Here is a 115,343-nt window from a genome sequence, read left to right as displayed (position 1 = left end):
GAATAAACTCTGCGGGTGAATAAATTGGCAACATTACTTGATCGTAAGTTGCCCGGTTGATACTTTGCTTTGTCATTACCCCACCTGATCGTCATTCATATTTAATATGAAAATATAATCACTAAATATGAATAAAAAATCAAATGTGGTTTTGTATAAAAAGGTGTTATTTCGCTATTTAAATACTATCCTATTAATATTTAAGAAAATTATTTAATAACTCATGCCCTTGTTCACTTAAAATACTTTCTGGGTGAAATTGAACCCCTTCAATTGGAAGTGTACGATGGCGAATTCCCATAATTTCATCAACATTTCCATCATGTTGGCTCCATGCCGTTACTTCAAAAGGCACTGGTAACGTCGTAGCATCTATCACTAAAGAGTGATAGCGCGTTACACTTAAAGGGCGATTAAGTCCTTTAAAAACACCTTGTTGGTTATGATGTATCAATGAATTTTTACCATGCATAACTTCTCGTGCTCTGATAACAGATGCACCAAAAGCTTGCCCTATTGCTTGATGTCCAAGACAAACGCCAAGAATGGGGATTTCACCAGCAAACCGCTGTATAGCCTCAAGAGAGATCCCTGCTTCATCAGGAGTACAAGGTCCTGGCGAGATAACAAGATGTGCTGGCATCATCTTTTCTATCTCTTTAAGGTCAATCTCATCGTTACGCTTAACAACAACCTCAGCACCCAATTCACAGAAATACTGATAGAGGTTGTAGGTAAACGAGTCGTAATTATCAATAAGTAACAGCATATTAGCCTATCCGACTGATTTTCTTATCATTATCTATTTTATTACTATTTTAAAGCGAGTGTATAATTGCCAAAATAGCTCGTTGTTTAACCGACTTGGGTACAACAAAGCCGATTATCATAGCACAGGTATAAAATATGAATAGTAAGCAAGAAAATCTGCTGATTTATTGCGCAATAACAATAATGACGGTAATTGATGATGAATACAGTGATTAATAGTGTAATGAATACTTATTGCAGGAGATCACACGAAAAAACAGACGATAAAAAATATTTTTTTCGTACTAAAAATCCCGGAATGAATACTTCCATTCCGGTTTATATGCATTTTATCTTATTAGAATACGTAAATATCCTATCCTAATAATGCGTTTATTCTTTTACGACTTCAGCAGATAAAATAGTAACCGTTTTTACTGGCACATTTTGGTAAGGACCGATATTGCGGGTTTGTGCTTGTGAAATTTTATCAACCACATCCATACCCTTTACAACTTTACCAAATACGGCATAACCAAAATCACGTTGCCCGTGATCTAAAAAGGCATTATCAGCCACATTAATAAAGAATTGGCTGGTTGCACTATCTTTATCCGACGTACGTGCCATAGCAATAGAGCCTTTTACATTACGTAACCCATTATCTGCTTCATTTTTAATAGGTGCTCTGGTTTGCTTTTGTTGCAAATCAGCGGTGAAACCACCGCCTTGAACCATAAAACCGGGGATAACACGATGAAAAGTTGTGCCGTTATAGTATCCATCTTCGACATACTGAATAAAATTTTTCGTTGTTATTGGGGCTTTTTTATTATCCAGTGATATTTCAATATTGCCTTCAGAGGTGACTAATTTAACGAAGGTTTCTCCCGTTGCCATTGCAAAAGTCGCTGTTGTTAAAGTGCAAGCGGTAACGAAGGTGACAAGAAAACGTTTTAACATGCAGGGATCCTTTACTTTAATAGTCTACAACTTACTTAATATGCAGGGATTCTAATTCGCTGAGGTAAATAGTGCCAATCATTTACCTTTATTTACGCTTAATAAGTCTAATTACGTCATAACAGAGTAAATTTTAATTTTTAAGCTCTGTTATAAGTCATTAAATTGCGCCAAAATAGAGCAAATAGATATTTTAGATATTCTTTCTCACGCAGAATTGAAATGAGTATGCATGAGAAGCCGCATTATTTCAGAGAGGTTTATACCATAATGGCCCAATTTAATTACCAAAAAGCACATTTCATCATCAGTGCGCCTGATATCCGCCATTTACCACCAGATACAGGGATTGAAATTGCCTTTGCGGGTCGCTCTAATGCCGGTAAATCCAGTGCTTTAAATGCATTAACCCAACAAAATGGGTTAGCAAGAACCAGTAAAACCCCAGGTCGTACTCAATTAATCAATCTGTTCCAAATTGAAGAGGGTTTACGCTTAGTCGATTTACCTGGCTACGGTTATGCTCAAGTTCCTGAAGAAATGAAGCGCAAATGGCAACGTTCTTTAGGCGAGTACTTACAAAAAAGAGAGTGCTTAAAAGGTGTGGTTATTTTAATGGATATTCGTCATCCACTAAAAGACCTCGATATGCAAATGATTGACTGGGCTGTTGAGTCTGAACTTCCTACACTCGTCTTACTGACTAAAGCCGATAAACTGGCATCTGGTGCCCGTAAACAACAATTGATGAGTGTACGTGATGCACTAGCAAGTAAAGTCGGTGATATTCGTATCGAATATTTTTCATCATTGAAAAAAATTGGTATTGATAAGCTACGTAACACACTTAATGAATGGTACTCAGGCAAAGAAGAAGCGCCTGTAAATGACAATAACGTTTAATCTCTTCTTTTTCCTATCCAGAAACTGACTATTCTTTTATTGATTAGGGGAAAATTACCTTTCCCCTTTCACTTCTAGCATAAACCACTTCAGCAAATTTTAGGCAAAAAAATGCCCCAGTCGAAATAAAGTCGACTGGGGCAGCTAATATTCAGCTAAATCCGATTACGTGAAGTAAAAGGTCTGAAAGATAGAACATCTTACCTCTGTACCCTACGAGAGATAATGTACTCTATTTTATTGGTTAATAAAAGCCCTTTTGTAATTTTTTTTCACATGCAGACACGATTCAGCTACGTCTTTATGTATTCAAACCATAAATAAATGTAGTTTAATTACATAATTATGAGACTTTAATCACCTAGATGAATATGATTAAAATTAGAACAAATCACACAAAAGGTGCGGTTTCTCCTTAATGATTTTGTGATACGCTTACCGCGAGACCGTAGTAAATATGTAATTAGCGATAAAATGAGGTATCCATGGCTGTATTAACGCTGCTGCGTTTTCCCGATGAGCGTCTGCGCAGAGTTGCAGTACCAGTGGAAAAAGTAGATAACGAAATACGCACATTAATCGATGACATGATTGAAACCATGTACGCAGAACGAGGTATTGGCTTAGCGGCACCTCAGGTTAATGTATCTAAACGCATTGTTGTTATTGATGTTTCTGAAAACCGAGATCAACCGATTGCCCTAATCAATCCTGAAATTATCAGCACTGAAGATGAAGTGATGGATATGATGGATGGGTGTCTATCTATTCCTGATTCTTTTGCCCCAACAGAGCGTTACCGCTTCTTAAAGGTGAAAGCATTAGATAGAAATGGTGATGAAATTGAACTTGAAGCCTCCGATTTGTTTGCAGGCTGTATTCAACATGAGTTAGACCATCTTGATGGCAAACTCTTTATTGACCATTTGTCTCCGTTAAAACGCCAACGTATTGAGAAAAAACAGAAGAAATTAAGCAAGCTGATCGATTCACAAGTTGCTTAATTATTCACTTATCTCTTTTTCACATTTTGATAAGTTTTGACATAAAAAAGCTCGGCAATTAACCGAGCTTTTCTTTTTCCTACCTTAATACAGATAAATTCTCGCTGTTTTTCTTGCCATCACTTATACAATAAATATAAATCTTATTAGCACATCAATTGAGGTAAAAATGGAAAATAGTCAATTTATGGATTTATGTGAACAACTCAAAGCAGCTGGTGCAACAAACCCAAAATCATGGGCAAATAGTGAATTACAAGAAAATATTCCACAGTTTGCACGCTTCCTTGTGTTAAAAGGACTCACCGATATCTATCGTGATGTTGAGGAACATATCAGTGAAATGGATATTTACTCTGATGAGGCCACCGAGATATATCAAAAACTAGCGTCCCAATTTGATAAACAAGAACTTAAAGAATTACTCCATGCCTATGGTAAATCAATTATTGGTAAGGTGATTGGTATGCTTGATGAAGGCTATCTTTATAGTGTTAATGACAACGTAGGTTGGTCTTTGATGGAACTTGATGACACAGGCACAACAACAGGCAGGCTAATCCAAGGTTTGCACGAAGATTTTATTGAATTTGAAGGATCAGCGCTTACTCCTGACACTAAAGCTTAAACAAGAAAAGGCACAATTCTGTGCCCTTTCTATTAAAGAATAATATTAAAAATTAATGTGCTTCATCCCAGTTATTACCCACACCCACTTCGACTTTTAATGGAATAGCTAATTCCATACTACCTTCCATCAATTTGTGGATCATGGTGTTTGCTTTCTCTAAATAAGATCCTCGCACTTCAAACACTAATTCATCGTGTACTTGCATGATCATATGCACATCATCAGGGCATTCATTACAAATCCAATGATCTACGGCAATCATTGCTTTTTTGATGATATCAGCAGCAGTACCTTGCATTGGTGCATTAATAGCCTCACGTTCTGAAGCTTTACGACGAATTGCATTCTTTGAATTAATTTCAGGTAAATAGAGGCGACGACCATCCAATGTTTCAACATAGCCTTGCTCAGAAGCTTGTTTACGAGTGCGCTCCATATAATCCAATACGCCAGGATAGCGCTCAAAATAGAGATCCATATAGCGTTGAGCTTCTCTTCTCTCAACACCAATTTGTTGAGATAAGCCAAATGCGCTCATGCCATAAATAAGACCAAAGTTGATCGCTTTCGCACTACGACGTTGTTCAGAGGTCACTTCCTCTAAAGGTATGCCAAACACTTCAGATGCGGTTGCACGGTGAATATCTTTACCTTGAGCAAAAGCATCTAACAAACCTTTATCTTGCGATAAATGCGCCATTATCCGCAACTCAATCTGTGAATAGTCGGCTGCAACAATTTTAAATCCTTCACGTGCAATAAAGGCTTGGCGTATACGGCGCCCTTCTTCATTTCTCACTGGAATATTTTGAAGATTAGGATCTCGTGATGACAAACGACCGGTTGCCGTCACAGCTTGATGATAAGAAGTATGTACACGCTTTGTCTTACTATTCACCATTAATGGTAATTTATCAGTATAGGTAGATTTTAGTTTCGCAAGTCCGCGATGTTCTAAAATTAAACGTGGTAACTCATGGCTATGCGCTAACTCTTCTAATACTTCTTCATTCGTCGATGGTGCCCCTTTCGGGGTTTTCTTGATAACAGGTAATTGCAGTTTATCAAATAAGATTTCTTGTAACTGTTTAGGTGAAGAGAGATTAAATTCTTGGCCAGCTAGTGCAAACGTTTCTTTTTCAATTTCAGCTAAACGTTGTGTGATTTCTTGAGATTGAACGGCTAAAACTTGAGCATCAATTAATACTCCTTTGCGTTCCATTCTAGAAAGCACAGGTACTAATGGCATCTCAATATCGCGGTAAACATGTTTAAGCGGTTCAATAGCTTCTATTTGAGGATACAGCGCTTGATGGAGTAATAAAGTGATATCGGCATCTTCAGCTGCATATAGCGTTGCTTGTTCAACCTCAATTTGATTGAAAGTTAGTTGCCCTTTACCTTTACCCGCAATTTCTTCAAACGTGGTAGTTTTATGGTTTAAATGTTTTTCAGCTAGCGTATCCATATCATGACGATTACTAACACTATTTAGCACATAAGATTCCAACATCGTATCAAAATGGATACCGTTTAACTCGATGCCTTCATTTTCCATAATACCACGGTCAAATTTCAAGTTTTGCCCAATCTTTAAGATATTTTTATCTTCTAAAATAGGCTTTAATGCTGTAAGAACATCATCCACAGGAAGTTGGTCTGGTGCATCTAAATACTCATGACGTAACGGGATATAAGCCGCTTTACCTGGCTCTATCGCAAACGACATTCCAATTAAACGCGCATCAATATTATTTAAGCTGTCAGTTTCTGTATCAAATGCAAATGCGGGGGCTTTTTTAAGAAGCTCAACCCAGTGCGCTAAGCTTTCGTGCGTTAATATCGCCTCATAATTCTCTTGTGTGATCACAGGAAAATTAGCCGATATAGATGCTTCTTTGGGTTTTGCGACGTCAGAGCTATAAGGCACCGCAACTTTATGAGTGCTACGTTGTGCTAACCAGCCACCATTTTGCAGATCACTTATCCAGCGTTTAAATTCATAACGCGTGAACATCTCTAATAATTGATCTAAATTTGGCTCATTAACCACTAAATCATCAAACGTTTTATCGAGTTCAACATCCGTTTTAATCGTTGCCAGCTTATAAGAAAGTTTTGCCACTTTCTCATGCTCCGCCATTTTAGCGCCAAGTGTTTTAGCACCGCGGAAACTCAACGTTGCGATATTATCAAGCTGTTGATAAATATCGTCTAAACTACCAATACCTTGTAAAAGCCCTAATGCAGTTTTCTCACCGACACCAGGAACTCCTGGAATGTTATCTGATGAATCCCCCATTAATGCAAGGAAATCAATAATCAGTTCAGGAGGGACGCCATATTTTTCTTTAACTTCATCGGGACCTAAAATAACGTTGGTCATAGTGTTAATAAGCGTGATCTTTGGCGTCACTAACTGCGCCATATCTTTATCACCTGTGCTTATTAGGACATCACGTCCGTCAGCAGCAGCTTTTAGTGCCAGTGTTCCAATGACATCGTCTGCTTCCACACCTGAAATAGATAACAAAGGTAAGCCCATTGCTTGTACCATTTCATGTAAAGGCGCTATTTGTTCACGTAAATCATCCGGCATTGGAGGACGGTTAGATTTATATTCCTCATACAATTCATCACGGAATGTTTTACCTTTAGCGTCAAACACAACCGCAACATGGCTTGGTTTATACTGTATTATCAAACTACGTAACATGTTCAACACGCCATACATCGCACCAGTTGGTTCACCTTGACTATTAGTTAGCGGTGGAAAAGCATGATAGGCGCGATAAAGATATGAAGAGCCATCTACAAGGATAAAGGGGTTTTCTGCTATCTGGACCATAATCTGTTCATCATTGTTCTGAGGTTCGTTGATATGACTAGAATGCCACATCACAGCCCAATAGACGAATATTACCTGTTCTTAAATGTGGAAATTCGGCGTAAAAGGTCAATTATTTATTGTTAACAGAACTTAACCGAAAAGAATAAGTGCTAATGATAACTTAATATTAATTAAAACAAATTTTAATCAAAAGCCCTTTCTATTAATCTATTCTTAATTAAAAATAAAGGCTAAAAATCACATTGACAACTTTGTTTAAAAACGATTTAGGATAGTGTCATTGATTCATCATTAATATTAACGTTCATATTAGTGTCACTTTTTTCCCATTAAGATTTCAACTATCCAACAAACCTCACAATAACCTGTGGATAACTCTGTGAGTAGTTTTTTAATTCTCTCTATATTAATAAGTTACCTTTCTTTTTACTTTATTAACACAATTAAAAAATCAATCACTTAGCGAATTTATTAAGATATTATAATTTAATAAAAACATTTTTCATTAATGTGGATAGTTATATTATGACAAATTTATGAAAGCAAAAAAATAGCACTCTTATTTACTGAGTGCTATTTTCCATATAAAAACTATATATTTTTACTTAATCCATATAAGAAAGAATTAAGCCTATACTATTTTTTTAACAATAATTGATTCACAATATCAGAATATGTTTTCGCATATTCTTCTGGTGATTTAGCACTAATACCATCATTTTTCATCTTGTATTTACCACCAACGATCATAGCTGGCACGCCATTAATTTGGAAATCAGCGACAGCATTTTGTTGTTGGCTCACTAAGGAATTAACGACGAAGCTATTCATTGCCGCATCATAGTCTTCGCCTTTAACACCAGCATTAATAAAAGTATTGCGGATATCATCAACAGAACGAATAGATTGAGTTTCTTGGATACCTTTAAATAAAGCAGGAGAAACTTGATCTTCAACACCTAATGCCATTGCCACAGCCCAAGAACGGGTCAAGTCCTTACCTAAAGGCCCTAAAAAATCAACATGATAGCGAACCATATTGGTATTTTCTGGTACGTTCTTTTCAACAGTGCTATTGACTTTATAGACTTCAGAAAACTGGTAACAATGTGGGCAATAAAAAGAGAAAAACTCAACAACGTCCGGCGCTGCATTAACAGTTTTGGAAAGATTAGTATATTGTTTTCCTTCAGAAATATCTGCAGCAGATACACTGAATGCTAACACCATACTTGCTAACGCCAACCAAATCTTTTTCATGTTTCATCGTCTCCTAAGAATTAATACATTGGGCTAAGTTGTAAAGGAGGCTCATTTAATTGCTCCACTTGTCCCTTGAATAAGGCTAATTGTTTAAACCAAAAATCTTGTTCTTGAAACCAAATAAAAGCTCTTGGAAAGGCCGGATCATTCCAGCGCTTTAATACCCATGCGAGATAATGCACCATTCTCATCGCTCTTAGCGGTTCAATTAATGACAATTCTCGTAAATCAAAATCTTGGTATTCATAATAAGACTCAAGGATTGTATCTAATTGTATAATTTGCTCTTGCTTTGAACCATTTAATAACATCCAAAAGTCTTGTACTGCGGCTCCCATTCGAGAGTCATCAAAATCAACCATTACAACTTCATCACGCCACAATATATTACCGGGATGGCAATCCCCATGTAGTCGTAATATTTGCCATGTGGAGTCTTCTATTCGGGGACTCACTTCATGAATAAGTTTATCAATCACCTCAATAAACTGAGACCTGAGGTTATTAGGAATTAATGCACTATTTTCAAATTCTAATTTTGGTGCCATCAGATATTCTGCAATAGAAAGGGTTGGGCGATACTGATAACTCTTTTTTCTACCTATTTGATGAATGCGCCCTAATGTGCGTCCTACTTCTTCTAGTTGAAATAAGTTATCCGTTTCATATGCCCTTCCACCAATACTAGGAAATAATGCAAAATAAAACCCGTCATCAGAAAGATGGACTGTCTCATTATGAATGATTAAAGGGGCTGCAACTGATACTTGAGCTTCCTTTAGTGCTAAAACAAATTCATGTTCTTCTTTTATTTGCTCATATGACCAACGCTGAGGGCGATAAAATTTCACCACATAACGCTGTCTATGTTCATCCATAAATTGAAAAACACGATTTTCATAACTATTTAATTCAGTTAACCCTGATTCAGGATAAAAACCGATTTTAACTAATGCATCCCAAATGTTATCAGGTGAAAGTCCCTGAAAATTAAATGAGGCAGATATTTCCATTTTCTATCCTGAACTTAATCTTTAATTACACCGCGGGCGCGTAAAATAGCGGTTTTAAAATCTTCTTCGTAATCTTTTTTTAGTCCTGGTATAACATCTGTTGGTGCTGAATCTCGCATTTTCAGATGGTAAATCAAAATATCATCAGTCAGATCAGATAATTGACCTTTAAAACCCGCTTCATTAGCCAGTTTCTGCAATAATTGAATTAAGTTTAAATCAGAATTCTCTTCCCAAACTGGATGCAGTAATTCCATAACTTCATTAAGACGGTGACATTTCATACAAAAAATCCTTATTATTAATGACAACAACAAAGTACCAATTATTATCTGATAGAAAAAGGAAACCTCTGTCAATATGCGTAAAGATTACGCTTTTTTGATAAAAATTGCTGTTGCTTTATATGAAATCTCACTAAGTCGAGACTTTTTATTAGTATATCGTCTTTGCTTGATAAAAATCGTTCGTAAATTTTAGCCAATTTATTCACAAATATTGAATATGAAAAAGAAGAATATTACAGGTGGCATACTCGCTGGAGGCCAAGCAACTCGAATGGGCGGCGCGGATAAAGGGCTACAAATTCTGCATGGACAACCTTTATACCTCCACATTGCCCAAAAACTAGCTCCCCAAGTTGATGGCATATTGATTAGTGCTAATCGAAATCTAGAGCAATATCGCCAAAGCCAATATCCTGTTATTACTGATGAAATAGAAGGATTTTCCGGCCCCTTGGCCGGTATGCTGACACTATTAAAGCAAGCATCCACACCTTGGGTTGCCTTTGTGCCTTGTGATGTGCCTTATTTTCCACTCAATTTAGTTGAGACACTCTATGAACAAAAAGGAGAATCTTTGGCTGTTTATGTTGATGATGGTGAAAGAGAGCACCCTACACTAGCACTATTGAATCGTAGCATTATTCCTATGCTAGAAGCCTATTTAGCACAAGGTGATCGAAAATTAATGCTGTTTATGAAACAGATAAATGCACACCCCGTTTTATTTGCTGATCAAGCCAGTGCTTTTATTAACTTAAACACCCCTGACGATATTGCAAAAGCCAACCAATTAAAAAAATAGGAGTGAAAAATATGGCACAGCTCGACTTACCTCTTTTAGGGATCACCGCATGGAGTGGAACCGGTAAAACCACACTACTCAAGCAACTTATCCCACAATTACGCAAAAAAGAAATTCGTGTAGGAATGATAAAACACACTCATCACGATATGGATGTGGATAAACCTGGAAAAGACAGCTATGAACTCAGAAAAGCAGGTGCCGACCAGACATTAGTTGCAAGCCAACAACGCTGGGCATTAATGACTGAAACACCCGAATTACCTGAATTGGATCTTTATTATCTTGCCTCTCGCTTTGATGCCAGCAAATTAGATTTGATTTTAGTGGAGGGCTTTAAAGGTGAAACTATTCCTAAAATTGCCCTTTATCGCCATATTAACGAGCGTAATTTTAATGAGTTACTGGATGAACATGTAATTGCTGTCGCCAGTGATTGCAATTTGAATATTGATTTTCCACTATTAGATATCAATAACCCAGAAGCTATCGCACAATTTATTGCAGATTGGCTGAAACGCATTAATCATAAAGCGCCATAAAAGGCGCTCTATTTTTCAGTGAGTATCTATAACAACTCATTGGCTACTCATTAAAAATAATAGCCTGATAAGGTTGAAGAATAAGATGCCCTTGCACATCTTCAACTATTGAACTGTTATGCAGATAAATCTGTTTCGCTTTAAGCGTCAGTGATTTTTCATCTCCACTAAAATTACAGTAAATATTGACTGATTTATTTTGATAAGTACGCTTAAAGGCAATTACATTTTCAGGCGAGAATAAAGGTGAAAACTCACCATAAATTAAAATATCGCTGATTTCTGAATGGCGTCTTAATGCAATTAATTGTTGGTAATAGGCAAAAAGAGAGTGCTTATCTTCAGTCTCTTGCTCTGCATTAATCTGCGTATAATTAGGATTAACTTTTAACCATGGTTTGCCTGTACTAAAACCCCCATTAATATCACTATTCCACTGAAAAGGCGTTCTTGAATTATCACGACTGCGTTCATTAAAATATTCAATAATTTGCTTATCGCTATAACCTAATTTCTTGCCCCACTCGTGTAATTTAAACACATGTAAATCATCATGCTCTTCCAATGTCATCGGGCAATTTGTCATACCGATTTCTTGCCCTTGATAAATAAAAGGCGTGCCCCGTTGCGTTAATAAAAACGTTGCTAACATTTTGGCACTAATGGGGGTAATCGCACCTTTAGGGAGAAATTTATTTAATGAACGAGGCTGATCGTGATTTTCTAAATAAGGTGCTCCCCATCCTACTCTTTGAGTATCTAATTGGCTTTTGATAAATACAGGTTTTAATCTTTCACCTGTAATGGGATTAATTGTAAATGGCTTTTCATTGCGGATATCTAAATCGGCAATGCTAAAATCAAATACCATGGAGAAATAACCATTTTCGCCGACATAGGCTCGTAAATCTTTTTCTGGCACATCAATTTCTGCAACCGTCATACTGTTCGCAGGCTTAAAAGTATTCTCAACTAATTCAGTTAAAAACTTATCAATTCCTGGTTGATTCAGAACCCAAGGCACTAAAGAAGCGGAACCATCATCTTTATCAGGTTCAAATTGATATTCAGATAATGCTTCAGGGGATTTTTTTAAATTACCAATCGCATCAATACGAAATCCAGCAACACCTTTTTTGATCCAGACATTTATCATATCGATAATATCTTTACGTAATTGTGGATTTTCCCAATTTAAGTCCGGCTGCTCTGGGCCAAATGAATTAAAATACCATCGGTCAGTATTTCCTACGCGGCTCCAAACAGAGCAATCGAAATAAGTACGTAAATTATTAGGCGGAGTCGGTTTATCCCATTGTTTAAAAATATAATAATCCGCATAAGGGCTATTAGGATCTTCGATTGCTGCTTTAAACCAAGGGTGTTCATCTGAAGAGTGATTTAATACTAAATCTAATAGAATTTTAATATCACGTTTTTTAGCTTCATTGATCAGTTTATCCAATACCTTATTATCACCAAAAATAGGATCAACAACAGAATAATCAGCAATATCATAACCGTTGTCTTTCATAGGTGATTTAAAAATAGGACATAACCAAATAACATTAGTGCCTAGTGATTGAATATAATCTAATTTTTCTGTGATCCCTGCTAAATCCCCAATACCATCACCATTACTATCGTAATAACTTTTAGGATAAATTTGATAGACCACTGCTTCTTTCCACCAATTATTAGACATATTCACCTCACCAAGGTAATCACTATATATGGAACTGTTCCATATTTAATATAAGATACTATAGGCACTAAAATAGCGGATAAGGTAATTAACATACTAAAATGTGAAATAGCTCATACTAAAAAAACACAATTACCTCATTAAAGAGGATTTTGTCTTAATCAGATTAAGATATATTAGACAATCAACTAATTGAAAGGAGCAACAGCATATTCAATGGCCGGGATCCGTGATGTCGCAAAAAAAGCTAATGTCGCCGCAAGCACTGTTTCAAGAGCGCTAAATAACAGTGGCTATGTTTCTCAAACGGCACGAGAAAAAATAAAAAAAGCGGTAGAGGAATTAGATTATATTCCCGATACCTGGCTAAGAAATTTATATCAACAAAAGAGTGCTGTTGTTGGCGTCATTATTAATAGCCTTGAGTATCCTTATTTTGCAACAGTAACTCGTTTTATTGAAAATAAACTCGCCGAGAAGGGCTATAGCATGATGTTATGCGCAACACAAAATAGCAAAGTACGCGAACGTATATTTTTTGATATGCTCAAACGAGGCCAGATTGACGGTATTATTGCAGAGTATCTACTATTGGATGACAGAGAATATCAGCACATTCAAAAACCAGTAGTAACACTTGACCGTCATCTTCTTGATATTCCATTGGTTTGTTCTGATCACCATACTGGTGGTCGATTAGCCGCAGAACATCTTATTCAAAAAAGTTGCAAAAAAATCCTCTACATCGAAGATAATTCCAGCTATTTATCTTCCACACCCTCTTATCAAAGTTGTGTAGCGTTTAAAGACACATTACTTCAAGCTGGTATTACGCCTATTCCTGCAAAAGTAAATTGGAAAGAAGAAGAGAAAGATTACTTCCATACATTTGCGACAAAAATACTGACACAACATCCCAATATTGATGCTATCTTTGCTGCTGATATTCCCGCGATGGCATTATTTAATGAAGCAACCAGACGAAATATTGCCATCCCAGAGCAATTGAAAATCGTTGCTTACGACGGAAGCCCTTGGCTAAATCAAACGCTGCGCCAATTAACCTGTATTGAACAGCCCTTTGAACAACTGGCTGAAAAAAGTGTAGAAATAATTAGTGCATTAATTGAAAATAAAGAAATAACAGATAACGTCTCTGTTATTCCAGTGAAGTTTATTCAAGGTGAAAGTAGTTAGGACTTATATTATGAAGCCAATTATTCTCTTATTGCCTCTAAGTTAGAGAGGCAATAAAAATGTTATTGATTTAACTCTTGTAGTAATTTTGTATTGAGATACAGTTTTTCACGACCAACACTCATTTCTTCCAATACATCAATTTCAACTAATTGCTTGAGATATACTGATGCAGTTTGGCGTTTAGCTATCCCCTGTTGAACAGGAATTAACTCCCCCGCAGTTTTCAACTCAGCAATTGCCGAACGCGCATTGATGCACGCTTTTAATATTTCTCGCGTTTCAATGAGTTCCAGATCTGGAGGTAAGAGTGGGAGATCGTTATAGGGTATTTTAGGAGACCAGCTCATATGTTTATAAAAACCAATTTTATCGACATATCACCATAACATGTCGATACTGTAAACATGTCACATCATTATGTTTATAAAAATCAATTTTATCGATATATCACCATAACATATCGATACCATAAAAAAATGCCAAAGAAAGTTTCCCCTCTTTAGCATTTTATTTGATTATGTTTTACGTCGAAATAGAGTAAAAACTATCGTTCTTATTTTGCAGGACGAACAGCGATAACTTCAATTTCTACACGCCATGCAGGATTCGCCAGTTTATAAACTTGGAACGCTGAGCGTGCTGGCAGTTGATCAGTCTTTGAAGCATCATAGAACTTAGAGTAGCCGTTCATGAAACCTTTAAAGTCCATAGTGCCATTATTTTCTTCACCACCAACTAAGAATACTTGCATCTTAACAACGTCTTTCATATCAAGGCCAAGATTATTCAAGTTAGTTTTGATTTGCTCTAAAACATTAATGGTTTGTTCTTCTGTATTACCATAAGAAGCTAATTCACCTTCTGGTGCATTTGCTGATTTCTTAGTAGGGACTTTACCACTTAAGAAAACCAGATTGTTGCCTGCATTAATTTCAACTGCTTCTGAAATAGGCATGCCGTCTAATTTATGATGCACAACATTCTCCGCTGCATTTGCGCTTGCTACACCAAAAATAAAAGGTAGGGCAACAAGTAAACTTTTATAGCGCATGAAAACTCCTTAATATGTTTAATTTACAGTAAAACAAGGGGTTATTACTTCTTAAAGCGATCCATACTAAATGGTGTTGGATCAATAACGGGTTTCTTACCTGTTACAATATCAGCAGTCACTTCACCTGCTGCTGGGCCTTCAGTCATACCCCATACAGTCGCAGTATTGATAACCAGACCTGGGTATTCTTTGACCTCAGAAATAATCGGTAACTCATCAAAGGTTGGGCTCACAACTGCTCCCCAACGTTCAACGACTTGTGATTTTTCAAATACTGGGAATTCCGTTTTCATTCTTTGGAAGACCGCATCTAAGTGCTCAGTATTTTGTGTTGCTGTTGCAATACGATATTGTTCGAACGGTGTTTTTTCATCTAATTTCCAAGAGGTTGCCATCTTGAATGAATTAAATAAGTCTTCACCGATAGAAAATTCTAATGGTAGCTCACCGCCACCAAGCAGGTGCATAAATTTAGGCCCTAACAAGAAGCTATCTTTGACGATAGAGCTTGTGAAAATACGTGGAGCAACCGCATAAGTTCCATCAGCTTGTTCGCGGAAGTGAATACCATTTGGTAAATGCACATTACCACGAGGTGCGCCAGGTACACCAGATACACGTTGTTGTGATAAGTAAACATTCAGCGTTGGAATATCAATGCCCATGTTCCCCATAAATAAACGTGACCAAATACCACCAGCAAGAACAACATGAGATGTTCTAATTGCACCTTTTTCTGTTACAACATCAGAAATTTTACCACCAGCAGTTTCAATGCCTCTTACCGCACAATTGGTGTAGATTTTCACGCCAATTTGCTTAGCGTAACGCGCTAATGCTGGTGTTCCTGTTTCTGGATCAACAGAGCCTGAATCTTCTTCAAATGCGGCAACAGTCCATGGTGTTTGTGCACCAACAAGGCGGTTTGATAACTCTTCACCTTTAATAATGCGAGTATTTAATGGTGTATCAAATCCTGCAGATCCTTTTGCTGTTTTGATCCATTCTTGGGCTTTATCAAACGCTTTTTCATCAGCAAGTGCTTCTACGCGGCCTTGTGTACGATAACTGGTATCTGCACCAATTTTCTCATTCATGCCACGCCATAAGATTTTCCCGTAATGATGTAATGGGAAAATTTCTGGTGATGTTTGATAACTAATAATTTGGCTGTATGCTCGGCCTGATTGTTCACCGCCAATCTCGCCTTTTTCTAAAATAGTGACACTCATGCCACGTTCTGCAAGGTTGATAGCGGTCATGATGCCTTGAATACCACCACCAATAATAACAGCATCAGACTCTTTAGGTAGAGCTCCTTCGGTACCTTCAACAAACGATGCTCTTGATTTAGCTTCAACGAATTTGCCATCACGGCGAACCATTGGAACTAGCGCAGCACCACCGGCTAAAACACCCGCAGCACCAACACCTAAAAGCAGCTTTCTCCTTGAAATTTTCATCTTCTACCTCAGTAATGGATTTACCATTTATATTTATAATGTTATTCGTTTATTTCTTTAAAGTTGAATAATACCATAGTTCATTATAATGTTAATAATTATAATTATTTGTTAATCATTTACTAGAATAATAATATCCATAGATACAATATGGTTACTTTAATCGTTTTTTCTCATAGAAACTCATCATTTATTGAATTACCCACAAAAGAAAAACAACCTTATTTATTGATAAATAAGGAAATTCATATTGATAGAATAAATTATTAACAGAAAATATAATTGTTTAAATAATTAACATTTTGATACAAATGATGAAGATACTCTGTAAATTACTGTTTACAAAACAAGCTAAAGCACCGCACGATTACATAAATAAAAGAGTCAATAATGACTATGTAGTCACTTTTCTTACAAAATGGATAATTTCACTTAATGTCGGGTTTATTCATCAATATGTAGATGAATATGCTGTTGTGGAAATGTAGGTGGCTAAATACAAAATAAGATGGGATAAGAAAGAGATTGAATAAGCTTTGAAGGAAAAAAATATTTGATACAGAAAAACCACAATAAAAAAGCTAGAGCGTAAACTCTAGCCTTTTATCTCGCTAATTGAAATCAGCACTCTTGTTGCTTATCTCATGGTGACAAATTCTTCAGCCGCAGTTGGATGGATTGCCACAGTATCATCAAAGTCTTTTTTCGTTGCACCCATTTTTAATGCAACAGCAAAACCTTGTAGCATCTCATCCATACCAAAACCAATGCCGTGAATACCCACAATTTTTTCATCCGCACCAACACAAACGAGTTTCATACGACAAGGTTGGCGATGGCGAGTGACTGCACTATACATTGCAGTGAAAGAGGATTTATACACTTTCACTTGATCAGTACCGTATTGTTCAATAGCTTGAGGTTCTGTTAAACCAACAGTACCAATAGCTGGATGGCTAAAGACAACTGTAGGGATATTCGAATAATCTAAGTGCTCATTAGGTTTATTGTTAAATAAACGCTCTGATAGGCGACGGCCTGCAGCAACTGCAACTGGGGTTAATTCAACCGCACCAGTATTATCACCCACAGCATAAATTCCCTTTACATTGGTGTTTTGGAATTTATCGACTTTGATATAACCTTTTTCATTTAACTCAACGCCCGTTACTACCAGATTTAGGTTATCAGTTGCAGGCTCGCGACCAATTGCCCAAATTAAAGTATCGACGGTCTGTTCTGTGCCGTTTTCCAGTTGTAGCGTTAAACTGCCATCTGCATTTTTAATCACCGCTTTAGGAACAGCATGGGTATGTAATTTTGGTCCTTCTGCTTCCATCACTTCTAATAATGTTTCAACAATTAAAGGATCAAAGCTACGTAATGGTGCATGTTTACGTACAAAGAGATGTGTTTCACTTCCTAAAGCATTTAACACACCAGCAAGTTCTACTGCAATATAACCAGCACCAACGACAGCAACACGTTTTGGTAATGCTTTTAGCTCAAAGAAACCATCAGAATTAATGCCATATTCGGCGCCTGGAATATTAGGTTGAACAGGACGACCGCCTGTTGCAATCAGAATATTATCGGCAGTAATTTTCTCCCCGTTGACTTCAATCGTATTAGCATCAACAAAACGAGCAAACCCTTGGATAACATCAACTTTATTATTACCTAATACACGGTCATAAGACTGATGAATACGGTCAATATAAGCAGAGCGGCTACTGATTAGCGTATCCCAATCAAAACGGTTAACCGTCGTATCAAAACCATAATCAGGGCCATATTGATGAATAGCTTCGGCAATTTGCGCTGCATGCCACATCACTTTTTTAGGTACACAGCCCACATTAACACAAGTGCCACCTAATGCTTTCGCTTCAATTAATGCACATTTTTGGCCATACATTGCAGCTCTATTAATTGATGCGATACCGCCACTACCGCCACCAATGGCGATATAATCGTAATGTTTGCTCGTCATTTCTCTGATCCATTTATCTGTAGAAAAATAGGTAACTCACAGGCTAAGTCTTTCATGTCATAAAGTCTATTATGACAAAGTTTAATACATAGCACGTCAGATTTTAGCTTTTACAGTAATAGGCAAAAACAATAATAAGGATGCTTATTCTGGTACAACCCATTCAACTGATGTGTGACCAATACCTTCAGGAACTAATATTTTATGTAACCAAGGTAATATTGATTTCATTTGTGACTCTAGCTTCCAAGGTGGGTTAATCACAATCATACCTGATGCTGTCATACCTAATTGATCACTATCAGGTTTTACTGCTAACTCAATTTGTAAAATTTTACGAATACCCGTTGCTTCAAGCTCTTTTAGCATACGTTTAATTTGCTGGCGATGAACCACTGGATACCAAATCGCATATGTTCCCGTTGCAAAGCGTTTATGACCTTCCACAACACCTTTCACTACAGCAGAATAATCCTGTTTAAGCTCATAAGGAGGATCAATTAATGCGAATCCACGACGACTTGCGGGTGGTAATTTAGATTTCAATTGGCCAAAACCATCTTCTCGAGAAACTCTAACTCGCGGATCACGAGAAAATTCTGTGCGTAATAGAGGGTAATCTGTTGGGTGTAATTCTGTTAATACTAAGGAATCGTGTTCTCTTAATAGTTTTCCTGCTAATAAAGGAGAACCTGGGTAATAACGCAGTTCACCATTTGAGTTTAATTCTCCAACGGCTTCAAGGTAAGGTAAAATAAGCTCTGGCACCTCATCTTGTTGCCATAAGCGTGCAATCCCTTCTAGATATTCGCCAGTGCGAGTTGCATGAGCATTGGTTAATTGATAACGTCCAGCGCCAGCATGAGTATCAAGATAAAGAAACGGTTTTTCTTTCTCTTTTAAAGACTCAATGATGAGTGTTTGAACAATATGTTTTAAAACATCGGCGTGGTTGCCAGCATGAAAACTATGGCGATAGCTCAGCATTCTTTATCTTCCGTTAGAAATAAGTATAGCTTAGTAGTGAATTTACTCTGAAAGCTTGATTAAGTTCAGTGTATCAGAAAAAGCTGAACTTCTTCATTGAAAGCGAAAGAAACGTTGTGTCTTAGCATTCAGTCGTTATGATAATCCTATATTTCACTTAAGATTAGATAGGATGTTAAAATGAAAAAAATACTCTTTACCGCAATTGCATTAACACTGTCCGTTAGCAGTGCGTATGCCAACACCTCAATCAATGGTTGCGAAATTAAAAAACAAAATATCCAAAAACAAATAGAATATGCGAAAGCACACGGTAATCAATACCGCCTACAAGGCTTAGAACGAGCATTACAAAATGTTGAGCGCTATTGCACACCCGAAAAAGTAGTTGAAAACACACGCCTTGAATTACGAGAAAAACAACTTGATATCAAAGAGCGTGAACTTGAATTAAAAGAAGCTCAACTTAAAGGTGATACAGATAAAATCGCCAAACAAGAAAGAAAACTGGCTGAAGAAAAAGCAGAATTAAAAGCCATTGAAGATGAATTAAATCTACTGACAAAATAATTATCATCATAAATGAATGTCTACTCCTTATTTGCCTATGAAATAAAGAATAGAACAATATGCGAGTAGCCATTTTCTAATTAAACTCAACCAATTCAGAATTACTGTATTGGTTTTGTATTCTTAATTAAGTGCAAGGTGATCACGCCTTTTAATAGTGCATCATCTACACTTAAACCAGAACAAACAATTACATCATCTAAATCAGAGGCTAATTACAATAATCATAAGGTATGTAATAGAAATTAAGCTATGCTATTTTTGAGTAGAAACTATAGTAATACCACTAATTTATTAAAAATGGACTGATCTAATTAAAGAGGATATATGTCAGAAGAGCAGCAACAAAAAACAGCAGATGAAAAAACTCAACTGACTCAGCCACTAAAAAAAGGGCTGGAAAAAGGATTACATGGTGGAAAAAAAGCCATCGGTATTGGGATAAAAATAAGTAATTTCATTACCAATATTCCTTTTATTGCACACCTTATTCGTGCCGCAGAACGCTTCACTGATAGAATGGGAAATCAGTTTGGGGCCGCTATCACTTATTTCTCATTTTTATCATTAATCCCTGTATTAATGCTTTCCTTTGCCTGTGCCGGTTTTATTTTAGCCTCAAATCCCGATTTACTCGCTAAATTAATTACTGGTGTAGCAAATAGTATCGACGATCCAACGTTAGCTGCAACCGTTCAACAAAGTATTGATACCGCTGTTCGTCAACGTACAACTGTCGGTTTAACGGGTTTAGCTATTGCTCTTTATTCTGGTGTTAATTGGGTTGGTAACTTACGTCAGGCCATTTTGGCGCAATCACGACTCGTTTGGGAAAGAAATAAAGAAGAGCAAGAAAAAATCTATTTCCGTTATTTTCGTGATTTCTTAGCGCTGATTGGCTTACTCTTTGCATTAATTGTCACTATAACACTCACTTCTGTTGCGGGATCAGCCCAAAGAATGATTGTTCATACTTTAGGATTAGATGGCATTGAATGGTTAACGCCAGCATGGACAACCATCGGCCTAACAATCTCCATTACTGCAAACTATTTACTATTCTTGTGGATATTATGGATTTTGCCTCGCCATCAACCTAAACGTGTTTCTCTTATGAAAGGCACGCTTATCGCCGCTATTGGCTTTGAAATTTTAAAATCCGTAATGACATGGATGCTACCAAGAATAGCGAGCTCACCTTCAGGTGCCGCATTTGGTTCGGTAATAGGCTTAATGGCTTTCTTCTATTTTTTTGCTCGATTAACGCTCTTTTGTGCCGCATGGATCGCCACTGATGGCCCGAATATGCGTAAAGAACAGCTGACTAAAACGCAATCAATATCTTAATTTTATGATAAAACTACAATGGTTAATTCCCTGCATTAGCCGCCTATCAATAACGTAATAAGGAAAAAAAATGCCATACGTTAATATTAAAATCACACGCGAAGGTGCAACCGCTGAACAAAAAGAACAACTTATTGCGGGTGCGACACAACTCTTGGTTGATATCTTAGGCAAAAACCCAGCAACCACCGTTGTTGTGATCGATGAAGTAGAAACAGATAACTGGGGAATAGGCGGTAAAACCGTAACAGAATTACGAGCTGCGACAAAAAATAAATAATGAATAATTGCAAAATAAATAAGGGTGCCAAGTACACCCTTTTTGCTGATTTATTTTCCTGATAGATAAGGAAGTAACTATGGTTCAATCAATGACTGATGCTTTTCATGCCTTACCCTCAGCGAGTGCTATTTATATTACAGGTGCCGGCATTCAATACCCTTTTGGTATGGCACATGGATTTGCCGATGAAAGTACCCAGAAAAAATTAACTGTAGATACTCCTTTTCGGATCGCAAGCAATACAAAAACCTTTCTCGCAGCCGCTTTTTTACGTTTATGGGAACAAGATGCCTTGTCTCTTGATGATAAGATAACAAAATATCTAAGTCCCCATTATCAACAAACATTATCAGAACTTGGGTATGATCTTAACACTATCACATTGCGCCATTTATTAAGCCATAGTAGTGGATTATTTGATCACGCTAATGAAGCTTACCTTGAAAAGGTTATAAATAATCCCACCCATCAGTGGACTCGAGAAGAACAGATAGCGCATTATACTCACCAAGGGTTTCCCATCATCCCTGCTGGAAAACGCTTTATTTATTCAGATACCGGATACATCTTATTAGGAGATATTCTTTCTCAATTTATGAGAAAAAATATGGCTACAGCAGTTCGTGAGTTATTACATTTTCAAGACTTAGATTTACCGCAAACATGGTGGGAAGGTCTGGAGCCACAACCCATATCCAAGAAAATTCGCGCTAGACAATTTGCCGATGAACATGAAGGTACTCACATTGATGCCTCAATGGATACTTTTGGTGGTGGAGGTCTTGTGATGACAACGCTTGAATTAGCTAAATTCACAGCAGATCTCTTTGAAGATAGAGTGTATACACATCCATCCACCTTAAAAGAAATGAAATGGCAAGGCTCACATACTGGTGCTGCAAATTATCGTTTAGGATTGATGGCTGAAGAGACGAACTTAGGTACTCTTTATTATCATCTAGGGTATTGGGGTTCTGTTGCTTGTTATTTGCCAGAAAAACAGATTGCTATCGCAGGCTTTACAACTCAAAGAAATAACCGTGAAGCATTAACTGATATAATTAAAGAAGCGTTTAAACGCCTTTAATATTAAAAAAAGCAAAAAGCCAAAAATGTATTAATAACACTTTTGGCTTTTTTAATTGTATAAACCGTTAATTTTTTATATCAGCCCAGCGACTTATTTTATGGCTATTTCTTTGTCGGAGTTGTCACTGTAGGTGCTTCCACTGTTTTATTTGGCGCCGTATTAGCAGGCACTGAAACAGGCGTATTTACCACTTCTGGATGAACTTGCTTTTCAAATTGAATACGCAATTCACCTAAATTTACGGTAGGTGTTTCACCACTTTGCGTTAATACAAAAGTAATATCTTCAGACAATACTCTTGAAAGCTCCTGATTTAAGGTTTCTTTAGTTAAACCAGCTAAAAATGCTTGGCGTAAACGTTGATATTGCTCAGGAGGAATATCAATAATATTACTTTGTTGTGATAACAAACGCTGATTAATTAAAATAGCCGTACTTGTTTTTGCATAACGGGCAAAAAGCTGTGTTAACTGAAGTTGTTTCTCTTGTTGAAGCTCTTTATATAACTCATCGCTAATGCCTTGATTGCGCAAATGACCTAATTCTTCACCCACCCATGATGCTAACGCTGGAATATTAGCCGTCGCGGTATCAACATTCAAAGAACAACTGGCGCGCTGATATTGTACTCTGCAATCAATGTTAACTTGCGTGCTGTCATTTTCTTTACGTTGTTCGAGGCTACGGCCTAAATGAACAAAGATCACTTCGCGTGCCAAATCGCTTAGCCAATATTTATTTAACGTATCAGAGTCTTTTACTGGCGACCAATCTAGATCCCAAATTAAAGAAATTTGATCTTTAGCTCGCATGGGCTCTTGTACATATAATGTTTCAGGCTTCATATCTGCCAACATCGGTACTGGAACAGGGGTAACTCGTTTTCCAGATAGAGATGAAAAGGCCTGATTAATACTTTCGGTCAATACTCGATTATCAACATTGCCAGCAATATAAAGCGTCATCATATCAGGGGTATACCAGCGCTGTTGATAATCTGATAATTCTTTTGTATTAACTGACTGATTAACTGGCTTACCAGGGTTGTGACCTTTTAGGTTAGAGCCTTCAAGACGTGAGCGCCAAATGGGATCTTCAATATTAAGTGGGAATGTGGCAACAGGAAGTGGTGATTGAACAGCATTACGAACTGCATTTTCAGTATATTGCGCAGGTTTAGCAATTCCCGCAAGCAATGCAAAAGCATCTTTTAATAGTTCAGGTTGGTTATTTGGCAGACTTAGATTATAAACCGTAAAATCATATGAAACGATCATTGGCGGTAACGGATAATCTGGATCTAACGCATTTTTCCATAAGTTATCGCGCTTCTCTGGTGTCAGACCTGTATTTTCCAATACATTGAGTTTAGACACCAAGGATGAAAAACCCGTTTCACTGCTTTTCTCTGATAAAGAACCTGTATTCACTAATAAACGAATTTGTATTCTATCATTAGGGCGTTGCGGTGTTTGTAAGATTTGCCACTGAAAACCATTTGCTAGTCGCCCTTCTTGCCAAGCAGGATCAGGCTGTAAAGCTTCGGCCTGAACTTGACAAACAACAGCGCCAAACATAACGCTTCCCAATAAAATTCGTGTCATTACACCCTGCATGTGAACCTCTGTTTTATTAATCCTTGGTATTAAACCACTTATGAGGTTTAACAATAAGCGCCAAAAGACATGTTAGATGTTTGATGTCTATTTTTTGTATTATCATTCTTTGTCACCACAGAAACATGAAATAAAATCACTATAGTGATTAGACTCATTATGGTGTAAGAAGGTTCAGACCTTCGGCAATTTTTGATCAGATTTTTGATGATTATATCCTTTAACCAGCAAACCAATCTCATCATCACGATGTGATTCTGGACAAGATAAAGCAGAAACTTGGCTATCTTTATTAAGAGTAACGGCTATTTGGCGTAAAGGTTTCACCACAATACGATTGATACACCAGCTAATTGCAACCGTTAGAATAAGCCCCATTAACAGATATGTAGTTAACATTAGTGCGACAGTATTGCTGGCAAAGCGATAAAAACGGTTTGTGTCAGCCTGTAAAATAAGATAGCCAGTATAAGACTTATCATCTGTTGAAGTAATACCTAATGGCTGTAATGGAATAACAGCCTCAACAGGGATACCAAAAAGCCAGCTTGAGAAATCAGAAACGTCTTTTTTGGGTGCAAAATCTAAGTTCATCACTTGAATATTCTCAGGTTGCATTACTATCGCTTTACCAAGAATACCCGTTGCTTTTAACCCAATTATCTGTTTTTTGGCATCATTTAAATCTGATCGTAACAATGCATCAGCAAGCGGTTGTTGGATACTGACGCCCGCATTAAAAAGCTGATTTTGATAATCTTCACGGCGTTGATCTATCAAATAGACAAGTTGAATACTGATAAAAATAGCAATAGTCACCAACGTAACGCCCGCAACTGCGGCCATCTGTTTTATTGTTAATGAATGTTTAAGATGAGGTTTCATCATTGCTATTTCCAATATACTTACTTGAACAAAGTGATTATACTGTATTTTTTAGATTATGTATCACTCTCAATAAAGAAAATAGCGCGATAAAAACTGCCTATCCATTAAAATAAAAGTAGATAAATATATAATTATTATTATTTGAGTATAGTTGTAAGATAAAAATAGTAAAATGAGATAAACGCTGGATTTCACTTTTTTAACTACGATATTGCCATATTATTTTGATTATAGAATATAATTCACTAAAAAATACAATGCCATGTAAGTTTAAATCTATAAAAACCTTATTAAGACATTAAAAACAAAAATAAAAGAATAATAATATTTTAATATATAAATATTTTTTTATTTTTAATACCAGCACACTTAATATTTAAAGAGATTTATATTAAATAACATTTAATATTTATTGAATCACAATGAGATTATCTTATTTTGATCGACTTAATATAATTAAAAAAAGGAGCAATATTTTTTATATATATTGCTCCTTTTTGATTAAAAATATTCTTTTTATTTAAAGTGCTATGTTATCTTGCTCAACAGCAAAACAAGCAATAAGTTGGCCATTATAATCTTTTAAAGTTGGCTGTAATTGACTGCATGGTCCAAATGCACGACGGCAACGTGCTGCAAAAGCACATCCTGGTGGTGGACTTAACGGGCTTGGCAATTCTCCTGTTAATTTAATGCGTTCACGTCTTAATTCCGGTGTTAATCTTGGCGTTGCTGATAACAAAGCTTGTGTATAAGGATGCTGAGGATTTTCAAAAATTTGAGCCTTAGTCCCTTTTTCTACGCAACGGCCTAAATACATCACAATAACTTCATCTGCAATATGCTCAACAACGGAAAGATCATGGGAAATAAAGACATAAGAAAGCCCCATATCCTGTTGAAGATCCATCATTAAATTTAGCACTTGAGCACGCACTGAAACATCGAGAGCAGAAACAGGTTCATCCGCCACCACAATATCCGGTTCAAGCATTAAACCACGAGCAATAGCAATACGCTGACGTTGACCACCAGAAAACATGTGAGGATATCGACTATAATGCTCTGTTTTCAATCCTACTTTTGCCATCATTGATAATACTTTTTCTTTACGTTCAGATACGTTAAGTGTCGTATTGATCAAAAGTGGCTCTTCTAGAATTTGTCCCACCTTTTTACGGGGGTTTAATGATCCATAAGGATTTTGAAATACAATTTGGATCTTTTGGCGACGCAATTTCTCTGCTGATTTATCTTTGATTAACAGATTTTGCCCACGGTAAGAAAGCTCCCCTGAAGTGGGTATTTCAATCATGGTTAATAATCGACCTAATGTCGATTTTCCACAACCTGATTCACCGACAACCGCCAAGGTTTTACCACGCTCTAACTCAAACGAAACACCATCGAGCGCTTTCACTGTTTTCTCTTTTGAAAACAGTCCCCCTTTAACAGTGTAATACTTGGCTAAATTGACCGCCTTTAATAAGGGAATAGTGACATTTGGATTAATTTCAGCCATGTGTGGGTCTCCCTGCATTATCTAACGGTGTATGGCATTTCACGCGATGTGTTCCCAATTCTCTTAAGGCAGGTTCGGTTTTATAGCATTCATCATGAGCATAAGGGCAACGAGGATTAAGTAAACATCCTGTTGGTCTATCATAACGACCCGGTACGACCCCAGATAATGAAGCTAATCGCGCTTTGTTGCTGGCAAATTCAGGTAATGCTCTTAATAGCGCCTGTGTATAAGGATGGCGAGGTGATTTAAAAATTTCTGATGCCTTCCCTGATTCCACTACTTGCCCCGCATACATCACAATAATGGTGTCGGCGGCTTCTGCCACTAATGCTAAATCGTGAGTGATAAGCACTAGCGCCATATTTTCTTGTTTTTGTAAATCAAGCAACAGTTCTATGATCTGCGCCTGAATAGTCACATCCAGAGCCGTTGTCGGTTCATCAGCAATCAATAATTTAGGACGACAAGCAATCGCCATTGCAATCATCACTCGCTGGCTCATACCGCCAGAAAGTTGATGTGGGTACACATCTAAACGTGAAGCAGGATCAGGAATACCCACCAGCGTTAAAAGGTCGATAGCACGTTGCTTACGTGTTTTTCGGCTTCCGCCTTGATGAACTTTCAATGCTTCCATGATTTGATAGCCAACCGTAAAACAGGGGTTTAGGCTGGTCATTGGATCTTGGAAAATCATTGCGACATCAGCCCCCACCAAATTACGTCGCTCTGATTCAGAGATTTTCATTAAATCTCTACCATCAAAATAAAGCTCTTGAGCACTCACTCGCCCCGGAAAATCAATCAGCCCCATAATAGCCAATGAGCTCACAGATTTACCTGAACCTGACTCTCCAACAATACCAACAACTTGCCCCTCTTCAACTTGATAGCTAATTCTGTCTACCGCTTTAAACGGAGTATCTTCATCACCAAAGTGAACAGATAATTGATTAATATTTAATAATGCCATCTTCTTACTCCGTTACTGCTTTAATTTCGGATCAAGCGCATCTCGTAAACCGTCACCCATTAAATTAAAGGCAAGCACAGTAAACAAAATAGCAAGACCAGGGAACGTCACAACCCACCATGCACTTTGTGTAAACTGCAACACGTCAGATAACATAGTTCCCCACTCAGGAGTTGGAGGCTGAGCGCCCATACCTAAAAAGCCCAATGCTGCCATATCTAAGATTGCATTAGAAAAACCTAAAGAAGCTTGAACGATTAAAGGTGCGAGACAGTTAGGTAAAATATTGATAAACATTTGGCGCATTGACCCCGCACCAGCGACGCGAGATGCAATAACATAGTCACGGTTTACTTCAATTAAAACAGCAGCTCGTGTTAATCGAACATAATGAGGTAAAGCAACAAAAGTCAGTGCAATAGACGCATTGACGATAGAAGGCCCAAAAATTGCTACCAGCACTAATGCCAATAATAAACTGGGTAATGCCAACATAATATCGACCACTCGCATAATGCCGATATCCACAAGACCACCGAAATAACCCGCAGCTAGCCCTAGAATAATTCCTAAGATAAGTGACAGTACGACAACGATACAGCCAACTAATAATGAAAGACGAGCACCAAACATTAAACGAGAAAGAATATCCCTGCCAACATCATCAGTGCCTAGAATAAATTGCCAACTTCCCCCTTCTTGCCAAACAGGAGGCGCTAATAAGAAATCACGAAATTGCTCATTCGGTGCGTGAGGAGCAAGAAAGCCTGCAAATAGCGCAATCAGCAACATAATTACGATATAAATTAATCCAACAACTGCGCCCTTATTTTGTTTAAAATAGTGCCAAAATTCTTGGAAGGGGGTCATAGGAGCCGGTGCATTGATGACCGGTGTAACTTTATTTTCAGTCATTATGCATTCCTTATTTTTTATGGCGAATACGTGGATTCACAATGCCATAAAGAACATCAACCAACAGATTGACAAAAATAATCATCGTTGCAATTAAAAGTACACCACCTTGAACCACAGGGTAGTCTCGTCGTTGTAAGGCATCGATTAACCAGCGACCTAAACCCGGCCATGAGAAAATAGTTTCCGTTAAAATTGCACCAGCCAGCATTGTTCCGACTTGCAATCCAATAACGGTGACAACAGGTAACATCGCATTGCGTAATGCGTGAATAAGAATGACACGAGCACGACTCAAACCTTTTGCTCTTGCCGTACGGATATAATCTTCACCTAATACTTCAAGCATAGATGAGCGAGTCATACGCACAATAACCGCTAAAGGAATCGTTCCTAATACAATGGCAGGTAAAATAATATGATGGACAGCATCAATGAAGTCGCCTTCTTCTCCCCAAATAAGAGTATCAATAAGCATAAAGCCCGTTAATGGATTGCTATCATCTAAAAAGACACTATCAGCAAGTCGCCCTGACACGGGAGTTAAATCTAATTTCACAGACACCAGCATGATTAGCATGATCCCCCACCAAAAGATTGGCATGGAATAACCTGCTAATGACACACTAATCGCGGTATGATCAAAGATAGAACCACGTTTTACCGCAGCCAGCACACCCACAGGAATGCCGACAGAAACCGCAAAAATCATGGCACAAACGCCAAGTTCTAAAGTGGCTTTAAAGCGAGGTAAAAATTCATCCCAAACAGGAATGCGGCTTTTTAATGAAATTCCCAAATCACCATGAAGAATACCATTTAAGTAATTGAGATATTGTTGCCATAACGGCTTATCCAGCCCTAATTCTGCCATTAAATAAGCATGACGCTCTGGAGATAGACCACGTTCACCCGCCATAATCATGACCGGATCACCGGGAATAAGATGCACAAAAATAAACGTAAGTAATGTAATTCCGATAAACGTAGGGATAACAAGTCCCAAACGTTGAAGGATAAATTGCAGCATATCCTAATTCTCTTTTCAAACATCAGCTAAAAGATAGCGCTGATAAATCAGGAGAAAATCCCCTGCGCCCACAGTGTACTGAATGTATTCTTTATTATGGAATAGCGGTGCCTTTCACTAAGAAAGACACCGTACTTAAGTAAGGTATTGCTATTATTTCAGAGAGACATTCTCGAAGTGATGTTTACCTAATGGATCAACCACATAGTTCTCTACTTTTTTACTCACTGGCTCATATACCGTAGAGTGAGCAATAATCAGTGCGGGAGCTTGATCGTGCATAACGACTTGAGCTTGTTTATAAAGCTCGACACGTTTTTCATGATCAGATGCTACTCGTGCAGGTTGGATCAGATCTTCAAATGGCTTATAGCACCACTTAGAATAGTTTGAACCTTGCTCTTTCGCAGCACAGCTAAATAATGTCGCAAAGAAGTTATCTGGATCTCCATTATCCCCAGTCCAACCCATCATTACTGCTTGGTGTTCACCGGATTTAGCACGTTTGAGATATTCACCCCACTCGTAACTGACAATCTTGGTTTTAACACCAATTTTTTCCCAATCCGCTTGTACCATTTCAGCCATACGACGGGCATTTGGATTATAAGGACGCTGTACAGGCATTGCCCATAAATCGATAGTAAAACCATCTGCAAGACCCGCTTCTTTTAGCAGTGCTTTGGCTTTTTCAGGGTTATATTCATAATCAACGATATCGTCGTTATAACCCCACATTGTTGGTGGAATGAGGTTTTTCGCTTTTTGGCCCGCACCTTGGTAAACCGCTTCGATAATCGCGTCTTTATTCACAGCCATGCTTAATGCTTGGCGAACTTTTTGGTTATCCAGTGGTTTTTTCTCAACGTTAAACGAGATATAACCCACGTTTAAACCCGGTTGTTCTAATAGATTGATATCGCTATTTTGTTTCATTTTCGCAATATCAGCAGGATTTGGGAAAGGCATTGCCTGACACTCACCTTTTTGCAATTTAGCATAACGCACAGAAGCATCAGGTGTAATAGAGAAAACTAAACGATCAATGTCTGGTTTTTTACCCCAATATTGATCATTTGCTTTATAAAGAATACGAGAATCTTTTTGATATTGTTGTAATTGGAAAGGCCCTGTACCAATAGGGTCTAAATCTACTTTTTCAGGTGTTCCTGCTTTCATCATATTATCGGCATATTCCGCAGATAATATGGATGCAAAGTCCATTGCCATATCAGCAATAAAAGGCGCTTCTGAACGTGTTAAAACAAAACGAACGGTATGATCATCAATTTTTTCGATTTTCTCGATCATATTGTTCATATCCATTCCTGAGAAGTATTCGTAACTTCCCCCAGACACTTTATGGTAAGGATGTTGTGGGTCCATTTGGCGCATAAACGTGTACATTACGTCATCTGCATTAAATTCACGGGTTGGCTTAAAGGTTTTGCTACTATGCCAATTTACCCCTTTACGCAAATGAAAGGTATACACCTTACCATCATCACTCACATCCCAACTTTCAGCGAGTCCTGGAATGATTTCCGTTGTACCCAGTTTAAATTCAACTAAACGATCATAAATAGGTACTGAACTTGCATCATAGGTTGTTCCAGAGGTAAATAGCTGAGGGTTAAATCCTTCAGGTGAACCTTCGGAGCAATATACTAATGTTTTTGCCTGCACGCCCGCAGAAACAGCTAATGCAAGTAGCCCGATTGTCGCGGTTAAAATTCCTGTCTGTTTTTTGGAGCTTTTCATCATTACTCTCCGAAATTGTTCTGTTGTGTTTTGGCTTCCTGTTTAAAAACGGAATGCCTTTTTATTTTGTCATTGTTCAATTAACCAACTGTATCCCCTTACGTCAATAAGGGTCTACTCCGTAAAAAGAACAAGTTATAAACATAAATGAAACGAATATCGAACAAAATCAGAATAAAAAAATAAGTCTCTGACTAATATCTAGTCAATAAAACCACACATTAAGAAATCCTTAAGTGAAATGACTGTTTTAAAAAAAGCTATGATTTGTGATTAACCGCTTAAATATTGAACGAATATTTTGAAATGAAACAAAGAACTTGGTGCTTTATTCTGTTATAGAAGAAAAATAATCATACGATCAGAGTATCCTGACTTTGGCACAAATAAGGCCATTAGTGTGAAAAATCCCAAAGCAACGCACTTAACAAACCACTCAACTAGACAAGCACATTAGGTTCAGTGTGTTATTAATAGTTTTGATTTTTTAATAGTAGAAAATTCATATTTTTTGATAATTATCAGACGTTCCATTGCCCATTAATATTGAATTAAGATGATGGTTTCTAGGTTTCTTATTAGCAGTTAATAAAGCTATTTTTAAATAAGCCTGATAACTGAACGGCTTTATCATCCTGACTAAATCAAAAGCAGGAGCTATCAAGTATTTCCTTTCATTATGGAAAATATTTCCACATATTTTTGATCTTGAAATTAATAAGGAAATGGAGTGTCAGGCTAACAGTAAGATGAGCAAGAGAGAAAATACTATTATGGCGAAAAAGTAAGATGAAAACTGACACATCTTAGTGCATCAATTTATTTTGGAAGGGCTAAAACGACAAAACCCCGCTTTAAAAGCGGGGTTTCTTAATATGGTCGGCGAGAGAGGATTCGAACCTCCGACCCACTGGTCCCAAACCAGTTGCGCTACCAGGCTGCGCTACTCGCCGAAAACGAGGTGCATCTTACTGCCAGAAACCCATTGCGTCAATACTTTTTTAGTATCTCCTGACTGTTCGTATGGTTTTCAACCAAAATGATTGATTTTTAACTTTTTTATCATAAAAACCATCTACTTTTAGCGTAACTATAACAATCAACTTCTTCTATATTCTCTGCAAGTTCTGTTTTTCTTTACATTGCTGATAAAAAACAAGAAAAAATAAAAAATTTATTCGTTAATACTATCGTTTATTTTATATGCTTTTTATATAATTCACTTATGTCAAATAAAATGGGTAGTTTAGAGAATGAAACAATATTGGTGGAGTCTCGCATTACTCCTGTTGTTAACCACACTTCCAACCCAAGCATCTATGGCACATGCTTGCCGAGTGTACTTTAAGGAAGCAGACAAATTTATTCAGTATATTTCTCAACGTGAAGACCTAAAGCATAATATACCCGAAATTAAGGGGAATTTTGAACAAAGCAAAAAACAGATAATGGCAGCGCCGCTAACAGAACAAAAAGTAATATGTGATAAAGAAATGCAAGAGCTTAATAGCCTTAATAAAATGTTCGGCCCTAAAGAAGAAACAGTGTTAAATAAATAGCCCTATAAATAGTTAAATAAGCAGATAATGACTAGATAGAATTACTTATTCGTTATTTAGTCATTATTTTGATATTAATTCTTATTTTCATAATTATTATCTGCCGTTGTACTTTCTAATCTTTTTATTCGCTCTTTTGGTGAGTTATCACTTTTATCATCACTCTTGGTATAATAATCATAAGGCAGTAATAAAGTATCTAATACTGCACTAAAAGGAAAATCTAAAAGAACAAGGGGTTTCATTGCCCACCCAGTTTCATCATCTTTTAGCATTGCCATATTATTCTTTGTCCCTGAATAAAGCTCTTTATTCGGACCAGCATGTGTCATAACGCTAGAGCACCCCGTCAACAGAGTCATGAAAAATGCGATTAATGTTAAATTTTTACTCGTCTTTCTAAATATCATAGGGCACCTATAAAACAAGATCAGGAGTCAATGCTTTTTATCATATAGTTAAACCTGTTTTCTCTTATAGAACAAGAGAAAGATGATATAGAATAGCTTAATTTTTCAATAATTAAATAAATAAGTATGCGTAAAAAATATTATTATATCTAATTAAAAAAACATAATAACATTACTAATTATTATGTTTCCCTGATATTAAAATTCAACCATCTTTATTTTAAAGGAACATTTTAACTCTATATTTATCTTTTTTATTTCTTTGATCTTTATATATGCCGAATCTGTGCGATAAGGCACAGCGACTTTCTTTGTTCTTTGCCAAAATAGGTTTATCGTTTTAGCTCAATTTTTTAATTTTTATTTTTTTGAGTATAGGATCTTTTTTATGAGTGATATTGCATTAACAATGGTGATGTTGTCATTAGCAGGCGCTCTAGGTCTTTGGATTGGCAATATCAAAATCTATCGAGTCAGCCTAGGGATAGGTGGCGTTCTTTTTGGTGGCATAATTATTGGGCATTTTGCTCAACACTATAACCTTTTACTCAACGCACAAACTCTTCATTTTATTCAAGAATTTGGTCTTATTCTTTTTGTTTATACCATCGGTATTCAAGTTGGCCCTGGCTTTTTCTCTTCATTACGTGTTTCTGGATTAAAACTCAACGCCTTTGCAATTTTCATTATTCTTCTTGGTTCTATCATCACCGCCTCAATTTATCGTTTATTTGATGTTCCCTTGCCTATTATTTTGGGTATTTTTTCTGGTGCTGTCACCAATACTCCATCTTTGGGTGCTGGGCAACAGATACTCACTGATTTACATATTGATCCCGCTTTAGTCGGGCAAATGGGGATGGGCTATGCTATGGCTTATCCTATGGGAATTTGTGGCATATTGTTAGTTATGTGGCTTATTCGTGTATTTTTTAAAATCAACATTGATGAAGAAGCGAAAACCTTTAGTAACCAGCAAAATAGTACTAAAGAGGCACTACATACCATTAATATTGCCATTAAAAATCCCAATTTAGATGGTTTATTAATGCAAGATATTCCACTACTCAATGAAGACGCCATTGTATGCTCTCGTTTAAAACGTGGTGATAATATTATGGTGCCGATGCCATCAACGATTATTCAGTTAGGAGATTTATTGCATATTGTTGGTTCGAAAGAAGATCTTAATAAAGTACGCCTTGTATTAGGCGAAGAAGTTGACGCATCGCTCTCAACATCAACCAATTTACTACAATCAGTACGGATCGTTGTAACGAATGATTCCGTACTCAGTAAGCGTTTAAAAGATCTTGATCTTAAAAGAAAATACGATGTTGTCGTAACTCGATTAAACCGCGCCGGTATCGAACTAATTCCAAGCAATAACAGCATGTTGCAGTTTGGGGATATTCTTAATGTTGTTGGTCGTCCTGAATCTATAGAGGCGATTACGGTCCTGTTAGGTAATGCTCGTCAAAAATTAGAGCAAGTTCAAATGCTACCTGTTTTTATTGGTATTGGATTGGGGGTTTTACTTGGTTCTATTCCTATTTTCATTCCCGGTATTCCTGTAGCCCTTAAATTAGGATTAGCTGGTGGCCCTCTTGTTGTTGCCTTAATTTTAGGGCGTATTGGGACATTCGGTAAGCTCTATTGGTTTATGCCGCCAAGTGCAAACTTAGCATTACGTGAATTAGGCATTGTCATGTTTCTTGCCGTAGTAGGACTAAATTCTGGTGGTGAATTTGTTGAAACCTTAATTTATGGCCAAGGACTGAGTTGGATTGGCTATGGTATTCTTATTACACTATTACCGTTATTAATTGTGGGGATCATAGCTAGGATCTTCTTTAAACTTAATTACTTAACTCTTTGCGGAATGTTAGCAGGTTCAATGACCGATCCACCTGCTCTGGCCTTTGCAAACTCAATACATAGCTCAAGTGGAGCTGCTGCACTTTCTTATGCCACCGTTTATCCTTTAGCGATGTTTTTACGTATAATAACGCCACAATTAATGGCACTTATCATCTGGAGTTTGTAGCAAAAATAATAAATATATTAATCAGTTGAACCAAATATGTTACTAAAATCCACATTTTGCTTAGCAGAGGAATAATTAAGGCCATGAATGGCTCTTATTTAAGCCATAGATTTTATCATTGTCTGTTTTAATAGTTCTCGTGCTAAGAAATTTAGATTGAGACGGATTGCTAAATGTTTAGTAATCAATTTCTTTCCGTCAAACTTATGCTCAAAAGTCCTCGTTATTGTCTTTGCCCCTTCTTCTCGCTGAAGGGGCATTTTTATTAGATATTCACTGGCTGATAGATGTTCTCGATTTCTTCAGCCAGAATTTTTATTCCTTTCTCTATCAATTCAGGCTCAGGTACGTAATTCATACGCATACATTGATGAGCATGATCCCATGAATCTTCTAATCCCGGAAAGAAGTAATGTCCCGGCACCATTAATACACCACGTTTTTTCAAACGACGATATAACTCTTCACAAGAAACAGGCAAGTCTTTAAACCATAGCCACAAGAAAATAGCGCCTTCAGGTTTATGAATAAGGCAACGTTCTTCAGGTAAGTAACGGCGAATAATATCAATGGTTTCAAGCACACGCTGATGATAAAAAGGCCCAATTACCTCTTGAGATAGTCGCATCAAATCATCACGTTTTAGCATTTCTAATGCCATTGCTGGCCCAATTCCACCCGGTGCAAGGCTAATAATTCCATTCACATTTGTAATGGCTGAAATCAACTCTTCACTGGCGATGATAATGCCACAACGTGCGCCGGGTAAACCTAACTTAGACAGGCTCATGCAAAGAATTGTATTGTCATTCCAACGAGGTGTTGCTTGAGTGAAAATAATACCTGGGAAAGGAACACCATAAGCATTATCTATAATCAGAGGGATATTATGCCGTTTAGCTAAATCCTCTAGCTTTTCAACTTCGTCATCGGTAATAACATTACCCGTTGGGTTTGTTGGTCTAGAAACACAAATAGCCGCAATATCATCACCAATTTCAAGATGAGCAAAATCAACATGGTATTTGAATTGCCCATTTGGCAACATTTCTATAGTTGGCTTATTTGCAACAAACAGATCTTCTTCTAATCCAGAATCGGCATAACCGATATATTCAGGTGCTATAGGAAAAAGAATTTTACGTTTCTTACCTTCAGGGGTTGTTCCACCTAATAAATTGAACAAATAGAAAAAAGCACTTTGGCTACCATTGGTTAATGCAATATTTTTTGCCGAAATATTCCAGCCTAACTTCTCTTTTAAACATACCGCCAATGCTTGTAACATAGCATCTTTGCCTTGCGGGCCATCATAGTTACAAACTGCATCACTTAACGTGCCATTTTCTGTCATCTTTTTAAGTAACTGGCGAAAATAGTTGTCCATTTCAGGAATATGCGCAGGATTACCGCCTCCCAACATCACGGCACCTGGTGTCCGTATTCCTTCATTTAAATCTTGCATCAAGCGAGCAATGCCCGAATGCTGAGCAAATTTTTGCCCGAATTGTGATAATTGAGTCATCTTTGCAGGTATCTTCTATGTTGCTTTCTCGTTAAGAAATACCATACCGCGAGCTTTAATCTGCATCAATAGTTATAATAGAAATGATAAAATAGGAATATTAATACAGATTTAAATATTGAAATATAAAACCAATAAATTATTAAGTTAAAGATAACTCAACTCACATTTTACTTTTTATTGGTGTTTTCACTCTATTCTTTACGACAAAAACAAGAAAGAATATGGTCATTCACCATACCAACAGCTTGCATAAAAGCGTAACAAGTTGTTGTACCAACAAATTTAAAGCCTTTTTTCTTTAACGCTTTTGCCATCTTATCTGAGATTTCAGTAGACGCAGGTACTTGGGATATATCATCCCACTGATTAACAATTGGTTTATTATCAACAAATTGCCAAATAAACTGGCTAAAATCGTCACCTTGCTCTTCCATTGCCATAAAAACACGCGCGTTATTAATAATGGCATTAATTTTTCCTTGATGACGGATAATCGCGGGGTCTTGTAATAGAGCTTCAACATCTTTCTCTGTCATTTTGGCTATTTTTTCAGGTAAAAAACCAAAGAAACAGCGACGATAACCCTCTCTTTTTTTGAGTACGGTATACCAAGATAGCCCGGCTTGCTGGCCTTCAAGGCAAATCATTTCAAAAAGCTTGTATTTATCTCGTTCAGGTTTTCCCCATTCATCGTCGTGATATGCCAAATATTCAGGATCATTGGTTACCCAATCGCAACGTTGTTTACTCATTCACTCATTCCTTGTTATCAATAACTTTCAATAGCATTACTTATATACTGTATAAATATACATGTAAATAGGTGAAAAAAAATTCAATCTAATTCTTTGAGCATAGTCATAAAGTCAATTAAAGGATTATTTTTTTGATCGAGGGAAAATTGCCCGCATTCCTTGCTGTATATCTTTCGTCTAGAAGGTATACTGAAACCTTTCTTTTTATTCTATGTATCGCCATGCGGATATAACATGCAAAAGTTTGATACCAAAACCTTTCAAGGTCTTATCCTGACACTACAGGATTACTGGGCTCGCCAGGGCTGTACCATTGTCCAACCATTAGATATGGAAGTGGGTGCCGGCACATCACACCCAATGACCTGCTTACGAGCATTAGGGCCAGAGCCTATTGCTGCGGCTTATGTACAACCTTCACGTCGCCCAACTGACGGACGCTACGGTGAAAACCCTAACCGTTTACAGCACTATTACCAATTCCAAGTTATCATTAAGCCATCACCTGATAACATTCAAGAACTGTATCTTGGCTCTTTAAGAGAGTTAGGTTTAGACCCAACTATCCATGATATTCGTTTTGTAGAAGATAACTGGGAAAACCCAACACTCGGTGCTTGGGGCTTAGGCTGGGAAGTTTGGCTCAACGGCATGGAAGTCACGCAATTTACCTACTTCCAACAAGTGGGTGGATTAGAGTGTAAACCTGTTACAGGCGAAATTACTTACGGTTTAGAGCGCCTTGCCATGTATATTCAAGGCGTAGATAGCGTCTATGATTTAGTTTGGTGTGATGGACCATTAGGTAAAACCACCTACGGTGATATCTATCATCAAAACGAAGTTGAGCAATCAACCTATAACTTTGAATATGCTGATGTAGACTTCTTGTTCTCTTGCTTTGAACAGTATGAAAAAGAAGCCCGCGAGTTGTTAGAGTTAGAAAAACCTCTGCCTTTACCTGCCTATGAACGTATCTTAAAAGCAGGACACACCTTTAACTTATTGGATGCACGTAAAGCTATCTCTGTGACAGAGCGTCAGCGTTATATTTTACGTATCCGTACTTTAACCAAAGCGGTTGCTGAAGCATATTATGCTTCTCGTGAAGCGCTTGGTTTCCCTATGTGTAAAAAGTAAGAGGCTATCATGACAACTGAGACTTTCCTCGTGGAAATCGGCACGGAAGAATTACCGCCGAAAGCGCTTCGTTCTTTAGCCGAATCTTTTGCTGCTAATTTTACTGCAGAGCTGGACAACGCCAATATCACTCATGGTGATGTATCTTGGTTTGCAGCACCTCGCCGTTTAGCCATCAAAGTAGCTAATATGGCGAAATCGCAAGCAGATAGAACCATTGAAAAACGTGGTCCTGCAATTGCTCAAGCATTTGACGCTGAAGGTAAACCAACCAAAGCAGCTGAAGGTTGGGCAAGAGGTAATGGCATTACTGTTGACCAAGCAGAACGCTTATCAACAGATAAAGGCGAGTGGTTATTTTATCGTGCAGAAGTAAAAGGTGAAGCTGTTAACCAATTACTGATTGGCATGGTAAGCACAGCATTATCCAAATTACCAATTCCAAAATTAATGCGCTGGGGCGATAAAGAAACTCACTTTGTACGTCCTGTTCATACTGTCACTTTATTATTAGGTGATACTGTTATTGATGGTGAAATTTTAGGTATCCAAAGCGATCGTATTATTCGTGGTCATCGCTTTATGGGTGAAGCTGAGTTCACTATTGATAATGCAGATCAGTATCCTGAAATTCTTTATGAGCGCGGAAAAGTTATTGCTGATTACGAAACGCGTAAATCAATTATTCTTCATGATGCTCGTCTTGCTGCTGAAAAACTTGGCGGTATCGCAGATTTAAGCGATAGCTTAGTGGAAGAAGTCACTTCATTGGTTGAATGGCCGGTTGTGTTAACAGCAAAATTTGAGGAAAAATTCCTTGCCGTTCCTGCTGAAGCACTGGTTTACACCATGAAAGGTGACCAAAAATACTTCCCTGTTTATGATAAACAAGGTGGGTTGTTACCTAACTTTATTTTCGTCACTAATATTGAATCTTCTGATCCACAACAGATCATTAGTGGTAACGAAAAAGTAGTACGTCCTCGCTTAGCTGATGCAGAGTTCTTCTTTAAAACTGACCGAAAACAACGTTTAGAAGATAACTTACCACGCCTTGAAACCGTATTATTTCAGAAAGATTTAGGCACACTGCGTGATAAAACAGACCGTATTCAAGCATTAGCTGGCTTTATTGCGAGCAAAATGGGTGCTGATGTTAATAAGGCAACCCGTGCAGGTTTATTGTCAAAATGTGACTTAATGACCAATATGGTGTTCGAATTCACAGATACTCAAGGTGTTATGGGTATGCATTATGCACGTCATGATGGTGAAGCCGAAGAAGTTGCTGTTGCACTAAAAGAACAATATCAGCCTCGTTTTGCAGGCGATGAATTACCTTCTAATCCTGTTGCTAGCGCCCTCGCTATCGCAGAGAAGATGGACACACTTGCGGGTATTTTCGGCATTGGTCAACATCCGAAAGGGGATAAAGATCCATTTGCTCTACGTCGTGCATCATTGGGTGTTTTACGTATTATCGTTGAGCAAGATTTACCGTTAGATATTGAAGAATTAACGCAAGAAGCTGTTCGCCTTTACGGTGACAAACTGACGAATAAAAATGTCGTTAGTGATGTAGTTGAATTTATGTTAGGCCGTTTCCGTTCTTGGTATCAAGAATTAGGTTACAGCATTGATACTATTCAAGCTGTATTAGCACGTCGTCCAACACAACCTGCTGACTTCAATGCTCGTGTTAAAGCAGTAACTTATTTCCGTACATTAGAAGAAGCCTCTGCGTTAGCAGAAGCCAATAAACGTGTTTCTAATATTTTAGCAAAATCTGCTAACGTAAAACTGAATGACACTGTTTTAGCTTCCGTATTAAAAGCACCAGAAGAAGTTCAATTAGCGGCTAATCTTTCTGTATTACAAGATAAGTTGGCACCATTATTTGCAGAGCGTAAATATCAAGAAGCATTAGTTGAACTAGCTTCATTACGTGATGTGGTCAATAACTTCTTTGATAAAGTTATGGTAATGGATGAAGACGAAGCGGTTCGTATCAACCGTTTAACTATGTTAAGCCAATTACGTGAACTATTCTTAAAAGTCGCGGATATTTCTGTTTTACAATAAAGAATAGAATATTGTTTGAAATAAAAACCGATACTCTTATAGGGTATCGGTTTTTTATAAGCATGAAAATAGACACTTAATTATAAATCTCTTAACTCATAGAGTCGTTCTGATAATTCTTTATTTTTATCTATAAAATAAAATAAAAAATCTTCTGTAATATATTCTTGTTTACCATTGCTGTATTTTGTCGCTAATATTTGATTATCTTCATCATCAGAAACATCACAATCTTCTGCACTAACTTGATATGAATGTACTAACCTATTTCTCATTTCCATGACTTCATAAAATCGATCAGCTATTTCGAGACCTGATATTTGATTAATCGTTTGTTTTACATCATCAAGTAACTGTCCTGTTTCTTTATCAATAAGTATATGCCAAGAATATTTTTTATCTAATCTTAAGATGTTTTCTATAACAAAGTTATTATTTGAATTAAATACACAAAAACAAGTTCCGAGTAATTCTCTATACTTTTTAGAAGGCAAAGCTTGCGTTGTATATTCTTCATACATAATATTTATCCCCTTTAATAATGAAAAAAAATAAAATCCATTCTATTTTAATTAATTATTAACTTTGAAAAATATCATTTTTAATTAGAGATCTAACTTAATTTTTATTTAAACAATGAAGATATTTATTATTAAAATAAGAGTATTAATAATGATATTAATACTCTTATTTGTTTAATATTAAATTCCGGTCTCTACTGTAAATATCTGGCGATAACCATCAACATCACGCATAAATGCAATATATTGGTCATTCGGAGAGAATACGACTGCATCACTACTTGGCGCTTGTGCTGTTTTTTCTGTTAATCGTGTTATTTCACCCGTTTTTGCATTACATAACATCACACTGTTATCACAAATAAAGGTGATATATTGTCCGTTACTATTCCATGTAAAGGCTGACTGAATATCCCAATTCTGAGAGGTCACTTGTTTTATCTCTTTCGTACTTGGCGAAACTGTATATAACTGCACAACACCGCTGTCATCTTTCATTAAAAAAGCAATGGCATCACCTTTTGGGGAGCTTCTTAGCCAGTGGCGAGGCTGATTTAAAACACCTGCGTATTTTCTATTAGTTGTATTTGTTAGCCGTATTTGATAAATACCTTTAGCCACCGCTGGCATTGTTGTGTCAGTTCCTGCCAATGGCTTATCACCTTCAATACTGAAAGCGTGATTATCATCAGGTAAATCCACTAAAAAAATATCAGAAACTTTATCGCCTTGTTCACTCACGGTATCGCCAATAAATGCAATTGCCCAGCGTTGTAGTGAACCATCAGCCTTTGTATAGCCCTGAGTACCAACCCAGCACTCTTCATAAGCTTTATTAATTTCATCACTTCCCTTTTGTGGGTGAGCAACAGTTTGGCTTATTACAGTGCAAAAATATTCACCATCATATTCACGAGGATGTTTTTTAGCGACATTTACCGCTTTTAGTGGCACAGCAACCGCCACATTACGTTGATCATATTCACTACCCAATTCATGCATAATATGATCGTTATATGTAAAACTTAAACGTAAACCGTCAGGGCTAAATACATGAACATGAGTCCCCCCACGTAATGCACCAGCTTGATATGGGGAGGTCAGTGAACATGCATCGATATTAAAAGCACGATTTTGCGCTGACTCATCAACAATCACTCCGCGACGATGATGAAAATCATAATGCCATTCATCATCTGGATTTTCAGGCCCATGAATAAAAGCATAACGCACAGGTTCAGTTGGGCATACTGTAGCCACACCAACATATGCTCCTTGTGTTGCAGTGTAAATTATCTGTTGCTGTTTTGTTTTCGCATGAATTTTTTCTATGGTTAGACCTGTAAAAGATCCTCCATTGGGACGTACATCATAGACTAACCACTGGCTATCTGGTGTCCAAACATTTATATTGGTTAACTGATGATGACGGCTATCAAACGTAATCTGGTGTTCCTGAAAAGACATATTTATCCTTATCGGGAAATAAATTTCCACATTATAAAAACTAATTAATTTTACCTGGCACTAAAAAAATTCAGTCGAGACTTTTTCGCAAGGTAATTACTCTATCCTCACTAAATAGTCAGAAAATTAGAAAATCATGTTACTTAGTGTTCTCTATATTATTGGTATTACTGCAGAAGCCATGACGGGTGCGCTTGCTGCTGGCCGTCGTAAAATGGATGTTTTTGGCGTAATTATTATCGCCTCAGCAACGGCCATTGGTGGTGGCTCTGTCAGAGACATTCTACTCGGCCATTACCCACTGGGTTGGGTAAAACACCCTGAATATATCGTCACTGTTGCATGTGCTGCTGTTATCACCATGTGGGTTGCCCCCATGATGAAACACTTACAGCGACTCTTTCTTATCCTAGACGCCATCGGTCTAATGGTTTTCTCTATTATCGGCGCACAAATCGCACTCGATATGGAATATGGCCCAATTATTGCTGCTATTGCCGCGGTGATTACAGGTGCTTTTGGTGGTGTATTAAGGGATATGCTCTGTAATACCATTCCTTTAGTTTTCCAAAAAGAAATTTATGCCGGTATCGCTTTTGGTGCTGCGTGGCTTTATATGGGATTACTGTTTTATACACCATTACCAAGAGACGTTATTATCATCATTACCCTTGTTGCTGGGTTAACGGCTCGACTTCTCGCTATTCGTTATAAATTGGGCCTACCTGTCTTTAATTACGAGAATCAAGATTAACGAATCGCTGTTTTAACAACAGCGGTTATTTTTGATTCTGTGGGGTATCTCAAAATATAATCTCTTTTCACTATTATGATAAAAGGTAATTCCTATCACTGAGCCTTTAATTGTATGTTAATATTGGCATAGTTTAATTTTTCTCTTATTTTCTAATTAAAAAAGAGAACGTAATAAGAAAAAAATATCCCTGTATTAAACATGGGCACTGTATGTCATTCATTGTATGTGTATACTATATGGGGGATTTGCTCCCTAAACATGTATTTATACTTAATTCTCCAGTCAAATTCAGAAAGTCATCATGATCCAAGGAACTCTTTATATTGTTTCCGCTCCAAGCGGTGCGGGTAAATCAAGTCTTATTCAAGCGCTGTTAAAAACACAGCCTTTATATGACACGCAGGTTTCTGTCTCCCATACCACTCGCCCTATGAGACCGGGAGAAAGCCATGGTGAACATTACTTCTTTGTCACTGAAGAAGAATTTAAAAGCATGATAGAGAGTGGAGATTTCCTCGAACATGCTTGTGTTTTTGGTAATTACTACGGTACATCCGGCAAAGTTATCAAAGAAATCTTAGCCAGTGGTGTTGATGTTTTTTTAGATATTGATTGGCAAGGCGCACAACAAGTACGTAAAGCAATGCCAGAAGCTCGTAGTATTTTTATTCTGCCACCGTCAAAAGAAGAGCTTTACCGCCGACTTCGTGGACGTGGCCAAGATAGCGAAGAAGTGATTACAAAACGTATGTCACAAGCTGTATCAGAAATGGAGCATTTTAATGAGTATGATTATTTGCTGATTAATGATGATTTCAATACTGCGCTTGCTGATTTACAATCAATTATTCGTTCAGAAAAATTACGCCTTGATCGTCAAACGCTACGACATGGTGATTTAATCAGCAAATTATTGGCAGACTGAGTTAACTTTCAGTATTATGCCCAGTCATTTCGTTAATGGTGGAGTAACACAAATATGGCACGCGTAACCGTTCAAGACGCTGTAGAAAAAATTGGTAACCGTTTTGACCTCGTTCTGGTCGCAGCACGTCGTGCGCGCCAGTTACAAGTTGGCGCTAAAGATCCTTTAGTTCCAGAAGAAAATGATAAAATGACTGTTGTCGCGCTACGTGAGATCGAAGAAGGCCTGATTAACGGTAAAATTCTTGATGCTCGTGAACGTCAAGAGCAGCAAGAGCAAGAAGCAGCAGAATTACAAGCTGTTTCAGCGATTGCGGAAGGTCGTCGTTAATCGTTTTATAAAATAGGGGTAGGTCTGCCTTGTACCTGTTTGAAAGCCTGAATCAAATCGTTCAAAAATACTTGCCATCGGAGCAAGTTGAACAACTTAAAAAAGCCTTTATCGTCGCCCGAAATGCCCACGAGGGACAAACTCGTTCAAGTGGTGAGCCTTATATAACTCACCCTGTTGCGGTTGCGTGTATTCTCGCAGATATGCGATTAGACCACCAAACGCTTATGGCGGCGTTGTTGCATGATGTTATCGAAGATACGCCTGCAACCTTCCAAGATATCGAAAACCTATTTGGTAGTACGGTGGCCGATCTTGTTGAAGGTGTTTCTAAACTGGACAAATTAAAGTTTAGAGACAAAAAAGAGGCTCAGGCTGAAAATTTCCGTAAAATGATTATGGCGATGGTAAAAGATATTCGCGTCATTTTAATCAAACTGGCAGACCGAACTCACAATATGCGCACACTGGGTTCATTACGCCCAGATAAACGTCGCCGTATTGCTCGCGAGACACTCGAAATCTATAGCCCTTTGGCACATCGTTTAGGTATACATCATATCAAAACAGAGCTTGAAGAGCTGGGTTTCGAGGCGCTACACCCTAATCGTTACCGTGTTATAAAAGAAGTTGTTAAGGCTGCTCGAGGTAACCGCAAAGAGATGATTAATAAAATCCTCTCTGAAATTGAAGGTCGCCTAACAGAAGCGCATATTGAATGCAAAGTTAACGGTCGCGAAAAACACCTCTACTCTATCTATCGCAAAATGTTGCTAAAAGAGCAACGCTTTCACTCGATTATGGATATCTATGCCTTTCGCGTTATCGTGAAAGAAGTTGATACCTGTTATCGCGTATTGGGTCAAATGCACAGTCTTTATAAACCACGTCCGGGGCGAGTTAAAGACTATATTGCCATCCCTAAAGCCAACGGCTATCAATCTCTTCATACATCACTTATTGGCCCTCATGGCGTGCCAGTTGAAGTGCAAATTCGTACTGAAGATATGGATCAAATGGCTGAAATGGGGGTTGCAGCGCATTGGGCTTATAAAGAGCAAGGTGAACAACCGGGCACAACCGCACAAGTAAGAGCTCAACGCTGGATGCAAAGCCTACTTGAATTGCAACAAAGCGCGGGTAGCTCATTTGAATTTATCGAAAACGTAAAATCAGATCTTTTTCCTGATGAAATCTACGTTTTCACTCCAGAAGGTCGCATTGTTGAATTACCAACGAGCGCGACTCCTGTCGATTTTGCTTATGCTGTACATACTGATATTGGTCATGCGTGTGTGGGCGCAAGAGTTGATAGACAACCTTATCCTCTTTCACAATCGCTACGCACAGGACAAACAGTTGAAATTATTACTGCTCCAGGTGCACGACCGAACGCAGCTTGGCTAAATTTTGTCGTCAGCTCAAGAGCTCGTTCTAAAATTCGCCAACTTCTGAAAAATTTAAAACGTGAAGACTCTATTAATTTAGGTCGCCGTTTATTGAATCACGCTTTAGGTGAGCATAAGCTCGCTGATATTTCAGCCGAGAATATTGAGCGTGAATTGAAGCGAATGAAGCTCCATTCCATTGATGACTTAATGGCTGAGATTGGCTTAGGTAACACCATGAGTGTTGTTGTCGCGCGTAATTTATTAATTGATACTCAAAATCAAGATGATAACGCACCAACAAATGCAACTAATGATGAAACACCTAAACTGCCAATTAAAGGTGCCGATGGCGTATTAATCTCCTTTGCTAAATGTTGTCGCCCTATTCCGGGTGATCCTATCGTGGCACATATTAGCCCAGGAAAAGGCTTAGTTATTCACCATGAATCTTGCCGTAATATTCGTGGCTATCAAAAAGAGCCTGAAAAATTCATGCCTGTCGAGTGGGATAAAGAGATCAACAGTGATTTCATTACTGAAATTAAAGTCGATATGATTAACCACCAAGGTGCATTAGCAAACTTAACCGCTGCAATTAATGATGCAAACTCAAGTATTCAAAGCATGAATACTGAAGAGAAAGATGGTCGTGTTTATTGTGCTTTTATTCGCTTAACCGCGAAAGACCGAATTCAATTAGCCAATATCATGCGCAAACTTCGCATCATGCCTGACGTTCTGCGCGTGAGTCGTAATAAAAACTAGCCATGAATTCAATTCGATATACCCGCATCTGCCAAATGATGGCGATGCGGCAACCTGACCTAACAGTTTGCCTTGAAGAAGTGCATAAATCCCATAATGTGGCCGCTGTTATAAGAACAGCTGATGCCGTGGGTATTCCTAAAATTCATGCTATTTGGCCTGAAGAAAAAATGCGAATGCTCGTATCACCGGCAGCAGGAAGTAACAGTTGGGTCAATGTAGAAACACACCCCACAATCGCTGATGCCATAGGTACCTTTCGTAATCAAGGTATGCAAGTTCTTGCGACACATCTCTCAGATAAAGCCGTCGATTTTCGTGAGATTGATTACACTCGCCCAACTTGTATTATTATGGGACAAGAAAAAACAGGTATCTCACAAGATGCGATAGCGCTTGCCGATCAAGATATCATTGTTCCTATGATGGGTATGGTGCAATCATTGAATGTTTCGGTTGCCAGTGCTTTAATTTTATATGAAGCACAACGACAACGTCAGACTGCAGGTATGTATAATCGAACAGAGAGCACCTTGACAGAAGAACAACAACAAATTCTGCTATTTGAAGGTGGATATCCAGTCTTAGCAGAAGTTTCTCGTCGAAAAGGCCTGCCTCGCCCATACATTAATGGTCGTGGTGAAATTGAAGCACCTGACTCATGGTGGGCAGAAATGCAAATGACACAAAAGCAACTTAGGAAATTAAAAAAGACGGAGTATTGATCTCATGAAAGGAAAACTGCTTGATGCAATCCCCTTAACCACTCTTCACGGCGTAGGTGCAAGTCAGGCAGACAAGCTGGCAAAAATAGGGCTTGTGACTATTGAGGATTTGTTACTCCACCTTCCTTTGCGTTATGAAGATCAAACACACCTCTATGCTATTAGCGATCTTCTTCCCGGTATTCCTGCCACTGTCTCTGGTGAAATATTAAGAACCGAAGTCAGTTTTGGGCGACGAAAAATGATGACCTGCCAAATTTCTGATGGATCAGGTATTCTAACGCTTCGCTTTTTTAACTTTACGGCAGCAATGAAAAACAACCTTGCTCAAGGTAAACAAGTCACCGCCTATGGTGAAGTAAAGCGAGGAAGCCGAGGCCCTGAAATTATCCACCCTGAATACAAAATTAAAGTGGCAGGTGCTGAGGTTAAATTGCAAGAAACACTCACCCCGATTTATTCCACAACCGAAGGCTTACGCCAAACATCATTGCGTAAACTGATAGAGCAAGCGTTAGAATTACTTGATACCTGCGCTATTAATGAATTATTGCCTGATCAATTTATTCATGGTTTACCCCCATTAGCAGCCGCATTGCGCACTTTACATAATCCGCCTCCCGATATCGCCTTCGCAGAGCTTGAAAAAGGGCAACACCCCGCACAAAAAAGGCTTATCCTTGAAGAGTTACTGGCTCATAATTTAGGTATGCTGAATGCCAGAGCGGGTGCGCAATCTTATCGTGCAGAACCGCTGTTTATGCCAAGCACTTCCACATTACGCCAGCAATTTCTCGCAATGCTACCTTTTACTCCCACAAATGCTCAGCAACGTGTCGTCAATGAAATTGAAAATGATTTAGAAAAAAACTACCCGATGATGCGACTTATCCAAGGAGATGTAGGTTCAGGTAAAACACTAGTTGCAGCATTAAGTGCATTACGTACCATTGCAAATGGTAAGCAAGTGGCGTTAATGGCTCCAACAGAATTATTAGCAGAACAACATGCATTGACATTTAGAAAATGGTTCGAGCCTTTTGGTATTCAAGTGGGTTGGTTAGCTGGAAAACAAAAAGGGAAAGCTCGCGAAGCACAACAAAACGCCATTGCGAATGGTGAAGTTTCTATTATTATTGGCACTCATGCTATTTTCCAAGAACAAGTAAAATTTCACGCCCTTGCCTTAGTCATTATTGATGAACAGCACCGTTTTGGAGTGCATCAACGTCTTGCTTTATGGAAAAAAGGTGAAGAACAAGGTTTTCACCCACATCAATTGGTAATGACGGCAACACCAATCCCACGAACACTAGCAATGACTGCTTATGCCGATATGGATACTTCTATCATCGACGAATTACCTCCCGGACGGACACCAGTAACCACGGTTGCCATCCCCGATACTCGTCGTAATGATATTATTGAGCGTATTAGGCTCGCCTGTACAGAAGAGAAGCGCCAAGCTTATTGGGTCTGTACATTAATTGAAGATTCCGACGTACTTGAAGCACAAGCGGCTCAAGTAATTTATGATGAACTTACACTCGCACTTCCTGAAATTAAAGTTGGACTTGTACATGGTCGAATGAAACCTGCTGAAAAGCAAGCTGTTATGACGGCATTTAAAGAAAATGAGTTACATCTTCTAGTCGCAACAACCGTTATCGAAGTTGGCGTTGATGTACCTAATGCCAGTTTGATGATTATTGATAACCCTGAAAGACTAGGCCTTGCACAGTTACACCAACTACGTGGCCGAGTGGGTCGAGGTGCAATTGCCTCTCATTGTGTTTTACTTTATAAAACACCACTGACGCAAACTGCACGTTTACGATTACAAGTATTAAGAGATAGCAATGATGGCTTTGTCATTGCCCAAAAAGATCTCGAAATTCGTGGCCCAGGCGAACTTTTAGGTACCAAACAAACAGGTAATGCGCAATTTAAAGTGGCTGATTTATTACGCGACCAAGGGCTCATTCCTGAAGTACAACGTATTGCTCGTTACTTACATCAACACTACCCTAAGCATTCTCAAGCCTTAATCGAACGCTGGTTACCTGCTAAGACACAATATAGCCAAGCATAAGATCACTCTTTGCATCGCCTTAGTATGTCGTTAAATGCGGTTTGGCGTGATATTAAAATAGAACACGCCATAAAAAACACCCCAATGCTGAAAAACAACGTTGGGGTGCGATTTAATACAGAGATATTTCTCAAGTTACAACAGTAAAACTATCCCGCTATAGGCGTAAAGAATGGTAGCAGTAGATACAGTTTAATCACTATCGCATTCACAATATCAATAAAGAATGCCCCTACCATTGGCACAACTAAGAACGCAAGATGAGAAGGACCAAAACGATCCGTAACGGCTTGCATATTAGCAATCGCCGTTGGCGTTGCTCCTAAACCAAAACCACAGTGACCCGCTGCCAAAATCGCCGCATCGTAGTTTTTACCCATCACACGGAATGTCACAAAAATAGCGTACAACGCCATAACACCCGCCTGAACACCTAGAATAACCAGCATTGGGATCGCCAGTGAGGCCAGTTCCCATAATTTCAGGCTCATTAATGCCATCGCTAAAAATAACGATAAACTCACGTTACCTAAAACTGATACCGCTCTATCAAAAACACGATAGAAACCAAGCATTGAGAGGCTATTACTTAAAATAACACCAATAAATAGGACACATACAAAGGTTGGCAATGAGAATGCAGTGCCTTCTAATAATTGAGAAAGGAATGTGCCCGCCATTAAACAGATAGAGATCATCGCAATAGTTTCTAACAATACCATTGAAGTAATCATCCTACCTGTGGTGGGTTTCTCAAACGCCGTTGGCATTTCATGATCGTCAGTACCAAGTCCTGGTGTTGGAATATTTTTGATTAAGTAACGCGCAACTGGGCCACCAATCAATCCACCTAAAACCAGACCAAAGGTTGCACACGCCATTGCGACTTCAGACGCACTCATGAAACCATAACTTTCAACGAACGTTTTACCCCAAGCCGCCCCCGTACCATGACCACCCGATAATGTAATCGAGCCTGCAAGTAATCCCATTAAAGGATCAAGGCCTAACATTTTCGCCAATGCAATACCGACTGTGTTTTGCACTAGCAACAACCCAACCACAACAAAGATGAAAATAAAAAGTGCTTTTCCTCCCGCTTTTAAGCTCGCGAGGTTCGCGTTTAAACCGATCGTTGCAAAGAAGGCTAGCATTAATGGATCTTTAAGCGAGAGGTCAAAACTCACTTCCCAATCCATAAAAGATTTAAATGCTAATAAAAGAACTGCAACAAGTAGCCCACCTGCAACAGGTTCTGGGATCGTATACCGTTCTAAAAAAGGAACAGATTTCACTAACTTACGTCCGATCAAGAGAACCAAAGTGGCCGCAACCAGCGTGCCATAAACATCAAGATGATACATTTATGTACCCCGTCTTATTTGTTAATTTTATATAAAAATACTACGACGCTAAGTTCATCCATAAACAACGCCAAAAGCAGGTATCCCCGATTAGAAAAAAAAATGGCGACAAACACAAGTTAAAACATATAAAAATGTGAGCGCCTCTTATGCATTTTGATAACATCATTTTCACGCAAACGATTGCTTTTGTGGCGCAGATCATTAAAATACCGTTTTTGTCGAATAAGAAATTCACACCATGGTTACTTCAGAAAATCAAAAATTGCCTAAAGATAGTGATGTTTCAGTTAAAAAAAATAGCGAACTTCTTTTTGCTTTAGAAGAAAAGCCTCCATTAGCTCAAACGCTTTTTGCTGCATGTCAGCACCTTTTAGCCATGTTTGTCGCGGTTATTACTCCCGCAATTTTAATTTGCCAAGCCTTAGGATTACCTGCACACGATACCCAACGTATTATCAGCATGTCTTTATTTGCATCAGGTATTGCCTCACTTATTCAAATTCGGGCATGGGGGCCAATTGGTTCAGGATTATTATCGATTCAAGGAACTAGCTTTAACTTTGTTGCACCTTTAATTATGGGGGGATTAGCACTTAAAAATGGAGGGGCTGATATCCCAACAATGATGGCCGCCCTTTTTGGAACTTTAATGGTCGCCTCGTTAACAGAAATCGTCCTTTCACGCGTACTTCACTTGGCAAGACGTATCATAACGCCTTTAGTATCTGGTGTAGTCGTGATGATTATTGGTCTTTCGTTAATCCAAGTGGGGTTAACCTCTATTGGTGGCGGCTATGCAGCTATTGAAAATAATACTTTTGGTTCGCCACAGAACTTATTACTAGCCGGCTCGGTTCTCATTGTTATTATTTTACTGAATCGACAAAAAAATCCTTATTTACGTGTTGCCTCTTTAGTCATAGCTATGGCTGTGGGTTATATTCTTGCTTGGGCACTGGATATGTTGCCAACACCAGTAGAGCATCAAGAAACACCAATGATGACTATTCCTGAACCGTTTTATTATGGGCTATCATTTGATTGGCATCTGCTTATTCCCTTAATGCTCGTGTTTATGATCACTTCGCTAGAAACCATTGGTGATATCACAGCAACGTCTGATGTTTCAGAGCAACCCGTCAGTGGTCCTTTGTATATGAAGCGCATTAAAGGGGGCGTATTAGCTAATGGAATTAACTCCATGGTTTCAGCATTTTTCAATACATTCCCAAACTCTTGTTTTGGTCAAAATAACGGTGTTATTCAATTAACGGGTGTTGCCAGTCGTTATGTGGGCTATGTTGTTGCCGCCATGTTGGTTGTTTTGGGTTTATTTCCTTTTGTTGCAGAATTTGTGCAACGAATTCCTGAGCCTGTATTAGGCGGAGCCACATTAGTGATGTTCGGTACGATAGCTGCGTCCGGTGTACGTATTGTGTCTAAAGAGGCATTAAACCGCCGAGCTATTATGATCCTTGCTATTTCACTTGCGGTAGGGTTAGGGGTTTCCCAACAACCTCAAATATTACAATTTGCCCCTGATTGGCTAAAAACATTGCTATCATCAGGTATTGCTGCTGGGGGATTAACGGCAATTATTTTAAATCTAATTTTCCCTCCGGAAAAATAATTATTAACTAGCAACAAATGAGTAAAGCGCTATTTTGGATTATGAAAATAGCGCTTTATTTATCATCTTTAGGCCAATGGTATTTTTATAAAAGTATTGCCCTTTGAGTTACGGTAAATCTTTATCTCAATACTGAAAATCAAAGGAAAATAACATGACTACACCATTGATCCCAATTAAAAACCCTGCACTCGAGTACTTAAAAAGTCATCCATCTACTCAAGATTTTCATATACAAACTATTGGGCAATTTTTTACTTATCTCAAAGATTCTCTTCTTTCGTTATTTAATAGTGACCATAAATTTACTTATTTAGGAAATAAATCTGTTGCTGACTTCAATTTAGAATATATTAAAAAAGATTTAAATAACTTTTTAGACAACCCTAATCTTAATTGTTCTGAACAAAAGGATAAGGCAGACTATCTGACTTATACTTTTGAATATTTACCAATACAAGCTCATATATTACCTAATTTCTATGATGTTTATCGCTCAGGCAAAATTGAACCTAATGCACTAATTACTCAGTTAATTAATTACGCAAATAAATTAAAATTAGATAAAGAAAATTTAAACACCAAAGAGCTACAACAATATCAATTAATTAAAGAAATACTAGCAGAGGTACAGCCTTATTTAGACGTAAAACAACCACAATCTGACAGTCTAAAAGAAATGATCAAGACTATTACTAATCAACCACTCTAAACACTTTGATTTAACCGATCAATACTTGAGCATCACCCAATTTTCAGGCATAACTGTATAATGTTTTGATGGAGTCTAAAACAGGAGAAGGGCAATGCGCTGGCTGATGAAAAGTATGGTATCTCTGATACTTATCGTTATTTTATTTATTATCATAATTTACGCTTTTATTCAAACTCAGTGGGGAGCGCAAAAAACAAGTGAATGGCTAACACAATATACTGATTACGATATTCGCTTCTCAGGTATTGAACATGACCTTATGCAACCCGAACAAGTTATTGTTCATGATCTCTCTGTTAACCCTAAGCAAGACAAAACAACTGTATTCGCAAAATCAGCACAGATTCGACTTAATTGGCAATTTTTTACCGCCCCTTCTCACCTGCAAAAAATCACATTAGAAAATGGCAATATTGAATTTACTAATAAGGCTCCATCAATACCGTTAAGTGCTGATATTCTGCAATTTAAAAATATGATTTTAAACAGCACCAATGCAGATTTTTCTTTCGAAGCGAAAAAAGTGACGGGGGGAATTACACCTTGGGCACCTACATCGGAAGATTTTATTGGTGCAGGCCATTTTCAATTTTCCATTGCTAATGGCACGATAAATAATAATGAATTCAGTAATTTCATTATTTCTGGTCAATATCAACCAAATAATATTCAAATAGAAAAACTAGGAACGCGTTTACTTAATGGCTCACTCTCATTAAGTGGTCAGTATCAAAATAATCAATGGAAGTTTGATGAAGTTTATATGAATGGCTTACGTTGGCAATCCTCTCAAACCTTCAGTGATTTAATACAATCAATCTCTAAATACCCACGCATTAGCATAAGAGCACTTAATATTGTTGATTTTACGGCTGAAGGAAAGCAATGGGCAATAAGTGGTTTTGATGGTCAATTTTCTCAGTTTGATTGGGATAAAAATCTAACATTCACAACGGGTGAACTCAACGCAAATGACGTTGTTTTCCAAGATGAACATTTCACTGATCTTATCGCAAAACTGAATCAGCAAAACAATCAACTCAATCTTGATAATCTTAGTTTACGTTATGAAAAAGGCTTAATTAAACTTGCGGGGAATTGGAATAAAGACTCGAAAACTATTTCTATTCATGAAGCGACACTTTCAGGCCTTTTATACACACTCCCTGAAGATTGGCTCGCTTTTTTAGCTAAGCCTATTAATAACAGCAGTGATATTCAAAATATTACTATCGAACAGTTATCCATAAACCAATCAATTTTAATTGATATCACACCAGAGTTTCCTTTCCAATTCACAGGATTAACAGGAAAACTACAAAATTTAATTATTGCAAAAGAAGGTGAATGGGGATTATGGCAAGGTTCAGCTATATTAAATGCAGATAGTGGAACATTAAATAGAATTGAATTACGTCGCCCTGATCTAAATATTGTCACTCAGCAAGATAATGCAATTATTGAGCAATATTCGGCCTTTATTGGTGATGGTATTGTGCGAGGCTCAGCAGGTTTAGTGCAATCTAACCAACAACGTCAGTTCTCACTCATTGCTAATGGACTCAATGTGCCTTTATCAACGCCTTATACATTAGGTTTAAAAACAACCTACTCTGATGAAATAGGCCAATTTACACTAAAACTGAAAGGTAATTTACGTGCAATTCCAGTGATATCAACACTCAATGGCACATTAACTGGAAGTAAAGGTGAGCAACAAATACTCAATTCAGAAATACAAAATGGCGAAATAATTAATCACCTATAATATTGATCTTTCGCAGGAGCACGGATTGCTCCCTTAATAAAAAGCGTTACAATGCGCTATTGCCCTTTTCTTTATTGTGGAGTTTTCATGTCTGACGAAGATTTTTCCCCTGAAAAAATATCTTTAAACACGTTTCAACAATCTCCTTTAACTGCACTTGAAGATAACAGCACACTGCTTGTGTGTGATGACAACAAAACTCCGTTGTTCTATTGCCTATCTAAAGAAGACTATGACGCCTTAATTGAACGGGTTATGGATGCCGAACTTGCCGCGATTGTGCTTGAACGTCGTCAAAACAAATTAGATGAGTTGAATTTAGACTAATTTTATTAATACCTAAATAGAACAAACAAAAAACACCCTTCCAGGTGTTTTTTTGTTTTTATCGTATTTACAGAGATGATATTAGCGTTTTTTCTTTTTTCGACCCGGCTGAACAAAGCGCTTACGAGAGTTATTTTCCGTTTCTTTGGTTTTTGTTTGAGGAATATGAATACCCAAGGCTTTTGCATTACTACTGATTTGTTTTTTAGGTTTACTTTGTTTTGCTTTTGGTGGTACTTCAGACGTTGATTTTTCAATCGCTTCAAATAAGGTAATCAGTTCATCATCGGTCAGATCACGCCATTCACCAACAGGCAATCCCGATAAACTCACATTCATAATACGAACACGTTCAAGCTTAGTGACTTCATAACCAAAATATTCACACATACGACGAATTTGGCGATTTAATCCTTGAACTAAGGTAATACGAAACACCATTGGCGCTTCTTTCTTGACCTTACATTTCTTGGTTTTTTGTCCCATGATAGGAACGCCTGCGCCCATTCCATGAATAAACTCATCAGTGATCGGTTTATTCACTGTCACAAGGTACTCTTTTTCGTGATCGTTACCTGCACGTAAGATTTTATTGACTAAATCACCGTGGTTAGTTAGGAAAATCAATCCCTGTGAATCTTTATCTAAACGCCCAATTGGGAAAATACGGGTACTGTGGTTAACATAATCAACAATATTATCTTTTTCGCCATCATCTGTGGTACTGACAATACCCACAGGTTTATTCAGCGCAATCAGCACCAACTCAGAATTATCCTGTGCTTCAATCAATCGACCATTAACTTTGACTTCATCACCAGCAAATACTTGGTCGCCAATACCGGCGCGTTTGCCATTAATAAGGACAAGTCCTTGCTCAATATAACGGTCAGCCTCACGACGTGAGCAGATCCCGCTTTCACTGATATATTTATTAAGACGAGTAGATAAATTGGTGTCCATGCTTCCCTCCGTAAACTGCGAAATATACATCAATTGGATCGCGATAGAAACACTTTGGCATTCTCCTTGCCTTAAAGGACGAATTTTTGTGGCAAACCTAATAAGATAAGTATTAAAGTATAGATTAATTATCCACACGCCTTAACGCAAAAAAGATAAAAAACAATTAAATTCAATCAATTAACCTCAATCACCTAACATTGCTTATTTTGTGCAGGTAAAACAATATAAGTACCACTAAAAACAGCACCAACCCCTTCATCACCACAAATATCGACATCTAACTTGATGCGTGCCTTGCTCCCTTTAGCTAATCGCCCTAAATCACCACTTAGATTTTCCATATCAGCAACGGCGGCAGGACGCCCAGAAACGGGTTTTCGATAACGAATATGGGCATCCACCAACACAATATCACCTTGTAATTTATGCTCTTGCATTAATAACCAAATCAATCCCCAACCTGTTAAGGTGGCAAGTGAAAATTGGCTACCAGCAAAAATGGTGTGATGGGGGTTTTGATTTCCTGCTTCAGGAATAGTGGTATAAAAACGAGTGCCAGTGTATTGAGTAATGCGCAACCCCATTTTTTCACTTAATGGGATATGTTGATGCCATTGTTTTTGTAATTCAGCACACCAATCAGGCCGATGAAGAATATCATCTAAGGACTCAATACTTTTTTTCATAAAGAAATGCTTTATGGGTGTCGTTTGTGGACCTGTAACTAAGCCACAATTTTCATAACCCAATTTTTCAAAGAAGCTTACAGACTCTTCTCTTGCACTACACACGATCCGTTTTATACCTTCTTGGCGAGCCAATGACTCTAAAGCCATAGCAACAAGAGTACCTAAGCCTTTACCTTGCGCATCAGTGCGTACTGCCATAAAGCGGATAGCCCCTTCGTTATCCGCATTAATATAAAGTCGCCCAATTGCAACGGGTTGCCCTATTTCATCAACAACCATTTGGTGATGAGCAAAGGTGTCATAACCGTCTTTTTCAGAGCCTTCAGGTTGATGTAGAGGTTTACGAAGCATTTCCCAACGAAAAGCATAATAGGCATCAAATTCCGCCTCTGTCTTTGGTGTCCGTAAATGGTACATATCTGAGCTCCTTTTAACACGACTGTGCGTTCGACGTTATACCTGCAACCAAAAGGTGACTGGGCCATCATTAGTCAGTGTGATTTGCATATCTGCGGCAAATTGGCCTGTTTGCGTTTCTAAACCTTGTAGCTGACATTGTTCAATAAAGTAGTGATAGAGATTTTTCGCTAATTCTGGGGGCGCACCATTTGAAAATCCTGGACGCATACCTTTTTGTGTTTCCGCGGCAAGTGTGAATTGAGAGACAACTAATAAACTACCACCAGCTTGTTGCACATTTAGGTTCATTTTGTCATTTTCATCACTAAAGATGCGATAACCACATACTTTTTCACATAGTCTTTTGGCTTTCTGTTCGTTGTCGTCTTTCTCTACACCTAATAAAACCAATAATCCTTGATTAATAGCGCCGACTGTTTCACCAGCAATATCCACGTTTGCCTGTGTCACTCGTTGAATTAACGCAATCATGCTCTCTCCAAAATAAATCAATAAAAAAGGATAACAAATTCAATCTATTGTTATCCTTAAGATAGCATTATTCTTCTACTGGGAGAGTAAAATCGTAATCTTTGAAATAGTCAATGACTGTGTGTTTATCAATAACATGTACACCTTTCATGCCTACTGCAATTGCTGCATCAACATTTGCTTTTATATCATCAAAGAAAACGGCATCTTGTGCTTCAATGTCTTCAGACTGTAAAACATATTTATAGATTTCAGGATCTGGCTTTCTCATTCCAATATCTTGAGATAGATAGAGGAAATCTGCAGAAGCCGCAATTTCAGGATAATGCTCAGGCCAATAATCTTGGTGTAAGCGATTAGTATTCGATAACACAACAACCCGATGTCCTTGCTCTCTTAATTTATTCATTATATCAATAACTTCGGGGCGAACTGCGATAAAAATAGCTTGCCAGCCTTCAGCAAATTGCTCAAAGCTTAGGCTCATCCCTAATTCTGAGCTGATTTCTTCTGCAAATTCGATGTCTGTAATATTGCCGCGTTCGTGTAATTTAAAGATCTCTCCTGTGGTGAAGTTCTTTTTTATGTTCGCTAATGGAACACCACTGAGTTTACTCCATACTGCGAATACCCGGTTAAAATCGATATCAATAATCACATTACCCATATCAAAGATATAAAGCATAAATCCTCTCCATAATAGAAAACTCATTTTACTTTAATCATAAATCGCTTTACTGAACAGGCTTAAACGCTAAAAAAGTACAATAATCACACTTAATTTTTTTGTAAAACATAAAAAAGGATTGGGATAGAGGAAAAATGAGACTGCTTTCATCTGTGCTTCGAAATAGTATTGGTGACTTGTACAACGATTAAGTTGTAAATGCAGACAAGGGATAAAAAATAAGAAAAGGCAGGGAAAAAGAGAGAACTTATGCGGTGGGGATTAGTTTCCACCGCATTCGTCTTATAGCAACATCTACTCTACATAATTTGAGTTACAGGCAGGCGATAAATGAAGATAGCCGGAGAACATAGAATAGATAAGCTATGTCTCGACTAACTGAGCATAGTCAACGCCACTGTAACGTGAAGTATGCCGAGTATAAACTCAGGGCGCTAAACGCGCCCTAAGAATTATGTTATCAGAATAACGAATTAGTCTTTGCTACGATAAGCGCGGCGACGATCATTTTCTGACAGATAACGCTTACGCAGACGAATAGACTGCGGAGTAACTTCAACTAACTCATCGTCATCAATAAATTCTAATGCTTGTTCTAATGTTTGTTTCAGGTGTGGAGTCAGCGTTGTCGCCTCATCTGTACCAGAAGCACGCATGTTAGTTAGCTTTTTACCTGTTAAGCAGTTTACTGTTAAGTCATTAGAGCGAGTATGAATACCAATTACTTGGCCTTCATACACTTCTGCACCATGAGTAACGAATAATTTACCGCGGTCTTGTAAGCTATACAGGGCGTAAGCAACGGCTTTACCTTGGCCATTAGAGATCATAACACCGTTATTACGGCGACCGATTTCACCTGGACGAACATCATCATAATGACTGAATGTTGCATACAGTAAACCAGTACCTGATGTCATGGTCATAAATTCAGTACGGAAACCAATCAGACCACGGCTAGGGATAATGTAGTCTAAACGTACACGTCCTTTACCATCTGGTTGCATATCACGCATTTCGCCTTTACGCTCACCCATCGCTTGCATCACATCACCTTGGTGTTGCTCTTCAATATCGATAGTAACTTGTTCGAAAGGCTCTTGTTTACGACCGTCAATATCACGGAAGATAACTTTAGGACGAGATACACCTAATTCGTAACCTTCACGACGCATATTTTCAATCAGAACTGACAGGTGAAGCTCACCACGACCTGATACACGGAATGCATCTGGATCTTCAGTTTCTTCTACACGTAATGCAACGTTATGGACTAACTCTTTTTTCAGACGATCTAAAATCTGACGAGAAGTCACGAATTTACCTTCACGACCACAGAATGGTGAAGTATTAACACAGAAATACATGCTAACAGTTGGTTCATCAACGGCTAATGCAGGTAGCGCTTCAACAGCACCCACTTCACAAATCGTATCAGAGATATTCAGTTCACCTAAACCAGTGATTGCGATGATATCGCCAGCTTCAGCAACATCAACTTCGATACGCTCTAAGCCTAAATGGCCTAAAACTTTACCGACTTTACCGTTACGGGTATTACCTTCACTATCGATGATAGTCACTTGTTGGTTAGGTTTAACCTTACCACGCTTAATACGACCGATACCGATAACACCCATGTAGTTGTTGTAGTCCAACTGAGAAATTTGCATCTGGAATGTACCTTCCAGATCCACTTTTGGTGGCTCTACATATTTGACAATAGCTTCATATAACGGAGTCATATCTTCAGCCATGTCATTGTAATCTGTTCCCGCAATACCGTTTAATGCAGATGCATAGATAATTGGGAAATCAAGTTGTTCGTCAGTTGCACCTAAGTTTACGAACAGGTCAAATACCTGATCAACAACCCAGTCTGGACGCGCACCAGGGCGGTCAACTTTATTGATAACAACAATAGGTTTTAAGTTGTTAGCAAATGCTTTTTGTGTCACAAAACGAGTTTGTGGCATTGGGCCATCCATCGCGTCAACCAGCAATAGAACGCAGTCTACCATAGACATAACGCGTTCTACCTCACCACCGAAGTCGGCGTGTCCTGGGGTATCTACGATATTGATACGATAGTCATTCCATTTAATCGCTGTATTTTTCGCAAGAATAGTAATTCCGCGCTCTCTTTCGAGATCATTTGAGTCCATCACGCGCTCAGCAACGGTTTCACGTTCACCGAACGTACCAGATTGCTGTAGTAATTTATCGACGATAGTTGTTTTACCATGGTCAACGTGGGCGATGATGGCGATATTACGCAAGTTTTCGATCACAAAATTTGCCTCAGGCATTGTAGAAATAAGCGCAGTATTGTACACGCTTTAGACGAGAGACTAAACAAGATCACAATAATGATTGCTTAACAATATGCAATTAATTGAATTGTGATCCTTTTCACGCCTCAGAATTTAGTAGCATCCGTTCGATTGCACCAAAATAGTGCAACTAATTAGGCTTAATTTGCACCAACTTTGTGCAATAATTAAAAAATCACAGGAGATATTCTACACTAAACTTCATCAATACAGTATATATCCCTTTTTAGATAAGTTGGCATGCTTTTCGCAATAGAATTTAGGTGAGCAAAAAATTCACCGAAAAATGTGTAAGGCCACTGCACTCAATAAAACCATTCGCCAGGAGAGTTTCTATGTCCCTTGAACATGTGTTATCCATGATTGAAGAACATAAAGTTAGATATATTGACTTACGTTTCACTGATACCCGCGGTAAAGAACAACATCTTACTATTCCGGCTCATCAGGTTAACGATGATTTCTTTGAAGAAGGAAAAATGTTCGATGGTTCCTCTATTGGTGGCTGGAAAGGCATTAACGAATCAGACATGGTGCTGATGCCAGATGCAACAACCGCAATGCTAGACCCATTTTTTCAAGACCCAACCCTGATTATTCGTTGTGATGTGCTAGAACCAGGCACAATGAAAGGTTATGATCGCGACCCACGCTCTATTTCAAAACGTGCTGAAGATTATTTAAAATCAAGTGGTATTGCAGACACAGTACTGTTTGGGCCAGAACCAGAATTCTTCTTGTTTGATGATATTCGTTTTAAAAACGATATTTCAGGCGCTTCTTACGCTATTAATGATATTGAAGCGGCTTGGAACACCAACACTAAATATGAAGACGGTAACAAAGGGCACCGCCCTATGGTTAAAGGCGGCTATTTCCCACTGCCACCTGTTGATTCATCACAAGATATTCGTTCTACCATGTGTAACATTATGGAAGAAATGGGCTTAGTGGTTGAAGCACACCATCATGAAGTGGCAACAGCAGGTCAAAACGAAGTGGCGACTCGCTTCAATACCATGACCAAAAAAGCAGATGAAACCCAAATTTATAAATACGTGGTACAAAATGTAGCTCATGTATTTGGTAAAACAGCGACCTTTATGCCAAAACCGCTAGTAGGTGATAATGGCTCAGGCATGCACTGCCATATGTCTCTGTCTAAAAACGGTGTAAACCTATTCGCAGGCGACAAATACGGCGGATTATCTGAAATGGCGCTGTATTACATCGGCGGTATTATCAAACACGCTCGTGCGCTAAATGCATTTACTAACCCAACAACTAACTCTTATAAACGTTTAGTTCCAGGTTTTGAAGCCCCTGTTATGTTGGCTTACTCCGCACGTAACCGTTCGGCATCAATTCGTATTCCAGTGGTTGCCAGCATGAAAGCACGCCGTATTGAAGTTCGCTTCCCTGATCCATTAGCAAACCCTTATCTTGCGTTTGCCGCTCAGTTAATGGCTGGTCTTGATGGCATTATCAATAAAATTCACCCTGGTGATGCTATGGATAAAAACCTCTACGATTTACCGCCAGAAGAAGCAAAAGAGATCCCAACTGTCGCAGGTTCATTAGAGGAAGCATTAAATACACTAAATGCCGATCGTGAATTCTTAACCCGCGGTGGCGTCTTTACTGACGATGCTATTGATGCTTATTTAGAATTATTACGTGCAGATGTTCAACGTGTACGTATGGCTCCACATCCTCTTGAATTTGAAATGTATTACAGCGCTTAAGTTAAATTTTACTGATAAAAACTTAAGCCAAGATGTAAAACTGTTTTTTTTGCCGTGAAGCTATTTTGCCCATCTTCGGATGGGCACTTTTCTCCCACTTAAGGAGTCCGTCTATTCACTTACGCATTGGCTCATTAATGCAATAAAGGTAAGATGCACTAAAATGGTGCAACGAGGTATTTAATATGGAAACGGCAGACTTACCTGATAACACATTAATTTTGGACTCATTGATACACTCAGTATTGGTTATCAACAAAGAGTTTATTATTTGTTATGCGAATCATTCTGCGTTACAGGTTTTAGCACAAAGTCGCCGAAAATTATTTGAAACACCTTTTACCGCCTTATTCAGTTATTACTCTTTTGATGCTGATTTAATGCGTGAAACATTAGCGAGTGGACAAAGCTTTACCGACAATGAAGTGATATTGGTTGTTAATAACCAATCACATACAATGTCGCTCAGTGCCCAACCTATTTCCGAGCAACACATTTTGCTGGAACTGGCGCCTATGGATAGTCAACGCCGGTTAAGCCAAGAGCAGATACAACAAGCACAGCAGATGGCAGCGAGGGAATTGGTTAGGGGGCTGGCACATGAAATTAAAAATCCGTTAGGTGGGTTAAGAGGTGCTGCACAATTGCTGGCAAAATCATTACCCGATCCTGCCTTAACAGAATATACGCAAGTCATTATTGAACAAGCTGATCGCCTTCGTGTGCTGGTGGACAGACTACTCGGCCCCCAACACCCGGGAACAAAAACATATCAGAGTATTCATCATGTTGTTGAGCGTGTGGCCCAACTTATTTCTCTCGAATGCCCTGAAAATGTCACCTTGTTAAAAGATTACGATCCTAGTTTGCCTGAGTTATCACATTACCCAGATCAAATAGAACAAGTACTCCTAAATATTACACGCAATGCTTTACAAGCTGTTGAAAAAACAGGAGGGACGATTATTTTGCGTACCCGTACTGCTTTTCAAGTCACACTCCATGGTGAACGTCATCGCCTTGTTGCCCGTATAGATGTAATTGATACTGGTGATGGTATTCCTCCTCATCTACAAGACACACTTTTTTATCCCATGGTAAGCGGTAGAGAAGGAGGAAATGGATTGGGATTATCAATTGCACGTAATTTAGTGGATCAGCATGCAGGTAAAATTGAATTTACCAGTTGGCCCGGAAATACTGAATTTTCTATTTATTTACCAATTAAGTAGGAGATAACCAATGCAAAAAGGAAATGTATGGGTTGTTGATGATGACAGCTCTATTCGCTGGGTACTTGAACGTGCCATTTCTCGTGAAGGCATGTCTTGTAAAGCCTTTGAACATGCGAATGATGTGCTTAATGCACTCAATACAGAAATACCTGATGTGTTGTTATCAGACATTCGTATGCCTGATATTGATGGTTTATCTCTTTTAAAAATAATTAAAGAACAATATCCCACTCTGCCCGTTATTATCATGACGGCACATTCTGATCTCGATGCTGCTGTTAATGCCTATCAACAAGGAGCTTTTGATTACTTACCAAAGCCATTCGATATCGACGAAACATTGGCATTAATTGATCGTGCAATTACGCATTATCGCGAGCAAAAACAGCCCAATACGACTGGAACTACTCTGCAATCTGTTTCTGATATGATTGGTGAAGCGCCTGCAATGCAGGAGGTTTATCGTATTATTGGGCGACTTTCTCGTTCCTCAATCAGTGTGCTGATTAATGGGGAATCGGGCACAGGAAAAGAGCTAGTCGCGCATGCATTACATCGCCACAGCCCAAGAGCTTCCTCTCCCTTTATTGCTCTCAATATGGCGGCTATTCCTAAAGATTTAATTGAATCAGAACTTTTTGGTCATGAAAAAGGGGCATTTACCGGTGCTTCTCAAGTACGCCAAGGACGATTTGAACAAGCAAATGGCGGTTCTCTTTTTCTTGATGAAATTGGTGATATGCCTCTTGATATTCAAACACGGTTACTACGAGTGCTTGCTGAAGGACAATTTTATCGAGTAGGTGGTTATGCCCCTGTAAAAGTTGATGTACGTATTATTGCCGCTACACATCAAGACTTAGAAAAACGCGTTCAGGCTGGTGATTTTCGTGAAGATCTCTATCATCGCCTCAATGTTATTCGCATTCAATTACCGCCACTACGAGATAGAACAGAAGATATTCCAAACTTAGCACGTTACTTTTTGCAAAAAACAGCAAAAGAGCTTGGTGTGGAAGCGAAAGTACTCCATCAACAAAGTTTACAAATAATGATGGAATACAACTGGTCCGGTAACGTAAGACAATTAGAGAATGTATGTCGCTGGCTAACGGTAATGACCGCAAGCCAAGAAATTATGCCTCAAGACTTACCGCAAGAAATTCGCCAACTCGATGAGAAAGCAAAAAATATCAGTCGAATTGCTTCATCTCAACATTGGTCACAACATCTTTCATTATGGGCAGACGAAGCATTAGCTGAAGGAAAAGACAATATCCTAACGAATGCATTACCTCAGTTTGAACGGACACTTTTACTCAGTGCTTTAGCCTATACACAAGGCCATAAACAAGATGCTGCACGATTATTAGGTTGGGGAAGAAATACATTAACCCGAAAATTAAAAGAATTAGGGATAGACGAATATTAGTCCTCTACCCCTCTTTATTTAAATAACACGAGAGAATTGACGTTGGCGCATTTGATTTCGCAAATAGGTATCAAAACACATGCAGATATTACGAATAAGCAAACGTCCTCTTGGTGTTACTTGAATGCCGTCTGCTGTTATTTCAATTAAGCCATCATCTTTCATTGGCACAAGTAATTCTAAATCTTCTTTAAAATAGTCATGGAAGGCAATATCGTGCATTTTTTCAATATCAGAAAAATGCAGATTAAAATTACAAATTAAGGTTTTAATTACATCACGGCGAATACAATCATCATTAGTCAGTGATAAGCCTCGCCATAGTGCATTACCTTCACTATTTACACGCGTATAATACTCTTTCAATACCTTCTCATTTTGCGCATAGTTATCTCCTAACATACTAATTGCAGAAACACCCATACCTAATAAATCACACTCTTCATGAGTGGTATATCCTTGGAAATTACGATGTAAAATACCTTTGCGCTGAGCTACTGCTAATTCATCATCAGGCTTAGCAAAATGATCCATTCCAATAAATTGATAGCCGTTTGTCGTCAGTGTAGAAATGGTTTCTTGTAATATTTCTAATTTTTCTTCCGCTAAAGGGAGGTCTTCATCTTTAATTTTACGTTGAGCCGCAAATAAATTAGGTAAATGAGCATAATTAAATACACTTAATCTATCTGGCGATAATTCAATGACACGTTTTAATGTAAAGGAAAAACTCTCTTTGGTTTGCTTAGGTAAGCCATAAATTAAATCAATACTGGTGGAGTGAAAACCCACTTCACGCGCACGCTCTACTAATGCAAAAATAAACGCTTCATCTTGCTCTCGATTTACTTTTTGTTGTACTTCTTTATTAAAATCTTGCACTCCCATACTCAGGCGGTTAAAGCCTTCATTACGCAAATGATCGATAACATCTAATTCAATCTCACGTGGGTCAATTTCAATAGAAAGCTCTGCATTATCGACAAAATGAAAATGCTGACGTAATAGCGAAACCAATCGACTAATTTGTTGCTTACCCAGAAAAGTAGGCGTACCCCCGCCCCAATGCATTTGAGTCACTTTTCTGTCTTTAAAATAACGAGCTCTATTAATAATTTCTTTTTCTAAAACATCAAGATACTCATCTGCTTTATGTTTATGCCGTGTAATAATTTTATTACAACCGCAGAAATAACACAGCTTATGGCAGAAAGGAATATGGATATAAAGTGATAAAGGGCGCTCAGGATAACATTGAGTCGCTTTGATAAAATCAACATCACCATATTGTTGATTAAATTCCAATGCTGTTGGGTATGATGTATAGCGAGGACCTGAATAGTTATACTTATGGATCAGGTCAAGATCCCAAATAATTGTTTGTTCTGACATGCCTCTACCTTCCAAAAGTGAACCGCTGATATCTCATACCAGCAAACAGACATTATGAATATCTGAAAGAATAGTGTAACCAATAAATCGAGAACTGAATATGATCAAAAAAGGTATCGTATAAATCCCCTTATCTTCTTATTGATAGGCTATCCTGCCCGAACACAAGATGTGATATAAGTCACATTACACAAAAATAGTCTTACTCATTAAAGATATTCATAAATAAATTAAGTTTATTCAAGATGTTAGTTAAAGTTTATTATTTTAAAATAACGCTTATCAACTTTTACCCAGAGTTTAAAACGATATATTACTCAAAATACGATTTAAATTAATTAAATATCTCGTTATATTAATTTTATTATTTTTTTATTCTCTCGTAATTCGATGATTATAATAATAGTAATAATTATATCTTTACCTAAATTATAATATTACATACCCTAGAACAAAACATTGATTAATATCCAACTCAGTCGTGTTTTGATTTAAATTTGAGAGTCATTTAAAGAATAAAGGTCGCTATATTACAAGGAAAGATAGCATCCCCCATACCTTATCTTATTCTAATTGACTATTCTCTTATTTTATCAGTCTCTTTTATATACCGAATTATGGATTATTAACCATGGAAGGAAACGGACTAGCAACCAAGGATGGTTTCTCTTTTCAATAAAAATGACCCTCTATTTATTTTCTTTGTTATTAATCTAATTTCTTTGATTAAAATACCTGCATTTCTTTAATGGCTAATAAGAATTATTATTATTTGATAATAACAAATAGAAAGGCTCTGTTTATTGTGATCACATAAAACAGAGCCTTTTTCTTTATTATGGTTAATTTATAGCATTAAATCATTCTGCTTCTTTACCATAATTAGGTGAGCGAGGTCCGTATAAAATACCATTTGCTTTACCTGCAGACAGTAACCGCACACTGGTTATTCCTGCAATTTGGTAACTCTTATCTGAAACGGTATTAACGATTTGATTCACAACAGCAGAAACCAACATTCCCACTAAGCTACTTGATGAACTTTCTGTCTCTGTACTTGATGCGGTTGCAGAACTGCTCCACAACACACCGCCATTACGGAGATCAACAAGTTTAGCGCTAACAGTGACTCGTGTATCACTGGAAATAACTTGGTATGACGTGCCGAATTCAGTGATATCTAAATATAAAACTGCATCAGCACCAAATATTTCACGCAATTTATTCGGACTTACTGCGTGAATATCTCCAGCCATTGATAGACCATTTTGCTTAAATGTCTCTTCAACGACCGCAACCGGAAAAACATAATAGCCCGCCTCTGCCAAAGGATACGTCACTTGAGATAAAAAACTATGCCCCGCACCAACCTCTGTCGTGTGGTTTTGTGGTACTAAAACTAAAATACTTTTTGGCTTACTTTGTTTAAAGGCGGTGTAATCCGTTTTGACAGGTTGAGCACAGCCCGTTAATACCAACGCAAACGCAAAACACATTAAAGCAAATAAACGACTCATTTTTGCATTCCTTTGTTTTTCATCAGGCGATCCATGAATTCTGCTGATTCAGGGTAAAGTGCTTTTTCCTCGTTAAATTCAGCCATCGCTAAATCTAATGCGCCTGTTGCACCATATAACATTCCTAAGTGCGCATGTAATCCCGGTGGAATACCCAATGATTTAGCACGAGAGAGTTCAATACTTTTCTTTAATGCATCAATCTGTGCTTGGGGGTCACTTTCACTTTGTTGATAATGTTGATAAACCACTTGTTGATAGCTATCCCAGTTATAAAGCGGTTTAGGGCCACTTGCGCACCCTGTCAATAATAGCGTACCAAAAGCAAGGCTCATTAATGATTTTAACATTGTTATATCCTTATAAAATGAGCATTATTTCGAAGGTTGCCAAGCATTGCTCTCAATACCAGCTACTAAATTATTAACTGCTTCACGAATAGCGAGATCAAGCACTTTGCCATTAAGTGTTGAGTCATAGCTTGCTGTTCCACCAAACCCGATGATTTCACGGTTAGAAAGCTCATATTCACCCGCACCTTGAGATGAGAATACCACTTCTGATGTGTTTACATTCACAACGTTTAAATTCACTTTGGCATAAGCAACTTGGGTTTTACCGCGACCTAAAATACCGAATAATTGACGATCACCCACTTCTTTACGACCAAATTCAGTGACATCACCCGTAATAACATAGGTTGCACCTTTTAATTGCTGGCTTTGGCCTTTAATACCCGCCTCTTCTTTTAACTCAGACATATTGGCGCGATCTAACACGTTAAAACGCCCTGTCTGTTGTAAATGGGTCATTAAAATGGTTTTTGATTGATTTCCTAATCTATCAACACCATCAGAGAATATTCCATTCATATAACTAGAACGGTTATCAAACTTACCAATTGAAATAGCGCTTTTTGTCCCAGTATAAGTCGTGTTATAGGTTGCGACTTTAGCGACATCTAAAGAGCGAGAAGACTCTGAAGCACACCCTGCAAGTAATGTTGCAGAAATTAAAATCAAGCCAAGCGATAATTTATTTAAATTCATATTAATAACCTAATAAAGGTGAAATAAACCTACAGATATTCATTCTATTAATTAAAATAGAGTTGATATAAACAGAGGCAATGATTTCTCAGTTTTAGCTCATAGAATCTCACTTAAAAACCTTATTAGTAATAAGGTTATAAGGCGATCAACTCATATTTATAATATAAAGGTAATCAGCGATGGGGAAAATAGAAAATGGATGATAAAAATCATAATAAATAAATATAGAGATGAAATAGAGGATACTTTATTTAATATCGCTTAAGTCAGATTAAAACCAAACCGATTAAAAATGAAAAATAAATGAGAGTAAATTTAATCTGCACTCTTCTTTATCAATATTTCGTTATTACAAAACAGCCTGAATAAGGCAAAATAAAAAATGTGGTGTCATCAATATCCATAACACCACATTCAACAACGTTAGAGCTCCTTGCTCATTAACACTATAACCCTAAATGTGTTATTAGCGTTTTTTTCCAAATGCAGCGGCTAACGCGTCACCCATTGCACTATTTCCCGCATTATTACCACTATTTGTTGATTGGCGGTTATTACGAGCTGGCTTCTGCCCTTTATTATTTCTAGGGTGATTATTACTTGGTGATGATTGTCTATTTTCACTATCACCAGCAACTTCATCTAAACGCATAGTTAATGCAATACGTTTACGAGCCAAGTCAACTTCAAGAACTTTGACTTTAACAATATCACCTGTTTTTACCACAGTATGTGGATCTTCAATAAATCGGTCAGCTAAAGAGGAGATATGAACCAAACCATCTTGGTGTACACCGATATCAACAAATGCACCGAAATTAGTCACATTAGTCACGGTTCCTTCAAGGATCATGCCACTAACTAAGTCATTCATTGTTTCCACACCTTCAGCAAAAGTCGCCGTTTTAAACTCTGGACGAGGGTCTCGCCCTGGTTTAGCTAACTCTTTTAAGATGTCATTAACTGTTGGTAGACCAAATTTCTCTGTGATAAACGCTCTTGCATCAACCTGCGAGATCAAAGCGCTATTTCCCATTAAATCGCCAATCTTTTGTTGCGTAGATTGCAGGATATTTTCAACAACTGGATACGCTTCTGGGTGAACTGTTGACGCATCCAGCGGATTTTCACCATCACGAATACGCAAAAAACCTGCGCATTGCTCAAAGGCTTTTGGCCCTAAACGGGCGACTTTGAGTAACTGTTTTCTATCAATAAAGCGACCGTTCTCATCACGCCAATTAATAATATTTTGAGCGATAGATTGGCTAAGCCCCGCAACTCGCGTTAATAATGGTACTGACGCGGTATTTAAATCCACACCAACACCATTCACACAGTCTTCAACAACAGTATCAAGTTTTCTAGCTAATAATGTTTGGCTAACATCATGCTGATATTGGCCAACACCAATGGATTTAGGATCAATTTTTACAAGTTCAGCCAACGGATCTTGTAAACGGCGAGCAATAGAGACCGCACCACGAATAGACACGTCTAAATCAGGAAACTCATTAGCAGCAAGCTCTGATGCAGAATATACGGACGCTCCCGCCTCGCTCACAATGACCTTTTGTGCTTTGACGTCTGGGTAACGTTTTACAGTTTCAGCAAAAAAACGTTCGGTTTCACGAGAAGCAGTACCATTGCCAATCGCCACCAGCTCAACATTATGCTTAATACATAACGCCGCGACACTCGCAGCCGCTTTATCAGCTTGGCCTGTATGTGGATAAATCGTATCAGTTGCAATTAACTTACCAGTGCTATCTACAACAGCAACTTTCACACCAGTACGTAAACCAGGATCAAGTCCCATAGTGGCTCGCATACCCGCAGGTGCTGCCATCAGTAAATCATTTAGATTTCGAGCAAAAACATTAATAGCTTCTTCTTCTGCTTTTTCTCGTAATTGGCTCATCAATTCTGTTTCAATATGCATTAAAACTTTAATACGCCAAGTCCAGCTTACAACCGCTTTACGCCAGCTATCTGCCGGTTGATTATTTAAGCGTAATCCTAAATGCTCTGTGATCAGTTGTTCACCATAGCTTTCTTTAGGTGCTTCTTCAAATTGTGGATCAGGATTAAGCGATAATTGTAAAATACCTTCGTTACGGCCACGAAACATGGCTAACGCACGATGAGAGGGAACATTGGCAATAGGTTCATGACTGTCAAAATAATCACTAAACTTCGCTCCTTCGACTTCTTTTCCTTCCACAACTTTTGAAACAAGGTGCGCATTTTTCCATAAATATTGTCGAACTTTCGCCAATAACCCAGCATCTTCTGAAAAACGCTCCATTAAAATATAACGCGCGCCATCTAAAGCTGCTTTAGTATCATTCACACCTTTTTCTGCGTTGATATAAGCGGTCGCTGCATCTTCTGGGTTATTTTGTGGCTCATTCCACAACAAATCTGCTAAGGGCTCTAACCCATTTTCAATAGCAATTTGTCCACGAGTACGGCGTTTAGGCTTATAAGGAAGATAAAGATCTTCAAGCTCTGTTTTACTTTGCGTTTCATTAATTGAAGAACGTAACTCAGGTGTTAATTTTCCTTGTTCTTCAATTGATTTTAAAATGGTTTGGCGACGATCATTGAGTTCTCGTAAATAACTAAGGCGAGTTTCTAACTGACGTAGTTGCGTATCATCTAACCCACCAGTGACCTCTTTACGGTAACGGGCAACAAATGGCACCGTATTCCCTTCATCCAGTAACGTTATGGCCGAAAGGACTTGCTGAGGCTTAACCTTGAGCTCTTCTGCAATAATTCGGCTTAATGATTCATTCATAATATATTTACCTACCGAGAGGAATAATTTTAAAGAGGGCTATTATACACACGCCACACTAAAAAAATTTGGCAAATTTCCGATTAGACTCGACAATTATGAGGAAAATAACAGATTAATTTATCATTCACGCTATAGTATCTTTATGAAATTCAATGTTGATGATAGTTTTAATTCGTAATGGCAAAAAGTAACTATATTACTCGTGATGGCTGGTATGCCTTAGACAAAGAGCTAAAATATCTTTGGAAAGAAGAACGCCCTCGTGTCACACAATCAGTTTCAGAAGCAGCGGCACAAGGTGACCGTTCAGAAAATGCTGAATATATTTATGGAAAGAAGCGATTACGTGAAATTGACAGACGTGTTCGCTTTTTATCAAAACGTCTTGATGAGCTAAAAATTGTTGATCCCGATCCTCGCCAAGAAGGAAAAATTTATTTTGGTGCTTGGGTCACGCTTGAAGATGATGACGAAAATGTCAAAACTTTCAGACTTGTGGGGCCTGATGAGTTTGATCCAGCAAAACAGTGGATTTCTATAGATTCTCCTGTTGCCCGAGCACTCATTGGTAAACAAGTTGATGATGAAATTAGTGTGCAAACACCAGGTGGTGAAGTTAATTACTGCGTATTATCTATCAAATATCATTCGGAATAAGACAAATAAATAGATTTATTACCTTTACTATCACCAAAGAACAAGTTTTATCTGTAAATTATTAACATTTATTCTTTGGTTTTGGTTTAATATTCTTAACGATGATAGAATTCGCTAACAAAAAGCATTTGCACTTCGGGAGCTTAAAAAATGCAAGAAAGTTATAAAGTGCTAATCGTGGATGATGATTTACGTCTACGTTCACTACTAGAGCGCTATTTGACAGAGCAGGGTTTTCAAATCCGTACTGCTGCAAACGCTGATCAAATGGATCGTCTGCTCACTCGCGAATCTATCCACCTTATCGTACTCGACTTAATGCTTCCAGGCGAAGATGGCTTATCCATTTGCCGTCGCTTAAGAAGCCAAAACAACCCTATTCCTATTATTATGGTTACAGCAAAAGGGGAAGAGGTTGATAGAATTGTTGGGCTTGAAATTGGTGCTGATGATTACATCTCAAAACCATTTAATCCAAGAGAATTACTGGCTCGCATTCGCGCAGTACTTCGCCGTCAAGCGAACGAATTACCGGGTGCTCCTTCACAAGATAATGCCATTATTTCTTTTGGTAAGTTCAAGCTAAACCTTGGTACACGCGAAATGTTCCACGAAGAAGAGCATATGCCTCTGACTAGTGGTGAATTTGCTGTATTGAAAGTACTGGTATCTCACCCTCGTGAGCCACTTTCTCGTGACAAACTAATGAGCCTTGCTCGTGGTCGCGAATACAGTGCTATGGAACGTTCAATCGACGTTCAAATTTCTCGTTTACGCCGAATGATTGAAGAGGACCCAACACATCCTCGCTATATTCAAACAGTTTGGGGGCTTGGTTACGTCTTTGTTCCTGATGGAACCAGTGCTCAATGAGAAGGCTGAGGCTTTCCCCCCACAATAAACTGACACGTTCGTTATTTCTGGTTATCTCGCTACTTTTTTTTAGTTTGATAGCCAGTTATATCGTTGTGCAGCACCTTATTGTTGGGCCAAGCCTTCAGCAATTTAATAAAGTTTTAGCGTATGAAATACGCACATTAATGCCAGAAGAACTTATTTTAGTTGATGGCACTCCACTCAAAATCTCCCCAGCTTTGCGCAATAAAATCTATAGCGAATTAGGTATCTCTTTTTTTGATAAAGAGGCCGCTCTTGAGGAAGGACTTTATTGGGCTAAAATCGATGACGATTTAAGTGAACAGATGTCTGAATATCTGGGTGGAGAAACTGAAATTTGGATTGAAAACACGCTAGAATACCCTGTTTTATGGGTCAATACACATATTTCCCCCTCTCTTTGGATACGCGTTCCACTCACTGAATTAGGGCAAAATTTCTTACTGCCGGTTTATCGGCAAGCAATTATTTTTATTATTATCGTTGTCGCTTTTTTCTGGCTCTATAACCGTTTTCAAAATCGCCCACTCAATGAAGTAGAATATGCAGCACGTCGTATCGGTAAAGGGGTTATTCCACCGCCTATCCCTGAATCTGGCTCCTCTGAAATGCGATCAATCATTCGCGCATTTAATCAGATGTCATCGGGCATTCGCTCATTAGATAATGATAGAACACTCGTTATGGCTGGTGTCAGTCATGACTTGCGTACACCACTTACTCGTATTCGCCTTGCTACTGAAATGATGAGCCCGGAAGATAGCTATCTTGCTGACTCTATCAATAAAGATATTGAAGATTGCGATGCCATTATTGGCCAGTTTCTAGACTATATGCGTACAGGTAAAGAGATGTCTTTAGAACTGTGCGATATGAATAATCTATTACAAGAAGTCATTTCGGCTGAATCTAACTCAGGCAAAATAAGTGAAGATCATCTTCATCCTGAATCCATTAATATTACGGCTAATCCTATCGCTGTAAAACGAGCACTTGCCAATATGATTGTAAATGCGACTCGCTATGGCCATGGCTGGATAAGTGTTTCAAGTGGAAAAAATGAAGAATATGCATGGTTTCAAGTCGAAGATGACGGCCCCGGTATTCCACAAGAAGACCGACAACGTCTTTTCCAACCTTTTGTTCAAGGTGAACAAGCACGTAGCTCAACAGGTGCTGGTTTAGGGTTATCCATTATTCGCCGTATTATGGATGCTCACGGCGGTTATGTTGAACTTGATGATAGCATTAAAGGCGGATTACTTATCCGTGCTAATTTCCCATTAAAAGAGCGTGATGATGAGGATGATTAATTTTTCTTTCTGATAAAGCCCTTTTTTATTCCGCTACTTCTGCTTTGTATTTTCTTCCCCCACTAAATATTTCATCATTTTTTTACTTTGTCATAAAACTGTCACAATTAAGACATTTAATTGTCATCTAACTGACCTATTGTCTGTGCGTACCGTAACCGAAGTTGATAGATGTCGAAAATTATTCTACCTATCCCACAGGAGGGATTATGAAACTGATGCGTACCACCCTGACTAGTGTCATTGCCGCTGCGTTTTCAATGACCGCTCTTTCTGCGCAGGCAACGACCTCGCTGACTGGTGCTGGCGCAACGTTCCCTGCCCCAGTTTATGCTAAATGGGCAGATTCCTATCAGAAAGAAACGGGTAACAAAATTAACTACCAAGGCATTGGCTCCTCTGGTGGTGTTAAACAGATTATTGCAAATACTGTTGATTTTGGTGCTTCTGATGCGCCATTAGCAGATGACAAATTACAAGCTGACGGTTTATTTCAATTCCCAACTGTGATTGGTGGTGTTGTTATGGCAGTCAATATTCCTGGTATCAAATCAGGTGAGCTGACCTTAGATGGCGACACTATCGGTAATATCTATTTAGGCAAGATCCAAAAATGGAACGATCCTGCCATCACCAAACTCAATCCAGGTGTAAAATTACCAGACCAGAATATCGCTGTTATTCGCCGTGCTGATGGTTCAGGAACCTCTTTCGTTTTCACTAGCTACTTATCAAAAGTAAGTAATGCATGGAAAGATGAAGTCGGCGCTGGCTCTACCGTTAAATGGCCAACAGGCTTAGGTGGTAAAGGAAATGATGGTATCGCTGCATTCGTTCAACGTGTACCAGGTTCAATCGGTTATGTTGAATATGCTTACGCGAAACAAAACAACCTTGCTTATACTAAATTAGTCACAGCTGATGGCGAAGCAATTGCACCAACAGCAGACAGCTTTAGTGCCGCAGCAAGAAAAATTGATTGGAGCAAAAGCTTTGCACAAGACCTGACTAACCAGAAAGGTGAAAACGCATGGCCGATTACTTCAACCACCTTTATCTTAGTGCATCAAAAACAACAAAATGCAGAAAAAGGTAAAGAAGTACTGAATTTCTTCAATTGGGCTTACGACAAAGGTAATCAAGAAGCGAAAAACCTAGATTACGCAGTATTACCTGCAGAAGTTGTAGAACAAATTCGTGCTGCATGGAAAACAAGTATTAAAGACAGTAATGGTAAACCGATTTACTAATAAAACCGGCAACCATTAAGAGATAAGTTAACGTTCACCCCCTGCTATGCTAACAGGGGGTAATAAATTAAAAGAGGCTTTATGGCCGAGCACACAACGGTAATAAAGGCCCCTAGTAAACGAGGGGACGTTATTTTCAGCGCACTAGTCCGTCTAGCTGCGTTAATTACGCTTTTGCTTTTAACAGGTATCATTGTTTCGCTGATTTTTGCCTCATGGCCAAGTATTCAGCAGTTTGGTCTTTCATTCTTATGGACAAAAGAGTGGGATCCACCGGCACAAGAGTTTGGTGCATTAGTGCCTATTTACGGTACCATTGTAACGTCAATCATCGCACTGATTATTGCTGTTCCTGTCAGCTTTGGTATTGCCCTTTTCCTCACTGAATTAGCGCCTAATTGGCTAAAACGTCCATTAGGTATTGCGATTGAGTTACTCGCGGCTATCCCAAGTATTGTTTATGGTATGTGGGGACTCTTTGTCTTTGCACCACTGTTTGCAACCTATTTTCAAGAACCTGTCGGTAATGTACTTTCATCCATTCCTATTGTGGGTGAGCTTTTCTCAGGCCCAGCTTTTGGTATTGGTATCTTAGCTGCGGGGGTTATCCTCGCTATCATGATCATTCCTTATATCGCCTCTGTGATGCGTGATGTGTTTGAACAGACACCTGTCATGATGAAGGAATCAGCCTACGGCATTGGCTGTACGACATGGGAAGTAATTTGGAATATCGTTCTGCCTTATACCCGTAACGGTGTCATCGGTGGCGTTATGTTGGGATTAGGCCGTGCCTTAGGTGAAACCATGGCGGTGACCTTTATCATCGGTAATACCTACCAATTAGATTCTGCCTCGCTGTTTATGCCAGGTAACAGTATCACGTCGGCATTAGCCAATGAGTTTGCAGAAGCAGAGACGGGATTACATACTGCAGCATTAATGGAATTAGGGCTTATTCTGTTTGTCATTACCTTTATCGTACTTGCGATTTCTAAGTTTATGACATTACGTTTATCTAAGAATGAAGGAGCGCGTTAATATGTCTAAAACATCCTCTTCTTCATTACAAGTTCAAACCGAAAGCGAACTGCGAGTACGCCATAAACGCCAACTTTGGCGTCGTCAAAAAAACCGTATCGCACTGTTTTTATCTGTCTCTACTATGGCATTTGGTCTTTTCTGGTTAACGTGGATTTTATTCTCAACAATCACAAAAGGCGTTGATGGTATGTCCCTTGCGCTTTTCACTGAAATGACACCGCCGCCAAATACTGATGGTGGTGGATTGGCGAATGCCATTGTCGGTAGTGGATTGCTCATCTTTTGGGCCACAGTAATTGGAACACCATTAGGTATTCTTGCAGGAATTTATCTTGCGGAATATGGCCGTCGCTCATGGCTTGCTGAAACTACTCGCTTTATTAACGATATTTTGCTGTCAGCACCTTCCATCGTTGTCGGACTCTTTGTCTACACCATTGTGGTCGCACAAATGCAGCACTTTTCAGGATGGGCAGGTATTATTGCACTTGCTTTACTGCAAATTCCTATCGTTATTCGTACCACTGAAAATATGTTGAAGTTGGTCCCTGATAGCTTACGCGAAGCTGCTTATGCGTTAGGAACACCAAAGTGGAAGATGATCTCTAAAATCACCTTAAAAGCCTCAGTATCAGGCATTATTACAGGTGTGTTATTAGCGATTGCACGTATTGCAGGTGAAACTGCACCACTGTTATTTACTTCACTATCCAACCAATTCTGGAGCACAGACTTAAACGAACCGATAGCTAACTTACCTGTGACTATCTTTAAGTTCGCCATGAGTCCTTTTGCACAGTGGCAAGAACTTGCCTGGGCTGGCGTATTACTTATCACCCTCTGTGTTCTATTTATCAATATTATCGCGCGCGTGCTGTTTGCTAAACGCAAGCACGGCTAACGCAGAAAGTTAAGCAAGAGAGAACGTTGAATGATTATGGCTAATGATAACGCAGGAAATAAAATCCAAGTTCGTGACTTGAACTTCTATTACGGTAAATTTCATGCGCTGAAAAATATCTCTTTAGATATTGCCAAAAATAAGGTGACCGCCTTTATCGGACCTTCTGGTTGTGGTAAATCCACCTTACTGCGTACTTTTAATAAAATGTATGAGCTTTATGGCGAACAACGTGCAGAAGGCGAAATTCTGCTAGATGGCAACAACATCTTGACGGATAAGCAAGATATCGCATTATTACGAGCCAAGGTTGGTATGGTGTTCCAAAAGCCAACCCCATTCCCGATGTCAATTTATGACAATATCGCTTTTGGTGTACGCTTATTCGAAAAGTTATCTCGCGCTGATATGGACGAACGTGTTCAGTGGGCTTTGACAAAGGCTGCATTATGGAACGAAACCAAAGATAAATTACATCAGAGTGGATATAGTTTGTCAGGCGGTCAGCAACAGCGTTTATGTATTGCACGCGGTATCGCTATTCGCCCTGAAGTATTATTGCTTGATGAGCCTTGTTCAGCACTTGATCCAATCTCAACAGGTCGTATTGAAGAACTTATCAGCGAACTCAAATCAGAATATACCGTGGTTATCGTGACACATAACATGCAACAAGCAGCTCGTTGTTCTGATTACACTGCATTTATGTATTTAGGTGAGTTAATTGAATTTAGCGATACGGATACGTTATTTACGCGTCCTGCGAAAAAACAAACTGAAGATTACATCACTGGGCGTTATGGCTGATAACGAGGCAATAAATGGATAATTTAAATCACAATAAGCATATTTCTGGTCAATTTAATGCTGAATTAGAGCATATCCGTACTGAGCTGATGGTTATGGGTGGGCTTGTTGAAGAGCAACTGAAAAAAGCCATTACAGCGATGCACAATCAAGACCAAGCACTGGCAAATGAAGTTATTCAAGGTGATCATAACGTCAATATGATGGAAGTCGCCATTGATGATGCGTGTATGCGAATTATTGCTAAACGCCAGCCAACAGCAAGTGACTTACGTTTAATTATGGCAATATCAAAAACGATCGCTGAGCTAGAACGTATTGGTGATGTTGCTGAAAAAATCTGTAAGACCGCACTTGAAAAGTTTTCACACCAGCATCAGCCATTATTAGTCAGTTTAGAATCTTTAGGTCAACATGCAATACAAATGCTTCATGATGTTCTTGATGCGTTTGCGCGCATGGATTTAGATGAAGCAGTACGCATCTATCGTGAAGACGCTAAGATTGATAACGAATACGAGGGTATCGTCCGTCAATTAATGACTTATATGATGGAAGATCCTCGCACTATTCCTAGTGTGTTAACCGCCTTATTTTGTGCGCGTTCTATTGAACGCATTGGCGACCGTTGTCAGAATATTTGTGAGTTTATTTTCTATTACGTCAAAGGCCATGATTTCCGTCATTTAGGTGGCGACCAAGTAGAAAAAATGCTAACAAAAAGCGATGGTGACAATACCACTAAATAAATTTCTCTCTTCTTTTCTTCTCTTACAAACAGCGATAATCATGTCGCTGTTTTTTTATTCCCTCATAAATTTAATGCCGTACTTGCTCAACGCTTTTTCTCATCTTATTCCTTAAAAGCATATCCATATCAATTTTTATTATTTTATGAACTTAGATCAACTTGATAGCGTGATATCCAACATAACGATGATAATTCTTTTCTTTGGGGTGAATAATGAAACTACGTGTTTTGGCAACGGTGTTAATTGCAGGTTCTGTCCTTTTCTCTGGTATTGCAAAAGCCGATAAATTAGATGATATAAAAAAAGCGGGTGTTGTACGTATCGCGATTTTTGACAGCAATCCTCCTTTTGGGTTTATTGATCCTCAAACCAAAAAACTTGCCGGTTATGATGCGGATATCGCCAATGAAATCGCCAAAGATTTAGGCGTAAAACTGGAGCTACGTCCAACAAACCCAGCAAACCGCATTCCACTGTTAAGCTCTAAAAAAGTCGATTTAATTGCAGCAAACTTCACCATTACCGATGAACGCGCTAAGCAAGTAGACTTCTCTGTTCCTTACTTTGCAACTGGACAAAAATTTATTGCACGTAAAGGGGTTTTAACTAATCCTGAACAAATTCACTCACTGCGAATTGGTGCAGATAAAGGTACTGTTCAAGAAATCACGCTACGTGAGCGTTATCCTGATACCAAAGTTATCTCTTATGACGATACCCCTCTAGCCTTCGCTGCGTTACGTAACGGCAATGTACAAGCTATCACACAAGATGATGCAAAATTAGTCGGCTTATTAGCCAACCTTCCTGATGCTATAAAAGCAGATTTTGAAGTGTCATCTTTTAGCATTACACGTGAATACCAAGCTGTGGCCGCTGCTAAAGGCGAAGAGCGTTTAATTAATGAAATTAATAACACGCTATTAAGACTAGAAAAAGAAGGCAAAGCAGACGAGATCTATAACCGTTGGTTCGGCCCTGAAACAAAATCAGCTCAGCCTCGTGGTGACTTTAAATTTGCGCCATTATCCGAGCAAACACCACAATCTTAATCTTTAAAGAGTAATAACTATTTTCTTTCATCAATAGCAAAGTTATTTCTTTATTAAAACACCTACCCCGCCTTTGCGGGGTTTGGTGTCTACAATAGGCCTATTATATGTTTGAGCAATTTCTATCACATTACCTTCTTGAGCCACACTATTTAAGCTGGCTCTGGAAGGGATTCCTAATTACTTTGCTTATCTCTTTTTGGACTATTGTCATTGCAACATTAATGAGCTTTGCCCTTAGTGCTGCAAGAGATAGCACTTTTGCACCATTACGCTGGTTAGCCACGGCTTACACATCGTTATTTCGTAATACTCCACTGTTAGTACAATTATTCTTTTGGTATTTTGCATCTGGAGAAATTCTGCCACAAAGCGCCATGATGTGGTTAAACTCGCCTCATGAGATTACATTCTTAGGCGTAACACTTTCTTGGCCTTCTTTTGAATTTTTAGCTGGCATTGTGGGTCTGACATTTTACTCAACGCCATTTATTGCCGAAGAGCTAAGAGCCGGTATTCAAGGTGTTAAACAAGGGCAAAAATATGCCTCTTTAGCACTAGGCTTAACACAGTGGCAATCTATGCGTTATGTCATTTTACCTCAAGCCTTCCGTATTGCTCTGCCTCCTTTACTGGGTCAATACATGAATGTGATAAAAAACTCATCATTGACTATGGCTATTGGTGTTGCAGAGCTTTCTTACGCATCAAGACAAGTCGAAACCGAATCATTACGGACCTTTGAAGCCTTTGGTGTCGCAACCATTCTCTATATTGCGGCAATAGCCTTAATGGAGGCTTGGGGACAATGGCATCAGCAACGTAAATTAGCACAAGGGTATTAATATGGACTTTACTGTTATTGCTGATAACTGGCAGTACTTACTCTTTGGTGCCTATCCTGACGGGCCTTTAGAAGGTGCCGCGCTGACCGTCTTTATCAGTATCATTGCTGGTATTGCATCCATGATTTTAGGTACCTTGGGTGGAATTGCTCTGGCGATGCTTAGAGGTGTCTGGGTTAACCTCTTCGCAGCTTTTTTAGGTTTTTTCCGCGCTATTCCCGTCATTATGTTGATATTTTGGGTCTATTTTTTATTACCCGTTGTACTGGGGATGGAAATACCTGAAATCACGACAGTAGTTTGTGCATTAGCTTTAATTACATCGTCTTATATTGCGCATGGCGTTAAAGCCGGCATTTTGGCAATAGGAAGAGGGCAATGGCAGGCAGGATTATCGTTAGGTTTTAATCGCTGGCAAGTGCTATGGCATATCGTATTGCCTCAAGCATTACGAATGATGGTGCCTTCATTTATTAATCAGTGGATAGCCTTAATTAAAGATACTTCATTAGCTTATGTGGTGGGTGTAGGTGAACTTTCATTCTTAGCGACACAAGTTAATAACCGTAGCATGGTTTATCCAATGGAAGTCTTTCTGTTCGTTGCGTTTATCTATTTTGTTCTCTGTTTTTCATTGGAAATTATTGCAAATAGAGTGGCTAAATTATTCTCAACACAAAAAGAGAAACGCCCCTTTTGGCAAATAGTGTTGCCATTTAAACGAAAATATCCACTTCCTATTAACTAAGACTAATTAAATTAGGGCTTTCTGGCTGTTTACGATATGACTCTGGTGGGAGGTGGTTTAAACTTTTATGAGTTTGGTTTAGGTTATAATTTTGCTAACAAAACCAAGCTATTAAAACCGTTTTACTGTAACTTATTCCGTTAAATATGGCATAGCTCAATTTAATTATTTTTACAATAATTCAATAGATCTGATGAAATAGAAGTTATTCGGAGAAATAGATAAAAAGGTTTCACTAAGAAAGTTTAGGCTAATAACGACAAAGTTTTGGTGACACCACGTAAACATTTGATTTAGAAGAGGGCCCTTTTTTACAAACAAAATATCCTTGGGAGACAAGATCATATCTTACATAGAGATTAAAAAATATGCCAAATAAAATACCAAAAATGAAGATCAACACTGTGACTATCGCAAGTTTGCTATTAATTTTGATTACTTGGTCTTTTATAGCGGACATCAGTAATATGTAAAATAGATAATAAGTAAAAGGCGATAAAAAAGGCATACTTGCTGTGACAAAAGAAAAATTTATTTTCTCTGCTAAAAAGAAATAATCAACATAATCCTCTAGTGATAAAAAAATACAAATGAGAAAGAGAGGGATCATAATAAATGAAATTAAATATATTTTATCTTTAGTTTCAATATCCATAATTAATGACACCTATTAATGATTTAACATAGAGATTAGATTCTGCAAAAGTGTTTTTTTCACAAATAAAATAACCTTTAGAAAGTAGATCTCTTTCAACATAGTAAGAAAAGAAAAAGCTAAAAAACACACCAAAAATAAAAAATAAGAGAAAAGAGAACATTATTTTTTTACTTCCTTTTATTGTCCTCTTTTTGGATGGTGGAAAAACCAATAAATAGAGAAGATAGAAAACAGCAGGTACCGTAAATAAAAAAACAGATGTTCTGAATGAGGTACTAATTTTTTCAGCGAGAGAAAAATAATGAATATAACTTTCTATTGAAATAAATAACTCCATTGAGAAAACAACGAACAAAAAAACTGAAACTACATAGATTATCTTTATTATATTATTATCTGACATTCCCTATTTCCTTATTCTATTCCTAAAAAAATCTCCGCACATCTCATTAAGTACTTACTTCTGTACTTAAATCACTAAATTGTGTATAATTCAATCAAAATAGATACAACTCACTGGATAATAAGATGAAAACGATAAATTATACAGAAGCAAGACAAAACTTAACTTCAATTATGAATGAAACAATTGATGATAGAGTACCCATCATGATCACAAGACAAAAGGGTATTCCATGTGTTCTTTTATCTCTTGATGAATACCAAGCACTAGAAGAGACAGCTTATCTGTTACGATCTCCAGCGAATGCGCGCCATTTGCTCGATTCAATTGATGAACTGAACCAAGGTAAAGGTATAGAAAAGGATATAACGGAATGAAATTAATTTTTTCTGAACAATCATGGAGTGATTATCTTTATTGGCAACAAATGGACAAGAAAATAATTAAACGCATTAACGAACTCATAAAAGATATTAAAAGAACACCGTTTAGCGGAATAGGTAAACCAGAGCCCTTGAAACATAATTTAGCAGGTTTTTGGTCAAGACGGATCACTGATGAACATCGCCTTATCTACCGTATTACTGATCCCGCTATAGAAATTGCATCATGTCGATACCACTATTAGCCTCCTTACATTTATCCTTTTTCACTCTTAAAGGATCTCAAAGTATTTTTAAGCTTTAGATTTTCCTTCTACGCAATCGATTACTTTTTTAGGTGCAGTTATTGTTTTATTTGTGTAGGATAAAGCGAAAAACATTTTTTTTTGGGATCTTTTGTCTATGAGCATGTCATCACCAAATTCTGGTTCACAGGGTTTGCTCCAACGTGTGTTTAAGCTACAAGAACACGGCACAACCGCTCGCACCGAACTAATTGCGGGTATCACGACGTTTTTAACGATGGTTTATATTATTTTCGTTAACCCTCAAATTCTCGCTGCTGCCAATATGGATATCAAAGCCGTCTTCGTGACGACCTGCTTAATTGCGGCTTTCGGCAGTATTTTAATGGGATTAGTGGCAAATTTACCTATTGCTGTTGCACCAGCTATGGGCCTAAACGCCTTCTTTGCCTTTGTGGTTGTTGGCGCAATGGGATATTCATGGGAAGTCGCTATGGGTGCGATTTTCTGGGGTGCTGTAGGTCTATTTTTACTGACTCTTTTTCGTATTCGTTACTGGATAATAGCGCATATTCCGCTAAGTTTACGTGTGGGTATTACGAGCGGTATCGGCCTTTTTATCGCCATGATGGGCTTAAAAAACTCTGGTATTATTATTCCTAACAACGATACCATCGTCACTATTGGTAACTTTGCCTCTCATAACGTGTTATTAGGTGCATTAGGCTTTTTTATTATCGCCATTCTTGCCGCACGTAATATTCACGCAGCTATTCTTATTTCTATCGTTATCACTACAGTAATTGGCCTATTATTAGGCGATGTCACCTACCAAGGCGTTTTCTCTCTTCCTCCTTCTATCACCACTGTTGTTGGTAAAGTAGATATTATGGGTGCCTTAGATATCGGCCTTTCTGGTGTGATTTTTGCCTTTATGTTAGTAAACCTATTTGACTCTTCAGGCACATTAATTGGTGTGACAGATAAAGCGGGTTTAACCGATGACAAAGGTAAATTCCCACGTATGAAACAAGCGTTATACGTCGATAGCTTAAGTTCTGTTGCAGGCTCTGCAATGGGTACATCGTCTGTAACCGCCTTCATCGAAAGTACTTCTGGTGTTTCTGTCGGTGGTCGTACAGGCTTAACTGCGGTTGTTGTGGGTATTCTTTTCTTACTTGCTATCTTCTTATCTCCACTGGCAGGTATGGTGCCAAGCTATGCAACAGCAGGCGCACTAATTTATGTGGGTGTATTAATGACATCCAGCCTTACGCGGGTGAAATGGGATGATTTAACTGAATCCGTTCCAGCTTTTATCACCGCAGTCATGATGCCATTTAGCTTCTCAATTACAGAAGGTATCGCTCTAGGCTTTATTGCTTATTGTGTTATGAAGATAGGGACTTTCCGCTGGAAAGAAATTAATCTGTGTGTTGTGATTGTTTCATTAATGTTTATTTTAAAAATATTACTGATTGATACTCATGTTATTGATTTGAATTCTTTATTCTAATATTCAATAAATTAAGAACATCATGATACAGACAAACGGCACCAATAACGTGCCGTTTTTTATAAGAAAAGAGGTGATTATGCACGTACTTTTACAAGTAGATTTCCCTTATCATGGTCCTTTCGATAATGAAATGACACAAGCTATGGATGCATTATCTGCATCAATCAACCAAGAGCCTGGCTTTATTTGGAAAATTTGGACTGAAAATAAAGACACACAAAAAGCAGGTGGGATTTATCTCTTTGATTCAAAAGAAAATGCTCAAGCTTATCTAGAGAAACACAGCGCCCGATTAAAATCTTTTGGTATTCCAGAAGTACGTGGTGATATTTTTTCAATAAACCAAGCTTTAAGTTTAAAAAATCAAGCCTCTTTTTTGGCTAAGTAGCGAAAAGCACAAGTGTTATATACCACTTGTGCTTTTCTATTTTCTGCAATTACTCTACTTTCGTGGGCAACAACAAACCAAAGATAATGGAATCAGAAATCTCATCACCCACTATCCAACGCTGTTTAAGATAGCCTTCCTGTTCAAAACCTAATTTAGCTAATAAAGCAGCTGATGCTTTATTATTCGGATGAATATCCGCTTCTAAACGACGAACAGATAAATGTGTTTGGAGGTACGTGATAAATGCGACCATAGCTTCCTTCATGATCCCTTTCCCTTGATATGGCGTATCAAGGCAATACCCTATTTCGCCTCGTTGTGACTTAGGGTAATGATTAAAGAAAACACACATTCCCATTAATGCATTTGTCTCTTTGTCTATTACCGCTAAGCGCAGATACTCTTTTCTTTCCATATGGGTAATATCTTGAATGATATCTTCTTGCGCTTCTTGCAGTAATTGCCAAGGAAGATGGCTCCAGTAGCGAGTGACTTCAGGTGAACTCATAATATTAAACCAATTTTCAGCGTCTCCCATTTCAAAGGGACGCAAAATCAACCTTGATGTTTCAACCTGAATATCAGCGTAACGCATTTCTACTTTTCCTTATGACTGTTTGGAGCCACGAATGCAATACAAACCGGCTCTGCAATAGCATTTGGCTCAGAACGGAACATTATCTCTTGAGTATCGGCTATTTTTAAACTCGGCCAGTGCTTTAATCCTTCATCAAAATGTGCTTTTTCACAGTAATAACCCACCTCACTCACCAATACGACACCTTTCTCTTCTAATTGTTGAAGCGTAATATGCCGATTATAGATATTAGGCGGTTGTACATTTTTTTCTAATATCCACGGCTGTGAAGATAATGGTCTATCTTTGCCATAAAAAGTCACCCATTCATGCATATACTCGCCGCCCACATACGCAAGTGGCGTGTGATAATGCTGATACCAAGCTTGTTCAACATCTTGCACAAAGGTTTTTACACCAATAAATTTTTGACCCGCATTACGCACATTAGCGGCTTGTACGACGGTATAACCAGAAACAACCAACATACCAAAAACACCTAAACCATACAGTGCGCCACGTAATGAACGTTTAGGCATGACACTAATTGAGCCCACAAAAAGTGCAGTCGCAATCGACATAAAGGGTTGTAACCACTCGCTGATACGCCCCCCTTCATGAAAACTAAACCAAGTAAAAATAATCACTAATGGAAATAACAAAATAAAATTCAGTAATTGGCTATCTGGAGATGCAGACCAACTTACACGGCCACCATAAAGACGTAATATAACCCACATCAAGATAACAGGATAAAAAACCGTCAGCGCAGCACGCGTCGTACGCAAATTAAAACGGCTCTCTATTTGAGAATCAACCCATTTAAACGCGGCAAAATCGGTTTGCCATAACCAAATAAAATTAGGGATAACAAAAGCAAGCCAAATCGCAATCGCCACATAAAAATAAGGCGATCGATAGCTCACCCGCACTTTAGGTACAAATAGGCTTAATAAAAAGACAGAACCCATAAAGGCTAGTGATGAGTATTTCCCCATTGTGGCAATACCCATAACAATAGCAAAGCCAATCCAATATTTTTGATTGTCATTGATTGCGCAGAGGAAAAAATAAAAAGCCCAAGCCCAGCAACCGACTAGAATATAGTTATCGTTATAAGGGATAATATCGAAGTTAATAATGCCAGATAAATTAAGCCCTAACATGGCAAACCATGCAAGATTAGCGTTACGAGTCAATTTATAAGCTAAATTCCAGACACCTAATAATCCAATAGCAATCACAATAAAGTGGATAAAATACCAATAAAAGCTAAAATCGACACCGCCATAAATAGCAGGTGACATTATAAAACCAACAAACCAAGGATTTTTAGGAGAACCCCAACCTCCATTGGTACCCCAATTGACTGCTTCTACGGCATCATAAGGCACCGTAGGGTCAAAAAGATAGCTGACTAAGATCCACAGTGTCGCATAGCCAATAACCCACCAATATACCGGTTTACGCAATTGCGCAGATGATAATGTCATAATAAATAGAAAGTTAAGTTGATAAATTTAATTTGGTCATTAAAAGATGTCACAACACAGTAAAGTATAGTGAAATGAACCGCACATTGTACGTGAGCAAAAATTAAATTGTCTTAAATTTGCGCTTTTATTGAAAATTTGTTTCTGATAGATTGCGCAACCAAGAAGATCACTACCGAGTTACCATTATGAATATGATTAAAAGAAAGCCCGCAGCAAAAACACGTAAAAAAACACGTGAAGAGCTGAACGCGGAAGGACGTGAACGCAAACGTCAAAAGAAACACCGTGGCAATCCTGCTGGTAACCGTCAGCAGGAAATGGAAAATAAAAACCAAACTAAAAATACAGTACCGAAAGATCCACGTATTGGTAGTAAAAAACCAATCCCTCTGATTGTGGGTGATACACCTAAAGTGGCGAAGAAAAAACCTGCGCCCGTCAAAGCAGAACCGGTTCGTTTAACACCTGAACAAGAATTAGACTTGTTAGAAAACGATACTCGTTTAGACGAATTACTGTCTCGCCTTGAAAATGGTGAAAAACTTAACGCTGAAGAGCAGGCTTATACTGAAAAAACCCTTGATCGTATTGACGAATTAATGGTTGAACTCGGTATTGAGTTTGAAGATGATGACGATGAAGAAAAAACTGAAGACATCATGCAATTACTAAAAGGTAAATAATCAAAAGGCTAATAATTTGCTTTGATTACCTTACATCTAATGGATATCAGTAACCTATTGATATCCATTAATTTTATATATTTTCCGTTTTTTTCACATTTGATTTATGTTTGAAAACACCCTTTTCTTGTGATGACATAAACAAACCTATCAAGCTCAGATAACTCCACCTATTCCTCTCTTATCATCCCTGATATTCTATTTTTCTATCTTTAATATACGAGTGATAAGAAATATGGATAACAGACAGCAGTACTTAGATATCGCAGCCGGGCAAGGAGAAAAAGTGCCCTCTCGTATAGTGGCTTTTCCTGCACAGCCACTAAACTATGCACTTATTGAGCAACGCCTAGAAGAGCAGACGGATTATACGGATGGTGAAATTAATTATCTGAGTGAAAATATTGATGATGGTTTTTTCTATCGTTGCCAACATGGAGATAATGAATTACATTTTTTTGTCTGTCTTTATCCTCGAGATGAAGATTATGAAATACGCCCAATGTATTCGACAGATGAACTGACCCCGCAGTTATTAGCGCACGCAAATGCCACTACTCAAGATTTATTATTAGAAACGCTCTTTACCGAGGCGTTACATCCCTTAGCAAGTTACCGTCATCAACTGAATTTTCTAAATATTATTGCCCCCGAAATGGTTTTGGCATTAGATGAATCAGCGGCAGGTAAAGCCTTAACACCAGAGTGGGTCCGTTTTCAATTAAAGACCCCCGATCTCTATCCTGAAGTAGAAAGCTTATATGTTATTCATGCAGTCTATGATACAGAGAACGATCCACCAACAATGTTTTGGTTCCATACTCATGGGCTCGCACGCTGTGGCTTAACAGAAGTCGATTTAGTTATTCCAAGTATGCTTGAATCTTACTATGGTATTCCTGATCTCTTCCGCTGCTTTGTTAACAACAGCATTAATCATCGCCAAATCGAATTTGGAGAACCAATGCTTTGTGGACAAACATCAACAGGTTTAGAGTATCTTGTTGCCTTACCTTTTGAAGAAGGTATCCGCCATATCAATCAATCAACACCTCTCGAAAATCTTAGACCTTTAGAAGAGATGCGTTATGACACTGAAGGTGCACCCAATGGGGTTTTCTTGGGTGATTTAGCCGATCGTGACGAATATCATCAACATCCTTCCTCTATGCTATTTAGAACCAATGAAGAAAATCCTGTTTTAGAAACCTTCTTTAAAGGTTATGAAGAGCAGCAAGCGATGATGCTACTGCGTAGCAATGAAGAAACCTATGAGATGTCTGAAAAAGCCAAGCGACGCTGGGAATACTTCGTTTCTATGTTTGATAACTACAATCAACCATCTGTTGAGAAAAAAAGTGGTTTTCTCTCCAAATTATTAGGTAAAGACAAACCCGAAGAGGCTGAAAACCCTTGGCAATTTATGATCAAGTTCGGCATTCCTTATGGCGAAGAGGAAGAAAAAGAGCTTGAACATATGTGGTTTGTGCCACAGTCTCGTGATGGAGACATCGTTTATGCCAAATTACTCAACGTGCCATTTTATGTTGAAGAGATGCAAGAAGGTGAAATCTATCCTATCAATATAGATTTAATAACAGATTGGGTCGTTTCATTCGAAGATAATAGTTATACCCCTAACAATATTTACCAGCTTTTTAGCCACCAACAGACTCACTAATAGCTAACGATCTCATAACCCTAATGCGGGTTTCTTATTTAATAATAATGAGAAACCCGCTTTTAATTTCAGTGAAATCTACTTTCATCTTGTGATCAGTTAACATTATTAATTGATTGTTATTTTGTTGCTACATTGATATCTCAACTCTTCACATTTTGTTTTTGTCTAGTAACAGATAGAGAAAACAGTTCGTTTTCCTTCCAATATCTTTTCTCTGGTTGATTTAAATCAAGTGTTGATAAGCCTAGAGTAGGCTAAATTATACCCAATAAAGATAATTATAATTCTCATTAGCATTAAAAATATTTATTATAATTATCCTGACTCTTATTATGTGAATTTTTATATACGTTAATAATTATCAGTATCATTATTTTTTGTATCAATATTCGTGGAAGAACGATTTATGTCACTGATCCCAAATCACAGTTATAAAATCTTGAGCTACTCACCTCAGATTAGCCCTGCATACAGGCAGAAGTTGCTATCTTTAGGTATGTTGCCTGGCGCTGTGTTTAACGTTATTCGTATCGCACCACTGGGTGACCCTATTCAAATAGAAACGCACCGAGTATCCCTCATTTTGAGAAAAAAAGATCTCGCACTTATTAACCTTAGCGAAGTGGTTCATAACGAAAAATAATCGTTATTTCTCATTCAACCAGGCAAGACAACTATTGGCATCACTATTATGACTCCTCTCACTATAGGCCTTATCGGCAATCCCAATGCTGGTAAAACGACACTTTTTAATCAGTTAACAGGCTCTCGCCAGCGCGTAGGTAACTGGGCGGGTGTGACGGTCGAACGCAAAGTTGGTCGTTTCACAACGACAAATCATAAAATTGAGCTCGTCGATTTACCCGGCACTTACTCTTTAACGACAATCTCAGAACAGACATCGCTTGATGAGCAAATTGCCTGTCATTTCATTTTAAGTAATGAAGCGGACATGCTGATTAACGTTGTTGATGCCTCTAATCTTGAACGAAACCTTTATTTGACATTACAGCTTCTTGAGTTAGGCATTCCCTGTATTGTGGCATTAAACATGCTCGATATTGCAGAACATCAAGATATGCAAATTGATATCAAAGCGTTGTCTGAGCAACTGGGTTGCCCTGTTATTCCTATGGTTTCAACAAAAGCATCGGGAATGGATAAGCTCAAAGACGCGATTGACACTTTTCCTGCTGAAAAGAAAAAACCACAAGAATTACTCACATCCTACCCAATATGGTTACTTAATGAAGTCGAAGCGCTCGCTGAAAAAATTAACCATGATGAGTTTAATTTACAGCAACGCCGTTGGATGGCATTACAGTGTTTAGAAGGGGATATTTATACCCATCAGCGTGCTCAAGTTACCACCGAAGATATCAAAGCCATTCGTCAGCGAATTCAAGATGAACACAATAATGAACCCGAATTAGTCATTGCAGATGCCCGTTATCAAAATATTGAACGCATCTGTCATACTGTGATTAATATGGAGTCTATTAAGCCAAACATCCTGACACAAAATATCGATAAAGTGATATTAAACCGTTGGTTAGGTGTACCTATCTTCCTGTTTGTAATGTATTTAATGTTCGTTTTGGCGATTAACATCGGTGGTGCATTACAACCCGCTTTTGAGGGTGGATCTGAAGCCATCTTTATTCATGGTATTCAATGGATTGGTGCAACCTTTAACTTTCCAGAATGGTTAACCATTTTCCTTGCACAAGGTGTCGGTGGTGGTATCAATACTGTTCTTCCTCTCGTGCCACAAATCGGGATGATGTACTTGTTCTTATCTATCCTTGAAGATTCTGGCTATATGGCTCGAGCTGCTTTTGTAATGGATAGATTGATGCAGGCTTTGGGTCTGCCGGGTAAATCATTCGTACCGCTGATTGTCGGCTTTGGTTGTAACGTACCATCCATTATGGGTGCACGTACCCTCGATGCTCCAAGAGAACGATTAATCACAGTATTAATGGCACCGTTTATGTCTTGTGGTGCACGCTTAGCTATCTTTGCTGTTTTTGCCGCCGCTTTCTTTGGTAAAAATGGCGCGAGTGTGGTTTTCTCGCTTTATCTTCTGGGTATTGTTGTCGCTATTTTGACGGGGTTACTGCTAAAACATACCATTATGCGTGGTGAAGCTTCACCTTTCGTGATGGAACTGCCTGTTTACCATGTGCCTCATCTAAAAACCTTATTGATGCAAACTTGGCAACGTTTAAAAGGCTTCGTAATACGTGCTGGTAAAGTCATTATTATTGCCAGTATGTTTATCGGTGCATTAAATAGCTTTACCTTCTCAGGTAAACCTGCCGATAACATCAATGACTCTGCATTAGCATCGGTCAGTAAAGTGATCACACCATTATTGCAACCTATTGGTGTTCATAACGATAACTGGCAAGCAACGGTAGGTTTAGTCACAGGGGCGATGGCAAAAGAAGTGGTTGTAGGAACATTAAATACCCTTTATACCGCGGAAAGCATTGTGAACGAGCCTTTTGATCCTGAAGAATTCGATCTTTGGGGTGAAATTAGTGACGCTTTTGGTGAAACATGGGATAGCTTAAAAGAAACCTTTACCCTAGCCGCACTTTCTAATCCAATTGAAGCAAGTAAAGGTGATGGTGAAATGGATACCGGCACTATGGGTACCATGGGAGCTAAATTTGGCTCTGGTATTGCCGCATACAGCTACTTAATCTTTGTTTTACTGTATGTACCTTGTGTTTCAGTAATGGGTGCCATTGCCCGTGAAACAAGCCGTGGCTGGATGACTTTCTCCATTCTTTGGGGATTAAATATTGCTTACTCATTGTCAGCGCTGTTCTATCAAGTAGCAACCTTTAGTGAGCATCCGCAAAGTAGTGGCATAACCATTGCTGCCGTGGTGATCTTTAACTTAATTCTCTTTATCTTGTTGCGTAATGCCCGTAGTCGTCTAACAATAAACTTAAGCAATAAGCCTTCATTGGCTAAACAATGTTGTTCAAAAGGTAGTTGTCACTAGGTGACAAAGGAAAGGTAAGATGGCCAGTTTGATAGAAGTTCGTGATTGTATCGCCCTTAATGGTCGAGCCGATGCCCGTCTTATCAGCCATCAACTCAATATGCCTGAACCGTTGGTACAAGCAATGTTAGAACGGCTCACATTGATGGGTAAGCTTCAAGAAGTAGATGTAGAGGAGTGTCTTACAGGCAGTTGTAAAAGTTGCCCTGAAGCCACTGCCTGCCAGACAAAGCTTTATCAATTAACCTAACAAATTGATAAATGCCATCACAAAAACCCTTACTTTATGTAGGGGTTTTTATCTAATGCTTAAGATGAATCATTTTCATCTTCCTATTTAATGATTTACTTTCCTAACTATCACGGCATAATTCTTTAAATATAGACGTAAAGACGTCTATTGTTATTTCACTTTATAAGAATATAAAATTATGCCAATAACTGAATTTTCATCGACCATTACAACCAGTAAACAAGGTGGATTACAGATGCAATGTGCATCACGCCAGTTTCAATTTTTACTTGATGAACCTATGTCATTAGGTGGAAAAGACAGTGCAATGAATCCTGTTGAAGCATTATTGGGTACATTAGGTGCTTGTAAGGGGATTGTTGCCAAAAGCTTTGCGCGTATGCATAAAATTAATCTCAACGATATTCGCATTGAAGTTAAAGGCGAATTAGATACCGATGGTTTTACGGGAAAAAATAAAGACGCCAAATTAGGCTTTAGTAAAATTACGACACACTTTTTTATTCAAGCTGATAATAGCGAAGAAGAAATTGCTGCATTTATCGCTTTTATTGAACGCACTTGCCCTGTTGCTGACACCATAAAGAATGCCCCTATTTTTGAGACATCTTTTCATCTTGAGAACGTGCTCGTATAAAAAGGTTTATCACTGCCCAAATATGGGCAGTTTTTAGCACCCTATCACGTGATATCGCAGACATTCATTAATGCTTGAGCGAATTCATCAGGATGTGAAATAAACGGTGCATGAGCCGCATTACGGAAAATAACAGAAGGTGAATGTGGATAAATAGTATCTAATAATTCGGCCACTTTTCGAGGAACCAAACCGTCTAAATAACCGTAAAAACGAATAAAAGGACAACTCAACGTTTTCAATTCTTCTCGTAAATCCTCAGTACGTAGAATTTCTAATCCACCATTAAGCACCTCAACAGAAGGGAGTGGTTGCTCTAATACCACGGATTTTAATGCTTTCATATCTTCACGGGCACTTTGAGTACCCAATGTTTGCAGTGCTAAAAAGCGCTCAACTGTGCGATGAAAATTTTCATTTAACTGCTGTTCAAATCCTTTCAAAACCTCAGGTTTGATGCCCGGCCAAGTATCATGTGCACCAAAGCAAGGAGAAGAAGCTACGGTAATCAATGCTTGTACATTATTGGGATTATCTAAAACAACACGGCTAGCGACTAATCCACCTAAAGACCACCCTAGCCAAATGGCATTAGCAGGCGCTTTTGCAAAAACAATCTCTGCCATTTCTTTTAATGTGAGTGCTGAAAATCCTTGGCTACGCCCATAACCCGGTAAATCAACAAGATGAAGTGTAAAATGCGAGGTTAATCTCGGTATTAATGATTGCCACACCTGAGCATTCAGCCCCCATCCGTGTAGTAGCACAAGATCTGTTTTTCCTTCACCGATTGTCTGCCAATACAGTTTATTCATTGTTATGCTCTCTTCTCTTTTACAAGGATGTTCATTATGTGGATAACAATAGCAGGATATTGTTGGCTATGTCGTCAACCCTTAGATTATGATACTAAAGGTATTTGTTCGAGTTGTATTCGACATCTACCAAAACAACAAAATCGATGCCCTTGTTGCTTATATCCTTCTCATCATTCTATGATGTTGTGCGGGCGTTGCTTACAATCACCCCCACTATGGAAACAGATGTTGACAGTCACCGACTATCAACCGCCATTAAATAAATTATTACACCTTTATAAATACCAACCTCGCCCTCAAATAGCTTTATGTCTTGCACGACTTTTTCTATTGCGATGGCTTTCACATCGGCGAGAAAATTTGGTGCAGAAACCTGACAGAATTATTAGCGTTCCTTTACATCGTCATCGCCGTTGGTCTAGAGGCTTTGAGCAAGTAGAAGCTATCGCTAAGCCTTTGGCAAGATGGCTAAATTGTGCTTATCAACCGAATACCCTGATAAGAACTCGTGCTACACTGGTGCAAACGCATCTTAATGCCAAGCAAAGGCAACAAAATTTAAAACATGCATTTGTATTAAATAACACAGTGTCGGTATCAGGGAAAAATCTGGCACTAATTGATGATGTTATCACTACAGGTGCGACATTAAATTCCATCGTACCCTTGTTATTTCGTGCGGGAGCACGCTCTGTTGAGGTATGGGCGATTTGTCGAACCTTGTAGTTAACCGCCAATTGGGCGTATGATAACCAACCAGAACAGTCAACTATTGAGCAAGACGATATGATTATTATTACTGATGCCGCACAGGCGCATTTTGCCAAACTACTGGCTAACCAAGAACCCAACACCCAAATTCGTGTATTCGTTATCAATCCAGGCACACCTAATGCTGAATGTGGCGTTTCATACTGCCCACCTGATGCCGTAGAGCCAAACGATACTGAAATTAAGTTCGAAAAACTTTCTGCGTATGTTGATGATATCAGCGCACCTTTCTTAGAAGATGCAGAAATTGATTTTGTCACTGACCAATTAGGCTCACAATTAACCCTAAAAGCACCTAACGCGAAAATGCGTAAAGTTGATGCTGATGCACCATTAATTGAGCGTGTTGAATACGTGTTGCAGTCACAAATTAACCCTCAATTAGCGGGTCATGGTGGTCGCGTGAGTCTGATGGAAATCACTGAAGATGGCTATGCTATCTTACAATTCGGTGGTGGTTGTAACGGTTGTTCAATGATTGATGTCACTTTAAAAGATGGCATCGAGAAAGAACTATTAAACCTGTTCCCTAATGAATTAAAAGGTGTGAAAGACTTAACTGAGCACCAACGTGGCGAACACTCCTACTACTGATCCTTCAGTATCAAATCCCCTATGATATTCACCTGCACTGATATCATGGGGGATTTTTATATTAAAATAATCATTTACAAAGAGTTACGTTATCTTTACCCATTTGACGTTATGATAAATGTGTCGTTCTCTCGCTCAGAACAAATAAATTAATTAACAATATAATAAATAAGACAATTATGGATAAGTTTCAATTTCTTAGCATTGAACAAGCTTATCAATTCTGGGTATCTCAATCGGCTATTTTAGTCGATGTGAGAGATCCTCAGAGTTATCGCTTTGGTCATGCGACAAATGCATTTCATCTCACCAATGAAACGCTAAATCAATTTTTACAAAATGCTGACTTTGATGTTCCTGTTATGGTGATGTGCTATCACGGCCACAGCAGTCAAGGGGCAGCTCAATATCTGGTTAATATGGGCTTTGAAACCGTTTATAGTATTAATGGTGGTTTTGAAGCATGGCAAAGAGAGTTTCCACAAGCGATAACGTCTCTGCAATAACGACGGATGAGTTTTGTCAATGATCCACATTATTACGCTTTCTAACCCTCAAGCTGCTGATTTATTTGTCAATTACATGGCAACAAAAGGTGTGCGAATTCACGCAAAAAATGAGAATCAGCAAATCTCACTTTGGTTAGAAGACCAACATCAGTTAGAAATGGTTGAAAAAGAACTTAACACGTTCCTACGAGAGCCCTTTCATCCGCGCTATCAAGCCGCAAGTTGGCAAACCGGCAATCCGCAAAATACGGGTATAAAATATCGCCCAGCTTTTTCGGTAAAAAATATGGTACAGCGTTCAGGCCCGTTAACGGTACTGGTGATTATTTTATGTATCCTCGTTTTTATCTGGCAACAAGTGGTTGGTGACTATGATGTCATGCTCCATTTAGCATGGCCTTATGAAGAGAGCTTAAACCTTGAAGTTTGGCGCTATATTACTCCAGCATTTATTCATTTTTCACTGATGCATATCGCCTTTAACCTTGCTATGTGGTGGTATCTCGCAAGTCAAACAGAGCAGCGATTAGGTACCAGTAAATTATTTGTGATCATGCTCGTTTCTGCGCTCTTTAGTAATTGGGCACAATCCTTGTTTACAGATTCCAACTTTGGTGGGCTTTCTGGTGTTGTTTACGCATTAATTGGCTATGTTGGTTTAACCGGAATACGTAATCCTGAAAAAGGTATTGGCGCCCCAACAGGTTTAATCGTCTTTTCAATTTTATGGATTGTTGCAGGTTATATGGGCGTTTTAGGTGACTCTATCGGAAATGCTGCACATTTTGCAGGCTTCCTTATCGGCTTATTGATGGCTTTGTGGGATAATCGACATCAATTATCTCGTAGATCATAATAAAATTAACATGATATTTTTAACATTAGGGGACACCTGTGAAGCAAACGCAACGACATGATGCCATCATTGAACTGGTACGCCTACAGGGCTATGTCAGCACTGAAGAGTTGGTGGAACATTTTGAAGTCAGCCCACAGACCATCCGACGTGATTTAAATGAATTAGCGGAAAAGAACAAAATCCAACGTCATCACGGTGGTGCCGCATTACCTTCAAGTTCTGTGAATACCGCTTATCATGATCGTAAAATTATGTGGTCTGATGAAAAATCACGGATTGCGCAACGCGTGGCGAGTTTAATTCCTGATGGTGCAACACTATTTATTGATATTGGTACAACGCCTGAAGCCGTAGCACATGCACTTATTAACCATAAGAACCTCCGTATAGTAACTAACAACCTTAATGTAGCAACATTACTGATGGGCAAAGAAGACTTTCGTTTGATCCTTGCAGGTGGTGAAGTGCGTACACGAGATGGAGGGATTGTCGGTGAAGCTACACTTGATTTTATCTCTCAATTCCGTCTTGATTACGGTATTTTAGGGATAAGTGGTATTGATATGGATGGCTCATTGCTTGAGTTTGATTACCACGAAGTTCGCACTAAACGCGCAATTATCGAAAACTCGCGCTGTGTTATGTTAGTGACTGACCATTCTAAGTTTGGTCGTAATGCGATGGTAAATTTAGGCAATATGAATCTGATCGATTACTTATTTACCGATCAAGAACCACCAGCGGGGATACAAAAAATTGTTGAACAACACAACGTTCAACTCGAATTATGTTAATTGAATAAACTCCCTCGAAAAGTACCTTTTTAGGTACTTTTTTTTATCAATTCGCCATCAAACTCAATTAACTCCTTCTATTTCTTCTCTTTTTTATTAATACATTAACAATGTTGCTTATTTTCAATAAGCCCACAAATTATGTGGATATGATAATAAATTGTTATCCATATCACGCGGTTATGTTTTTTATCAGTTATATAGTTGGCATTTTCATCAAACTTCATTACAATTATGAGCGAAAACGAACATTAAAGAATTGTTTCGCGCATTCGTAGGAGGATGTTATGAAAACTCAAGACTTGATTGTCATCGGCGGCGGAATAAACGGCGCTGGAATTGCGGCGGATGCAGCTGGCCGAGGCCTTTCAGTACTTATGCTGGAAGCTCAAGACTTAGCAAGTGCGACATCTTCCGCGAGCTCTAAACTTATTCATGGTGGCTTACGTTATCTAGAACACTACGAATTCCGCTTAGTAAGCGAAGCATTGGCAGAGCGTGAAGTGTTATTACGCTTAGCGCCACATATCGCATTTCCAATGCGCTTTCGCCTACCACACCAACCACACTTACGCCCAGCTTGGATGATCCGTATTGGTCTGTTCCTTTATGATCATTTAGGAAAACGAGTAAGCCTACCAAGCAGTAAAGGTATTAAATTTGGTGCAAACTCTGTTTTAAAACCAGAATTAACACGCGGTTTTGAATATTCAGACTGTTGGGTTGATGATGCACGTTTAGTGGTACTCAACGCACAAGAAATCGTCCGTCGTGGTGGTGAAGTGCGCACACGCACAAAAGTCACCCGCGCTTGGCGTGAAAATAATTTATGGATGGTAGAAGCAAAAGATTTACGCACAGGTGAAACATCGCTCTACCAAGCTAAAGCCTTAGTAAACGCAGCAGGTCCTTGGGTTAAAACCTTATTTGATGAAGGCTTAAAACTGAAATCACCTTATGGTATCCGTTTAATTAAAGGTAGCCATATCGTTATTCCTCGTGCTCATAACGAACCACAAGCTTATATTTTACAAAACGAAGATAACCGTATTGTTTTCGTTATTCCTTGGATGGATGAGTTCTCTATCATTGGTACTACGGATGTTGAATATAAAGGCGATCCTAAAGATGTCGCTATCGATGACAACGAAATTCAGTATTTACTGAAAGTCTATAACGATCACTTTAAAAAGCAGTTAACTAAAGAAGATGTGGTATGGGATTACTCTGGCGTACGTCCATTATGTGACGATGAATCAGATTCACCACAAGCAATTACCCGTGACTACACCTTAGATGTTCATGATGATAATGGTCAAACACCACTGTTATCTGTATTTGGTGGTAAATTAACGACTTATCGTAAATTAGGTGAGCACGCTGTTGATAAACTTGTTGCTTACTTCCCTAACATGGGTAAACCGTGGACTAAAAATGGTCAATTACCAGGCGGTAATTTAGAAGGTTGTGATCGTGATGGTTATTCACGTTTAATTCGCCAACGTCATCCTTGGTTACCAGAAGCACTGGCACTGCGTTTTGCCCGTACTTATGGTAGCAACACCGAATTACTGCTTGAAGGCATTACTGATTTAGCAGGCATGGGTGAAAACTTCGGTCATAATCTGTATGAAGCAGAATTACGTTATTTAGTAAAACATGAGTGGGTTATTGAAGTGGATGATGCTATTTGGCGTCGTACTAAACTCGGCATGTGGCTAAATGACGAACAAAAACAACGTATTGCCCAATGGTTAGCAGCAAATACTCAAAATTCATAAGAGTAGTCATACTATTCTCTGACTCTGTTCGATGTTTTTATTAGCAATTTTTGTGGCGCCTAATACCGCGCCACTTTTTTTTGCTTTTTTCATATCAAAATCATCAAAACACCCTAAATTAACCGCTATTTAAGCTGTTTTTCTAGAAAGGCTTTTAACACGGTAGCATTGTTTTGTTGCTCATCTTTTCCTGAATAAAGTAATACCAAAGGCTTCTCTTTTGCTATCGCAACAAGCGATTGCCAATGTTCTGGTGCCGCCATTAATTCTTGGAGATAACGTTGTGTGAATTCAGCAAAATCACCGCCGCCTCCATGAAACCATTTTCGCAATTCAGTCGAAGGCGCAACACCTTTATTCCATTCATCATAATGAAAATCTGTCTTTTTCACCCCTCTTGGCCAGAGCCTATCGACTAACACACGATAACCTTCATGCTCACCATCTTTATCATCATAAACACGTTTACAGGTGATCATTTCGCCTCCCATCAATACGTTAGTTAGTTTTATTGTAGAAGAAAAATGAGAAAATTAACCCCTCAATATACTCACTTTCATCATAGAGTCGCTTTCAACATGAAATTCCCTCTCCTTTTGATTGAATTATCCTCATCAAAAATAGGGCGAATAGTTGTTGACTAAATAACCTAATTAAGAGAATCTACATCTAGACGTCTAAATGGTTAGATGGGTAAATAAGTAGTGATACTTAAATAAAAATAACAACACAGTGACACGATTGATGAGGTACAGGTATGAGCTTTTATCACGCAAGCCAACATGAAGCGCTAAACCAAAATCTTGCTGAACTTGATGGCCAGATCCAAGTTTCATTTGAATTTTTTCCTCCTCGTACCGAAGAGATGGAAAATATCCTTTGGCAATCTCTTGCGCGTTTAAATACCTTAAAACCGAGCTTTGTTTCTGTGACTTATGGTGCAAACTCAGGAGAGCGTGATAGAACACACTCTATTATTAAAGGAATAAAAGAACGCACAGGATTAGAAGCAGCACCACACTTAACTTGTGTTGATGCAAGCCGTGAAGAACTCCAGCATATCGCACAAGATTATTGGCAAAGTGGTATTCGTCATATTGTCGCTTTACGCGGAGACTTGCCCGATAACACACAAAAGCCAGAAATGTACGCCACTGACTTAGTGCATTTACTTAAAGGGGTGGGCGATTTTGATATTTCTGTGGCGGCTTATCCTGAAGTGCATCCTGAAGCCAAAAGTGCGCAAGCAGATTTAATCAATTTAAAAAGAAAAGTCGATGCGGGAGCAAATCGTGCCATCACTCAGTTTTTCTTTGATGTAGAAAGTTACTTACGTTTTCGTGATCGCTGTGTTTCAACAGGGATTGATGTGGAAATTGTACCAGGTATTCTGCCTGTAACTAATTTTAAACAGCTAAAACGCTTTGCGGGTTTAACCAATGTAAAAATTCCGGGATGGATGAATAAAATGTTTGATGGATTGGAGAATGATCCTGAAACCCGTAGTCTAGTAGGTGCCTCAATTGCAATTGATATGGTGAAAATTTTAAGTCGTGAAGGGGTAAAAGATTTTCACTTTTATACGCTTAATCGTTCAGAATTAACTTATGCTATTTGCCACACGCTGGGTGTTCGTCCTGAACTTGTTAGAGCATGAATTGACACAATTACCCCGCCAATAAAGCGGGGTGACATTCTGATGAATTATTCACCAAAGTGATATGGTTTTTCTGCTGGCAATAGGCTGTATGCGGTATCGAGATCACCATTAGCAATACAAGCATCTATTTTATGTACCTTATCGGTAATATCCGTAATATTCACAATCCACTCTTTACAATATTTTTCAACTGCTTGATTTCGCAAACCAATTTGGATGGTGCGATAACTGAGTCGATTAAGATAAATATCACGTTCAGGATCCCACTGAATGCGGATATTACTGGTTTCTGACGCTTCTTTCCAAGCTTCAGCGCTAGTATAGCGGTCTGGGTCAAAATGACTCACAACTCCTTGAGTCAGCATCTCTTGAAAGCCTTCATGCGTAATATCAACCGCAAGAATAGAAGCTTGATTAGCGTCTTTACGTCCCCAACCAGAACGGTACATCATCCAAAGAAAGGAAGGTTTTACCCAAGTCATACGGGTCATACTAAAAGGGGGCGAAACAAATGTTCCGTTTGCGACTGCGCTCTGAGCAATAGTATTAGAATAGGCTTGATAAACACGAACAAAATCATTCGTATAATATGCCCTTACTTCACACTCAGGACATCGGTCAACATCATCGTTCATCTTTCTTTAATATCCTTTTATATTAATAAAATGGAACTATCCGCTTAAATTATGAGCCTCTGATCGCAGATAATCAAGAGCCCTTATTTTTGTTAAAGCTCTATCAATAGAGTAGCGCGCATTTATAAAAGTAAAAAAAAGAATAACAATAAAACGAGCAGACTAATGTTCCTATTGTGTTTTATTTATACAGTGATGAGTCAATTAATCTTGCTAATCTACTCACAAAGTGAGGCGAATAAGCGATTTAATTGACTCACTGGGTAGAAATTAGGCGCTCGATAAGCTGTGTTTTTATTAATGCAGGGGATTTAACTGTGGTGCCTGCTATCTTTGCAGACATGATTTCAAAGGCTTTTTCGACCAATAAAGCCTCATTTTGCTTCATTGACCACACGTTATTAGGTAAAAAGCTCAACATCACATGATCATCGAATGTACCAATATGGAGGTGAGCAGGAATAACACCTTCGTGTTGACGAATAACGCTCAATAGACCTTCAAGAATAGGCAGTGATGAGGCAATAAAATGAGTCGGTATTTTCTGATGTTGCTCTAAATACTGTTTCATCATTTGTTCGCCATCTTTGGTCGTATTATGTTCTGCATAAGAGACCGTTACACGGCTATCATCGCCATAATGCCCTTTTATCGCTTGTACATAACCTCGTAAGCGCGCTGCAATCGTAGGCAATAACGCATCTCCCGCAAAAAAATGGATTGGCGCATCTAGCTTTATCATTGCTCTTGTCAGTTGAGCCCCACTGTCGCAGTTATCTGATGCTACACAAATAGCATCACTCACAGAAAAATCTCTATCTAAGAAAACGAGGGGTTTTTGGCGGTGTTTCACATGGTGTAACTGATTTTTTCGGCTGGATGAAACAATAAAAATGCCATCAACATTGCGTTCATCCATTGATTTAACAAGTTTATTTTCATTTTTGATATCACCATAGGTACAGCTAATTGTTAGCTGACAACCAATTTGGTGACAATGCATTTCTAATTTTTCAGCCAAAGCAGCAAAAAACGGGTTAGAAAGACGAGGAATAACCAATCCGTAGGTATCTGTTTTATTCAGCTTTAAGCTTCTTGCCGCATGATTGACGGTATAACCAAACACCTCAACATAGTCTGCTATCTTTTTTTGTGTTTTTGCACTGATCCGGTATTGATCACCTTTGCCATTTAATACCAATCTGACTGTGGTAATAGACAAATTCAGGTCATTTGCAATCTGTTCAACTGTTTTTGCCATTAATATTCCATCATTGATATGGTCCTCATCGTAATGATGAGGACCAGTTAACCTTTACTGAGCAGGCTTAGCTCGGCATTTCTTCCACATTGCTTTTAACGAAGGCCCTATAATTGGTAGGATCAACGTCAGTATCGCAATACCTAAGAATGTCGCTGTAATTGGGCGAGTATACAGAATTGATAAGTCGCCCTGAGACATCATTAAAGCACGACGTAAGTTTGATTCAGCCATCGGTCCTAAAATAATCCCGATAACTACAGGAGACATGGAAAAGTCGAGCTTTATCATAATATAAGCTAACAATCCCGCCCCCATCATTACAAACACATCAATGATGCTATGGTTTACAGAATAAGCACCTACACTACACAATACAAAGATAATAGGCACTAATACACGGCGTGGCACATCCATCACTCGAACAAAGAGTTTCATACATAAGAAACCTAAGATACCGAGGAAAATATTCGCCATCATCAAGCCAATAAAGATACTGTTTACTTCAACGGGATTGTCTGTAAAGAGCTGAGGCCCCAATGCCAATCCTTGAACCATAAACGCACCCATAATAATGGCGGTTGCACCATCACCTGGAATACCTAAGGTCATTAACGGCACCATAGTTCCGCCTGTGACGGAGTTTGCACCCGCTTCTGGCGCAGAAACACCTTCTGGTGAACCGTGACCAAACTCTTCAGGGTGTTTAGACCAACGCTTTGCTTCGTTATAAGAGATAAATGATGAAATGTCTCCGCCCGTTCCCGGAATTGCACCAATCGTTGTACCAATGGCAGATGAACGAAAATAAGTTGGTAATACACGTTTAAAATCAGCCCATGTTGGTAAGACTCGGTGAATACGTGCGTTAATTTTTTCGTTCTTCTTCTGCTTACGTTCACGGTACTCTTCTTCAAAGCTAATAAGTCCTTGAGAGAAAGCAAACAAACCGACCAAGATAGGAATAAACGAAATACCACCCATTAAATAAACGGTATCAAAGGTAAAACGAGGTCCTGACGTCATCGGATCAAGCCCTATGGTCGCAATCGCTAAACCAATTGCTCCACCCATTAATCCTTTCACAATCGATTGCGATGATACACTGGTAATAATACTTATGCCAAATACTGCGAGCGCGAAATACTCAGCTGCGGAGAAACCTGTTGCCACTTTTGCCAATTGAGGTGCAATCACAATCAAGGCAATCGTACTAAAGATCCCTCCAAACATGGAGCCCATTGTGGATAACCCCAGAGCTCGCCCTGCTTCACCTTTTTTCGCCATTGGATAACCATCCAAGACTGTTGCAGCAGAGGCCGGAGTACCTGGTGTACTAATCAATATCGCGGTAATTGAGCCACCATAAACGGCACCACAATACATTCCTAGCAGGAGTAATATCCCTGTCATTCCTTGGAAGGAGTATGTTAATGGGAGTAGCAATGCAATTCCCATATTCACTGTTAAGCCAGGTAATGCACCGATAATAATACCCGCGAATACCCCTAACAGGATCATCGTTATCGTTTCCAGACTGAAAACGACCATTAAAGCGTCTAATATTTCCATCTCAAAGCTCCTTTACCGCTTACTCAAAAAAGACGGAGGTTGGCAGAGGTGAATTAAAGATAATGTCAAAGAAGACATAAACGGCGGCGACCATCACGATGGGAATAACGACCAACGCGATAGGTTTTCTTTCATTCATCAGCCACATAATGACCGGGATAAGAAGCAATGACGGAATAATAAAACCAAAAAAATGTAAGCCCGCGGCATAGACCAACATAAAGATGCCTAAACCATAAGCGCGTTTAACTGCGGTAGAACTTAGGTCAACAGACTTGTGCACGTGTTTGATTTTATCAACCACAATACTAATCCATTGAAAAATCCCCAGTAAAATAAATAAGATGGCTAAACCGTAAGGCCAAAAACGTTCCCCTGGTACACCATAATCATCAAACATGCTCATATCACGGGAGAGATAGATAATAAGTGCCCCGAAAGCCACTGAAATCGCACCGATGATTGTATTGATTTTTGTCATGTCGGGATCTCCCCGACCCTACCTGCCGTAACAGGTAGGGTGGTTTATAATAATAGAAAAGTTATTTTTTCAGGGTTGTTGAAATTAACTCAGCATACATCTCGTGGTCTTCTTTCATCATTTGGTAAGCATCGTCACCAGTGATAAATACAGGCATAATACCTTGTTTTTTCAGTGCTTCTTGATATGCAGGTTTTTGAACTACTTCAGAGAATGCATCCACTAACTCTTTCTTCACGTTATCAGGGACATTAGCGGTTGTTGCTAATACAGCCCAAGCACGCATTTTTACGTTAGTGTCTAATTTCAGTGCTTCTTTGAAAGTTGGTACAGCTGGGAATAATGGGAAACGACGTTCATCCATTACACCAAGAACACGTAAAATACCCGCATCAACTTGAGATTTAACCGCACCTGGTGTGGTTAATACGCCATCAATATGATTACCTACTAATGCTGCAATTGAAGGACCGGTGCCTTCGTTATAAGGGATATGGTTAAATTTAGTACCAGTAGTACGCTCGATATTAACACCAGCTAAGTGATAAATAGCACCCATACCAGAGTTACCTACTTTCAGTTTACCCGGGTTCGCTTTCGCGCCATCGATAAACTCTTGTAACGTGGTGTAAGGTGATTCGGCATTAACAACTAATACCACGGGATCGGCAATGGTTGTTGCGATTGGGGTAAAGTCTTTATAAGTAACTGGTGATTTCCCTTGGTGTGGGAACATCGCCAATTCAACGGTTGTCATCACTAATTTTGTGCCATCTGGGCGCGCATTAGCAACTTCAATCAGGCCAGTTAAACCATTACCAGCAGGCTTATTCACAGGAACGAAGATACGTCCAGCTGGCATCACATCTTTTGCAAATTCAATGATAGTGCGAGCAGAAGTATCAGTACCACCGCCCGGATTTTTCGGGATGACAACATCAATATTTTTTGTAGGATACGTTAACTGTTGGGCAACTGCATTCCCCATGCCCAGTGTCATCGTAATCGCCAACGCTGCGAGTAGACTCTTTTTCATAAAACCCTTTCTCCACATTTTTATTGAGTAGCCATTAATTGCTGATAAACAATGTTTTTTCGATTCCAAGTAAAGGTCACGTGTAGGGTATTGTTTTCAGCAATAATAGCCGGATATGAAAATTCGCCTTCCCCATCGAGTAAATCGAATGGTTCAGACCAAGTACTGCCATTATCGGATGAAAGACTGACAGAGATAGGATAACGACGGCTCCAGTTACCTGAATTCGGGTTATACACCAATGCCAGTTGACCATCTGCGAAGGAGACGACATCAATGCCGCTATTATTATTTGGTAATATTGTTGCATAAGCCGGACACCAACTGCGCCCATAATCCGTTGAATCGCTACGATAAATAGTACCGCGCGTACTCCGCATCATGGCATGCACATGCCCTGGCTGGGATCCCCATAGTGTTGGCTGTATCACGCCATCCCATTGAAAAACGCGTTGTAGATCAGTCTCCCATAAGGCATCGTCCTTTAAACCTTGCCAAATTTCATGTTCCGCCTGCTCACCTTTATGGTGTTCAATCGGAATATCCACTCGCAACCAGTGCTGACCGTTGTCACTCGATATATCAACAAACGAATCCCAGAATTGGTCATCCTCAACCGATCCTGGTGCCAGCCACTCGCCATTCGACATCACTAATACTTTGTTCTTCACAGGACCTCTAGGTGCTACATCACCAGAAACCAATTCACTCGGTAAACCCCAGCTATTTCCGCCATCCTTCGAGATAACGTATTGGGTCGTCCAACTATGTACATCGGGACCCGTTTTATAAAACAGCCAGATATTACCTGTTGATGGGTCAACATGTAAAACTGGATTCCAGTGCGCAACACCCGGATTTTTAACAACAGGTTGAGCGTGTTGCCAATGTTCACCCTCTTTTATCGCTAGCCAGATAGCAGTATTACCACTACCTTCTTTATCACCAGCAAAAAAAGCGGTTAACAAACGCTCAGAGTTAGGCACACGCGCAATCGTTGAAGCATGGCAGTGATTAAAAAGTGAATGTGCGTTATCAAGCACAAACTGGGTTTCCTTCATCACGAAAGGCATATTCCTACTCCTGTGTCCTAAATTAATCTAACGAAAGCCATTTTTTCATGTTTTCACCTAATGCAGTCATGCTATTGACGGCAGAAGGGAAAAATGAGTTTTCAAACTGACTGCTATTACGGGAACGGCAGACCAGAGTGCTGAAGTTACCAATTAGGCGCTGATGATATTTAGCGCATGCTGGATAATCCAGTGTTTCGGTCATTGCTGCTGTTGATAAATAATCAGCTAATACTGCAGCCTGCTCAGGTTTATCCTTCCAATTTTCATAAAGCCAAACATAAAGCTCTGGATGGAAGTTAGCCATAACACCGCTATATGCCTGACATCCCGCTTGGAATGATGCTAATAACGTTTGACTGTTCGCATTGGCTAAGTGCAAGCGAGTTCCTTTTGATAATGCCAAACGGCGCTCTATCATTGGTAAAGAACAGCAGGTATCTTTAATAAAAGTAAAGCGATTACTTTGCGCACACCACTCTACAATCTCTTCAGATAACAAGCGTTTGTAAGGATGAGGACATTCATAAATACCTAAATCAATCTCTTTCGGTACCACATTGGTTAAGACTTGCAGTGTTTCCAGCGCTTTATCATCTGACTCACCAACAAGCGCTAAGCGATTACTGATCATAATGACGCCATCGACACCTGTACCTGCCATTGCCTGCAATTGTTCTTTTTGCTGACTTAATGCGGTTGCAGTATGACCAGAAGCCACTACAGGTACTCTTCCATCTGCTTTTTCAACGATAAAGCGAGTAAGTGCTTGAGTTTCGTCATCACTTAAATAAAACATTTCGCTTGATTGGCAAGCAGCAAAGAGTCCATGTACACCAGAATCAATATACCAGTCTACAAGACGCTCTAACGACGCCCAATCAATCTCCCCTTTGGCATCAAAGGGAGTTAACATAACAGGCCAAACACCGACGTATTTTTGCTGACTCATCATCAATTCCTTACAGTAGGTTAATGGCATCACCTGCCACTTTTACTTGAATACCTTGAGTCAATGCTTGAGCAACAAAGGCTTTAAGCACAAACGCCAATTTATCTTCATCAATGTAAGCCACCGTAATGTGATTACTTTGATGTCCTGCCATAAGGTCATCACGCGTTACGCCATCTAACGTACAGTTTAATAATGGCCATTCGTAGTTGGTTGCTCTGCGGCGACGTTCAAATTCTGCTTCAGGTAATTCTACCGCCACACCCGTACCAATATGCATAATCACATCAGTACCTTCATAATGTGCACGACCCCATAACAAGCGCCCTGCTTTACCTTGACCTGCGATAGTTGAACCTCCTTTAGGGAAGAACATCGCTGGCTGACGATAACCTGTTGCACCTTTTAAGCCACCTTTGAGGTGTTCAAAAGGAACCGATCCTGAAATCTCCATATCCCAGTAGAATGTTCCTTCGTACTCACTACCCCAACGAATATCATGCAATGTGGTTTCTGCTGGTAATCCTAATGATGTTAATAAACGCCATAACATCGTTTGAGGAATAGCCGTCCCCATATCTACTTCATTGATACAAGGAATTGGCGTGTTAGGGCAGATAATCTCACCGTTTTCATCTGGTAGTGGGAAACGTGCTGTTGAACCAATAGCACCTTCGGCAAAGTCAGACGCTGGACAACAATCTTTTAAGCCCTGCTGATATTGCACACCCACCGCAGTTAAACCAAAACGTTTTACGAAACGCGCCATTGCAATCATCATGGCGCACTGCTCCATTACCTGTTCACGAGTGAGTTCAGTTTTGTCATCTTGACCAAACATAAACGTCATTCCGTTATCTTCGTACCACTGTAAACATTCCTCTCTTAATTCTGTTGGTACTTTTGCCATTTCGACCAGTAACGCAGATTGAGAAAGGGATTCAATTGGCATACCAATATTGATCATGGCCTGTTGTGGGAAGACCCCGTTAATCATTCCCATACAGAATGTATCGAACAAACCTATTATTTCTTTATTTTTAATTATATATTCGCCGACTTTACGACCCACTTCGCCAGCTTCTGTCGCCATTACCCTGTGTGTTGGCGCAATATCTGTAAGATAGCTAAGCTTATGATTTACATAGCCATATTTTAACCAAGTGGCTAAGCCATCTACAAAGAATTCATCATCAAACTCTTCTGACCATAAACGTGAATAATTTTTACCTAAACTGGTCATCGTTCCTGCTAAACACAACATTCCTACCAGACCTGGCCATGTACCATCAAAGTTAGCCAGCAGTAAAATAGGACCACGATGGTGTGCTAATGAAGAGGCAATATGGTGCGAATATTGCCATGCTGTTAATAACACGATAACCGGTGCATCAGGATCGATAGCGGCAAACATGTCACAACCTTCACGTTGACTACTGATAAAACCATGACCGCGAGCTTCATTAATTTCATGAGCACGCTTCATTTTGTAACCTTGGGCTTCTAATGCCGCGGCCAGTTTATCTTCAAATTTTTTCTGTACAGGCCAGCACGTTACGTTTGCAGGCTCACGTAAGTCTGCGTTAGTGACCATCAAGATCTCTTTCTGACCTGCTGTGATGGTTGTCGGTAATTTTGGTAGATTTAAGTTCAACATAAGATATCCCTGGTAAGGTAAACTTGGTTCATAATCGGAAAAATTAGAGGTCAACAATCTGACATCATTTCGTTATAACGCTGCTGATCTTGATACATCTGCAAATAAACTTGATATTTAGCTTGATGGAAGGCGAACGTGTCGCTATCTGGTGTGATAATGCCACCTTCTCTCACCATTGCACTGGCAGCTTTTGAGAAATCATCAAAGGCTTTACTGGCTACAGCACCTAGTAATGCGGCCCCTAAATTCACGGCATCTTCTTCTTGTGCTAAATGAATTTCACGGCCTGTCGCATTGGCATATTCGCGTAACCACAATGGATTTTTCGTCGCGCCACCGCACATCACGATGCGATTGATTTGATGCCCAGCATCTTCAAGTGTGTCGATAATATGGCGTGTGCCATAAGCAATAGATTGCAGTGTCGCCAGATAATATCGCGCCAATGCAACACGACCACTTTCCAGCGTTAACCCGCTTACCATGCCTTTTGCAGCAGGATTGGCGCGCGGAGAACGATTACCATGATGATCTGCTAAAACATGAAACTGTGTGGTTGGGTATTGTTCATTCTCTTCCAATTCAGCGACAGCTTCGTTTAATAAGGCATAGTAGTTAACGCCTTTTTCATTCGCTTCTTGCTCTAATTCAGCCCATGACTCATGACGGCGGATAGACCATTCAACTAACGCACCAGCAGCACTTTGACCACCTTCGTTTAGCCATAATTCGGGTAACATCGCGCCAAAGTAAGGTCCCCAAACACCGGGTACCATAATGGGATATTGGCTCACAATCATGTGACAGTTAGACGTACCGCTGATAATTGCCAAACTCCCTTCAGGTTGTGATGCCGTTAATGCCAAACCACCCGCATGTGCATCAATAATGCCTGAAGCAACAATGACACCCGTGTGCAAGCCAAACGCATTGGCAACCGATTCATCTAAACAACCCGCTTGTTCACCTAATGCCAGAATGGTTTGTGGTACTTTTTCTAATAATTCATCCAAACCTACATCGGCTAACAAACTCTCACTAAATTGTCCCTGATGTGCTAAATAGTTCCATTTACAGGTTAATGTACAGGTACTTGCCACATCTCCTGATGTTGCTTTCCAAACTAAAAAGTCAGCTAAATCAAAGAATCGCCATACTTCTTGATAACGCTCTGGGTAATGATTTTTTAACCACAGAATTTTTGGCAATTCCATTTCAATACTCACTTCACCACCGACATATCGCAGTGAAGGATCATTGGTCAGATTGATGGTGACTGTTTCTTGTACGGCCCGATGATCCATCCACATAATGATATCTTGTTCAGCGTTACCGCTTGGCGAAACCGAAAGTCCTTTACCTTCTTTATCCACAGCGACTAAAGAACAAGTGGCATCAAAACCAATAGATTTCACATGGATAGGATCAATAGCAGATAACGCCACCGACTCTTTTACGGTAGTGCAAACCTGCTGCCAAATATCGGTGGACGATTGCTCAACGAAATCCGTTTTAGGACGGAATTGAGCAATAGGGCGTACAGAAAAGCCTAAACGCTTTCCATTGCTATCAAATACCGCTGCACGGACACTGGCTGAGCCAACATCAACGCCAATAAAATATTGTTGTTCCATGCGAACCCTCATCATTTGCTAACGCTATGCTAATTTTTGCTACTTCGAGTTAGCAAGTTAATTCGAGCATGATGAAAAAACAATCACAATAAGATTGGTTTGTGATGCAGATCTACATCAATAATTTAATTGATTGATTTTAATGATAATTTATTTATTTCACTTTATTGACAATTAAAATGAAATACTGAATCGATTATGTTCGTTATAAATATTACGAACATTTAATTAATGTCCGAGTAAAAATACGTATAAAAATATTAATTGGCTTATCATAAAATGATTTTATTAAAAGGTATCTCACTAATTATTAAAAATATTATTCAAAAAAGAGTAATACACTAAAAATAATCATCTTCCTATTGTTATAACTTCCCATTGTTTTATTTTTAATAAGTTAATTTAAATTTATACATTCATTTTTGGAGCATTTTATCATGTTGAAAAATATTGCTGTCAGTCTCTCTCTACTACTTATTTCTTCTTCTGCTTTTTCAGCAACATTAGCAGAAAAAGAATTACACCAAAAATTTGAAGATAATATTCAATCTCGTGTTGTTGATTTAAATAAAAGCTGTGATACCAATATAAAAGTTGCTTTTGATTGGTCTGCATTTACTGCTGATGATTTAAAAACAACAGGGATTGATAGTTATTGTAGTGAGGGACTAAAAGGTGTCATAAATACCTGTGAAAGCTCTAAAATTGCACAAGAAACAGTAAAAGAAAAAATACAGAATATTACCTGTACTAAGGCAACGCCTCGTCGTATTGAACTCAAAGAAGGTATGCTAAATTTCGGTATTGATTTCAATGCCTCAAATGATGCAAAAGCCGTTCAAGAACACTTAATGAATAATCTCTAAATAGATTAAATTCAGCAAACAGCAATACTTAAAATTATTGCTGTTTATTAATTAGATAACAGATTGAATAAGTTTTTTAGAATAATCATGCGTAACATTACCTAAGTTATTTATCTCACATAATTCAATCTTCTTACCTTGTAAAAAGAACATGACTTTATCGCAAAAGTAAGCAACTGTTTGAATATCATGACTAATAAAAAGATAAGATAATTGGAATTCATCTTTTAACTGTTTTAATAAATCTAATATCTGTACTTGAGTAGGAATATCTAACGAACTAATCGCTTCATCTAATACAATTAATTTAGGGTAAGAGGCTAATGCACGACATAAACATACGCGTTGTGCCTGCCCACCTGACAGTTCATAGATATAACGTTTATAACAATTTTTAGGTAATCCTACTTTATCTAAAAAAGCAAAAATAAGCTTTTCTAATGCCTGATGATGAATACTTGGAGCCACTATTTTTACTGGCTCAGCAATAATTTCGCCAACCGTTAATGTGGGATTAACGGATGTTGTATAATCTTGGAAAACAATACTAATAATACCTTGACGATGAAGTCGTTTTGTCACTGATTTATTATTCAAATAGATAGCGCCACTATCTGGTAATTCTAATCCACAAATTAAACGTGCTAAGGTGCTTTTACCACTGCCACTTTCCCCCACTAAACCAAAAGTTTCTTGGGTATTGATATTAAACGAAAGAGCGTCAATGACCTTCACTTTTTCACCGAATAAAGTGTTATTTCTTTGAGTATAAAACTTACTGATATTCTCAACGTTTAATAACATAGCGTCTCTTTTATTATGATGATATTAATATGTTTTTTTATTAATCAATTGCTCGAAACGTAATGAAAGCTGTCGCCGTGCATTTATTAAATAACGCGTATATTCCTGCGTTGGAGATGTTAAAACGGTTGTTTTATCACCAAACTCAACCATTTCCCCCCCTAGCATCACGACAATATCATCAGCAATTTCATTAACGAGCCCTAAGTCATGGGAAATAAAAATCAGTGTTGAGTGGTGAGTCGTTACGACATGCTGGAGCAATTTTAAAATCTCTCGACGAAGAGGTGCATCAAGTGCCGTTGTCGGCTCATCTGCAATTAATAGTTTCGGTGATAAGGCAAGTGCAATCGCAATCATCACACGTTGTAATTGTCCACCACTTAATTGATGAGGAAATGCTTGCATAATAGATTGAAATTGATGAGGAAATACATGAGATAATGCTAACTCAGTTTCTTCTACAGCTTGCTTTTTAGAATAGGAAAAATGGTAGATTAAAGTTTGGCTAATTTGCTTGCCTATTTTCATCAAAGGATCAAACGCACTCATGCCATTTTGAACAATCAAGCCTAAAGATGTTCCCAATAAAGCTCGACGTTGAGAAAATGCCTCACCACTAATTTTCTTTCCATCAAAGAAAATCTCCCCTGACATGACTAATTGTTCAGGCAGTAATCCCATAATGGCTTTACTAATGACACTTTTTCCACTACCACTTTCTCCGACAATCGCTAATGTACGTCCTTGCTTTATCGAGAAAGAGACATTATCAATCAGCTTTTTTCCGCTTTCTTGATGAGTAATAGAAACATGCTCAAGTGTCAGTAAGTTGTTCATGCTTTTCTCCTACTGACTGGCGATTATCCGGATCAAACACATCACGTAAAAAATCACCCCAAAAATTAAATGC

General features: G+C 38.6%; 110 protein-coding genes, 1 tRNA gene and 1 pseudogene (2 of these 112 running past the window's edge). 56 read left to right on the top strand and 56 right to left on the bottom strand.

Annotated elements, in window-relative coordinates; all coding sequences use genetic code 11:
• The 3 genes from argD to ppiA form a co-directional block, all read right to left on the bottom strand.
• Window positions 1-76: the start of a bifunctional acetylornithine/succinyldiaminopimelate transaminase gene (gene argD / locus ABN217_RS09800; RefSeq protein WP_196554356.1), read on the bottom strand. 1,139 nt of this gene lie to the left of the window's left edge; only the first 76 of its 1,215 coding nucleotides appear in the window; the start codon lies at window positions 74-76; its stop codon lies beyond the left edge, outside the window.
• A gap of 117 nt (window positions 77-193) precedes the next feature.
• The gene (locus ABN217_RS09795; RefSeq protein WP_196554357.1) at window positions 194-769 is read right to left on the bottom strand and encodes an aminodeoxychorismate synthase component II; all 576 of its coding nucleotides are present in this window, start codon (window positions 767-769) and stop codon (window positions 194-196) included.
• A 374-nt stretch (window positions 770-1,143) separates the two neighbouring features.
• Entirely contained in the window at window positions 1,144-1,713 is a 570-nt protein-coding gene (ppiA, locus tag ABN217_RS09790; protein WP_072068777.1) for a peptidylprolyl isomerase A, read from the bottom strand.
• Between the two features lie 270 nt (window positions 1,714-1,983).
• Here ppiA and yihA point away from each other — a divergent pair, with 270 nt between their 5' ends.
• Entirely contained in the window at window positions 1,984-2,616 is a 633-nt protein-coding gene (yihA, locus tag ABN217_RS09785; protein ID WP_109408929.1) for a ribosome biogenesis GTP-binding protein YihA/YsxC, read from the top strand.
• A 151-nt stretch (window positions 2,617-2,767) separates the two neighbouring features.
• Here yihA and spfP read toward each other — a convergent pair whose 3' ends face one another.
• Complete coding sequence (spfP, locus tag ABN217_RS20660; RefSeq protein WP_438361642.1) at window positions 2,768-2,815, bottom strand: small protein SpfP; 48 nt, start codon at window positions 2,813-2,815, stop codon at window positions 2,768-2,770.
• Window positions 2,816-3,101: 286 nt separating this feature from the next.
• Between spfP and def the strand changes: the two genes are divergently transcribed.
• Window positions 3,102-3,620 carry a peptide deformylase gene (gene def / locus ABN217_RS09780; protein ID WP_072068779.1) on the top strand — a complete coding sequence of 173 codons (519 nt, stop codon included), beginning with the start codon at window positions 3,102-3,104 and terminating at the stop codon, window positions 3,618-3,620.
• A 169-nt stretch (window positions 3,621-3,789) separates the two neighbouring features.
• Window positions 3,790-4,248, top strand: coding sequence for a hypothetical protein (locus ABN217_RS09775; protein ID WP_349439481.1), 459 nt, complete (start codon window positions 3,790-3,792; stop codon window positions 4,246-4,248).
• 52 nt (window positions 4,249-4,300) lie between these two features.
• Here the strand turns inward: ABN217_RS09775 and polA are convergent, their stop codons facing one another.
• The 4 genes from polA to ABN217_RS09755 form a co-directional block, all read right to left on the bottom strand.
• The gene (gene polA, locus ABN217_RS09770) at window positions 4,301-7,099 is read right to left on the bottom strand and encodes a DNA polymerase I (protein WP_349439482.1); all 2,799 of its coding nucleotides are present in this window, start codon (window positions 7,097-7,099) and stop codon (window positions 4,301-4,303) included.
• Between the two features lie 639 nt (window positions 7,100-7,738).
• Window positions 7,739-8,362 carry a thiol:disulfide interchange protein DsbA gene (dsbA, locus tag ABN217_RS09765; protein WP_072068781.1) on the bottom strand — a complete coding sequence of 208 codons (624 nt, stop codon included), beginning with the start codon at window positions 8,360-8,362 and terminating at the stop codon, window positions 7,739-7,741.
• A gap of 20 nt (window positions 8,363-8,382) precedes the next feature.
• On the bottom strand, window positions 8,383-9,378 hold the full coding sequence (locus tag ABN217_RS09760; protein ID WP_196554360.1) for a serine/threonine protein kinase: 996 nt from the start codon (window positions 9,376-9,378) through the stop codon (window positions 8,383-8,385).
• Window positions 9,379-9,392: 14 nt separating this feature from the next.
• Window positions 9,393-9,662, bottom strand: a complete 270-nt coding sequence (locus ABN217_RS09755; RefSeq protein ID WP_196554361.1) for a YihD family protein — start codon at window positions 9,660-9,662, stop codon at window positions 9,393-9,395.
• Window positions 9,663-9,882: 220 nt separating this feature from the next.
• On the opposite strand from ABN217_RS09755, the gene mobA reads away from it, so the two are divergent.
• Window positions 9,883-10,467 carry a molybdenum cofactor guanylyltransferase MobA gene (mobA, locus tag ABN217_RS09750; protein ID WP_196554362.1) on the top strand — a complete coding sequence of 195 codons (585 nt, stop codon included), beginning with the start codon at window positions 9,883-9,885 and terminating at the stop codon, window positions 10,465-10,467.
• Between the two features lie 11 nt (window positions 10,468-10,478).
• Entirely contained in the window at window positions 10,479-11,009 is a 531-nt protein-coding gene (gene mobB / locus ABN217_RS09745) for a molybdopterin-guanine dinucleotide biosynthesis protein MobB (protein ID WP_196554363.1), read from the top strand.
• A 43-nt stretch (window positions 11,010-11,052) separates the two neighbouring features.
• Here the strand turns inward: mobB and ABN217_RS09740 are convergent, their stop codons facing one another.
• Entirely contained in the window at window positions 11,053-12,714 is a 1,662-nt protein-coding gene (locus tag ABN217_RS09740; RefSeq protein WP_196554364.1) for an alpha-glucosidase, read from the bottom strand.
• Between the two features lie 216 nt (window positions 12,715-12,930).
• Here ABN217_RS09740 and ABN217_RS09735 point away from each other — a divergent pair, with 216 nt between their 5' ends.
• Window positions 12,931-13,911, top strand: a complete 981-nt coding sequence (locus tag ABN217_RS09735) for a LacI family DNA-binding transcriptional regulator (protein WP_196554365.1) — start codon at window positions 12,931-12,933, stop codon at window positions 13,909-13,911.
• Window positions 13,912-13,973: 62 nt separating this feature from the next.
• On the opposite strand, the pseudogene ABN217_RS20655 reads toward ABN217_RS09735, so the two are convergent.
• The 5 genes and pseudogenes from ABN217_RS20655 to ABN217_RS09710 all read right to left on the bottom strand — a co-directional run.
• Window positions 13,974-14,114 (bottom strand): annotated as a pseudogene (locus tag ABN217_RS20655) (Fic family protein); the annotation flags it as partial.
• A gap of 353 nt (window positions 14,115-14,467) precedes the next feature.
• Entirely contained in the window at window positions 14,468-14,965 is a 498-nt protein-coding gene (locus ABN217_RS09725) for a RidA family protein (RefSeq protein WP_072068788.1), read from the bottom strand.
• Between the two features lie 44 nt (window positions 14,966-15,009).
• A complete protein-coding gene (locus ABN217_RS09720) occupies window positions 15,010-16,431 on the bottom strand; it encodes an NAD(P)/FAD-dependent oxidoreductase (RefSeq protein WP_196554366.1) in 1,422 nt (473 codons plus the stop codon).
• Between the two features lie 637 nt (window positions 16,432-17,068).
• A complete protein-coding gene (gene gorA / locus ABN217_RS09715; protein WP_196554367.1) occupies window positions 17,069-18,424 on the bottom strand; it encodes a glutathione-disulfide reductase in 1,356 nt (451 codons plus the stop codon).
• Between the two features lie 144 nt (window positions 18,425-18,568).
• On the bottom strand, window positions 18,569-19,411 hold the full coding sequence (locus ABN217_RS09710) for a 23S rRNA (adenine(2030)-N(6))-methyltransferase RlmJ (protein ID WP_340894208.1): 843 nt from the start codon (window positions 19,409-19,411) through the stop codon (window positions 18,569-18,571).
• A 180-nt stretch (window positions 19,412-19,591) separates the two neighbouring features.
• On the opposite strand from ABN217_RS09710, the gene ABN217_RS09705 reads away from it, so the two are divergent.
• From ABN217_RS09705 to ABN217_RS09690, 4 genes are all read left to right on the top strand, one after another.
• A complete protein-coding gene (locus tag ABN217_RS09705) occupies window positions 19,592-19,981 on the top strand; it encodes a DUF1090 domain-containing protein (RefSeq protein WP_164526823.1) in 390 nt (129 codons plus the stop codon).
• Between the two features lie 327 nt (window positions 19,982-20,308).
• The gene (gene yhjD, locus ABN217_RS09700) at window positions 20,309-21,328 is read left to right on the top strand and encodes an inner membrane protein YhjD (protein ID WP_196554368.1); all 1,020 of its coding nucleotides are present in this window, start codon (window positions 20,309-20,311) and stop codon (window positions 21,326-21,328) included.
• Between the two features lie 70 nt (window positions 21,329-21,398).
• Window positions 21,399-21,608 carry a 2-hydroxymuconate tautomerase family protein gene (locus ABN217_RS09695; protein ID WP_196554369.1) on the top strand — a complete coding sequence of 70 codons (210 nt, stop codon included), beginning with the start codon at window positions 21,399-21,401 and terminating at the stop codon, window positions 21,606-21,608.
• A gap of 79 nt (window positions 21,609-21,687) precedes the next feature.
• Window positions 21,688-22,698, top strand: coding sequence for a serine hydrolase domain-containing protein (locus tag ABN217_RS09690; RefSeq protein WP_197269796.1), 1,011 nt, complete (start codon window positions 21,688-21,690; stop codon window positions 22,696-22,698).
• A 104-nt stretch (window positions 22,699-22,802) separates the two neighbouring features.
• Here the strand turns inward: ABN217_RS09690 and ABN217_RS09685 are convergent, their stop codons facing one another.
• From ABN217_RS09685 to ABN217_RS09650, 8 genes are all read right to left on the bottom strand, one after another.
• Window positions 22,803-24,317, bottom strand: a complete 1,515-nt coding sequence (locus tag ABN217_RS09685) for an insulinase family protein (protein ID WP_231619348.1) — start codon at window positions 24,315-24,317, stop codon at window positions 22,803-22,805.
• A gap of 174 nt (window positions 24,318-24,491) precedes the next feature.
• Window positions 24,492-25,202, bottom strand: coding sequence for a HAMP domain-containing protein (locus ABN217_RS09680; protein ID WP_109409039.1), 711 nt, complete (start codon window positions 25,200-25,202; stop codon window positions 24,492-24,494).
• 523 nt (window positions 25,203-25,725) lie between these two features.
• Window positions 25,726-26,727 carry a dipeptide ABC transporter ATP-binding subunit DppF gene (gene dppF / locus ABN217_RS09675; protein ID WP_349459353.1) on the bottom strand — a complete coding sequence of 334 codons (1,002 nt, stop codon included), beginning with the start codon at window positions 26,725-26,727 and terminating at the stop codon, window positions 25,726-25,728.
• Window positions 26,720-27,703: a dipeptide ABC transporter ATP-binding protein gene (dppD, locus tag ABN217_RS09670; RefSeq protein ID WP_072068806.1), complete on the bottom strand. Its 984-nt coding sequence runs from the start codon at window positions 27,701-27,703 to the stop codon at window positions 26,720-26,722. The genes dppF and dppD overlap by 8 nt, the downstream gene beginning before the upstream one ends.
• Window positions 27,704-27,715: 12 nt before the next feature.
• Window positions 27,716-28,618 (bottom strand): dipeptide ABC transporter permease DppC, encoded by a 903-nt coding sequence (gene dppC, locus ABN217_RS09665; RefSeq protein ID WP_072068807.1) that lies wholly within the window; start codon window positions 28,616-28,618, stop codon window positions 27,716-27,718.
• A 10-nt stretch (window positions 28,619-28,628) separates the two neighbouring features.
• Window positions 28,629-29,648, bottom strand: coding sequence for a dipeptide ABC transporter permease DppB (gene dppB, locus ABN217_RS09660; protein WP_072068808.1), 1,020 nt, complete (start codon window positions 29,646-29,648; stop codon window positions 28,629-28,631).
• Between the two features lie 153 nt (window positions 29,649-29,801).
• Window positions 29,802-31,409, bottom strand: coding sequence for a dipeptide ABC transporter periplasmic-binding protein DppA (gene dppA / locus ABN217_RS09655; protein ID WP_197269794.1), 1,608 nt, complete (start codon window positions 31,407-31,409; stop codon window positions 29,802-29,804).
• Window positions 31,410-32,285: 876 nt separating this feature from the next.
• Window positions 32,286-32,362 (bottom strand) — tRNA-Pro (locus tag ABN217_RS09650).
• A 300-nt stretch (window positions 32,363-32,662) separates the two neighbouring features.
• On the opposite strand from ABN217_RS09650, the gene ABN217_RS09645 reads away from it, so the two are divergent.
• Window positions 32,663-32,968 (top strand): DUF5339 family protein, encoded by a 306-nt coding sequence (locus ABN217_RS09645; RefSeq protein ID WP_197269793.1) that lies wholly within the window; start codon window positions 32,663-32,665, stop codon window positions 32,966-32,968.
• A 74-nt stretch (window positions 32,969-33,042) separates the two neighbouring features.
• Here the strand turns inward: ABN217_RS09645 and ABN217_RS09640 are convergent, their stop codons facing one another.
• The gene (locus ABN217_RS09640; protein WP_349439485.1) at window positions 33,043-33,378 is read right to left on the bottom strand and encodes a YceK/YidQ family lipoprotein; all 336 of its coding nucleotides are present in this window, start codon (window positions 33,376-33,378) and stop codon (window positions 33,043-33,045) included.
• A 388-nt stretch (window positions 33,379-33,766) separates the two neighbouring features.
• Here ABN217_RS09640 and ABN217_RS09635 point away from each other — a divergent pair, with 388 nt between their 5' ends.
• Window positions 33,767-35,425 carry a putative transporter gene (locus tag ABN217_RS09635; protein WP_197269791.1) on the top strand — a complete coding sequence of 553 codons (1,659 nt, stop codon included), beginning with the start codon at window positions 33,767-33,769 and terminating at the stop codon, window positions 35,423-35,425.
• 265 nt (window positions 35,426-35,690) lie between these two features.
• Here the strand turns inward: ABN217_RS09635 and ABN217_RS09630 are convergent, their stop codons facing one another.
• Both ABN217_RS09630 and ABN217_RS09625 read right to left on the bottom strand, forming a co-directional pair.
• Window positions 35,691-36,950 carry a valine--pyruvate transaminase gene (locus ABN217_RS09630; protein ID WP_197269790.1) on the bottom strand — a complete coding sequence of 420 codons (1,260 nt, stop codon included), beginning with the start codon at window positions 36,948-36,950 and terminating at the stop codon, window positions 35,691-35,693.
• 194 nt (window positions 36,951-37,144) lie between these two features.
• Complete coding sequence (locus ABN217_RS09625; RefSeq protein ID WP_196554376.1) at window positions 37,145-37,705, bottom strand: DNA-3-methyladenine glycosylase I; 561 nt, start codon at window positions 37,703-37,705, stop codon at window positions 37,145-37,147.
• Between the two features lie 237 nt (window positions 37,706-37,942).
• Between ABN217_RS09625 and glyQ the strand changes: the two genes are divergently transcribed.
• Together glyQ and glyS are read left to right on the top strand one after the other, a co-directional pair.
• Window positions 37,943-38,848 (top strand): glycine--tRNA ligase subunit alpha, encoded by a 906-nt coding sequence (gene glyQ, locus ABN217_RS09620; RefSeq protein WP_004246832.1) that lies wholly within the window; start codon window positions 37,943-37,945, stop codon window positions 38,846-38,848.
• 9 nt (window positions 38,849-38,857) lie between these two features.
• Window positions 38,858-40,930 (top strand): glycine--tRNA ligase subunit beta, encoded by a 2,073-nt coding sequence (gene glyS, locus ABN217_RS09615; RefSeq protein WP_115351126.1) that lies wholly within the window; start codon window positions 38,858-38,860, stop codon window positions 40,928-40,930.
• A gap of 80 nt (window positions 40,931-41,010) precedes the next feature.
• On the opposite strand, the gene ABN217_RS09610 is transcribed toward glyS, so the two are convergent.
• Both ABN217_RS09610 and ABN217_RS09605 read right to left on the bottom strand, forming a co-directional pair.
• Entirely contained in the window at window positions 41,011-41,451 is a 441-nt protein-coding gene (locus ABN217_RS09610) for a selenium binding protein (RefSeq protein WP_196554377.1), read from the bottom strand.
• 180 nt (window positions 41,452-41,631) lie between these two features.
• Window positions 41,632-42,918, bottom strand: coding sequence for a YidR family protein (locus ABN217_RS09605; protein ID WP_197269789.1), 1,287 nt, complete (start codon window positions 42,916-42,918; stop codon window positions 41,632-41,634).
• A gap of 136 nt (window positions 42,919-43,054) precedes the next feature.
• On the opposite strand from ABN217_RS09605, the gene ABN217_RS09600 reads away from it, so the two are divergent.
• The 6 genes from ABN217_RS09600 to recG all read left to right on the top strand — a co-directional run bounded on the left by ABN217_RS09600 (window position 43,055) and on the right by recG (window position 49,903).
• Entirely contained in the window at window positions 43,055-43,672 is a 618-nt protein-coding gene (locus ABN217_RS09600; protein WP_072068818.1) for a trimeric intracellular cation channel family protein, read from the top strand.
• A gap of 304 nt (window positions 43,673-43,976) precedes the next feature.
• Entirely contained in the window at window positions 43,977-44,600 is a 624-nt protein-coding gene (gene gmk / locus ABN217_RS09595; protein WP_072068819.1) for a guanylate kinase, read from the top strand.
• Between the two features lie 54 nt (window positions 44,601-44,654).
• The gene (gene rpoZ, locus ABN217_RS09590) at window positions 44,655-44,930 is read left to right on the top strand and encodes a DNA-directed RNA polymerase subunit omega (RefSeq protein WP_006534607.1); all 276 of its coding nucleotides are present in this window, start codon (window positions 44,655-44,657) and stop codon (window positions 44,928-44,930) included.
• 29 nt (window positions 44,931-44,959) lie between these two features.
• Entirely contained in the window at window positions 44,960-47,086 is a 2,127-nt protein-coding gene (spoT, locus tag ABN217_RS09585) for a bifunctional GTP diphosphokinase/guanosine-3',5'-bis pyrophosphate 3'-pyrophosphohydrolase (protein ID WP_072068820.1), read from the top strand.
• A gap of 2 nt (window positions 47,087-47,088) precedes the next feature.
• The gene (trmH, locus tag ABN217_RS09580; protein WP_349459352.1) at window positions 47,089-47,811 is read left to right on the top strand and encodes a tRNA (guanosine(18)-2'-O)-methyltransferase TrmH; all 723 of its coding nucleotides are present in this window, start codon (window positions 47,089-47,091) and stop codon (window positions 47,809-47,811) included.
• Between the two features lie 4 nt (window positions 47,812-47,815).
• Entirely contained in the window at window positions 47,816-49,903 is a 2,088-nt protein-coding gene (gene recG / locus ABN217_RS09575) for an ATP-dependent DNA helicase RecG (protein WP_349459351.1), read from the top strand.
• Window positions 49,904-50,052: 149 nt separating this feature from the next.
• Here recG and gltS read toward each other — a convergent pair whose 3' ends face one another.
• Entirely contained in the window at window positions 50,053-51,267 is a 1,215-nt protein-coding gene (gene gltS, locus ABN217_RS09570) for a sodium/glutamate symporter (protein ID WP_072068823.1), read from the bottom strand.
• A 241-nt stretch (window positions 51,268-51,508) separates the two neighbouring features.
• Here gltS and ABN217_RS09565 point away from each other — a divergent pair, with 241 nt between their 5' ends.
• From ABN217_RS09565 to ABN217_RS09550, 4 genes are all read left to right on the top strand, one after another.
• Window positions 51,509-52,900, top strand: coding sequence for a uracil-xanthine permease family protein (locus ABN217_RS09565; protein ID WP_196554381.1), 1,392 nt, complete (start codon window positions 51,509-51,511; stop codon window positions 52,898-52,900).
• Between the two features lie 154 nt (window positions 52,901-53,054).
• Entirely contained in the window at window positions 53,055-53,612 is a 558-nt protein-coding gene (locus tag ABN217_RS09560) for a hypothetical protein (protein ID WP_349459350.1), read from the top strand.
• A 94-nt stretch (window positions 53,613-53,706) separates the two neighbouring features.
• Complete coding sequence (locus tag ABN217_RS09555; RefSeq protein ID WP_197269785.1) at window positions 53,707-55,383, top strand: AsmA family protein; 1,677 nt, start codon at window positions 53,707-53,709, stop codon at window positions 55,381-55,383.
• Window positions 55,384-55,470: 87 nt separating this feature from the next.
• Window positions 55,471-55,710: a hypothetical protein gene (locus tag ABN217_RS09550; RefSeq protein WP_072068827.1), complete on the top strand. Its 240-nt coding sequence runs from the start codon at window positions 55,471-55,473 to the stop codon at window positions 55,708-55,710.
• Between the two features lie 81 nt (window positions 55,711-55,791).
• On the opposite strand, the gene rluF is transcribed toward ABN217_RS09550, so the two are convergent.
• The 5 genes from rluF to typA form a co-directional block, all read right to left on the bottom strand.
• Entirely contained in the window at window positions 55,792-56,673 is an 882-nt protein-coding gene (gene rluF / locus ABN217_RS09545) for a 23S rRNA pseudouridine(2604) synthase RluF (RefSeq protein ID WP_196554384.1), read from the bottom strand.
• Window positions 56,674-56,867: 194 nt separating this feature from the next.
• Entirely contained in the window at window positions 56,868-57,782 is a 915-nt protein-coding gene (gene fabY, locus ABN217_RS09540; protein ID WP_072068829.1) for a fatty acid biosynthesis protein FabY, read from the bottom strand.
• 36 nt (window positions 57,783-57,818) lie between these two features.
• Window positions 57,819-58,256 (bottom strand): D-aminoacyl-tRNA deacylase, encoded by a 438-nt coding sequence (gene dtd, locus ABN217_RS09535; protein WP_072068830.1) that lies wholly within the window; start codon window positions 58,254-58,256, stop codon window positions 57,819-57,821.
• 67 nt (window positions 58,257-58,323) lie between these two features.
• A complete protein-coding gene (gene yihX / locus ABN217_RS09530; RefSeq protein WP_072068831.1) occupies window positions 58,324-58,941 on the bottom strand; it encodes a glucose-1-phosphatase in 618 nt (205 codons plus the stop codon).
• Between the two features lie 476 nt (window positions 58,942-59,417).
• Window positions 59,418-61,253 (bottom strand): ribosome-dependent GTPase TypA, encoded by a 1,836-nt coding sequence (gene typA / locus ABN217_RS09525; RefSeq protein WP_072068832.1) that lies wholly within the window; start codon window positions 61,251-61,253, stop codon window positions 59,418-59,420.
• A 359-nt stretch (window positions 61,254-61,612) separates the two neighbouring features.
• Here typA and glnA point away from each other — a divergent pair, with 359 nt between their 5' ends.
• From glnA to glnG, 3 genes are all read left to right on the top strand, one after another.
• Window positions 61,613-63,022, top strand: a complete 1,410-nt coding sequence (gene glnA / locus ABN217_RS09520) for a glutamate--ammonia ligase (RefSeq protein WP_072068833.1) — start codon at window positions 61,613-61,615, stop codon at window positions 63,020-63,022.
• Window positions 63,023-63,207: 185 nt separating this feature from the next.
• Entirely contained in the window at window positions 63,208-64,254 is a 1,047-nt protein-coding gene (gene glnL, locus ABN217_RS09515; protein WP_197269782.1) for a nitrogen regulation protein NR(II), read from the top strand.
• Between the two features lie 10 nt (window positions 64,255-64,264).
• A complete protein-coding gene (gene glnG, locus ABN217_RS09510) occupies window positions 64,265-65,689 on the top strand; it encodes a nitrogen regulation protein NR(I) (RefSeq protein ID WP_340894241.1) in 1,425 nt (474 codons plus the stop codon).
• An 18-nt stretch (window positions 65,690-65,707) separates the two neighbouring features.
• On the opposite strand, the gene hemN is transcribed toward glnG, so the two are convergent.
• From hemN to ABN217_RS09485, 5 genes are all read right to left on the bottom strand, one after another.
• The gene (gene hemN / locus ABN217_RS09505; RefSeq protein WP_349459349.1) at window positions 65,708-67,081 is read right to left on the bottom strand and encodes an oxygen-independent coproporphyrinogen III oxidase; all 1,374 of its coding nucleotides are present in this window, start codon (window positions 67,079-67,081) and stop codon (window positions 65,708-65,710) included.
• Between the two features lie 860 nt (window positions 67,082-67,941).
• On the bottom strand, window positions 67,942-68,598 hold the full coding sequence (locus tag ABN217_RS09500; protein WP_072068837.1) for a DUF799 domain-containing protein: 657 nt from the start codon (window positions 68,596-68,598) through the stop codon (window positions 67,942-67,944).
• Complete coding sequence (locus ABN217_RS09495) at window positions 68,595-68,954, bottom strand: DUF4810 domain-containing protein (protein WP_371032846.1); 360 nt, start codon at window positions 68,952-68,954, stop codon at window positions 68,595-68,597. The genes ABN217_RS09500 and ABN217_RS09495 overlap by 4 nt, the downstream gene beginning before the upstream one ends.
• An 18-nt stretch (window positions 68,955-68,972) precedes the next feature.
• Complete coding sequence (locus tag ABN217_RS09490; RefSeq protein ID WP_072068839.1) at window positions 68,973-69,647, bottom strand: CsgG/HfaB family protein; 675 nt, start codon at window positions 69,645-69,647, stop codon at window positions 68,973-68,975.
• A 469-nt stretch (window positions 69,648-70,116) separates the two neighbouring features.
• On the bottom strand, window positions 70,117-72,453 hold the full coding sequence (locus tag ABN217_RS09485; protein WP_164526834.1) for a Tex family protein: 2,337 nt from the start codon (window positions 72,451-72,453) through the stop codon (window positions 70,117-70,119).
• A gap of 180 nt (window positions 72,454-72,633) precedes the next feature.
• Between ABN217_RS09485 and greB the strand changes: the two genes are divergently transcribed.
• The 11 genes from greB (at window position 72,634) to ABN217_RS09430 (ending at window position 82,722) form a co-directional block, all read left to right on the top strand.
• Complete coding sequence (greB, locus tag ABN217_RS09480) at window positions 72,634-73,113, top strand: transcription elongation factor GreB (protein ID WP_109395050.1); 480 nt, start codon at window positions 72,634-72,636, stop codon at window positions 73,111-73,113.
• Window positions 73,114-73,263: 150 nt separating this feature from the next.
• Window positions 73,264-73,986, top strand: a complete 723-nt coding sequence (ompR, locus tag ABN217_RS09475; RefSeq protein ID WP_036933800.1) for an osmolarity response regulator transcription factor OmpR — start codon at window positions 73,264-73,266, stop codon at window positions 73,984-73,986.
• A complete protein-coding gene (gene envZ / locus ABN217_RS09470; protein ID WP_115351113.1) occupies window positions 73,983-75,323 on the top strand; it encodes a two-component system sensor histidine kinase EnvZ in 1,341 nt (446 codons plus the stop codon). The genes ompR and envZ overlap by 4 nt, the downstream gene beginning before the upstream one ends.
• Before the next feature lie 209 nt (window positions 75,324-75,532).
• Window positions 75,533-76,573, top strand: a complete 1,041-nt coding sequence (pstS, locus tag ABN217_RS09465) for a phosphate ABC transporter substrate-binding protein PstS (protein WP_072068842.1) — start codon at window positions 75,533-75,535, stop codon at window positions 76,571-76,573.
• Window positions 76,574-76,654: 81 nt separating this feature from the next.
• Complete coding sequence (gene pstC / locus ABN217_RS09460; RefSeq protein ID WP_072068843.1) at window positions 76,655-77,614, top strand: phosphate ABC transporter permease PstC; 960 nt, start codon at window positions 76,655-76,657, stop codon at window positions 77,612-77,614.
• 1 nt (window position 77,615) lies between these two features.
• Window positions 77,616-78,518, top strand: coding sequence for a phosphate ABC transporter permease PstA (pstA, locus tag ABN217_RS09455; protein ID WP_072068844.1), 903 nt, complete (start codon window positions 77,616-77,618; stop codon window positions 78,516-78,518).
• Between the two features lie 30 nt (window positions 78,519-78,548).
• Entirely contained in the window at window positions 78,549-79,325 is a 777-nt protein-coding gene (pstB, locus tag ABN217_RS09450; protein ID WP_006534565.1) for a phosphate ABC transporter ATP-binding protein PstB, read from the top strand.
• A gap of 14 nt (window positions 79,326-79,339) precedes the next feature.
• Complete coding sequence (gene phoU, locus ABN217_RS09445; RefSeq protein WP_072068845.1) at window positions 79,340-80,074, top strand: phosphate signaling complex protein PhoU; 735 nt, start codon at window positions 79,340-79,342, stop codon at window positions 80,072-80,074.
• Between the two features lie 215 nt (window positions 80,075-80,289).
• A complete protein-coding gene (locus ABN217_RS09440) occupies window positions 80,290-81,129 on the top strand; it encodes an ABC transporter substrate-binding protein (protein ID WP_197269777.1) in 840 nt (279 codons plus the stop codon).
• Window positions 81,130-81,236: 107 nt separating this feature from the next.
• Window positions 81,237-81,974 (top strand): amino acid ABC transporter permease, encoded by a 738-nt coding sequence (locus ABN217_RS09435; RefSeq protein ID WP_115351110.1) that lies wholly within the window; start codon window positions 81,237-81,239, stop codon window positions 81,972-81,974.
• Window position 81,975: 1 nt separating this feature from the next.
• Window positions 81,976-82,722: an amino acid ABC transporter permease gene (locus ABN217_RS09430; RefSeq protein WP_349459348.1), complete on the top strand. Its 747-nt coding sequence runs from the start codon at window positions 81,976-81,978 to the stop codon at window positions 82,720-82,722.
• Window positions 82,723-82,972: 250 nt separating this feature from the next.
• On the opposite strand, the gene ABN217_RS09420 is transcribed toward ABN217_RS09430, so the two are convergent.
• Both ABN217_RS09420 and ABN217_RS09415 read right to left on the bottom strand, forming a co-directional pair.
• Window positions 82,973-83,377 carry a DUF1240 domain-containing protein gene (locus ABN217_RS09420; protein ID WP_072068849.1) on the bottom strand — a complete coding sequence of 135 codons (405 nt, stop codon included), beginning with the start codon at window positions 83,375-83,377 and terminating at the stop codon, window positions 82,973-82,975.
• Window positions 83,367-83,783, bottom strand: coding sequence for a DUF1240 domain-containing protein (locus tag ABN217_RS09415; protein ID WP_349459346.1), 417 nt, complete (start codon window positions 83,781-83,783; stop codon window positions 83,367-83,369). Before ABN217_RS09415 ends, ABN217_RS09420 begins: the two co-directional genes overlap by 11 nt.
• Before the next feature lie 125 nt (window positions 83,784-83,908).
• Here ABN217_RS09415 and yefM point away from each other — a divergent pair, with 125 nt between their 5' ends.
• From yefM to ABN217_RS09395, 4 genes are all read left to right on the top strand, one after another.
• The gene (yefM, locus tag ABN217_RS09410) at window positions 83,909-84,160 is read left to right on the top strand and encodes a YoeB-YefM toxin-antitoxin system antitoxin YefM (protein ID WP_072068851.1); all 252 of its coding nucleotides are present in this window, start codon (window positions 83,909-83,911) and stop codon (window positions 84,158-84,160) included.
• A complete protein-coding gene (locus ABN217_RS09405) occupies window positions 84,157-84,411 on the top strand; it encodes a Txe/YoeB family addiction module toxin (protein WP_196554397.1) in 255 nt (84 codons plus the stop codon). Before yefM ends, ABN217_RS09405 begins: the two co-directional genes overlap by 4 nt.
• Before the next feature lie 157 nt (window positions 84,412-84,568).
• The gene (locus tag ABN217_RS09400; RefSeq protein ID WP_197269775.1) at window positions 84,569-85,927 is read left to right on the top strand and encodes an NCS2 family permease; all 1,359 of its coding nucleotides are present in this window, start codon (window positions 84,569-84,571) and stop codon (window positions 85,925-85,927) included.
• Between the two features lie 79 nt (window positions 85,928-86,006).
• Entirely contained in the window at window positions 86,007-86,318 is a 312-nt protein-coding gene (locus ABN217_RS09395) for a monooxygenase (protein ID WP_072068854.1), read from the top strand.
• A gap of 49 nt (window positions 86,319-86,367) precedes the next feature.
• Here the strand turns inward: ABN217_RS09395 and ABN217_RS09390 are convergent, their stop codons facing one another.
• Both ABN217_RS09390 and ABN217_RS09385 read right to left on the bottom strand, forming a co-directional pair.
• Window positions 86,368-86,916 carry a GNAT family N-acetyltransferase gene (locus ABN217_RS09390; RefSeq protein WP_072068855.1) on the bottom strand — a complete coding sequence of 183 codons (549 nt, stop codon included), beginning with the start codon at window positions 86,914-86,916 and terminating at the stop codon, window positions 86,368-86,370.
• Window positions 86,917-86,918: 2 nt separating this feature from the next.
• Window positions 86,919-88,391: a glycosyltransferase family 39 protein gene (locus tag ABN217_RS09385; RefSeq protein WP_196554398.1), complete on the bottom strand. Its 1,473-nt coding sequence runs from the start codon at window positions 88,389-88,391 to the stop codon at window positions 86,919-86,921.
• A 188-nt stretch (window positions 88,392-88,579) separates the two neighbouring features.
• On the opposite strand from ABN217_RS09385, the gene yihI reads away from it, so the two are divergent.
• The 6 genes from yihI to ABN217_RS09355 all read left to right on the top strand — a co-directional run bounded on the left by yihI (window position 88,580) and on the right by ABN217_RS09355 (window position 94,670).
• Window positions 88,580-89,077 (top strand): Der GTPase-activating protein YihI, encoded by a 498-nt coding sequence (gene yihI, locus ABN217_RS09380; RefSeq protein WP_072068857.1) that lies wholly within the window; start codon window positions 88,580-88,582, stop codon window positions 89,075-89,077.
• 235 nt (window positions 89,078-89,312) lie between these two features.
• Entirely contained in the window at window positions 89,313-90,758 is a 1,446-nt protein-coding gene (locus ABN217_RS09375; RefSeq protein WP_196554400.1) for a DUF4026 domain-containing protein, read from the top strand.
• Window positions 90,759-91,167: 409 nt separating this feature from the next.
• A complete protein-coding gene (gene feoA, locus ABN217_RS09370) occupies window positions 91,168-91,404 on the top strand; it encodes a ferrous iron transporter A (RefSeq protein ID WP_036914344.1) in 237 nt (78 codons plus the stop codon).
• A gap of 48 nt (window positions 91,405-91,452) precedes the next feature.
• Window positions 91,453-93,780 (top strand): Fe(2+) transporter permease subunit FeoB, encoded by a 2,328-nt coding sequence (gene feoB, locus ABN217_RS09365; RefSeq protein WP_349439495.1) that lies wholly within the window; start codon window positions 91,453-91,455, stop codon window positions 93,778-93,780.
• A gap of 19 nt (window positions 93,781-93,799) precedes the next feature.
• The gene (locus tag ABN217_RS09360; RefSeq protein ID WP_072068859.1) at window positions 93,800-94,030 is read left to right on the top strand and encodes a FeoC-like transcriptional regulator; all 231 of its coding nucleotides are present in this window, start codon (window positions 93,800-93,802) and stop codon (window positions 94,028-94,030) included.
• 181 nt (window positions 94,031-94,211) lie between these two features.
• On the top strand, window positions 94,212-94,670 hold the full coding sequence (locus ABN217_RS09355; RefSeq protein ID WP_072068860.1) for an OsmC family protein: 459 nt from the start codon (window positions 94,212-94,214) through the stop codon (window positions 94,668-94,670).
• 44 nt (window positions 94,671-94,714) lie between these two features.
• On the opposite strand, the gene bioH is transcribed toward ABN217_RS09355, so the two are convergent.
• Window positions 94,715-95,485, bottom strand: a complete 771-nt coding sequence (bioH, locus tag ABN217_RS09350; protein ID WP_196554401.1) for a pimeloyl-ACP methyl ester esterase BioH — start codon at window positions 95,483-95,485, stop codon at window positions 94,715-94,717.
• Window positions 95,486-95,521: 36 nt separating this feature from the next.
• On the opposite strand from bioH, the gene gntX reads away from it, so the two are divergent.
• The 6 genes from gntX to glpD all read left to right on the top strand — a co-directional run bounded on the left by gntX (window position 95,522) and on the right by glpD (window position 100,796).
• Window positions 95,522-96,214 (top strand): DNA utilization protein GntX, encoded by a 693-nt coding sequence (gene gntX / locus ABN217_RS09345; RefSeq protein WP_196554402.1) that lies wholly within the window; start codon window positions 95,522-95,524, stop codon window positions 96,212-96,214.
• A 60-nt stretch (window positions 96,215-96,274) separates the two neighbouring features.
• Window positions 96,275-96,853, top strand: a complete 579-nt coding sequence (nfuA, locus tag ABN217_RS09340) for a Fe-S biogenesis protein NfuA (protein WP_072068863.1) — start codon at window positions 96,275-96,277, stop codon at window positions 96,851-96,853.
• A 179-nt stretch (window positions 96,854-97,032) separates the two neighbouring features.
• The gene (glpE, locus tag ABN217_RS09335) at window positions 97,033-97,359 is read left to right on the top strand and encodes a thiosulfate sulfurtransferase GlpE (protein ID WP_072068864.1); all 327 of its coding nucleotides are present in this window, start codon (window positions 97,033-97,035) and stop codon (window positions 97,357-97,359) included.
• A gap of 19 nt (window positions 97,360-97,378) precedes the next feature.
• Entirely contained in the window at window positions 97,379-98,218 is an 840-nt protein-coding gene (gene glpG, locus ABN217_RS09330) for a rhomboid family intramembrane serine protease GlpG (RefSeq protein ID WP_196554403.1), read from the top strand.
• A 38-nt stretch (window positions 98,219-98,256) separates the two neighbouring features.
• Window positions 98,257-99,015 carry a DeoR/GlpR family transcriptional regulator gene (locus tag ABN217_RS09325; RefSeq protein ID WP_006534541.1) on the top strand — a complete coding sequence of 253 codons (759 nt, stop codon included), beginning with the start codon at window positions 98,257-98,259 and terminating at the stop codon, window positions 99,013-99,015.
• Between the two features lie 287 nt (window positions 99,016-99,302).
• Window positions 99,303-100,796 (top strand): glycerol-3-phosphate dehydrogenase, encoded by a 1,494-nt coding sequence (gene glpD / locus ABN217_RS09320; protein WP_196554404.1) that lies wholly within the window; start codon window positions 99,303-99,305, stop codon window positions 100,794-100,796.
• A gap of 125 nt (window positions 100,797-100,921) precedes the next feature.
• Here glpD and ABN217_RS09315 read toward each other — a convergent pair whose 3' ends face one another.
• Window positions 100,922-101,275: a DUF488 domain-containing protein gene (locus tag ABN217_RS09315; protein ID WP_340894269.1), complete on the bottom strand. Its 354-nt coding sequence runs from the start codon at window positions 101,273-101,275 to the stop codon at window positions 100,922-100,924.
• A 278-nt stretch (window positions 101,276-101,553) separates the two neighbouring features.
• Between ABN217_RS09315 and metF the strand changes: the two genes are divergently transcribed.
• Complete coding sequence (metF, locus tag ABN217_RS09310; RefSeq protein ID WP_109408994.1) at window positions 101,554-102,453, top strand: methylenetetrahydrofolate reductase; 900 nt, start codon at window positions 101,554-101,556, stop codon at window positions 102,451-102,453.
• A gap of 47 nt (window positions 102,454-102,500) precedes the next feature.
• Here metF and ABN217_RS09305 read toward each other — a convergent pair whose 3' ends face one another.
• The 9 genes from ABN217_RS09305 to ABN217_RS09265 all read right to left on the bottom strand — a co-directional run bounded on the left by ABN217_RS09305 (window position 102,501) and on the right by ABN217_RS09265 (window position 112,760).
• A complete protein-coding gene (locus tag ABN217_RS09305; protein ID WP_340894271.1) occupies window positions 102,501-103,091 on the bottom strand; it encodes a DUF4291 domain-containing protein in 591 nt (196 codons plus the stop codon).
• 256 nt (window positions 103,092-103,347) lie between these two features.
• Window positions 103,348-104,352, bottom strand: a complete 1,005-nt coding sequence (locus ABN217_RS09300) for a LacI family DNA-binding transcriptional regulator (protein WP_340894274.1) — start codon at window positions 104,350-104,352, stop codon at window positions 103,348-103,350.
• Between the two features lie 54 nt (window positions 104,353-104,406).
• The gene (locus tag ABN217_RS09295) at window positions 104,407-105,924 is read right to left on the bottom strand and encodes a tripartite tricarboxylate transporter permease (protein WP_349459345.1); all 1,518 of its coding nucleotides are present in this window, start codon (window positions 105,922-105,924) and stop codon (window positions 104,407-104,409) included.
• Window positions 105,925-105,943: 19 nt separating this feature from the next.
• The gene (locus ABN217_RS09290) at window positions 105,944-106,405 is read right to left on the bottom strand and encodes a tripartite tricarboxylate transporter TctB family protein (protein WP_196554407.1); all 462 of its coding nucleotides are present in this window, start codon (window positions 106,403-106,405) and stop codon (window positions 105,944-105,946) included.
• Between the two features lie 61 nt (window positions 106,406-106,466).
• On the bottom strand, window positions 106,467-107,441 hold the full coding sequence (locus ABN217_RS09285) for a tripartite tricarboxylate transporter substrate binding protein (RefSeq protein WP_231619347.1): 975 nt from the start codon (window positions 107,439-107,441) through the stop codon (window positions 106,467-106,469).
• Between the two features lie 20 nt (window positions 107,442-107,461).
• On the bottom strand, window positions 107,462-108,514 hold the full coding sequence (locus ABN217_RS09280) for a sialidase family protein (RefSeq protein ID WP_340894279.1): 1,053 nt from the start codon (window positions 108,512-108,514) through the stop codon (window positions 107,462-107,464).
• 22 nt (window positions 108,515-108,536) lie between these two features.
• Window positions 108,537-109,466: a dihydrodipicolinate synthase family protein gene (locus tag ABN217_RS09275; protein ID WP_072068875.1), complete on the bottom strand. Its 930-nt coding sequence runs from the start codon at window positions 109,464-109,466 to the stop codon at window positions 108,537-108,539.
• Between the two features lie 10 nt (window positions 109,467-109,476).
• Entirely contained in the window at window positions 109,477-111,123 is a 1,647-nt protein-coding gene (locus ABN217_RS09270; RefSeq protein ID WP_349459344.1) for a signal transduction protein, read from the bottom strand.
• Between the two features lie 50 nt (window positions 111,124-111,173).
• Window positions 111,174-112,760, bottom strand: coding sequence for an FGGY-family carbohydrate kinase (locus ABN217_RS09265; protein WP_197269768.1), 1,587 nt, complete (start codon window positions 112,758-112,760; stop codon window positions 111,174-111,176).
• 437 nt (window positions 112,761-113,197) lie between these two features.
• Between ABN217_RS09265 and ABN217_RS09260 the strand changes: the two genes are divergently transcribed.
• Window positions 113,198-113,626 (top strand): hypothetical protein, encoded by a 429-nt coding sequence (locus tag ABN217_RS09260; protein WP_340894284.1) that lies wholly within the window; start codon window positions 113,198-113,200, stop codon window positions 113,624-113,626.
• A 51-nt stretch (window positions 113,627-113,677) separates the two neighbouring features.
• On the opposite strand, the gene ABN217_RS09255 is transcribed toward ABN217_RS09260, so the two are convergent.
• The 3 genes in view from ABN217_RS09255 to opp1C are tightly spaced (at most 24 nt apart) and all read right to left on the bottom strand, a layout consistent with a single transcriptional unit that may run on beyond the window.
• Window positions 113,678-114,430 (bottom strand): ABC transporter ATP-binding protein, encoded by a 753-nt coding sequence (locus ABN217_RS09255; protein ID WP_197269766.1) that lies wholly within the window; start codon window positions 114,428-114,430, stop codon window positions 113,678-113,680.
• Between the two features lie 24 nt (window positions 114,431-114,454).
• Window positions 114,455-115,270, bottom strand: a complete 816-nt coding sequence (locus ABN217_RS09250; RefSeq protein WP_197269765.1) for an ABC transporter ATP-binding protein — start codon at window positions 115,268-115,270, stop codon at window positions 114,455-114,457.
• Window positions 115,248-115,343, bottom strand: the 3' end of a protein-coding gene (opp1C, locus tag ABN217_RS09245; RefSeq protein WP_196554413.1) for a nickel/cobalt ABC transporter permease. The gene runs 774 nt beyond the window's last position; the window shows 96 of its 870 coding nt (coding positions 775-870); the start codon falls outside the window, past its right edge — the gene reads right to left on this strand; it ends in the stop codon at window positions 115,248-115,250. The genes ABN217_RS09250 and opp1C overlap by 23 nt, the downstream gene beginning before the upstream one ends.

The organism is Proteus sp. fly-1067, from assembly GCF_040139345.1.
Taxonomy (GTDB): domain Bacteria; phylum Pseudomonadota; class Gammaproteobacteria; order Enterobacterales; family Enterobacteriaceae; genus Proteus; species Proteus vulgaris_B.
The sequence above is the reverse complement of the archived record's forward strand: the minus strand, read 5'-3'. Positions and strand labels throughout refer to the sequence as shown.

Bases quoted from the DNA above. Each gene is read 5' to 3' on its own strand.
- ABN217_RS09795 (WP_196554357.1), bottom strand. From the start codon at position 769: ATGCTGTTACTTATTGATAATTACGACTCGTTTACCTACAACCTCTAT.
- envZ (WP_115351113.1), top strand. From the start codon at position 73,983: ATGAGAAGGCTGAGGCTTTCCCCCCACAATAAACTGACACGTTCGTTA.
- yhjD (WP_196554368.1), top strand. From the start codon at position 20,309: ATGTCAGAAGAGCAGCAACAAAAAACAGCAGATGAAAAAACTCAACTG.
- ABN217_RS09720 (WP_196554366.1), bottom strand. From the start codon at position 16,431: ATGAAAATTTCAAGGAGAAAGCTGCTTTTAGGTGTTGGTGCTGCGGGT.
- ABN217_RS09695 (WP_196554369.1), top strand. From the start codon at position 21,399: ATGCCATACGTTAATATTAAAATCACACGCGAAGGTGCAACCGCTGAA.
- mobA (WP_196554362.1), top strand. From the start codon at position 9,883: ATGAAAAAGAAGAATATTACAGGTGGCATACTCGCTGGAGGCCAAGCA.
- ABN217_RS09560 (WP_349459350.1), top strand. From the start codon at position 53,055: ATGACTACACCATTGATCCCAATTAAAAACCCTGCACTCGAGTACTTA.
- dppF (WP_349459353.1), bottom strand. From the start codon at position 26,727: ATGGCTGAAATTAATCCAAATGTCACTATTCCCTTATTAAAGGCGGTC.
- ompR (WP_036933800.1), top strand. From the start codon at position 73,264: ATGCAAGAAAGTTATAAAGTGCTAATCGTGGATGATGATTTACGTCTA.
- ABN217_RS09400 (WP_197269775.1), top strand. From the start codon at position 84,569: ATGAGCATGTCATCACCAAATTCTGGTTCACAGGGTTTGCTCCAACGT.
- yihI (WP_072068857.1), top strand. From the start codon at position 88,580: ATGAATATGATTAAAAGAAAGCCCGCAGCAAAAACACGTAAAAAAACA.
- dppC (WP_072068807.1), bottom strand. From the start codon at position 28,618: ATGACTGAAAATAAAGTTACACCGGTCATCAATGCACCGGCTCCTATG.
- ABN217_RS09610 (WP_196554377.1), bottom strand. From the start codon at position 41,451: ATGTATGAAGAATATACAACGCAAGCTTTGCCTTCTAAAAAGTATAGA.
- fabY (WP_072068829.1), bottom strand. From the start codon at position 57,782: ATGTACCATTTACGGACACCAAAGACAGAGGCGGAATTTGATGCCTAT.
- pstB (WP_006534565.1), top strand. From the start codon at position 78,549: ATGATTATGGCTAATGATAACGCAGGAAATAAAATCCAAGTTCGTGAC.
- trmH (WP_349459352.1), top strand. From the start codon at position 47,089: ATGAATTCAATTCGATATACCCGCATCTGCCAAATGATGGCGATGCGG.
- glpD (WP_196554404.1), top strand. From the start codon at position 99,303: ATGAAAACTCAAGACTTGATTGTCATCGGCGGCGGAATAAACGGCGCT.
- gmk (WP_072068819.1), top strand. From the start codon at position 43,977: ATGATCCAAGGAACTCTTTATATTGTTTCCGCTCCAAGCGGTGCGGGT.
- ABN217_RS09290 (WP_196554407.1), bottom strand. From the start codon at position 106,405: ATGACAAAAATCAATACAATCATCGGTGCGATTTCAGTGGCTTTCGGG.
- ABN217_RS09725 (WP_072068788.1), bottom strand. From the start codon at position 14,965: ATGCGCTATAAAAGTTTACTTGTTGCCCTACCTTTTATTTTTGGTGTA.
- greB (WP_109395050.1), top strand. From the start codon at position 72,634: ATGGCAAAAAGTAACTATATTACTCGTGATGGCTGGTATGCCTTAGAC.
- ABN217_RS09500 (WP_072068837.1), bottom strand. From the start codon at position 68,598: ATGAGTCGTTTATTTGCTTTAATGTGTTTTGCGTTTGCGTTGGTATTA.
- ABN217_RS09300 (WP_340894274.1), bottom strand. From the start codon at position 104,352: ATGGCAAAAACAGTTGAACAGATTGCAAATGACCTGAATTTGTCTATT.
- ABN217_RS09705 (WP_164526823.1), top strand. From the start codon at position 19,592: ATGAAAAAAATACTCTTTACCGCAATTGCATTAACACTGTCCGTTAGC.
- ABN217_RS09630 (WP_197269790.1), bottom strand. From the start codon at position 36,950: ATGACTCAATTATCACAATTCGGGCAAAAATTTGCTCAGCATTCGGGC.
- recG (WP_349459351.1), top strand. From the start codon at position 47,816: ATGAAAGGAAAACTGCTTGATGCAATCCCCTTAACCACTCTTCACGGC.
- ABN217_RS09490 (WP_072068839.1), bottom strand. From the start codon at position 69,647: ATGAATTTAAATAAATTATCGCTTGGCTTGATTTTAATTTCTGCAACA.
- ABN217_RS09740 (WP_196554364.1), bottom strand. From the start codon at position 12,714: ATGTCTAATAATTGGTGGAAAGAAGCAGTGGTCTATCAAATTTATCCT.
- yihX (WP_072068831.1), bottom strand. From the start codon at position 58,941: ATGCTTTATATCTTTGATATGGGTAATGTGATTATTGATATCGATTTT.
- ABN217_RS09775 (WP_349439481.1), top strand. From the start codon at position 3,790: ATGGAAAATAGTCAATTTATGGATTTATGTGAACAACTCAAAGCAGCT.
- ABN217_RS09260 (WP_340894284.1), top strand. From the start codon at position 113,198: ATGTTGAAAAATATTGCTGTCAGTCTCTCTCTACTACTTATTTCTTCT.
- yihA (WP_109408929.1), top strand. From the start codon at position 1,984: ATGGCCCAATTTAATTACCAAAAAGCACATTTCATCATCAGTGCGCCT.
- glpG (WP_196554403.1), top strand. From the start codon at position 97,379: ATGATCCACATTATTACGCTTTCTAACCCTCAAGCTGCTGATTTATTT.
- ABN217_RS09565 (WP_196554381.1), top strand. From the start codon at position 51,509: ATGGTTACTTCAGAAAATCAAAAATTGCCTAAAGATAGTGATGTTTCA.
- gltS (WP_072068823.1), bottom strand. From the start codon at position 51,267: ATGTATCATCTTGATGTTTATGGCACGCTGGTTGCGGCCACTTTGGTT.
- ABN217_RS09435 (WP_115351110.1), top strand. From the start codon at position 81,237: ATGTTTGAGCAATTTCTATCACATTACCTTCTTGAGCCACACTATTTA.
- ABN217_RS09625 (WP_196554376.1), bottom strand. From the start codon at position 37,705: ATGAGTAAACAACGTTGCGATTGGGTAACCAATGATCCTGAATATTTG.
- pstC (WP_072068843.1), top strand. From the start codon at position 76,655: ATGGCCGAGCACACAACGGTAATAAAGGCCCCTAGTAAACGAGGGGAC.
- polA (WP_349439482.1), bottom strand. From the start codon at position 7,099: ATGGTCCAGATAGCAGAAAACCCCTTTATCCTTGTAGATGGCTCTTCA.
- ABN217_RS09270 (WP_349459344.1), bottom strand. From the start codon at position 111,123: ATGTTGAACTTAAATCTACCAAAATTACCGACAACCATCACAGCAGGT.
- ABN217_RS09405 (WP_196554397.1), top strand. From the start codon at position 84,157: ATGAAATTAATTTTTTCTGAACAATCATGGAGTGATTATCTTTATTGG.
- glyS (WP_115351126.1), top strand. From the start codon at position 38,858: ATGACAACTGAGACTTTCCTCGTGGAAATCGGCACGGAAGAATTACCG.
- dppD (WP_072068806.1), bottom strand. From the start codon at position 27,703: ATGGCATTATTAAATATTAATCAATTATCTGTTCACTTTGGTGATGAA.
- ABN217_RS09760 (WP_196554360.1), bottom strand. From the start codon at position 9,378: ATGGAAATATCTGCCTCATTTAATTTTCAGGGACTTTCACCTGATAAC.
- typA (WP_072068832.1), bottom strand. From the start codon at position 61,253: ATGCCTGAGGCAAATTTTGTGATCGAAAACTTGCGTAATATCGCCATC.
- pstA (WP_072068844.1), top strand. From the start codon at position 77,616: ATGTCTAAAACATCCTCTTCTTCATTACAAGTTCAAACCGAAAGCGAA.
- ABN217_RS09680 (WP_109409039.1), bottom strand. From the start codon at position 25,202: ATGAAACCTCATCTTAAACATTCATTAACAATAAAACAGATGGCCGCA.
- metF (WP_109408994.1), top strand. From the start codon at position 101,554: ATGAGCTTTTATCACGCAAGCCAACATGAAGCGCTAAACCAAAATCTT.
- feoA (WP_036914344.1), top strand. From the start codon at position 91,168: ATGTCACTGATCCCAAATCACAGTTATAAAATCTTGAGCTACTCACCT.
- yefM (WP_072068851.1), top strand. From the start codon at position 83,909: ATGAAAACGATAAATTATACAGAAGCAAGACAAAACTTAACTTCAATT.
- ABN217_RS09735 (WP_196554365.1), top strand. From the start codon at position 12,931: ATGGCCGGGATCCGTGATGTCGCAAAAAAAGCTAATGTCGCCGCAAGC.
- ABN217_RS09250 (WP_197269765.1), bottom strand. From the start codon at position 115,270: ATGAACAACTTACTGACACTTGAGCATGTTTCTATTACTCATCAAGAA.
- rluF (WP_196554384.1), bottom strand. From the start codon at position 56,673: ATGGACACCAATTTATCTACTCGTCTTAATAAATATATCAGTGAAAGC.
- ABN217_RS09685 (WP_231619348.1), bottom strand. From the start codon at position 24,317: ATGCAGGGTGTAATGACACGAATTTTATTGGGAAGCGTTATGTTTGGC.
- mobB (WP_196554363.1), top strand. From the start codon at position 10,479: ATGGCACAGCTCGACTTACCTCTTTTAGGGATCACCGCATGGAGTGGA.
- pstS (WP_072068842.1), top strand. From the start codon at position 75,533: ATGAAACTGATGCGTACCACCCTGACTAGTGTCATTGCCGCTGCGTTT.
- ABN217_RS09430 (WP_349459348.1), top strand. From the start codon at position 81,976: ATGGACTTTACTGTTATTGCTGATAACTGGCAGTACTTACTCTTTGGT.
- ABN217_RS09645 (WP_197269793.1), top strand. From the start codon at position 32,663: ATGAAACAATATTGGTGGAGTCTCGCATTACTCCTGTTGTTAACCACA.
- ABN217_RS09295 (WP_349459345.1), bottom strand. From the start codon at position 105,924: ATGGAAATATTAGACGCTTTAATGGTCGTTTTCAGTCTGGAAACGATA.
- ABN217_RS09395 (WP_072068854.1), top strand. From the start codon at position 86,007: ATGCACGTACTTTTACAAGTAGATTTCCCTTATCATGGTCCTTTCGAT.
- ABN217_RS09305 (WP_340894271.1), bottom strand. From the start codon at position 103,091: ATGAACGATGATGTTGACCGATGTCCTGAGTGTGAAGTAAGGGCATAT.
- ABN217_RS09690 (WP_197269796.1), top strand. From the start codon at position 21,688: ATGGTTCAATCAATGACTGATGCTTTTCATGCCTTACCCTCAGCGAGT.
- dppB (WP_072068808.1), bottom strand. From the start codon at position 29,648: ATGCTGCAATTTATCCTTCAACGTTTGGGACTTGTTATCCCTACGTTT.
- ABN217_RS09275 (WP_072068875.1), bottom strand. From the start codon at position 109,466: ATGAGTCAGCAAAAATACGTCGGTGTTTGGCCTGTTATGTTAACTCCC.
- def (WP_072068779.1), top strand. From the start codon at position 3,102: ATGGCTGTATTAACGCTGCTGCGTTTTCCCGATGAGCGTCTGCGCAGA.
- ABN217_RS09355 (WP_072068860.1), top strand. From the start codon at position 94,212: ATGCCAATAACTGAATTTTCATCGACCATTACAACCAGTAAACAAGGT.
- ABN217_RS09385 (WP_196554398.1), bottom strand. From the start codon at position 88,391: ATGACATTATCATCTGCGCAATTGCGTAAACCGGTATATTGGTGGGTT.
- nfuA (WP_072068863.1), top strand. From the start codon at position 96,275: ATGATTATTATTACTGATGCCGCACAGGCGCATTTTGCCAAACTACTG.
- ppiA (WP_072068777.1), bottom strand. From the start codon at position 1,713: ATGTTAAAACGTTTTCTTGTCACCTTCGTTACCGCTTGCACTTTAACA.
- ABN217_RS09485 (WP_164526834.1), bottom strand. From the start codon at position 72,453: ATGAATGAATCATTAAGCCGAATTATTGCAGAAGAGCTCAAGGTTAAG.
- ABN217_RS09635 (WP_197269791.1), top strand. From the start codon at position 33,767: ATGAGTGATATTGCATTAACAATGGTGATGTTGTCATTAGCAGGCGCT.
- glnL (WP_197269782.1), top strand. From the start codon at position 63,208: ATGGAAACGGCAGACTTACCTGATAACACATTAATTTTGGACTCATTG.
- ABN217_RS09550 (WP_072068827.1), top strand. From the start codon at position 55,471: ATGTCTGACGAAGATTTTTCCCCTGAAAAAATATCTTTAAACACGTTT.
- glnG (WP_340894241.1), top strand. From the start codon at position 64,265: ATGCAAAAAGGAAATGTATGGGTTGTTGATGATGACAGCTCTATTCGC.
- rpoZ (WP_006534607.1), top strand. From the start codon at position 44,655: ATGGCACGCGTAACCGTTCAAGACGCTGTAGAAAAAATTGGTAACCGT.
- ABN217_RS09280 (WP_340894279.1), bottom strand. From the start codon at position 108,514: ATGCCTTTCGTGATGAAGGAAACCCAGTTTGTGCTTGATAACGCACAT.
- dsbA (WP_072068781.1), bottom strand. From the start codon at position 8,362: ATGAAAAAGATTTGGTTGGCGTTAGCAAGTATGGTGTTAGCATTCAGT.
- ABN217_RS09440 (WP_197269777.1), top strand. From the start codon at position 80,290: ATGAAACTACGTGTTTTGGCAACGGTGTTAATTGCAGGTTCTGTCCTT.
- ABN217_RS09360 (WP_072068859.1), top strand. From the start codon at position 93,800: ATGGCCAGTTTGATAGAAGTTCGTGATTGTATCGCCCTTAATGGTCGA.
- gntX (WP_196554402.1), top strand. From the start codon at position 95,522: ATGTGGATAACAATAGCAGGATATTGTTGGCTATGTCGTCAACCCTTA.
- bioH (WP_196554401.1), bottom strand. From the start codon at position 95,485: ATGAATAAACTGTATTGGCAGACAATCGGTGAAGGAAAAACAGATCTT.
- ABN217_RS09755 (WP_196554361.1), bottom strand. From the start codon at position 9,662: ATGAAATGTCACCGTCTTAATGAAGTTATGGAATTACTGCATCCAGTT.
- gorA (WP_196554367.1), bottom strand. From the start codon at position 18,424: ATGACGAGCAAACATTACGATTATATCGCCATTGGTGGCGGTAGTGGC.
- ABN217_RS09390 (WP_072068855.1), bottom strand. From the start codon at position 86,916: ATGCGTTACGCTGATATTCAGGTTGAAACATCAAGGTTGATTTTGCGT.
- dtd (WP_072068830.1), bottom strand. From the start codon at position 58,256: ATGATTGCGTTAATTCAACGAGTGACACAGGCAAACGTGGATATTGCT.
- glpE (WP_072068864.1), top strand. From the start codon at position 97,033: ATGGATAAGTTTCAATTTCTTAGCATTGAACAAGCTTATCAATTCTGG.
- ABN217_RS09605 (WP_197269789.1), bottom strand. From the start codon at position 42,918: ATGTCTTTTCAGGAACACCAGATTACGTTTGATAGCCGTCATCATCAG.
- ABN217_RS09555 (WP_197269785.1), top strand. From the start codon at position 53,707: ATGCGCTGGCTGATGAAAAGTATGGTATCTCTGATACTTATCGTTATT.
- glnA (WP_072068833.1), top strand. From the start codon at position 61,613: ATGTCCCTTGAACATGTGTTATCCATGATTGAAGAACATAAAGTTAGA.
- feoB (WP_349439495.1), top strand. From the start codon at position 91,453: ATGACTCCTCTCACTATAGGCCTTATCGGCAATCCCAATGCTGGTAAA.
- dppA (WP_197269794.1), bottom strand. From the start codon at position 31,409: ATGAAAAGCTCCAAAAAACAGACAGGAATTTTAACCGCGACAATCGGG.
- ABN217_RS09285 (WP_231619347.1), bottom strand. From the start codon at position 107,441: ATGAAAAAGAGTCTACTCGCAGCGTTGGCGATTACGATGACACTGGGC.
- hemN (WP_349459349.1), bottom strand. From the start codon at position 67,081: ATGTCAGAACAAACAATTATTTGGGATCTTGACCTGATCCATAAGTAT.
- ABN217_RS09600 (WP_072068818.1), top strand. From the start codon at position 43,055: ATGTTACTTAGTGTTCTCTATATTATTGGTATTACTGCAGAAGCCATG.
- ABN217_RS09420 (WP_072068849.1), bottom strand. From the start codon at position 83,377: ATGGATATTGAAACTAAAGATAAAATATATTTAATTTCATTTATTATG.
- ABN217_RS09640 (WP_349439485.1), bottom strand. From the start codon at position 33,378: ATGATATTTAGAAAGACGAGTAAAAATTTAACATTAATCGCATTTTTC.
- ABN217_RS09265 (WP_197269768.1), bottom strand. From the start codon at position 112,760: ATGGAACAACAATATTTTATTGGCGTTGATGTTGGCTCAGCCAGTGTC.
- ABN217_RS09415 (WP_349459346.1), bottom strand. From the start codon at position 83,783: ATGTCAGATAATAATATAATAAAGATAATCTATGTAGTTTCAGTTTTT.
- ABN217_RS09375 (WP_196554400.1), top strand. From the start codon at position 89,313: ATGGATAACAGACAGCAGTACTTAGATATCGCAGCCGGGCAAGGAGAA.
- phoU (WP_072068845.1), top strand. From the start codon at position 79,340: ATGGATAATTTAAATCACAATAAGCATATTTCTGGTCAATTTAATGCT.
- ABN217_RS09710 (WP_340894208.1), bottom strand. From the start codon at position 19,411: ATGCTGAGCTATCGCCATAGTTTTCATGCTGGCAACCACGCCGATGTT.
- ABN217_RS09255 (WP_197269766.1), bottom strand. From the start codon at position 114,430: ATGTTATTAAACGTTGAGAATATCAGTAAGTTTTATACTCAAAGAAAT.
- ABN217_RS09315 (WP_340894269.1), bottom strand. From the start codon at position 101,275: ATGATCACCTGTAAACGTGTTTATGATGATAAAGATGGTGAGCATGAA.
- glyQ (WP_004246832.1), top strand. From the start codon at position 37,943: ATGCAAAAGTTTGATACCAAAACCTTTCAAGGTCTTATCCTGACACTA.